Origin of the sequence: Paenibacillus sp. Soil766, assembly GCF_001428105.1 — a bacterium.
Lineage (GTDB): Bacteria > Bacillota > Bacilli > Paenibacillales > NBRC-103111 > Paenibacillus_E.
The window spans coordinates 52,394-167,736 of record NZ_LMSJ01000004.1; the positions used below are offsets into that span (position 1 = coordinate 52,394).

The following is a 115,343-nucleotide window of genomic DNA, read 5'->3' on the forward strand; positions in this document are numbered from 1 at the left end:
CAGTGCCCGGCCGCCAGCAGCACGCTAGCGCACAAAAATTGTGCGCAAGAGCGGTGCCCGGCCGTCAGCGGCACGCTAGCGCACATAAATTGTGCGCAAGAGCGGTGCCCGGCCGTCAGCGGCACRCTAGCGCACATAAATTGTGCGCAAGAGCGGTGCCCGGCCGTCAGCAGCACGCTAGCGCACAAAAATTGTGCGCAAGAGCAGTGCCCGGCCTCGATAGAGCATTTCAGCTCATTATCGCGGCTTAACTACTCACTTGCCTCTTCACAGGTACCCATATTTCACTTCTGAACGTAGGCGATGTCGTATCCTTATCTGCGTTCCACAGCATCTCCGGTCCAGCGACTTGTTCATAGCCAGAGGAAGGGAACCATTCGGAGTAGATGCGTCCCCATACATTTTGCAGCGTTTCGGGGAACGGTCCGATAGCTTCGAAAACCGCCCACGTCGAGGCAGATACGTCGAGTTTGGTGAGATTATCGGGACACGGATTCGTTGTGGCAACGCCAATATAGTGGTCAAGCTCTCCTTTTTCCTCCATACGGCCTTCTGAGAAGTTAGTGGAGGCACTTAGCATGCCCATTGGCTCGACATTGGAAAGTTGCTTCAGGGTGGTGATCGTGTCCATCGTTAAACTTTGCCACATTGCGGCAATCTCAGGATTAACGCCGTTAAAGATGATCGGAACCCTCTTGTAAAGACCAACAATTGTAAAAGCTTCTTTTTCCTCGATGCGATAATTCATTTCATTTCCCCCTTGAATGGTGATTTGGAAGGTCATAGGCGGATAGGCCTTCAATGATTGCCCATTCAGTCTGGCTTCTGACGGTGTAATCCCATGTAAATGTTGAAAAGATCGTGTGAACGAATCGGGTGAGTTATACCCGTATTTGATGGCGATATCAATGACTTTGACATTGCTGTCTCTGAGCTCAAAAGCGGCAAGACTTAGCCGTCTGCGGCGGATATACTCGGAAAGCGGAATGCCTGCGAGAAAGGAAAACATACGCTTGAAATGATATTCGGAACATAAAGCTATTCGAGCTACTTCATTCGTGTCGATCGTGTCCGTCAGGTTGTCTTCGACATACTTGAGCGCACTGTTCATGTTTTTAAGCAAATCCATCGTTCTGACCTCCTATATACATAGAATAGCAGTTATGACAGATGGTTATCCGACATTTCGTGCACAAGTTTGCAGGACATTGGAAGCCGCAAAAAGAGAATAACAGATCGGCAACGGAATGTAGTATTATAAATGGAAATCAATGAACCCAGTTAAGTGGAGGAGCAAATACGATGGAGATTACGTGGAATCAATTTGTTATCAGCGATAATAAAGAACGGCTGGATGTAGATGCAATCAAAGGTTTCCTCTCACGAAGTTATTGGGCGAATAAACGACCGGAAGAAAGGACGCTGCGCGCGATCCAGAACTCTGCATGTTATGGTGTATATGAAGGGCGCAAGCAAGTTGGCTTCGCGAGAGTCGTGACTGACTACGCGACAATGTTTTATTTATGTGATGTATTTATAGATGAGGACTACAGGGGTATGGGAATCGGCAAGAAACTAGTGGAAAGCTTGATCACCTGTGAGGAGTATAAAGATCTCGTGGGCTTGCTGGGTACGAAGGATGCGCATGAGCTGTACAAGCAGTATGATTTTGAGCACGATACGGAGCGATATATGCGAAGGATGCCTGATTATGTAAGGAACATGGCTCGTAACTAGGTTTGATAAATATCTCTCAATAAAAGGAGCTGAGCAACGATGACCATCGCCATCAGAGAAGCTACGATCGACGAATCCGAACTCATATATCAGCTCATGACAGCATCTTTCAAAGAATACGACGGTAAGCTTAATCCACCTTCGGGTGCGCTAAAGGAAACGGTGGATCACACGATCCATACATTTAACATCGGCGGTGGCGCAGCACTCGCTTGCGAGGGGGTTAAAGCGGTCGGGTCAGCAAGGTATAAACCAATCGACGATTATATGTATATTGGCAGGGTGTCGGTGCTTCCTGATTATCGGGGAAAGGGTATCTGCAAAGCACTATTAACTTTCGTGGAAAACAAAGCACGTGATCAGGGGATTATGGAAACTCGAGTTGAGGTACGACTATCTATCCCGGAAAATATTAGGCTATACGAACGGTTGCATTATGAAGTTATCGAGCACAAATTTTATCCAGAGCGGATAGATAGTTGGTATGTCATGCGCAAAAAACTGTAAAAGTTAATGGCATGAAATGTTTAGATATGTGTATGTTAAAATAAGGCCTGTTCGCATTTTTAGAATAATGAGGGATTTCATGTATCGAATCATGATGATTGAGGACGATGAGAAAATTAGGCGGATTGTCGCGGATACGTTGAAAAAGTGGCAATACGATGTAGTGGAAGTCACGCAATTTGATCAGGTTCTAAAGGATTATCAGCAATCAGATCCGCATCTCATCCTATTGGATATTAATCTTCCAGTGTTTGATGGCTACTACTGGTGTCAACAAATACGCGCGGTATCCAAGGTACCGATCATATTCTTGTCTTCGAGAAATCAGAATATGGATATCATTATGGCGATTAATATGGGTGGGGATGATTTCATCCAGAAGCCCTTTGATTTGGATATCCTCGTCGCCAAAGTCAGTGCGCTGATCCGTCGGAAATATACCTATCAGGAAGAGGCGAGTCCCAAATTCACTCATAAGGGCCTGAAATTACATGTAACCAATTCCACGATTGAATATAAAGGACAAGTGGCGGAGTTAAGCCGGAATGAATTCATCCTTTTGCAATTAATCATGCGCAATATCGGGAAAATTGTGTCGCGCGAGGATATGATGCAGGTTTTATGGAATGAAGAGCAGTTCGTCGATGATAACACGCTGACTGTGAACGTAAACCGGATGCGAAGGAAAATCGCTGCGCTTGGACTTGAGGACTTCATTGTCACCAGGAAAGGAATGGGGTATTTGATCGAATGACCTTCCTGCGCTATCTCGCCTACGAAAAATCTTATATGTATCTCTATTTGGCTGGGTTCCTAATCCCAGCTGCTGTATTTTATACCGATAGTCGAGGTGGTGACTGGGTGTGGGGGACCTTCTTCTATGCCTTCGCCTTGTCCTCTATGGTGTTACTGGGATTTTTATTATTTCGCTACCAGCAACATGTACGTGTGATCCGACGAATGAAGAGCGAGGATTATGACAGTTTATCCCTGGAAGGCGAATTCGCCCAACAGCACATCGAGGAGCTCAGAAAGCAGCATATCCACGAAATGAATCAAGTTCAGGAGAGGCAGCATGAGCACTATGATTTTATCGTTTCTTGGTTCCATGAGATCAAAACACCGATTGCGGTTCTTCGTTTACTTCAGCAAACCGATATGGACGCTACTAGTTTAAGGGAAGAGATCGCGAAGATTGAAAATTACGTTGACCAAGCGCTCTATTACGCCAAGTTGGATAGTTTTAATCAAGATTACGCGATTCAAAATTGTGATGTTATCCAGATTTCGAAAGAGATTGTGAAGTCACATTCGAAAACCTTTTTCTCCAAAAAAATTCGCATTGGCCTACAAGCAGAGACACTTGTCGTTCAAAGTGATCCCAAATGGCTGCAGTTTATTATCAATCAGCTTTTGACGAATAGTTTGAAATATACAGAGCTTGGCGGAGAAATTACGATTTCCGTATTCGAAACGCCGCGAGAGAAACAGCTGCTGATTCGGGACAGCGGAATAGGCATTAGCCAAAAAGACCTTCCGCGAATCTTTAATCGCGGGTTTACCGGAGAAACAGGACGAACGTTTGCGTTGTCGACTGGAATGGGGTTATATTTGGCTCAGCAATTATCGAATAAACTCGGCCATTATATTGACTGCACGTCGGAGGCCTCTGTATATACGCAAGTTATCGTTCATTTTCCCAAAGACGACGATCCTTATTTAATGCGACAACAAACACACGATGAGTAATAACTCAGCGTGTGTTTTTTTCGTTGATAATTTTGTAATAAATCGATGTTGATGATACGTAAAAGATGAGATAGGTTAACACATATAGTCCCATGACAGAGAAAATGATCGTCGTCAATGAAGGTAAATCTTTGATGATTAGGATGACCGTGTAGTATAAAAGATACCAACTGTGCAGCAATCCAAGTAAGAGTGGCGGTAAGAAGACAAACAGCAATTGTTTCCGAATAATTTGTTTCATTTCTGTATCTTCAATACCCATTTTCCGTAAAATCGCGTAGTGTTCTCGCTCTTCTGTTGCTTCACGCAACTGTTTAAAGTAAATGACGCTTGCTAAAGCGAACAACGCAATGGCTGCAAAAAAAGCGATGGAGAACAATATTAAAGAGGACGACTCAATATCGATCGAATACATATCGATGAAGGCTGAATAATAGGAGCCTTCTGTTTGCATAACGATATTGTATATTTGTCGTGATACGTCATTGGAGGTTTTCGCGTCTTCGATTTTATAGATTTCATAGGATGATAGAGTATGATTTTCTTTTAGGTGTGCAAAAGCCTCGTCAGAAATAACGAGCACCGAAGGTTGATGTTTGGAACCTCCACTAGCATCTGTAGGGATGCTTAACAACGGGAATCGTATTCTTTCGACGACTTGAAATGTATGATCTTCTAAGACAGTCATTTCAGGCGGAGGACTTTGATAGGTTATCGGTTTATCAATGCCTCTTGTTAAAACAATAGCTTCATCGCCTTGTACATCTACTTTTTCACCAACATCTCGTAAATCAACAATCGCATTTAGTTGCGATTCAGGGAAAATATAGAATTCCTCTGTGTAATATTCGGGATAGTCATAAAACGTTTTTCTATTTGCGATTTTTCCAGTTTGAATGCCAGTAAGTGTTTCATGAGCCACAATGGGATGTGAGTCATTCAATATTTGCTCAATTTGCTTTTGAATTCTGTTATCTTGTGATGAATAGGCAATATCGTTAGGGTATTCTTTTCTTACAACATCGCCTTTCACGGCGTAATCTACAGCAATGAATCCAACTCCAAAGATGATAACAGCACTAATCAGTGAGTTAAACGTAAAGTTTACCGTATTCCCTCGAATAGAAAAACGAAGGGAGGAAATCCATAACATTTTGTTGCCATGAAAGTAATTTTTACTTTGACTCATTCTTTGTAAAATCCAACCGGAAAACTGGCGGAAAAATAGATACGTTCCGATAATCAACGCCACTGCTGTAGCCATCAAAGTTTCTTTAAAATAATCTTTCCATATGTTTGAACTTCCACCAAGTGTAATCGTGTAATAGGCCGCTGCAATGAATAGGATGGATAGTATCGCTAAAGGCATAGAAAATGTAAGCGGTTTGTCCATTTTCTTCTTTGCGTGAAACAATTCAACGATCTGCATTCGGCGGACGTTTAAATAACTTTGAACCGTAATAATGCCGATTAATAAAGCGAATAGCAGAATCGTTGAGACGACAGCTTCAAGTGGAAAAGAAAAAGAAATGTCATCCTTATAATGCATTAAGTTCATTAATATTTTACCGAAAAATTTCGATAGTAATCCCCCGATGAATATACCGCTGGTCACAGAAATGGCGCTCAGAAATAATGTTTCGTAAAAGACCATTGCAGCAACTTGTCTTTCTTTCATCCCGTAAAGGATATACATACCGAATTCTTTTTTTCGCTGCTTCATAAAAAATGAGTTGGCGTACAAAATAAAGAACACGATAAACATAAAGACGATCATGGAGGCAACAAAAATAATGGTTTTGTAGTTTTCTTTATTTTGTATGGCTGCAACGACGTCCTCGTTAAACATTAAACCCGAAAAGGTAAAGTAAATGATAACCCCGACAAGCATGGAAATGAAATATATGGCATACAAACGGAAGTTCCGCTTCATATTCCTCCATGATAAATCAAACAAACTCATCGCCGGTCGCCCCCTATGGCACTTTGAATCGTCAGGATGCGGTCAAAGAATTCCTTTTCCGATTGTTCACCTTTGAACATTTCATTGACGATTTTGCCATCACGGAGAAAAATGACGCGCCGACAGTAGCTAGCAGCATACGGATCGTGGGTAATCATCAAAACGGTAGTCTTAAAGGTGTAATTGAGCGATTGAATTTGTTCCAGCAGCTGAGTAGCGGATCGGGAATCAAGAGCCCCTGTTGGTTCATCGGCAAATACAATCGCTGGATTCGTAATGATTGCACGTGCGGCAGCTGAGCGTTGCTTTTGGCCGCCGGAAATTTCGGATGGATACTGATGTAAGATCGATTCCATATTTAATGCTTCAACTAGTGTCGCTAATCGTTGCTCCATTTCTGAAACAGGCGTTTTTTGTAGCGAAAGGGGTAGGAGAATATTCTCTTTGACGGTTAAGGTATCTAGTAAGTTGTAGTCTTGAAAAAGAAATCCCATTCGTTTCTGACGGAATTGTCGCAGGTCTTTCTTTTTCAAATCTAACAACGATTTGCCCTCGATCCAGACCTCCCCACCGGTAAAGGCGTCAATCGTAGAGAGCATATTCATTAATGTTGTTTTCCCAGAGCCAGATGGCCCCATAATTGCGGTGAATTCCCCTTGTGTAATTGTTAAATCAATGTTTTTTAAGATTTGTGTTTTGCCATATGATTTGGATACATTTTTGGTTTGAATGATTATAGCCATGGTTTCGCCCTCCTTCTCCACCTTACTATACCGACGAAGTGACTCTTCAACCATCGATATACCACGATCTAAAGTGACGTTTTTGTCATATTGCAGGAAGAAGCGTCAACGATCCCTCCATTCATTTGTTCAATCTGCCTACAGGTCTAAAATAAGAAACGATTAACAAACTTAACGGTAGGAATAACCCCATTGTTAGGGCAAATGGAGGCCATATGTTGGAAGCAAAATCTCGGAAATAGATGATGTTAGGATAAACGAGGAAGGCGAGCGCAAACAGCCCAAGCGCACTTGGCACGATGAAAGGGCGATAGGTGCGCAAGCCCAGAATCTGCTGCAGTCCAACCAGTGAGCTGTAGAAACATATGACAAGCTTGAAATAGATGGTGACAAACCAAATGATCGCGACCAATACTTCAATCCGTTGGATGAATCCGCCGACATGGATTTTTTTGGCTAAAGTGTAACTAGGAAACGTATGACGTGAAGTGAAGTCCCAACCAAGTACAAGGATACATAAAGCAGTAATGGCAAAAATGATAACCCCACCCATAAAACTCGCTTGAATAAACCCATTGCCTTTCTTCAATTTGGTGTAAATGGCCGGGTAGATCACCAGAAGGATGACCATTTCCAGATAGGGAATGGAAAGAACGGACAAGCTTCCGTGAATAATGGCTTTCGTACTCGCTTCAAATACGGGGGGAAAACGATCAATTTTAATTTGTGGAATCAGAAACCCTACTAACACACCAATACATAACAGAACCCAAGGTAGGAAAATCTCTCCAGCACGTGCAATCACTTCTAAGCCCAACTGTGCTCCGAGCATAATAATCAGCAGGAACACAAAGTGAATAACTTGAATAGGTGTCTCTGGCATGATGATGGTTGTAATAAAGTCACCGACATTACGTAGAACCAAAGAGGCTGTGATAAGGATAAAGAGATAGAAGAGGATGCTTATACCTTTACCTAACCATTTTCCGAGGATTAACTCGCTATAGGCCATTAAGGAATGATTCGGATACCGATTACCTAGCGCAATATAGAGGCATATCACCGCCAATCCCATAGCGATACCTAGAGCGGCAGACAACCACCCGTCTTGATGGGCATAAGCTGTAAGGACAGATGGTACGATGATGATCGTACTACCTAAGCTGTATAGTAAAACTAATATTTTAAATTGACGCAGGCTGATTTTCTCGTTTTTAAACATCGCTAACTCCTTTGACTTACAGCTACGTGAGCAGGGTTGTGATCATTTTCCCCATGGGTCTGAATAAGTAAGCAATCAGCTCTAAGGGATTGAGCAAGAGCAACTGTAGGCTTACAGCCATGCTCAACAGGGCAGAGATGCTGAGCGTTATGAGAAAGGTCCAAAGCTCTTTAAACTGTTTCTTTTTTCGTAAACGAGGAAGTTCAACCTTCAATGTCCAAAGCGAGACAAGAACAATCACAGCACTCCAAATCATACGTATTCACTCCATTTTATCAATAAAAGATTCAACAACCGAGCCTGTACGGCGGATTTTGGATTGCACAGTCACTTCAACAGGAAGATGGGCAAAAGTTTGATCCCAGTTATCTTTCATAAGATGCCATTGCTTATAATTGGCACGATGGATGGCGGCGCCGAATCCGAAAATATCTGACTTGTAGGACTTCGCTTTGGCTACGGAGTCTAGGATCGTCCCCTTAATTTCTTCATTTAACTGTTCTTCAATGGCTTGTATCGTCTTGGTGGAATTTAAATCCAATTCACAAGCAACCTCTCCGATATTCGCCTCAGCTCGCAGATTGATGAAGACCCGAGGTTGGTTATCTACAAATTTTACTTTTAGTTTGGACCTCGAGCTCATCAATTCTATAGACATTAAACCTTTAGATTGTTGACACGGAAGAGCAATAACCGTGCTTTTAATGTTATTAATGGCGTAGTTATACCCTTTACTTTCTCTATCCGTTAACCATCCAACAAAGTGATCTCGATGGAAAACGCCAAGGCCTTTATACTCCAATGTTGCAGGAGGAAGAACAGAACTTAAATTCTCGCGAGACTTCGCTTTTAGTGAGTCTCCTTTGATATGAATACTCGAAAGCACGGGATCTTTACCTGCATCCACTAAATCGTAAATAAGTTGATGCAAGTCAACATTTGTAGTAACTCCCCAATTTTTCTCGGAAGAGATAAGAGAAGAATAGAGTTTATTCGCTGGAATTTTCTCGAGCGGTGTCAACACTTGTAAGATATCATTGGCAGTAGCATTTCTAGCTAATAAGATATTAAAGTCTGAGCGCAGTTCGTGATCTCTTGACAAGAGATCCAGTACGTTGGCTATACCTTCTTTAGCAACGTCTTCACCAATAACGAGAATCCGTAAGTGGGAGGAAAGGATTTTGCGCGGAGAGCTTGTTGTCAGCTTGCGGAATGACTCGAAGATCGTATTCCCGCTGCTTAGCTGAAGTGTCACTACGGGCATTCGTTGATTTCCGCCCTTCGTTGACGTAATTTCGTCGGTGTTGAGCAATTGGACCGAAATACTATAATTATCCCCTTTTTTATCAATGCCAATAGCTGTCGCTATGGAAATCTCGTCAAGTTCCTTTCGATTCCAACAACCCGTTGCAAGCATCAGGATGAGGAGGAGTACAATCGCTCGTTTCATCATTCGTATGGATCACCTTCCCCAGTTTAGGCGTATTACATTTAGGATTCTGGTTGCTGTGGGGGATTATATGTTTGTTTCTGTCTATTGTTTGGACTAATATAGCTAGGACGCTTCAATAAGGCCCATTGTGGGAGGCGAATCATATTATCCTTCTGATCCTCCACAATAAAGGGTGCGAATGGAGCTAAGTAAGGAACACCAAAGGAACGTAAACTGCATAAATGCAGCACCAGAGCAATAATGCCAATGAGTATCCCATATAGACCAAGAGATGCAGCCAAAATCATCAGGATGAAACGGATCATTCGAATGGAAATTCCCATATTATAGGATGGGATAATAAAGGTAGAGATCGCTGTAATCGCGACGATAATGACCATTGCAGGCCCTACTAATCCTGCTTCCACAGCTGCTTGTCCAATGACAAGCGCACCAACAATGGATACGGCTTGCCCAATGGTGCGAGGCATTCTGATCCCGGCTTCCCGTAGGATTTCGAACGTAACTTCCATAAGAAGTGCTTCAATAAATGCAGGGAACGGGATCCCCTCCCGATGCGCGCCAATATTTATGAGCAGCGTTGTCGGAATCATTTCCTGGTGAAAGGTCGTCACTGCGATATAGGCAGCAGGCGCGAGTAATGCAATCATCAGTGATATATATCGGAGAATGCGAATTAATGAACTGATATCTGCCCGGTGGTAAGAATCCTCCGCTGCTTGCATAAAGTGTGTGAATACCGCAGGTACAATGAGGACAAATGGCGTACCGTCTACCAAGATGGCGATTCGCCCCTCTAGTAGTGCTGCTGCAACAACATCAGGTCGCTCAGTATTAAACACGGTAGGAAATGGCGTATAGGTTTCATCCTGGATGAGCTCTTCGATGTATCCACTCTCGAGGATTCCATCAATGTCAATTCGTGCTAAACGGGTACGTACTTCCTCTACCACTGAGTCATCTACAAGCCCTTTGATGAACATAATGGCGACATCGGTCTGGGTTATACGACCAATCTGTCTGGTCTCCATCCATAGATGTGGATCTTTGATTTTTCGGCGAATCAAGGCTGTGTTGGTGCGCAACGTCTCTGAAAATCCTTCACGAGGCCCCCTTACAACGGTTTGTGAGGAGGGCTCGGTGACACCGCGATCTTTCCATTCACGTGTACTCGCGCAGATCCCTTCATTATAGCCATCCACTAATATGACCGTATCGCCTGATAAAACCATATGATAGAGTGTTTCAAAGTCAGATGTACCTGTGATTTCACCTGATTTCAATAAGTACTCTCTGATGAGAGATAACGGTGCTATGTCATCTAGATGAGGTAGAAGGACATCTCCAGATCGATAATCTATAAGAAGGGAGTCCAAAATTTCTTTCACATTTGCAAGTCCATCCATATAGACAACGGCAGCCTTGCAGGGGGGATTGGATGGAATCGTCATTCTTCGTATAACAAGATCAGTGCTATGACCCAATCCTACTCCGATTGTGAGCAGGATCTCTTCCAGATTATCTGGCATGGTGTGAATTTGATTTACTTCACGACTACTGGCTATATCCGGTACGTACTTTTGTTTCAGTAATTTTTGCATGAAGGTAAAGATCGAGTTCTTCACGGAGCGTACCACCCTGATTTGTTTTTGTTACTATTGCCGAATAATGGTTATTTCACTCATGATTTTTCATTTCCGCCTCCAGATGTAGTAGAATAGAGCCACAGCAACAAGAAGGGGAGTCAAATCGTGACGACAAGAAGCTTTAACGATTATCAATTAAGTGAGGATATCACGCGAGCGCTAACCACGCTTGGTTATACGCAGCCGACGGATGTGCAGCATAAGGTAATCCCGATCGCGCTGCAGGAGCGTGACTTGACCGTGAAATCCCGTACGGGGAGCGGGAAAACGGCGGCATTCGGCATACCGATTTGCGAGCTGGTAGAGTGGGAAGAGAACAGGCCGCAGGCACTCATCCTGACGCCAACACGGGAGCTCGCCGATCAAGTGAAGCAGGATATGACCAACATCGGACGTTTTAAACGGATTAAGGCGGTAGCATTGTATGGGAAGCAGCCTTTTGCCAAGCAGAAGATCGAGCTGCATCAGAAGTGTCATGTGGTCGTCGGTACACCGGGTCGTGTACTGGATCACATTCAAAAAGGGACGCTAGACGTAGAACGCCTGAAGTATCTGGTTATTGATGAGGCGGACGAAATGCTGCGGATGGGCTTCATTGAGCAGGTGGGCGCGATCATTGATGAGCTGCCGACGGATCGGATGACGATGCTCTTCTCGGCAACCTTGCCCAAAGATGTCGAGGCGTTGTGCCATCAGTACTTGCGGAAGCCGATCGATATCGAGATCGAAACGCCGGAAGCCGCGACGGTTCAGATTGAGCACTCTCTCATCACTGTGCGGGAGAACGAGAAGTGGCCATTGCTTCAGAATGTACTCGTGATGGAAAATCCAGAGAACTGCATTATTTTCTGCCGGACGCAAGAGCATGTCGATAAACTCTACACTCAGCTCGATCAGCTGGATTTTCCATGCGATAAGATCCACGGCGGTATGGTACAAGATGATCGTTTCCTTGTTATGAATGCCTTCAAGCGCGGAGAGTTCCGATTCCTCGTGGCCACGGATGTCGCGGCGCGTGGGATCGACGTGGAGGACATCACGCATGTCATTAATTATGATCTGCCGATGGAGAAGGAGAGCTACGTTCACCGGATCGGACGGACTGGACGAGCAGGCAAGACGGGCAAGGCGATTACGTTCGTAACACCGCATGAGGACAAGTTCCTTGCGGATATCGAGGGCTATCTAGGCTTCGAGATTCCGAGGAAGGATGCGCCCGATTCGGAGGAGGTTGCCGCGAAGCAAGCTGCCTTCGATCAGAAGATGCAGGCCACGCCTGTCATCAAGCGGGATCGCAGTGACCAATTGAACAAGGGCATCATGAAGCTCTATTTTAACGGGGGCAAAAAGAAGAAAATTCGCGCTGTCGACTTTGTCGGCACCCTCGCCAAGATTGAAGGTGTTACCGCGGAGGATATCGGCATCATTACGATTCAGGATAATGTATCGTACGTCGACATACTGAATGGCAAAGGACCGATGGTACTTAAGATTATGAGAAACACAACCATCAAGGGAAAACTGCTGAAGGTCCATGAGGCGAATAAGTAAGGATGTGAACCAGGGGGCCAATTGGCGTTCTGGTTTTTTTGGCTTTAGGTTTGTAGTGTTGTTTTCCACGCTTAACAAGCTGACCACATGTACCACTTTTCATAGAAATCGACGTTGCAGGTTAAAATATTACTCGAAAGGGTCAATTCTGTGACTTATCCATGAATCGCTCAAGAGGTAGACTATAGAAAACACGACATGGGGTGAATTTCATGGCTAACCATATACAATCGCAAGCAGGTAGTATCCCAACAACTAAAGTGAAATCTAAGCAATCTAAACAGCAAATTCGAGAGAATTTGGCAGGATATCTTTTTGTTAGTCCCATGGTCATCGGCTTATTCGTATTCACGTTATTTCCAATTATTGCGTCATTCCTCCTAAGTTTCACGGATTGGAACTTTGTCGCAGGGTTTTCGAAGGTGAAATTCCTCGGGTTGGACAACTTTACGAAGTTGATTCATGATAGTGTCTTTCTACTTTCACTTAAGAACAATATGATTTTGTTGGTCGTTGTACCGCTAACCCTCATTGTTTCACTGGTTTTAGCGGTACTGATTGATAAACAAGTGTATTTCAAAGGTGTTTTCAAAGTTATTTACTTCATTCCGTATATCTCTAGCGTAGTTGCGATAGCGATCGTCTTCCAAGTTCTATTTCACCCAACCTACGGGCCGATAAACCAAACCTTGATCGATTGGGGAATTGCCAATCCACCGAAATGGCTTGCTGACCCTGATTACGCTTTGTACTGTGTGATGGGCCTGATGGTGTGGATCAACATTGGGTACAACATGATTATTTTCATGGCAGGATTGCAATCCATTCCGAAGGATTTGTATGAAGCTGCTGATATTGACGGAGCATCGAAATGGAAACAATTCTATGGCATTACCGTGCCTTTATTGTCGCCTACTACATTCTTCTTGCTCGTGTCGGGTATTATCGGAACTTTCAAAGTTTTCGATGTTATTTCCGTACTTACGAATGGCGGTCCTGCAAATTCAACAAGTGTTGTGGTATTCCGTTTATACGAAACAGCCTTCGTTAACCTACAATCGGGTTATGCCTCTGCGATGGCGATTGTACTTGTGATTTTGGTTCTCTTGATTACGTTAATTCAGTGGTTCGGCCAACGTAAATGGGTCAACTATTAAACTAGAATGGAGGTAAACACATGGATAACAAAAAAAGTCTTAAAAAGATTATTATAACGATCGTGATGGCCCTCTTCGGGATCATATTCATGACGCCATTCCTTTGGATGATATCCGCTTCTATGAAGCCAGAAGCCGATGTATTCATATTCCCGATCCAGTGGATTCCGAAACATTTTAGCCTAATTGAAAATTATAAAACGGTTTGGACGACAAATTTTCCGCTATACTATTGGAATTCGATTAAGGTTTCTGTCATCACGACAGCATTATCCGTACTATTTTCATCCATGGCAGCTTACGCTTTCTCCAAAATTAAGTTCCGTGGCTCGAATGTTCTCTTTGTTCTCGTTCTCGCTATTTATATGATTCCAAGTCAGTCGATTCTCGTGCCACAATTCCTATTGCTTCGTTGGATGCACCTGTACGATACGCATTTAGGACTTATTCTTCTAGGGTCTTTCAGTGTACTGGGTACATTCATGCTGCGTCAGTTCTATCTAGGTATCCATGATGAGTATATGGAATCTGCAAGGATTGATGGTGCAGGTCATGCCCGTATTTTCTGGACTATCTGTACACCGCTAGTCCGACCTGCGATTGCGACATATGCGATCCTGCGCTTTATCTGGACCTGGAATGATTACCAGAATCCGTTGATTTTCCTAAGAGATAAGTCGTTATTCACGCTTCCGCTCGGCATTCACTCATTTGCCGACTTGAATGGGGAGTTCTACTCCCTGATCATGGCCGCATCCGTTTCGGCGATCTTGCCTTTGTTGCTTATTTTCATCATAGGACAAAAGCAAGTTATCGAAGGGATTTCCATGGGTGGGGTCAAGGGTTAACACAGTTACAAGCAAGATGTCAAAATAAGAGTGCATGAGGTTAAAATATTGCCTCGTGTACTCGAACTAAGTTTGTTACGATTCGTCATGTAAAGGTTTTCAGTAATTCGCAGCATATACAAATATCTTCTTGGAGGGGTTCATATGAAAAAGAGTTTACTCGTATTAAGTGGTGTTCTAGCGATCAGTGCTGCGCTTGCAGGCTGTGGAAGCAAAAGTGAAGATAAACCTGCAGAAACGTCTGGCGGTGCAGCAACTTCATCAACGAAAGCGCCTGTAACCATTAAAGTACAAGGATGGTACACAGAAGCTCAAGGTAACTGGAACAAAACAGTTGAAGCCTATAATGCAACTCACCCGAACGTAAAAGTCGTCTACGAGAGCATGTCCGAGAAGGGCGATTCCCAAGAAGGTATGAAAAAGCTTGATCTACTAGCAGCTTCCGGCGAGCAAATGGACGTTGTGATGTACTCCAGTGCATCTGACTTTGCACAACGTGTAGGCGCAGGGATTCTTGAGCCACTAGATGCTTACTTGAAAAAAGATAACATCGTTGTTAAAGACGAGTACAAACTTGATCCGGTTGTTAACGGCAAATACTATGCGTTGCCTGGTAAAATGATCGAATGGTTCGTTCTTTTGAACAAAGACAAATTAGATGCAGCTAAGCTTCCAGTTCCGACAGAATGGACTTGGAATGACTACGCGGAATACGCGAAGAAAATGACTTCCGGTGAAGGCGCAGCGAAACAATACGGTTCCTACTTCCACAGCTGGAAAGACTATGCGCTTCTTGGTTTGAACAACGATATGGACAACCCTTACCTAGTGAAATCCGATGGTACTGAAAATATTGATAATCCGAAAGTTCGCTTTTCCTTGAACCTACGTAACCAAATGGAAAACGTAGATAAAACGTCCGTACCTTACGCTGAAGTCGTTTCACAAAAAATGGCCTATCGCGATGTGTTCTACGCAGGTAAAACAGCTATGCTAGCAACAGGTAACTGGATGGTTGGCGAGCTTGCACTAAATGCAAAATTCAACACAGTATTCGCTCCGTATCCGAAACTTGATGCGAAAGATACGAATGGTTTAACACTATCAGGTGCTGATTTCATGGCTGTAGCGGCGAATTCCAAAAACAAACAAGCCGCTTATGACTTCGTGAAATGGTATACAACAGAAGGTATTCAAACACAAGGTCTATTCTTCTCCGGCTGGAAAAAAGCAGATATTAACAAGAACGTAGACGCGATCCTAGCAAGTGGCAAGCCGGATCAGGTTGCTAAAATTGATAAAACTTCCTTGCTAGCTACTTTGAAAATAAATAAAGCAACAAAATTAGTTGTACCTCCAACGTACGCTTTGCAACAAGAGAAAGAATACTTAACGCAAGTTGAGTTGTTCTTGACTGGCAAGCAAGATCTTGACAAAACAATTTCAACAGCGAAAGCGAAAATTGAAGATATCAGAAAAAGTAATGCAAAGTAATCAGTAACGATTAACCTAGCTTTACTGGTATACTGTGTTATAGGAAGCAAGAGGTGGCCACTGGGCCCCTCTTTTTTCCCATTTTATTGGGGAAGGCGGGTAACGTTAGTGCTGCAATGGTTTCGCACTTTATCTCTTCGTAGTAAATTAGTACTAACGATTCTAATTTGTCTGGTGCTACCATCTATCGTGTCGATGAATGTGTCGAATCTGTTTACAAAGGATGCAGTGCGTTCACAAGTAACAGAGAACTCACGAGAATCCATGCGGATTGTAAATCAGATTGTCTCGGCGCAAATGAAGAACATGCTATATATAATGAACTTCATGCAATTCGATCAGGATCTGCAGGAACCCATTCTGAATTTAAGTCATGTGGATGACAATACCACGATTGGGGACATTTTTGTAAATAAGAATACGATAGATAAAAGACTCACAACGGTTATGAGTCCACTTGATAAAATGTATGTCACGTTACTACTCCCGAATGGACAGTATGTGGCTTCGTACACGACGATTAATTTCGATCCAAGAACTTTTATGCAGAAAAGTTGGTTTCCGGAAGTCGAACAGACAGCTGGTTATAATGTGAAATGGATTGGGGTTGAGCCAAACTACAGTAACGAATCGAGCCAGCCCTACTTACTTTCTGCTGCGAAGAAACTGAAGAAGAATGAATTGACGAAAGGCTATGTCATTGTTGGTTTAGAGATGACACCTCTGCAGCAACTGTTCAATAAATATGAGAAAACAGAATCCATGGCGATTATTGATGAACAGGGACGAATCCTGGTAGATCGAGACAACTCGACAATAGGGCAGGCATTTCCATATTACGACCAATTACCCGATCAGGATGGTTCGGCTTTCGTGAAGGTAAAAGGGGAAGACTATATCTTACTCAGTAGTCAGATAACGACCGAATGGAAATTGGTCAATTTGACCCCGTATAAGAGAGCTGCCCAACAAATCCAGTCATTTCGAAAAACGGACTTTATTATTCAACTTTTCTTTTTAATCTTGTTCGCGGTTGTGCTGCTCTATGTAGTGCGTACCCTGACGAAGCCTATCGCAAAGCTTGTCCAAACCGTAGTCCGTATCGAATCCGGTCAGTTGAGTGAACGATCGAACATTAGTGGCGGAGACGAAGTCGGTCGGTTGGGCTATGTATTTGACCGGATGATCGACAGGATTGAGTTGACATTGATTGAAAATCGGAGAGAGCAGGAGCTAAAGCGCAAAGCGGAGTTGGCGATGCTCCAGGCGCAGATTAACCCGCATTTCCTTTTTAACGTGCTGAATTCGATTCGGTTGAAAATCATGATGAAGGGCGACGAGGAGAACGCTGAATTGATCAGCTCCTTGTCTGCTCTTCTCCGTATGACGATTAATCGCAATAATGCCTACATAACGCTGCATGAAGAGATTGGGATCAACGAACATTATGTTCGTCTATTAAATTCACGGCACGGTGATCGGGTTGTCCTACAGGTATTCGCGGCTTCTGACACCCTTCTTATCCAAATTCCGCGGTTCCTGCTGCAACCACTGATTGAGAATGCGTATATTCACGGCCTTAAAAGTAAAGCAGGTGAAATAACGATTGTTTCCCGAATTGCTGAGGATGGCAGATTGCAGGTGGAGATTCAGGATTCCGGAGTTGGTATGACGCCAGAGCGGTTGTTGGAGCTTCGCACTCATTTGGAATCTACACCGGTCATGCCTGTAGCGGAAGAAGCAAGCAGTCCTTCCTTATCGGGGATTGGTTTACATAATGTGTTTGAACGACTTCGGATGATTTATGGCCATCGATTCGATTACGACATTGAAAGTAGTCAGGGAGATGGGACTCAGATTATTCTGCGCTTTCCACAGCATCCTGAGAAGGAGGTGTGATCTATGTACACCGTCATGATTGTAGATGATGATACACCGGTTCTTGAATTTCTGAAAACGACGATAAAATGGGAAGAGCTTGGCTATCAATTGACTGGCGTTTATGCGAGTCCCTTGGATGCGCTGAAGGCAGGACAGCAAACCAAAATTGATGTCTTGATCAGCGATATTGGGATGCCTGAGATCAATGGGTTGGAGTTGATCAAGTCCCTCCGCGAGGAGGATCCGAATGTGAAAGCTGTGATTCTCTCCTGTCATGATGAATTTCACTATGCGCAGGCGGCAGTTAAACTTTCGGTAAGTGAATATATATTGAAGGAAACGATGAATGTCAGCAATATCACAGAGGTATTGACCCGGCTTAAAGAGCAATTGGATGCGGAGGGTCGGCAGCAGTCGAAGAGCCGCAAGCTTGAGAAAGAGGTCTCGCAGCAACGCGGCGCGTCCAAGCGTCAGTTCATTCGAAGCACCGTGAATGAGCCGTTATTTGATGCTGTGGAATGGAGCGTCAAGGCGGAGGATTTTGGGATAAGGCTTACGAAGCATGCGGTTCTGCCTGTGTTCGGTTATGCCAATCGGGTGAAAGAAGCCAACAGTCGGTTTCAATCGACAGATTTATTCGAATATACGATTCAGAATATTGTGGAAGAGCTGCTCGTGGATCAAAAGGAAGTGACTCTATTCACCTACGATACGGGAGAAATCGTATTGCTTTTCCCGCATTTCTCGGAGCTGCATGTAAACAACAGTCAGAAAATGGAGCAGACGCTTAGGCAGCTGCAGGCTTGCTTGCAGAAGTATGCGAAAATCTCCTTCTCGTTCGTCACAGGGGCTCCGGTGAAGGAAGTTCGGGCCTTGAAGGATCAATTAATCCGCATGGTAGAGGCCAAGGCTATCCGCTTCTACATGCCAGAGTCCTCGATCAGCAAGCTTGAGCATTTGCGGGAAGGATTCGGGGACGGCGGGGAGCTGCTCGCTCAGTATGCACAGGCGTTGGATGAATTTCGCAGTGTGGTGTTCGATGAGCGTGCAGAAGGGATTGATGCCTTCGTCTCGAAGTGGGTGGATTACATCCAGTACAATCGGTTCCGTCCCTTAGAAGTGAAGGATTGGCTGCTCAAGATGATCCTCGATGTGCGGATGCGCCTCAAGTCGCTGCAGCACTATCAATCGACGTTTTCATCCGAGTTGCTGCATCACGATGTGCACGAATTGTCCTCCATTCGCGAAATGGAGCTGTGGCTTAAGGATTATTTGCAGCAGGCCATCGAGTGGGCAGGACAAGTGTATCGAGAGTCGCATAATCGAGAAATCCTGGAGTGTCAGCGGTTCGTGTATAACCATCTCGATACGAAAATATCACTAGAGGATGCCGCGGCACATCTGCATCTGCACCCGAGCTACTTGAGCCGCTTGTTCAAGCGGGAGACGGGCGAGAATTTCATCGAGTACGTAACGCGGATGAAGATGGAGAAAGCGAAGGAGCTTCTGGAGATCACCGACAAAAGCGTGGAACAAATCTCGGATATGCTCGGCTACGAGAATAAGAACTACTTCGGCAAGCTGTTCAAGGCGCATACCGGTTTCGTGCCGAATGCGTATCGGGGGCAGACGAAGGGGAGCTAAGTGATCTAGAGCGAAATGCGACGAGTGGGCGTCCACTCGTATGAGACATTCAGGGCCGCGGATGCGCAGTTATTGCGGACTAAGACTGAAGCTGCGAAACTCGCAGTTTCAGCAAACCAACACACTGAAAACTGCGAAAGTGCAGTTTTTTTGTGCTTTTCGCGGGTTCGGGTAGGCAAAGATGCAAATAGGCACTAATTTTTGCTGAAATAGCGGTTAATCGGCTTGAGAAGCGAAAAAGGTTGCATATTCGCATCAATTTGATGATTTTGCTCGATTAGTGAGCAAAAAAGATGCATTTTCTCACTTTTGCCGCAGATGGGGGAGCGTTAAGAAGTGGGGAAGGGGAAAAGAGGAGGGAAGGAAAGGAAAGGAAAGGAAAGGAATGGAATGGAAAGGGAAGGAATGGGAGAAACCGAGGGAACCGTGGACGCCACAGTCACTCCGGCAGCGGAGCAGCCGTACTGGAGTCGTAGGCACAGAGAATGGACTGGAGCAGGCCGGGAAATCGATCCTCGAGATCGGCCTTTCGCAAGGATAAGAAGCGTTGAGTCCCCTGCACGCGGACGTGGACAACGCCAGCTTCGCGCATCGTGCGCACATGATGAGACAATGTTGATTTAACAACACTAACCTCAATGCCGCCGCAGGTGCATTCCCCTAATTTGTGAATTTCTGAAACGATGGATAGTCGAACAGGATCGCTTAACGCATAGAGGACGGATGAGAGATGCATATCCGCTTTGTCAGGGTGATATAGTATTTTCATGGTGCTTTCTCCTCTTTCTCGTTACAGCGTAATGATTGCATTTTATCATATCCCATGCTATATTTCTATTGTTCGATAATAATCGAATTAAAGAATGAATGGTTTGACGTTGTCATTTAGTAACCCAATAGAAAAATATGGAGTGGAGGAACCGCTATGACGAATTTCAATACAAATCAAAAGGCTCATACTGTCGAGGCGTTGTTCAAGCCTTTTACATTAGGAAACCTTAGCTTAGCGAATCGAGTTGTGATGGCGCCGATGACGCGAGCTTTCTCACCAAACGGTGTCCCTGGGCAGGACGTGGTGGATTATTACCGTCGCCGCGCCGAGAATGGCGTTGGTCTTATTATCACCGAAGGTACGCTGATCAATCACCTAGCGGCAACGGACAATCCTAATATCCCTAACTTCCATGGCGAAGAGGCCTTGGCGGGCTGGAAACGTGTTGTCGATGCCGTGCATGAAGCAGGAGGTCGTATCGTGCCTCAGCTCTGGCATATTGGAATGACTCGCCAGAATGGCTCACTTCCGCATCCGGAAGCGCCATCGATTGGACCATCAGGCCTTACGTTAACAGGTGAAAAAGTGAATGAGCCAATGACGCAGGCGGACATTGATCAAGTCGTGCAAGCTTTCGCGCAAGCGGCAGCCGATGCCAAAAGGATTGGCTTCGACGGCATTGAGCTCCACGGTGCCCACGGTTACTTAATTGATCAATTCCTATGGGAAAAAACGAATCAACGCACGGATAAGTACGGTGGCAGTCTACTCGCTCGTACGCGGTTCGCAGCCGAAATCATTGAAGCATGCCGCCGCGCGGTTGGCCCTGACTTCCCAATAATAATTCGCTTGTCACAGTGGAAATCCACGGAATATACAGCCAAACTCGCCGCTACACCTGAGTTGCTCGGTCAATTGCTTGCACCACTCGTAGAAGCCGGTGTTGATATATTTCACTGCTCGACCCGCAGGTTCTGGGAACCTGAGTTCGAAGGATCTAGCCTCAATTTCGCAGGCTGGGTGAAGCAGTTAACGGGTAAACCTACGATCACAGTGGGATCGGTTGGTTTAGATGATGAATTCCTGGGCTCCTTCAGAGGGAAAAGCGCAGGCACAGCGGACATCAACGAGCTGCTTGTTCGACTAGAGCAGAATGAGTTCGATCTCGTCGCCATTGGACGCGCACTGTTGGTTGACCCTGCTTGGGTGGAGAAGGTGCAAGGCGGTCAGTTCGACGAATTGCTGCCATTTTCACCTGACGCACTGAAACGGTTGTACTGATTCGGATTCATATAAACAGAGGAAAAAAGAGATGACATTGCTGTCATCTCTTTTGTATTCACTCAATAATTCGTACGCGCAAACGTCGCATCACTCTTCACGGTTGCTGTGCTTGAGGCTCTTTGGAAATCCGCCTAGTTATTTGGTATCTCGCACAAATTTCCATGTCTTTACAATAAAATAGCAAATTTCGCAATTATCCTATGGTAAAATAGGGTGGTTCTTAGATAGCTTGTCTGTCCGATAAGCAAAAGATTTTGACTCAGCCTATTTGCTAAGGAGGAATTGTAATGAGTAAGCTCAAAGGATGGAAGACGAGATTATGGAAGACAACGTTGGCGTTGACAGTAGCAATACCTTTCCAAGTGCTGGCGACAAGCAGCTGGCAGGCGGTGATGGCGGAGGGACCGACAGATCCAGCGCCGTTCATTGAAGCCAAAGTCGTCAACGGGAATGCAGGGAAGAAAGTACTTTTCGACAATACACACGAGCAGACAGCTGGAGCAGCGGATTGGGTTATTGATGGGGCTTTTTCGGATTTCGGCAATGCGTTAGCGAATAATGGTTATTATGTAAAAGAACTGCGCAAAACGACGCCAATTACGTTAGCTGATTTGAGCGGTTATGATGTGTTCGTGGTAGCGGAGTCCAATGTTCCGTACAAAACAAGTGAGCAAAACGCCTTAGCCCAATATGTGGCCGGGGGCGGCAGTATTTTCTTCATCGGCGATCATTACAATGCCGACAGGAACAAAAACCGCTGGGATGGCTCCGAGGTATTCAATGGCTATCGCCGAGGTGCCTGGACGAATCCAGCAGCAGGAATGAGCGCCGAAGAGATAGCTTCCCCCGCGATGCAAGATGTAGCAAGCTCGGACTGGCTGGCAACGCAGTTTGGCCTGCGCTTTCGCTATAACGCCCTCGGTGACATTAATGCGAACAACATTGTAGCGCCTGCGCAAGCTTTTGGCATTACGACAGGTGTCGCAAGCGTAGCGATGCATGCAGGATCTACGCTAGCCATCATTGATCCGACGAAGGCGAAGGGCATTGTGTACTTGCCGCAAACGAATGATGCTTGGGCGAATGCGGTGGATCAAGGTGTCTATAACGGAGGCGGTGTTGCGGAAGGGCCGTACGTGGCCATCTCGAAAGCGGGAGCAGGCAAGGCGGCTTTCATCGGGGATTCTTCACCGGTCGAGGATGCAACGCCGAAATATGTGCGCGAAGATACAGGCGCGAAGAAGACGACGTATGATGGTTTTAAAGAAGTGGACGATGGAACGCTGCTCGTTAACATGGTGAATTGGCTTTCGACCAAAGAAAGCTATACCAGCTTCGCTGATGTCAGCGGCTTGCAGTTGGATCAGCCGACGGCATTGCTGCCTTTTGAAGCGCCAGCGGCATCGACGGAACCGCAGCCAGAGCCTTGGGCGGCACCAAATGCCGGCTACAAATGGTATGATCGCAGCACATTTAAACCAGGCTCCTATGGTGGTACTGCGGCAACGGCCAGCACCACTTACAGCTTCGTGAAACAAGCGGTATTGCCGAATGCGGTGGACTTCCCGATCAGGATCGTTGTGGATAACTTACCGCCATCGACAACGGTTACGGGCTTCAGCCTTGGTATTTACCTGGTCAGCGGCGGATCACAAATCGCCAAGATTCAGAATGCAGACGGCACATGGCCAACAGCTTATGCGTATAGCTCCACGTTCGGCGTAACCGCAGATATCAACGGACACGCGACGAAGGATTTGAATGTACGCGTAGTTCCTGGTACGACTGCACCAGCGAATCTCAGATTGCGCCTGAATGGCACGAATCTGAAAACCGAAGCCGTAACGCTTGGAAACGTACCTGCGGAAAACTTGCCGGAAGAGCAGAATCCGATTCCTGCCAAGATCGCCATTTCCGAAGCACGTGCCAAAGCAGCAGGAACCCTGGTGACGGTTGAAGGTGTTGTTACGACAGAGCCGGGTGCTTATGGCGGGCAGGCCTTCTACTTGCAAGATGCAACAGGCGGCGTATACGTATTCCAGAGCTTGAGTGGCTTTCACCAAGGGGATACGGTCAAAGTAACAGCCTCTACAGCGCTATTCAACACGGAGTTCGAGCTTGCTGATCCTGTGGAGATTGCCAAAACCGGCGTCGCAGCACTCCCAGCACCCATCCCGGTATCCGCTGTTACAGCTGACAATCAGGGGCAGCTGCTCACACTTACTGACGTGACGATCAGCAATATCATCACGGCAACACCGACGGGCTCTTTTGAATTCGACGCTGTTAAAGACGGCGTTAGCAACCACATTCGTGTTGATACTCGAACTGGCTTATCCTTAAGCACCTTCCCCTACACAGCCGGGCAAAAGGTGACGATTCAAGGTGTTGGCGCAATTTTCAAAGGTGTGTTCCAGTTGAAGCCACGGGGCTTGAGTGATTTCAGCTTGGCAGCTGATACATTAGCACCTGTAACAACTGCTACCTTATCCAGTGCACCGAATGGCGCGGGTTGGTTCAAGGATGACGTTACAGTCACCTTAACTGCTGTAGATGATCAAGCGGGAGCGGTGGCTACTCAATATGCCACTAATGGCGGGACTTTAGCTACGTATACAGGACCTTTGGTGATTGGAACTGAGGGAACAACAACCATAAGCTATTCCTCTACAGATGCTGCTGGCAATGTTGAAGCGGCAAAGTCTTTGGGAGTAAAGCTGGATAAAACAGCGCCAATAGCCACCCTTACCGAGTCGGGTCATGCGGTCAAGGATGTGACGGATACAACTTCGGTGACATTCGATTTGACTACCAACGACGCAGTGTCGGGTGTTGTAGAGCAATCCCTAACCTTGGATGGTCATGCAATTACAAGCGGTCAAACGATTGCCGCAGGCAGTTTAGCTGTAGGTGCACACACGGTGGCGTACCTTGTAGCGGATGCTGCAGGGAACACGACGAGTGCTTCGCAGATATTTAACGTGGTTAAACCATTATCTATCGGTGCTCCTGGCCAGCCTGTTTTATCCTCCAATAACGGATATTCCGGTTTAAAAGATGGCAACTACTCGATCACGATGAATATGTGGTGGGGGAATAATGGGACGATTTTCAAGCTATACGAAAATGGCGTTCTAATCTCCACGCAAACACTTTCCGATGCTTCCCCAGCGGCTCAAATCGCCAAAGTGAATGTATCTGGTAAACCGAATGGCACGTACACATACACAAGTGAACTTATCAATTTATTCGGAACGACAGCGAGTCAGCCTCTCATTGTAACGATCACAGACGCATCTCCAGGCAAGCCGGCCTTATCGCAGAATAATTGGGATGGGGATGGCAGTTACAATGTGAGCATGAACATGTGGTGGGGTACCAATGCAACAGGTTATCGCCTATTCGAAAATGATGTCCTCATCGATACCAAAAGCCTGCAAGCTGCTTCGCCGAGTGCACAAAGCGCAGTTACAGCAATCGCTGGTCGCGCAATTGGCGTATATCAGTATCGTGTCGAGCTGTTCAATGCAGCTGGCGTAACATCTAGCGATGTCTTGAGTGTCACGGTTACGAAGTAACCGGAAGCACAGAGATTGAAGGACAGCCCTTCTGGTCTTAGACCAGAGGGGTTGTTCTTTGTTTCGGATGGGGGAGCGCAGTTTTAATTGAAAATAGCGCACCTAGGTTCCTAGACAAAACCATATCCCGATGGTAGGTTAAATGGATACTTAAGAAAGTATGTGATCCCATTATGTCTATTGCTTCGCAAGCCAAAGAAACAACGAGTGGCAGCCGATTATGGATGGTGCTGGTGCTCGGTTTACTCGCCTCCTTCGGGCCGCTTTCTCTTGATATGTACCTACCGGCGCTGCCCGTTATTGCGGGTGACCTCCATACAACAACTTCACTTACACAAATGAGCTTAACCGCCTGCATGCTCGGTCTCTCTCTAGGTCAGCTCATTGCAGGATCGGTGAGTGATGTGCGCGGAAGACGTATGCCTCTGATGGTCGGCCTCCTCATTTATGGTGTCGCCTCCGCACTCTGCATGGTTGCCCCTTCGATCTGGGCGTTCCTGATCCTACGCTTCGTGCAGGGGATGGCGGGGGCTGCTGGGATCGTCATTTCCCGAGCGATCGTTCGTGATATGTATGAAGGTGTGGCGTTGACGAAGTTTTTTGCGCTGCTGATGCTCGTCAATGGTTCAGCTCCTATCCTAGCTCCGATTATCGGGGGACAGCTGCTGCATTTCACCTCTTGGCGTGGTGTGTTCCTTGTGCTCAGCTTGATCGGTGTCGTGATGTTCATCATTGTTGTAATTGGGCTAAAAGAAACCCATCCGCCGGAACGCCGCTCCAAAGGAGGACTGACGAATACGCTGCGTATTTTTCGCGGCTTGCTCACAGACCGTTTGTTCATGGGCTATGCGCTAACGCAGGGGCTCGTTTTTGCTGGTATGTTCGCGTATATTTCGGGGTCACCGTTTGTTTTGCAGGATATATTTGATGTTTCTCCCCAAATGTTTAGCAGCATCTTCGCCGTGAATGGGGCAGGCGTCATCCTTGCCGGGCAAATAACAGGGCGACTCGCTGGCAAAGTCAGCAATCACCGTCTGTTAGCTGGTGGCCTAGCGATAGCTGTTCTAGGAGGTCTGCTACTTCTCGTTGCAACGCTTAGCGGGGCTGGGCTCATTCTGATTTTGCCGGCGTTCTTCCTGATCGTCGCTTGTATTGGTCCAGTATCTGTGTCGACCTCTTCCTTGGCGCTGCAAAATCAAGGCCAAACAGCCGGCAGCGCCGCAGCCTTGCTAGGTCTCATGACCTTCGTCATCGGCGGTTTAGTAGCACCGCTTGTCGGCCTTGGCGGCAGTCAGACGGCTGTACCCTTAGGGATAATCATCGCTGTCATGGAGTTGGGTGGCGTACTCTGTTTCGTTTTCCTGACGAGAGAAAAAGCGTAAGTGCGGTTCACTTTTTTAAGAAAATTCAAGGAATTTTCACAATTAAGGTTTATACTGAAAGAAGAATTGACCAATTTGTGAAAAAGGTGGCTAACACGCATGAAGCGCATTCATAAAACGTGGCTTATTGGCACACTCGCAGCTGGATTATTAATCAGTGGCGGCTTCGTACTTCAGCATAATCAAGCGCTTGCTAACGACACAGACACAACAACACCTGCACCTAAGAAGATTCAGGATAAACATAGAATTGAGAAGCATCAAGCACCAAGGGGCGGTTTTGATTTTGGTAAAGGCGGCGCAATCGATTTTTCTTCCATCCTAGGCATAGATAAAGCGGTCCTTAAAGCGGAAATTGATGCAGGAAAAACCCTCGTTCAAATCGCGCAGGAAAAAGCTAACCTCAGTGAAGAAGCACTGCTTGCTAAACTGACAGAGGCAGAAACGAAGAAAATCGATAGGGCACTTAGCGAGGGCAAAATCAAGCAAGAACAGGCAGATAAGCTCAAAGATGGGCTTGCCGATCGGTTGAAAAAAATTATAGAAGCGAAGCCCCATGCGATGAGTTTCGATAAAAAGCCAATGCCTCGCGCCGGCAATATGCCTAACATGGCTATGCCTGGCGGAGTAGGGGTTGCTCCGCACGAAATCGCTGCGATTCTTGGAATCACCGAAGACGAACTGGCGACTGAGCGTAAGGCAGGGAAGTCCCTTGCCGAGATCGCCGCGGCAAAAGGCATCACCGAGGATCAGTTGATCGCTAAGCTGAAAGACAGCCTGACCGATGAGCTGAAAAACTTCGTCGAACGCAAAGGTGGCGGCGAACGCCCATTCCCACAGCCACGTGGAGACGGCGGTTCATTCAAAGGTAAGCCAGGTCACGGTGGGGAGCATAGACCTGCACCGCCATCCCTGCCGTCACCGTCAGAGGCGCCTTCGGCTACTTAATAATGACCGATCCTACAGGGATAGTAGGAGGTTGCCACATTCGATAATATCGAGCGGGGCAGCCTCTTTGGTCACTAGTTAGGTGTGCTGAAGGGAAGCGAGTAGGTGGCGTAGAAGTTTTGCGCAGGAAGATCTTTTGGAGTAGGAAGAGAAGAGAAGAGAAGAGAAGAGAAGCTTGAAGGAGGAGTAGCTGGATGGAAGAGCTTATTGGACATTGTCGCACATGTGAGAAGCCGATTTATTGCAAAATGGGATTTCTGGATGGTGTCGTGCAGAAGGATAAATCCTTATTGTGCTTCGCATGCTCGGGTGAGGTACAGGAAGAAGAAGTAATTGTGGAGCCGCAGAAATGAGTGGTTAATTAAGCTAACTGTTGATTCCCGACCGAACAAATTAGCTTGCTCACAATTCCCGATTCCGAACAACATTAGATTAATTCTGCCACCGACGCTCCCTTCACCTTCTTCTCACTCCACTCTTCCCCCGACGATCACGCCAACTCTTTTAATCTGGCACACTTCCCCTAATCTCGCGCACTCCCGATTATTAGCTGGAAATAGTACATCTATTTTCGCTTGATTTCGCTGAAATGAGGATTTAGCTGGATAATATGTAGTTATTTTCAGCATTTTTACTCAAAAGGGTGAAAAGCTGAGGAATTAGCTGCATGAAATACAGCTAAATGGATTTATAACTGAAATTCGCTGGATTTAGCTACATATAATCCAGTTATTTCTGCGCGACGAGGTGGGGCGACGGCGACAGCGGGTGGAGCGGTGGCGACCGCAGGTGGAGGCGGTGCGGATCGAGGCCGCCCTCGCCGCGCCCGCCGCGTCCAATCAGCCGCGGCTAATACAGCACTCGCCACAAGTAAAACGTGGCGTAAGCTTCCCAGCCCCGCCAGCCCTCGGCGAGCTGGCGGATCTCTTCGAGCGAGGGCTTGGCCTCGAGCCCAAGCACATGCTTCAGCGCGTTATGCAGGCCGACATCGGCCAACGGGAACGCCGCGGGGTTGCGCAGACAGCGCATCAGCACATAATTGGCCGTCCAGGGGCCGATGCCGCGAATGCGCAGCAGCTCTTTTTCCATGGCAAGGAAATCGCTCATCGCAAGCAGTCCAGCCTTGGATAACGCGCCTTGCGCCATGAGATTGGCAACGCCAATGAGGTACTCCGCTTTTTTACCCGTGAATTGTAAAGCGGTTAGATCCTCTGTCGTGAGAGCAGCGATCCGCTCCGGTGTCGGGAAAGCCCAAAAGGTACGCCCTTCCCACTCCAGCGATGTGCCGAAGGTTTCGACGAGACGCCTTTTGAGCGTATAGGCAAAAGCCAAATTAATCTGCTGACCGATAATCCCCCAGCTCATCGCCTCAAACAAATCAGGAATCCCCATTAGGCGCAGCCCTCGGAATTCCTCCGTCACTTGCCGTAGAATGGGATCCTTCATCTCATATAATGACGTCAAATCCGTCCCCAAATCAAACCATTCCCACACATAGCGAGCGATATTTTCGCGGACCGTAGAAGTTAAACTAGCCCCAGTATAGTGGATAATTTGGATATGAAGCACCACATCATCCTCACTGTGGACAGCGATAAGTGCGAGGTTATCCCCAATAAACAACAGCTTATAGATGCTAGAGTTATCCACAACGAATAGGCACTCATTGGTTGAGCGGCTTAAATAGCCGATATTTTGCTCGTATCGAAAAGGTTCAGGCAGAGCAAGCGAGAGCGTGCTTGTTTGTTCGTGCCATTTTAGACTGGATGGGTCAAAAGCTTGCAGGTGTGGCATGGTCATTCTCCTTATCGGTAGGAAGTTGTTACTTGCATTATCGCCGATAGCGGCTTTTGTAATCTTGCTTTCTCATCTCGGAACCCTTACAACTACAAGCCTGTTTGGGTATACTGAGCTTATCAAAGGAACGCAAGGAGAGGGGCATCCGATATGCAGGAACGGTTTTGGCAAGCTATTGTGGCGAATGATGCGGCGTATGATGGGACGTTTTATTATGCAGTGGCGACGACAGGGATTTTCTGCCGGCCTTCCTGCAAATCGAGGCTTCCGAAGCGGGAGCATGTGCGTATTTTTCATCACAGCCAAGCAGCCATAGCGGAGAGCTTTCGTCCTTGCAAAAGGTGTCGGCCTGACGGCAACAGGCTTCCCGATGAGACCTGGGTTGCGGAAATGAAGGCGCATATCGAAGAGCACTTCGCCGAACCACTGTCGTTAGCGACGCTTTCTGAGCATTTCTATGCGAGTACGTATCATCTGCAAAGGACTTTTAAACGAGCAGCTGGCGTGACGCCTCTGATGTATATCCAAGAGGTCCGGCTTGCTGCAGCTAAAAAGCTTCTAATCACCACGGACATGCCCGTGCAGGTGATCGGGTCGCGGGTGGGGATGGCGAATGCTGCGCATTTTGCGACATTGTTTCAGAAGAAAACCGGGCTAACGCCGACAGAATTCAGGCAACAGCCCATGCATTAACGATAACCGAGTTGAGAGGTTGGATGCAATATGGGGAGAGAAGTTACGGAAAGTAAGGCAAGGGATACGATCTACTGGGGTGCTGTTCGTTTGCAAGATCATAATTTCGTGATGGCGATAACGGATGTAGGTTTGGGTTACTTACAGTTTCAGAAAGATGACTCGAGAGATGGCGTTGATGTTGAATCGTGGCAAGCATTCACCCAATGGGCGAGAAAGCTTGTTCACCCGAGCGGATGGATTCAGCAGGAGGATAAGTTAAAGCCTTATATGCAGCAAGTGGATGAATATCTGCGTGGAGATCGGTCGATATTTTCACTCGCACTGGACTTACGGGGAACGTCGTTTCAACAGTCGGTGTGGAGAGCGTTGCACGAGATTGACCACGGTCAAACGGTAAGTTATTCACAGGTAGCCCAGTCGATAGATAAATCCAGTGCTGTGAGAGCGGTCGGCACCGCTATCGGCGCAAACCCTGTGCTTATTGTTGTACCTTGCCATCGGGTCGTAGGGAAGGATGGCGCTCTGACCGGTTATCGCGGGGGATTGGGGAATAAGGAGAAACTTTTGCAGTTAGAGCGACTAGGGAAGTAGGCTTTGCGGGAGCAGCTTCATGTCACCGTTCAATGACATGAAGCTGCTCTTATTCTTCGTTATCGATAATATATTCACTCCCCAAGTATGCTCTCATGCATAGAATCTCAAATATGGATAAAGATATGAGGAAGGAAATGAATGGGAGTACGACGCTGGAATTATCATGAGTGTACTTACAGGGGGCGAATTGTGTGACCTTTTGGAGTTGGAATAAGCTACGGACAAAGCATACATCCCCAAGTCAGCAACCTCGGATGATACCGCTGAAGAATTCACCTGCTCATCAGATTATGGAAGCAAATAAAGAGGCGAGTGTCAGCACGCAGCTAGAAGCAACGATTACATTCGTGCAACAGATACTCGGTGAAAATGACGACTTCATCATACGCCGGTTTTGCCTGTTTTCCGATAAACCAGCTGTCGTGATGTATTTCCCTGACTTGATTGATAAACAGTATTTGAACGATCATATTTTAAAGCCTTTGATGTTAACGTCCTCTCAAGATTATGCCCAAGCAGTAAGCCGCCCTATGAAAGATTTTCTTTTAAACGATACGCTTTATGCGTGTGAAGGAAGAACGGAAACAGGGCTGAATGAAATTATTCAAACCATCGTAGAAGGGAACACTGTTCTTCTAGTTGATGGAGTTTCGGATGCGTTTATCTTCAGTACACGCCATGTTGATAAGCGAGCGATCACGCAACCCGAAACGGAACAGGTGATCCGTGGTGCACGGGAAGGCTTTATTGAAATGTTGGGTACGAATTTGGCCCTGCTTCGCTACCGTCTCCCGACGCCGGATTTACGGATAAAAACGATTCGCATAGGACGTATCACGAAATCCAAAGTGGCTCTCTGCTACATAGATGGCATTGTGAATCCTGCACTCGTAGAAGAGGTGTTCAGGCGTTTATCGTTGATTGATATCGATGGTATCATAGACGCGGGGTACCTGGAACAGTTTATCGAAGATAACCATGTATCTCCGTTCCCGCAAATTCAAAACACCGAACGACCGGATAAAGCGGTCGCTAATCTTCTGGAAGGCAGAGTTATCCTGCTTGTAGACGGATCTCCGTTTGCGCTCATATTGCCTACGGTATTCAGTCAATTTTATCAAACGGTCGAAGACTACTCAGAAAGGTATCTCCTCGTCAGTTTCATACGATTATCACGCCTGGTAGCTCTGATTTTCTCACTGATTTTCCCATCGCTATATGTGGCCTTAATTTCGTTTAATCCGGAGCTGATCCCTACTGAATTTGCAGTAGCGGTAGCGGGGGGAAGAGCGGGAGTGCCTTTCCCTTCTGTCATAGAAGTTTTGATTATGGAGATATCCATGGAAGTACTAAGAGAAGCAACACTTCGGCTGCCACAGCAGGTTGGGGGAGCGCTCTCCATTGTTGGTGTGCTTGTCGTTGGACAGGCAGCGGTTGCGGCAGGATTTATCTCTCCAATTACGGTTGTTATCATCGCTTTGACGACGATCGGTTCCTTTGCCACACCGGCTTACAATGCGGCACTGGCTCTCAGACTATTGCGCTTTCCACTTGTGATTTTATCAGGCATATTCGGCTTATATGGGGTGATGATCGGATTGATTCTGATCGCCAACCATATGCTTTCTTTAAGATCATTCGGTGTTCCTTACTTGAGCCCGCTAGTCCCAGGTAATTTTCAAGGGATGAAGGACACACTGGCACGGCTGCCGCTGTGGAGCATGCCCAAACGACCGACACTTTTACACACACTGAATGACACTCGTCTTGGAAAAATAACGCAAGAAATGAGTGGAGAAGCGCCAAACAACACATTAGACCCTTTGAAAGTCGGAAATTCAAGGAGGAACGTAACCGATGGAGCATCCCCGCCAGATCACAGTTATTCAAGCGGCGATCATACTGATTAGTACAATCATTGGGGTGGGTGTATTAGCCCTATCGCTTTTTGCTGTCAGAGCTGCCGATTCCGGAGCGCCGCTTGTCACATTGCTAGGCTTTTTGATTGGTTTACTAGGACTTTGGCTCTTAACGAAGCTCGGTATGCGTTTTCCCGCGCAATCCATTATAGAATACAGCGAGGATTTGATTGGTAAATGGCCAGCGCGTGGATTTAGTGTTTTGATTATCGGTTTTTTTTGCTTGCTTACCGCACTGGCATCACGTGAATTTGGAGAGGTTGTTGTCACTTCCGTCTTAAGCAAAACCCCGCTAGAGGTGACGGTGATCGTCATGCTGCTGCTAGCGGCTGTTTCCTCTCGCGCAGATATAACGACCTTTACGTATTTTCACCATTTTTATTTCCCTATCATCGTATTTCCGGCACTATTGATTGTCGTGCTCTCACTAAAAAATGCACACGTAATCAACCTTCTGCCCCTGTGGGGAAATGAACCAAGCGACATGTCAGGGGGGATCCTCACAATGGCAGCCTTATTTCAAGGCTCCTTTGTCATGACCATCGTCATTCCTGCGATGCGCAGGCCGGAGAAAGCCATGGTTGCTGGGTATATCGGTATGGTAATACCTGGTGCGTTATATACACTTATTGTGATTGCCACAGTAGGCGTATTCGGAGCAGAGGAAATTAAAAAATTAGTCTGGCCTACGCTGGAATTAGCCAAGACGACTTCACTGCCCGCCAACATCCTGGAGCGTTTAGATGGCGCATTTCTTGCGGTATGGGTTACTGCGGTGTTTACGACATTGTTGTCGACCTATTATTTAGCCATTTATTTTTCAAGCCAGCTGCTGCGCCTCCGAGACCATAAAATGTTCGCCTTCTTTCTTGTACCCTTTATCTATGTCATCGCGATGTTTTCCCAAAACCTACTGCAGCTGTATGAAATCATTCAAATTGTCGGGCGCTTAGGACTCGTATTCACAGTTGCGTATCCATTTGTCTTATTTGTTGTAGCATTGATTCGTAAGAAAAAAAGTCGGGGGGATCAACTTGTGGCAAAATCTGATTAAACAGATTTTTGTTTTCGCGTTGGTGGCCCCTTTGCTTACAGGCTGCTGGGATCGTCTAGAAATCGAAGATCGAGCTGTCGTCCTAGCGATTGGTATTGATAAGGCGAAGCCGGGTGATGAGAAAGAAATCAGCAATACGACGCATATTCTGGGCCAGGATCCAGAGGCCAATAAGGTACTCATTCGTATCACTGTCCAAATTGCTGTTCCCGGCCGCATTCCCTTAGGTACAGGGAGCGGATCCGGCAGCCCTTCTGGGCAAAAACCGGTCTGGGTGCTGACCAGCGTCGGATATACCATTGATGACGCTTTATTGAATCTTCAGCAGCAGCTCGCAGGTAAGTTGTTTTATGGCCATTTACGGGTCATTGTGCTTTCGGAAGCCATAGCCAAAAAAGGGATCGAGAATGAAAACGACTTCTTTCGACGTCAACCTCAAGTCAGAAGAACCGTTTGGATGGTCGTATCCAAAGGAAATGCGGCTGACCTCATGAAAGCTACTCCGCAAATGGAGCGCGTTCCGACATTATATTTGCTCGCTACCTTGGAACATGCCAGAGAAATGGGCAGGCTGCCCAATATTTTCTTGGGTGTCTTTTTCAGTGCCAATTCTGCCAAGGGGCAGGAAGGAATGCTCCCTTATTTGGATTTAAAGAAGGAATCGAACATTGAACTTGCTGGGATGGCCTATTTTAGAAACGATAAAATGGTCGGCTCGACAACAGCCTTGCAAATCGGTCATTATATGGCGATCAAAGAAATTAACCCAGGGGGGTATAGTGTTATTATGGAAATGCCGGGCACGAAAACGACGGCTATATTTAAATCTAAGCATCGGAAGTCGCAAATAACGACAACAATCAGAAATGGAAACGTGCATACCATCATAAAATGCCAAATTGAAGGGGACTTAACGGAGAAATCGAATGAGGAGGTGCTCATTTCAAAGGAAAATTTGAAAAAGTTGGAGGAGAAAATACAAGGAGATGCTAATGTTGGATTTAGAAAACTAATCCAGCAGACTCAGAAGGATGGCAGTGATATTTTCGGCTTCGGTGAATATGTGCGCGCGACGCAGCCAACCTACTGGAACAGGGAAGTCAAACCCAATGAAAGATGGGAAGATCAATATAAAGAAATGTCCGTCGATGTCAAGGTGCAGGTAAAGATTAGACGAATTGGGACGAAAACCAACTAGGGAAGGATTCGGCCAATGATTACCTTTAACAATTACACGGTTTTGCTGCTGTTAATCTCTGGGTTGCTCATTTTAGTTTTCGATGTGAAAATTTATACAAAGGCTAGTATGCTGAGAGAGAAGAAGGGGGCGTTATTTGCAGGTTGGTTCAATATCTCTTTGGGCGTTCTTTCATTCTTTAGCTATCTGGCCTATGAGAAATGGTTTTGGAAATAAAAGGGGGTGCACCCATGGCCAATGTACAGCGCAAGCAATCGAAGTCCCTGCTGACCAAAGCGAGCGGGTTCCTCGATGGTTATTCGCATACGTTAAATCCGTACACCGGCTGCGCCTTCTCATGCTCTTACTGCTATGTGCGGCAAATGCCGGTGGCGTTGTTCCGCAATGAACCCTGGGGCAGTTGGGTCGACGTGAAGGAGAACGCGCCCGCTCTCCTCGCCAAGGAGCTGGCGAGGGCCAAAAGTAAAGGGCCCGTCACGATCTTCTTCTCATCGGCGACGGACCCGTATCAGCCGATCGAATACAAGGAGCGGCTCACCCGCGCGCTCCTCGAGGTGATGTCCGAGCAGCAGCCGGACTTCTTGTTCGTGCAAACCCGCAGCCCGCTCGTGAAACGGGATGCGGACCTGCTTCAGCTGCTCGGCGACCGCGTCCGAGTCAGCATGACGGTGGAGACGGACCGCGAGGACATCCGCCGCGCGTTCACCCCGTCCGCGCCACCGATAGCGGCGCGGCTGGAAGCACTCCGCGAGCTCGCCGCGCGCGGAGTCCCGGTGCAGGCCACGATAGCGCCAGTGCTGCCATGCTCGGACGGCTTCGCCGAGCAGCTGGCCGGCATCGTGGATCGGGTGTGCATCGACGATTACTTCATGGGCGATGGCAGTGGGGGAGGACGCACGGGGCGCAACGGTGTGCGTGCGATCTATGACGCGCTGGAGTTGACCGACTGGTACAGTCGGGATGCGTATCGGCGCGTGCACGAACAGCTCCAGCGGCAATTTCCGCAGGAGCGTGTCTTTGTCTCTCAGGCGGGATTCCTCCCCTGATTGTCCGCCGATCTTCACTCTGTTTGTACCCCGACTGGTTGCTCATCATGAACGTCAGTATGATCTCTGAGCCGCTGCTTGAATTCCTTAGGCGAGCATTGATTGTAACGCTTGAATAGTTTGTAGAACTGAGCCATGTTCTGAATACCGGCTTCATAGCTAATTTCCATAATACTGAGATCACCTGTGAGCAGGAGGCGCTCGGCTTTTTTGATACGTTTATAATTCACATAATCAATAAAGGATAGTCCCATCACTTTTTTAAAATACTTAATAAAGTAATGATAACTCAGATTCAGAATGCGGCACATATCTTCGACCGTAATTCGTTCTGTCAAATGCTCGTCGATATAATCCAGCGCAGGACGCAAACGTGAGATGCCTGAATCCTCGGTCAGACCAGCAAGATCACGTTTATCATTGCGCAGAAGAAGCAACAGGAGGTGCTTAATGGCAGCAACAATGGCTAGCTCATAACCGATGGTACGAGTTTGTGACTCATCATGAATGTGCCGGATGAGCTGGTAAGCGCTGGCTCTAACCGACCTATTTGAACGAAAAAGTTCATTAAACGGCTCGAGGGAATGCGTCAGCTCCGAAAATAAATGCAAATAAGCGAGTGTGCTCAGATCGAAATGCTGCGTTAGATCGATTTGAAATACAATTTGGTGCAAGGGCTCTTCAGAGTATTTATGTGTGCGATGGGGCTGCGAGGAACCAAGCAACATGACATCTCCGGCGTCCATTACGGTATAGGTATCCTTCGTTTGGATAGCGAGTTGACCCTGGGTTACGACCAGAAACTCAACCTGCTTATGCCAATGCCATGTCCAAGGGTCGGGCAAGCCATAGTGGGGGTAATCATGCTTGATTTCCCATATTTTTAAGAAAAGAAGCGGGTTCTGGTACACGACTTCTTCATTTCTAATTTCAGTTAAGTTAGTAGGACTAAGAGTAGGGTTCATAGGCATGGAATACCTCACTAAGCTGGACATTTTCGAATAAGGTTTAGTCCCAATAAGTATAACATCGCGAGACAGCAGATGACACTATTGAATAAGAAATAGGCATAATTCTGCCTTTCCTTGACGCTTGGGAAAACCTATACTCAGAAGTAAGAATGAATACGCTATCGTGGAGGCATGAAATGATGAGTAAACCATTAAATGTAACCGTTTGGAACGAATTTCGTCATGAAAAAGAAAGTGAAATCGTCCGCGCTGCCTACCCTGATGGCATACATACAGCCATTGGTGAGGGCCTTAGCGGGTCTGTCCAAGTCACATATGCAACATTAGACGATCCTGAGCATGGGTTGACGGAAGAGGTTTTGAACAATACGGACGTATTGATTTGGTGGGGGCACAAAGCACACGGTGAAGTACAAGACGACATCGTAGCTCGTGTTCAAAAGCGTGTATGGGCAGGCATGGGCCTAATTGTCTTGCATTCCGGTCACTTCTCCAAAGTGTTCAAAACGCTTATGGGCACTTCCTGTGATCTCAAATGGCGCGAAGCTGACGAGAAAGAACGTCTATGGGTCGTTGCACCTGGTCATCCAATCGTGGAAGGCATTGGCGAGTACATTGATCTTGAGGCAGAGGAAATGTATGGGGAGCATTTTGACATCCCACAACCTGATGAGCTTATCATGGTTTCCTGGTTCGAAGGCGGCGAAGTGTTCCGTAGCGGCTGTACGTTCCATCGTGGGAACGGGAAGATTTTCTACTTCCGTCCAGGTCATGAAACATACCGTACGTACTACAATGAGCAAATCCGCCGCGTGATCTCCAATGCAGTTCATTGGGCTGCCCCATCGACACGTGAGTATCCGAAATACGGTAACCACAAGCCATTGGAAGAGATTAAAGCGAAGGTTAAAGCGTAAATCATCGTATAGCAGAGAGCATACCTCCTATTAAATGGGGGTATGCTCTTTTTCAACGCGTCAGACTCCTGAGGCCATGCAAATAACTGGCTAGTTTTACCCGGAAATAGATGTAGAACATCCAGTTAACTAGCAGAAACGGTTCGATCGATCATTTTTTCAAAGCTTCCAGCATGTCGGTAATATGGGCCTGCATCAAGGTTTTTGCTTTTTCGCATTGTTGCTCTTCAATAGCTATGGCAATTAACGCATGATAATGCGAAGCTTTCGTTCTCATGTGGGGCATCGTGTTGGTTTGTTTCCTGCCATCTTTAAGAAGGGGCATAATGGCTTCCATCATTCTCCCTAGAACTGGGTTTTTCGCGCCTTCCACAATAACTTGGTGAAATGCCAAGTCTGTATCTAAGTAAGATCCACCCTCCTTCATCTCCTGATCTAGTTGTGTTGTTAATTCATGAAGCCTTTTTACTTGTGATTTTGATGCATATTGGGCGCATAGTGCGGCTAATTCCGGTTCTATTAATAATCTCGCTTCCAACACAGTAACAAGCGAAATATGCCCTAATTCTTCTAGTTTCATCGTCGGATCTTCGAGTAAAAGCGGGTCATTTCTAACATACATGCCACGTCCGTGCTCAATACTAATCAGCCCTTGACTTTCCAACGTGCGAAGAGCTTCCCTAACAGTCGTTACGCTAACAGAAACATGATTGGCCAATTGCTGGAGGGTAGGAAGCCGATCCCCCGGGGCCCATTCCTTGTCTATAATTTTTTGTTTAAATGCGTTAATGGTGGTTTCAAACACCGTTTTTTTCATGATTTAGCGCCCTTCCTCCAAATTATTATCTGTTATTCTAACACAGAAGATATTGTAAAAACACTTATCTTACTTACACGTATAGAAATAATAGTTATGAATTGACAAAGAGGAAAATAGATACTATGATTCAATTATAGATAGTATGTATTTTATTTTTGGCATGATTTCGGGCTGAATTTATAGGGAAATGCTCATTTGAAAGGCAAAGTCATCCGATGAATGTGCCAATTACAAGAAGCTAGAGAAAAGAGGGAAATGGATGAAAATCACAAGCTATGAGACGTTTATTGTTCCACCGCGCTGGTTGTTCTTGAAAATAGAAACCGATGAAGGCATTGTTGGATGGGGAGAGCCAATCGTTGAGGGGAAAGCCCATACTGTACAGGCAGCTGTATCTGAACTTATGGACTATTTAGTTGGTAAGGATCCTTTGCGTATTGAGGATCATTGGCAGGTTATGTACAGGTCTGGTTTTTATCGGGGCGGTCCTATTCTAATGAGCGCAATCGCTGGAATTGACCAGGCTTTATGGGATATCAAAGGAAAATTCTACAATGCTCCAATTTATCAGCTGTTAGGTGGCGCATGTAGAGATTCGATAAAAGTGTATTCTTGGATCGGGGGCGACCGCCCAAGCGACGTATGTCAAGATGCATTGGAGAAGGTTAAAGCCGGATTCACCGCAATTAAAATGAACGCCACCGAAGAGCTGCAGTTTATTGATTCTTATGAGAAAATCGATCAGGTAATTGCACGGGTCGCTGCGATCCGAGACGCAGTTGGACCGAATTTGGGGATTGGTGTAGATTTCCATGGCAGAGTACACAAGCCAATGGCTAAAGTTTTAGCCAAGGAATTAGAACCTTTCCGTCTCATGTTTATAGAAGAGCCCGTTTTACCAGAAAACAATGAAGCCTTACGAGACCTCGCACATCATACCAATATCCCAATAGCTACAGGCGAGCGTATGTTCTCCCGTTGGGATTTTAAAAAGCTGCTTGAGGATGGTTATGTTGATATCATACAACCTGACCTATCCCACGCTGGAGGGATTACGGAATGCAAAAAAATTGCCTCGATGGCCGAAGCCTATGATGTTGCTCTAGCACCTCATTGTCCGTTAGGGCCAATTGCACTAGCAGCATGCCTACAGTTAGATGCCACAGCCTACAATGCTTTCATCCAAGAACAAAGTCTTGGCATTCATTATAATAAAGGTAACGATTTACTTGATTATATTATCGATCCTGCTGTATTCTCCTATGAAGGCGGATATGTAAAAATTCCTGATGGTCCTGGTCTTGGCATAACGATTAATGAAGAATACGTTCGGAAAATGTCGGAGATTGGTCATCGGTGGAGAAATCCCGTATGGCGTCACAAAGACGGGTCTGTAGCTGAGTGGTAAAATAAATAAGCAGAGAGAAGTTCCTGAGTGCGGGAGCTTCTTTTTTATGGTAAGCAATACTGTCGTTAGACTTGTAATTGGTTATGTAGTGAATAATAAACTTGAATCATGGAAATCTATGAATAGACTTAATAACCATGATAGGGGAAATACATAATGACTCAAGATAATACAGTAATAGATAAGAAAAATGATATCCGACTAACTTCTGGTGATCTCACACCCCTATGGACAGGTTATTTCGGTGACAGTATGGCAAATTGCGTGCTCAAATACTTTCTGAATAAAGTTGAAGACGCGGAAGTGAAACCAATCGTTGAGTACGCACTTGGATTGACAGAGGAACATATGGAATTTAAAAATTCGCTATTTGAAAACGAAAAATTCCCTATTCCTATTGCCTTTACTGATAAGGATGAAGTACAAAGGAAGTAGTCGAATATATTATGCGCGGCAGAGATATTTCTTCTAAACATATTGCAGTATTCAGCTCTCTATTGCGCGATGACCATTTGCCAGCACCTATGACTTGGGAAACAGATATATCCAATTCAAAGGAAGCCCCATTTTCTGAGAAGCTTATGCTATACCATACGATCTTCCTTTCAACATTAGGTTTAGGGAATTATGGAGCAGCTATTGCAGCAAACACTAGGAGAGATTTATCAGCTTTATACCTCCGGGTATTAGCAGAAACAGGAACATTTGCAGATGACGGTGCCGAACTCTTAATAAAGAAAAAATGGATGGAAAAGATGCCTGGTCCGATAGAACGTAATGCTCTATTATCCGTGTAAACGGTGATGCCTTTTTCTCAGAAAAATGATGGGTTATATGTCATTGCACTCCCTCGGAAGACGATAGCACAATAATCAGGGAGCAGATTGCCACGGCAGCTGCTCCCTGTTTTCATTCAAGTAGTAGGAGATTAGTTAAATAAACAATCATAAAATCATTAAAGTGGTATAAAAACATACTGTTTAATCAATTCGGAGACCTTGCTTGTACTAAATTGCGGCGTAAGACGCTGACCGCAAGTAGTAGTGCTAAAGGCAATACAAACGCAAAAGGCTCCCACATTGGACCTAAATAACTAACGGTTTCCACCCATTTCCTTATTCCTGTGAATGAAGCTTTCCCGTTTAAAAAAAAGATCATTCCCACGATTAAAATTAACAGCCGGCTATCACGGAGATTGAACAATCGTACAACAAATAAATTCATAACATACAGTGTAATCGTTACTTTCATAAAAGAGCCCACTATTAAGGACATGCCAATAACGGATTCAATCCGTTGAACGATTTCCTGTACCTCGATCATGCGCGCCAACTCGAACATAGGGAATTTACGATCGCCAGCGAAGGGACCGAAGACTAGGATCGTGCTTGTGGTAACCAGAATCAAAACGATCAGATTTAATGTCATTGAGACGAACATAACTTTTGGAATTCGCTTTTGCTCATCTTCTTTTACGAATGGGATCAACATACTGAACAAGAAAAGTTCCGCGTATGGAAATGAAAATGACATATAGGCACCTAAAATAACTGGCTTGATCTTACTCGGTATGAGCGGTTTCAAATTGCTGAAATCATAATCAGGAATGCTGAGCACAAGCACGATGCTTACAAAAACAAGTAAAGTAACAAGAAGTAACGCAAACATTTGTGAGATAACTTCAATACCTGACATGACGGTCAATACAGCTACAACCAAAATTGTAGATGTAAAAATGTAAATCGGCGTCTCACTCATCATGGTGCTTTCCATAAAGAGACCAACATCCAGCGTAATCCCTGTACCGATATGAATAATATACGGTAACGGAAGAATGATCACGAGGATGAATGTCGCGACCTTTCCAATTAAGGAATTGCTTATTTCAATAAAGTCTGTTCTAGGAAAGCGTTTATGCAAATAGAGCATACCCGTTAGCAGGAGGCAACCGGCAATCCAAGAAAGTAAGATGGACAACCATGCGTTGTTGTTCGCTACTCCAATTATGGGGCCAGGAATATTAATAATGGATGACCCTGTTAAATATGTGAAGAATAAGACTCCGAGCTGTCTAGCACTGATCGTAGACCCTTTTGTATCCATGAATCCATTCACCTAATTCCAAGGTTATTCTGAGGGTTTCAACATTTCGACCACCCTGCGAGAACTGTTACCAAATACATAGTCCGCCCAATCGTACATTGCGAAAAATTTTGTATGCCAAATACAATCTACGCTCATAAGTACGGTAATCGTCAGGAGTGTGGCATAAACAAGACGTTCTCTAGTCTGGGCACCTTTTAATCTTTTGAAATCATGGGTAAAGATCGCTCCATAAAGGATGAAAATCAAAATAATAAATCCAGTCATACGTTCACCTTTCCGGGTTACTTCGAAAATACCGGTTTACCGGCAGATGTACCCGTGTTTTCCAGATTTAACGTTACACGAGCGTCAAAACTGGCATGAGAAAAATAGTCTTCCCATTCTGATTCTATCTTGTTCCATAAGCTTTCGTTATTTTGATAAACACGATTGGCGATTAGAAAAATGTCCAGCTTCTTTTCTTGCAGATTCTCAAACGTTTGTTTCATCTGATCGACGATAATTTCCTCCGTCTTTTTCACAAAAGCAGTTTCAGCATCGACTGACTTGAAATTTGTGCATTTCAGCTCGCGCGCCGAGCCCTTGGCCATTGCCTTAACCGAAACGACCAATTTGTCATTAACAAATTGATAATCTAGATTGCTCGAAAAATCTGTTACTTCAAGGGTTTCAGTTTTTTGCTTGTTTTCACTGGAATTTCCGCATGGCACCTCGATCAGACCATAGTTGTAACGATTCGTTAACATGAGATATCCGTCATTTTCATCTCCAGTCAATTTATCGACCATTCTCTCCTTCTTAAATAAGGCGGAACCGCTGACCTTGAAGCCTTTCTCCTGACTCGGAATAACGTATGAAATGACCGCATTGCCGGTTTTGTCCCGCAACTGTTTACCTAAATTAAATAAGTTAGAGTCGACAGTTCGAGCTGCATATTTATAGAGCGCCTCCTTGGATCGCATGATTTGTTGACTAGATGTTTGTTCTATTGTTGGTATTTTTTCTAAATACGATTGTGCATTGCCTTTCGTAATCATGATGGATGCTGTTAGACGTGGTTCAGGGTCGCGATAGAAAATATCTAGTAGCTCGCCAATATTCGCTCGGCGTGCGGTCTCTTCGCTGATCAGAATGACCCGCATATGGCTCCATTGTGATCTCCTTCCAAGTTCTCCTGTGATATTGCGTATCGCGGGTAGGACCGAATCGCCTGTTGATATGACATTAAAACTGGCATTTCCAATGCTTTGGCTACTACTCTTTTCCCCTTTCGGTTTATAGTATTGAGTAGTTATCTGCACAGTCCCATCCTGCTTCGTATCGATCGCTAGACCCATCACGAATACCAAATCCGTTAATTCGTAATGACTCCAGCAACCCGTAAGGAAAATCGAAACTATCACCAGAACCGTGTTCATTCGGAGAAATATGTTCATCTTTTATCATTCCTCTGCAAAGTCTTACCCAAAGTACCTGCTCGAGACTTTCGCATCAACTGTCGAAGAGGTGCGCGAACAAATACATCCCGCCATTCGGATAAGTTCAAAGGCGCGAGTGGAGACATGTAATACTGACCTAGCGGTCTTAATCTGCACAGATGAAGCAAGATTAGCAGCAACCCTAGCATCAGACCGTACCCACCGAGCCAAGCTGCTAATATCATCAACGGAAACCGCAGAACACGTAAGCCGATCGCTACACTGTATTGAGGGATTGCAAAGGAAGCAATTCCTGTTAATGAGACGATGATCACCATGCTAGGCGATGCGATGCCTGCTGCAATTGCAGCCTCCCCAATAACTAGTGCCCCTACGATACTAACAGCTGATCCAACAGGACGTGGCAAACGAATTCCCGCCTCCCGAAGCAGCTCAAAGAAAAACTCCATGAGGAACGCTTCAACAAATGCTGGAAAAGGAATTCCCTCTCTTGCATCGACGATGGCAAGAAGCAATATGGTAGGGATGAGCTCTGGATGAAATGTCGTAAGCGCAATATAAATGCTAGGCAGCAAAAGTGCGATGACAAATGCAAAAATGCGCAACAACCTGATTAAACTCGACAGGACAGTCCGCTGGTAATAATCTTCGCTTGATTGGAACAATTCGATAAATAAGCCAGGGCATAACATCATCGTGCCGGTTCCGTCTACCATCACCAGGATCTTACCTTCCAGCAGTCCAGCAACAGCCACATCTGGACGTTCAGTGAACCGTACTTGCGGAAACGGTGAATAGATATTGTCTTCGACCAATTCTTCGATATAGGATGTCTCGAGTATTTCCAACGCCGGGATGCAACTTATTTTCTCACGAAAATCATTCAGCAAAGGCTTGCTTACTCGGCTATCTAAATAACCGTATACGAGATTGGTCTTCGATTCGCCGCCTCCGACCAAATAGGTCATTTTAAGGTCAGGGGTGCGTAACCTTTTTCGAATCAATCCCACATTTGTCTGAAGATCTTCGACGCTCCCTTCGCGTGGACCTTGCACGACGGATTCACTTACCGGTTCTGCTACAGTTCTGGTTTCGACGGAAAGTGCATCAAACGCGAGTGCTTTGTTCCATTGATCGATGAGAATAATAATATGGCCATTTAAAATTTGAGTAATTATATCGTCAAGCCGTTCGAACAGAACAGAATTTCTAGTCGAAACACCATGGTTTTCATAAAATGAGGTGAATGCTTCCAAAGTTACGTCGGTGGCTGGTCCGTTTTCATGCTTAAGCAGATCTTGCAGCGCTCTTTTCAGGTAATTGGTTTCGTTTTCCTTGGTAAGCGTTTTAAAGTAAATCGAGCAGGCAGAAATAGAGAAATCCATACCGAAACGCCATTCTTGGATCACAAGATCATGTGCGCCTTCAAAAATTTGGTTCATTATGTTCAAATTATCGAGAATCGATTCCGACAAGTTTTTATTAATATCCATTGGATGAGAGGTCGCATTCATTTTGTTCACCTATTCCCAGATCATGGTTATGCATTTATTCTGTCCAAGAAAGGCATATCTATCCAATATTTAGCGATCAAAAAAGCTTAGTCTTTATTATTTAGACAGGATAATACAGGAATTTACATTTTGTTTGTCGAAATAATGGGTTAAACACTTATACAAGAGGAGCACTACTATGAATCTAAAGTCAATGAAGTTGAAATTACTATCATCTGCAATGGCCTTATCACTTATCATCTCCGCAGTAGCACCATTATCGAGTGCAAGCGCAAGCACTTCTACATTAACAAGTGGAGCGTATATCACGGATGCTGAGGATCATTCCATCAACACCCTAACTTTAGGTCAATCCTTAAATCTCAAATTACGTGATTACACAAGAGTGTCTGGGTGGGTCGATTTATCCGATACTACCTTCCATTCTGCTGACTCTGGGGTACTAGCGGTATCCTCAGAAGGTTCTCTTTACGCGAATAACATTGGGACTTCGGTAGTCACAGCTACTTATGGTGGTGATACCAAAACACGATCTATTCAAGTTATTCCACCCTATAACTTGCGTTTCGGACAATTTCAATTTACCGTAAATGCAGGGTCAACCCAGACATTTACCCTTACAGGTCAAGCTTCTTTCGGACCTAATATCGATTACACAGCTAGAGCCACCTACACCTCTTCGTCTCCAGATGTAGTCACGGTTGATAACACTGGTAAAATCAGGGGCTTAAAGGCAGGTACGGCGACTATAACAGCAACTCTCGCAGATAGATCAGCTACAGCCGAAGTTCGTGTAGCCAGTTCAGCATCAGTTCAAGGTACAGAAGACCCTCAAGTTATCGCCCAACGCACCAGTAGTTTAGCCCTCTGGAACAGTATCCGCTCGGCTATGGGGTATTCTGTCGTAACAGAGAATACGCTACTGGTGAAAGCGGCACAAAACCATTCCAACTACTTAGGTGTTTCGTCTGCACAGGCATCAAAAGGGCACTCGGAGACAGCGGGAGACGTTGGGTTCACTGGTTCATCTTCTAGCGAACGTACTGCTTACGTGGGGTATCAAAGTCGTGGTGGCGTTGGCGAAGTAGTCCATTACATCCCCAATGACAATAACCAAGCGATTCAAGGTCTAATCGACGCCCCATACCATCGTGTCTTGATGCTAGACCCTAACGCATTCGAAGTTGGTATCGGTATTCATCTAGCTCCTCCTGTATCGACAGTAGCCAATATTGGCTACGTCAACAGCGATACAAAAACTGTTTCGTACTACCCTTACCCTAATCAGCAAGGGGTACCGACTTATTGGCATGCAAATGAAACTCCAAACCCGTTGCAACCACACGGAAAAGCAGGAGCTAAGGTTGGTTATCCTATTACTGTTTCGGTAACTGGCTTCGGTGACGTAACTTTTATTAATGCAACGATCAAAGATGCTTCAGGTACGGATATTCCTTTCTACCTAACGGATAAAAATAATTCAGGTAGAGGTTCAATTGTAATAACACCTAAGAGTCCCTTATCTCCTAATACCACTTACACTGTCAACTTCAATGGCTCTACGGAGGGGTTAGGCGATTTCCAAAAGACTTGGTCTTTCACAACAAAAGGTGAATCTTTGGGTACGTTATCAGCTATGGTATCGGGTATGGTCTTGAGTGTAGGTCGTCCACAGTCAAACACGATCTACTATAAAACAGATGATGGCTACACGGATGTAACATCTCAAGCCACATTCACATCGTCCAATCCTGCCCTAACTGTCTCTAATGGGGTATTCACTTCGACAGAGCCTTTCACTAATGCTACTGTTACGGCTACCTACAAAGGGTTATCATTCACGATAGCAGTATCTGCAGAGGGCGAAGCGGTCAAACCTAAACTTCCTACGACTGTAGGTGATCCGTCCAAAGTAGTAAGCACCATCCCATCGAACTACCAGACAGTCAACAAACAAATGAAGGATGTATCCTCGCATTGGGCAGAAAAAGAAATCGCTTGGGCAATCAGCCAAAATATCGCTCAGGGATATGAAGACCACTCTTTCAAACCAAACGGTGATGTCACTGAAGCCGAGTTCCTTGCTTTTGTCCTACGTGCTTTAAAGTCCGATCCGAAAAACGTCGATTTGACTGAAACCAACAGTTGGTCTGATGGTGTATACAATCTTGCTAAAAAGTATAACCTTCCTCTAACGGGGTATTCAAACCAGAAGTCCCGCGACACGAAGATTACGCGCCAACAAGTAGCCAATATCATCGCTTCGGTAGATGGTCAAGCTCTGCAAGGTGATGCTTCAATCAAGTACCTTTTGAACAAAAATTACTCTCAAGGCAAAACATCAGCCACGGTAGAAGGCTACAAGGGTAATGACACTCTAACCAGAGCCGAAGCAATCAAATTCCTGCTAAACCTACTCGAAAGAGGGGTAACAGAGGTTAAAGGGTCTTAAATTGAAAGTGATCGATCGCCTTAAAGGAACAGCCCAATTTAATGAAGCCGTTGAAGCTCAAAAAGAAGAGCTGCGGATCGGTGTGATGGACGTTGAACGCGCAGAGATTCGCCGCATGTACGAAACTGGGGAGATCAGCAGCGAACAATTGAAAGACTTGAGAAGAATGATCAATTATATCGAGAGCGCGACACTTTACGAGCATACAGAATAGCAGATGATTTTAATATGAATAAGTACATATTCCAAGGAAATGCACTGTTCCTGGTTCTGGTGACTGATGTTTACTTTTGAAAGGGACGCCGCGTAGTAGCCAAACGAAAAGGGCAGTTCATTTTGAACTTCCCTTTTTTACTATGTTTTGAAGTATTTTTGGTACTGTATTAATTTATATTTCCTCTCATGTGTCATCTCAAAAGTGATAATCAAAAATGACTGTTCACATTTGAGGGAATTTCATGTCGCATTGTTCGTATTCGGGGGATATTCTTGTCGTGAAATTCTGTGGTTTTAATGATTGGGGGGATATTCTTGTCCCTAATGGGTATAGATTCTTGTCGTTAGACTGTCGTTGATTATCGTCGTTATTCTCCATCAGCCCCTTGCTTTTACAAAAAAAGTGGTCTATAATTCATTACACGATCGTTGAACGAAATGATGAAGGTGAGATTACAGGTATGAAAAGAGTGCCAAAAACAAGCCGCGATCATCAGGCTGCCGAACGTAGAGAGCAAATCTTGCTTGGTGCGAAGCAATTGTTTGCGGAGCATGGTTATCACGGGACGTCAATTCGTGCTATGAATAAGCATATCGGGATCACAGATGGCTTGTTGTATCACTACTTTCCAGGCGGAAAGCAGGAGATATTGGAGACCATTTTCCATGAGGCTCAGCGAGCTCGGATGGAACTGATGGATCAGTTAATTAAAGGTATCCATCCAGGTCAGCCGTTAGAAGAAGCATTATATCTGTTTATTTCAAGATTGGTGGGCACGCTCATCGGGGATCCGGATTTTATGAAAATTATGCTGCGAGATTCGGATAATATCTTATCAGAGGATAAGAATTTCATGTCGCAGTTGATTTTGCAGCGGCACCAAGCGCTAAAGGAAGCTCTGACGAAAAGAGCAGAAGCAGGAGAAATTCGGGAAATGGACTTTGGCTTAGCGGCCAAACAAGTGATTTCCGTAGGCATGATAGCCGTAATTGGACAATTCACAGCTGTGAATATGTTGGAGACGGATATCGATAGTTATTTGAAAAAAATGATCGCTTTCACTGTGTCACTTTGGAGAAAGTGATTTCTTTTTTAATAATTTCGTTCACACAACGTTGAATGAAAAAGAAATACACTCATTATATGAATTTAAGGAGGCATCACTATGAATCATTTTTTTAAACAGAAACACCCGTATATCGCTATTATTGCCGTTTTCCTCGTCATTCTTCTATTGGGTATTGCGCAACTCGGTTCGACGGTGAATCCTACGCCTAAGAATCTTCCCGTATTGCTCGTTCAAATGGATGCGGGTGAGAAGCTTCCAACCGGCCAAGAAATGAATTTCGGCAAGCTCATTCAGGAGAAAATAACGGCTGTCCCAGCTCAAGCTGACACCGTATCACCGCTTAAGTGGAAGACACTTGCTAGTGAACAAGAAGCCATCGATGCGATGGATAGAGAGCAAGCCTACGCAGCGATCATCATTCCGGCAGACTTCAGCCATAAGCTAGCAAGCTTATTATCCCCTGTGCCGCAGGCGTCATCCATAACGGTATATGTGAACCAAGGGATGAATAACACCGCAGCTACGATGGCGAACGGCGTACTGAGCCAGATCCTTAATGGCGTTAACGGTCAAGTAAGAGAGCAACTATTAGCACAAGTTAGTCAAAAAGGCGGCAACCTTACCGTTGACCAAACCAAAGCATTCGCTTCACCGATCGTGGTCACAAGCAAGAACATGAATGCCGTTGGCACGAACAGCGCAAATGGTAACGCACCTGTTGTGTTGACCCAGCTTGCTTGGTTTGGAGCCATGGTGACAACATTGTTACTTTTCATGGCAGCTGGAAAAGCAACGCAAACGGGCTCGCGCTCGCATCGCTTCGGGATTCAAGCTTCCCAATTGCTCAGTGGTGTCGTCATCACCGCGGCTTCTGCTGCCAGTATTCTACTTGTAGCAGGTAAGTGGCTGGGCTTAACGATCCCCAATTATTGGGAGATGGGGTTATTCCTTACTTTTGTCGGTTTCGCCTTCTTCCTGTTGCAAACGGCCGTTGTAAGCTGGCTTGGTTTAAAAGGAGTGCCGCTGTTCGTGCTCGTTTTCTTCTTCGGGGTACCGGTGCTTTCCCTGCCATTAGAATTATTGCCATCATTCAGCCAAGATTGGCTGTACTCGTGGCTGCCGCTTCGTTTCGCTGCGGAAGGACTTCGTGATTTGTTCTACTTCCGTCAGAACTTGAACTTGACCAGTCCGATGTGGACGTTAGGCACGATTGGTGTCGTGGCTATGGTGGTTATTTTCCTGTCCCTGTTAAAAAAGCACGATCAACCTGCAGCTAAAATTGAGGCTTTCCGTTCTATGTAACACAGTCAATCTGTTGTAGATACAACAGAAAAGTGGTTTCGGCAGATAGTCTAGTCGAGCTTCAGACCTGAAAATCACAAAAGGGTCCAACCTGACACCCAGGTTGGAGCCTTTTCGCATTATCGGCTTTCTATGAACATCAACGCAAATCATTATAATGCTGCATCTTCATGAAGTGAATGGTGACAGTAGTCCCCTCGCCAACCGCTCCTGTAATCGACAGATCATGACCCAGCTTTAGCGCCATTTGTTTGGCTAAGTAGAGTCCCATACCGGTAGAGCGGCTGTGTGTTCGGCCATTCACCCCAGTGAAGCCTTTATCGAACACGCGACCGAGATCAGCGGCGTCGATGCCAATCCCCGTATCTTGAATGATCAACCGCTTCTCGGAGTCGGTTTCCTCGGAGCGGAAGGTGATGCTGCCACCATTGTCCGTGTAGGTCAAGGCATTCGCCACGATCTGGCCAATGATGTAGCCCAGCCACTTGCTGTCACTGTTCACGCTTAGGGTAAGCGACTCCATGTCGGGGCGTATCCTTTTGGCGATAAACAGTTTGGCAACCTTCTTGATGCTCTCCTTCACTAGTAGGTTCAAAGACAACTCCGAGATGAAGTAATCTCTGGAAAAGGAGTCAATACGCGAATAGTAGAGTGCTTGTTCGACGTAGCTATCGATCTTGCTAAGCTCGTCTTCGAGCTTGTCTACGAGGTATTCCGCGGTTTTGCCGGCGCGGTTCTCCATAATGAGACGGCTGGCTGCGATGGGCAGCTTCACCTCATGAATCCAAGAGAGGATGTAGTCCTGATGATTGCGGATCTCCGATTGCAGGAGCTGCGTTTCATTCGCTTGATCCTTAGAAAGCTGAGTTAACAGCTGTAGATAGAGCTCTTGCTCGTTGTTTTGAGACTCGGGCAACGCTTCGATGGCCCAATCTTGATGTTGGCTTTTGCCAAGAAACTCACCCAGCTCCTTGTAGAAGGACTTCCGATAGAAGTAGCCAATGGTTATATATAAGGCAGCGAATAGAAAACAGCCTGCATTCGTGTAGGTGATGTTATTAAGGGCGTCCTGCCCTTTGACACTGACAAACATGATCATTGAAATGAATAGCATCGTCACTGCATACATGCCTATGAAATATCGTTTATCCTTTAAATAAGAGAGAAAGCTCATGGGATCATGTACCCTTGCCCTTTCTTGGTTGTGATGTAATCATCGCGTCCAAGTTCTGCTAGCTTTTTGCGCAGGCGGGTAATATTAACGGTTAACGTATTGTCGTCAACGAAGCTCTCATCCTCCCAGAGACCTCGCATCATTTGCTCTCGGCTGACAATTGCGCCTTGATGCTGCATGAGAATAGTGAGGATTTTGAACTCATTGCGGGTAAGCTCAGTTTTCTGATCTCCACAGGCGATGTCACCATCCTTCAGATTTAGGACGACACCATTATGGGCCATTACGTTAGCCGATGTCTCCATGTAGGAGTAGGTTCTGCGCAGCAGGGCATTGATTTTGGCCACGAGGACGTCGGTATAGAAAGGTTTCTGGATAAAATCATCGCCACCCATATTCATGGACATAACCATATCCATTGGCGTATTGCGAGACGAAAGGAAGAGAATCGGTACATTCGAAACATCCCTGATTTGGCGGCACCAATAGAATCCGTCGAACGCCGGTAAATTAATGTCCATCAGCACCAGATGGGGATTTTCGGCCACATAAACGGTGAGAACGGCGTCGAATTGCTCGATGATAATCGTTTCAAACCCCCAGCGGCCCAGTGCTTCAGCCACCGTATCTCGTATCGTTTTATCATCTTCCACAATCATAATTTTCATAGAAAGTTTCATGCCTCCTATAGGGACGAATGAGCCGATTATAACACTTCACCAGAAATCGTAGCATAATCATGACAAAAATGTAAGATACCGCAGAGGCGTTGTAAGTTACTTCGATGGTTGCAGGATCCCGAAGATAGTAGGATAGAGGTATCAGGAATCAAACCATGATATTGGAGGAATAACCGCTATGAAAACGATCGTGGAAGCCAAACAATTAAAGAAAGTATACGGCACCAAAGGCAATGTATTTACGGCGCTGAAAGATATCGATTTGTCCATTACCCAAGGTGAATTCGTCGGCATTATGGGACCTTCTGGATCTGGCAAAACGACGCTGTTGAACCTGTTAGCCACAATCGACCAGCCAACCTCGGGGGAAATCGTTGTCGACGGGATTAGTCTGGTGAAGATGAAGGAGGCAGAGCTGGCGAAATTTCGCCGTGATAAGTTGGGCTTCATTTTTCAGGATTACAATTTGCTCGATACGTTGACTGTGAAAGAGAACATCATTCTCCCGCTTGCCCTAGCAAGAATGAATGTGGCTGAATTGGAGCGCCGCGTAGAGGTGATCAGCAAGAAGTTCGGCATCGATCCGTTGCTAGATAAGTACCCGTACCAAATATCTGGGGGCCAAAAGCAACGAACAGCCGCATGCCGTGCCATCGTGTCGAACCCTAGTCTCGTACTAGCAGATGAGCCGACAGGGGCATTGGATTCGAAGTCTGCGACAGAGTTGCTGGAAAGCTTACAAAGCTTGAACGTGCAGGATAAATCGACGATTCTCATCGTGACACATGATGCTTTTGCAGCTAGCTATTGTACACGCGTAGTATTTATTAAAGATGGTCAATTATTTACGGAGTTAAATAAGGGGACGTCTTCGCGCAAGGAGTTCTTCAACAAAGTCATGGATGTGCTCTCGGTGCTAGGGGGTGGGGCAAGTGACCTTATTTAGTCTGGCTAGAAGGAATGTTATCGGTAATCTGAAAAATTATTTGATCTATTTCATCTCCATGATTTTCAGTGTCGTGATTTATTATACGTTCGTTTCTTTACGTTTCAGTGAGGAGATCGCGGCGAATATGCAGAAATGGGAGGGCATGAAGTCCGTTTTCACGCAAGCTTCCTTGATTCTCATCTTGTTTGTAGCGGTGTTTATTTGGTATTCCAATTCTTTTTTCACCAAAAAGCGGAAGAAGGAAGTAGGCCTATACGCCTTGCTTGGTGTGAGGAAGCGTAAAATTGGTACGATGTTATTTTATGAAAATATGATGATGGGGATAGGCGCGGTTGGCGTGGGGATCATTCTAGGCACGTTACTCTCCAAATTATTCGCCATGATGTTCCTCAAGTTGTTGGATTCAACAGTTGAAGTCAGTTTCAGTATTTCCTCTGAAGCGATTGTCAACACACTGATCGTATTTGCCATCATTATCGTGGTAACTTCCATCCATAGCTATCGCTTGATCTATCGCTTCCAGCTCGTGGATTTGTTCAAGGCAGAGCAAGAGGGGGAGCAGGTTCCGAAGCCATCGGCTTTCTCAGCAGTGTTGGCAGTTGCTCTATTGATTATCGGCTACTGGACGGTGTTTCAGCCTATGACGACTTCTGCTCAAATGGGGCGGAACTTCCTCATTATCTTCGGCACCCTGATCGCCGGCACGTATCTGCTATTCCGGTATGCACTCATTTATATGTTAAAAATCGCCCAAAAGACGAAGTCTCGCTACTATAAGGGGATGAATATGATCTCCACTGCGCAATTGATTTATCGCATTCGAGGGAATACACGGATGTTCACGATGATTGCGCTGCTCAGCGCGCTAACGCTTTGTGCGGTTACGGTAGGATCAAGCGCCTTTTTCACGATCACCAAGGATGCGGAGGAGGAAGCGCCTTTCAGCTACATGCACATTTCACAAGGAGCAAGCTTCGATGGGCAAGTAAGTAGTATGTTGGAGGGGGATCAAGAACATCCAATTGAAGTTAAGCTGGATGTTCCGATTATCCGAGTTTCAGCGGACGTGACGAATTTCTTTTATCATCCATCGAGTCATTCACCGAGTTCCGTTCCCATCAAGCTGGTGTCAGCCTCCATGTACAATCGGACCTCAGAGGTGTTAGCCCGAGAAGGTCAGGTTGTACTCCAGGATCAAGATATCGCAGTTATTCAGCCGAGATATTCGACGTTTACCTTGAATGAAGTGAAGGGAGATACGATTACTTTGGGTGCTCAGGCAGATAAGCAAACGTTAACTGTCCAACAGTTAATTGTAGGAAGAATGCTGCCATGGAGCTTCCCCGATCTCGTCTTCATCGTCAGTGACAACATGTATGCTAAGCTGCTGCCAGGTTTAGAAGAAGTGACATACAAAGGGTATATCGTCAAGAATCAAGGATCTACGAAGTTGACCTCGAATTCCCTTATGAAGCTGAAGACAGATCAGAACGGGATGTCTACCTACTACTATCAATATCGCCAAAACATGGAGGGGGCAGGCTTGGATATATTCACGCTGGGCTTCTTAGGGCTTGTCTTCCTGGCTGCGACTGGATGTATGATTTACTTCAAACAGCTAACGGATGCGAACGAAGATAAAGCGCGCTATGCGATGCTGCGCAAGATCGGTGTAAGCCATAAAGAAATTAGGACGACGATTGCCAAGCAGACCCTGTTCGTGTTCATGTTGCCTCTTCTGCTAGGTGTTATGCACAGCATCATGGTTCTTAAAGCCTTGACGACAATCCAGCTCATTAGCGGAGAGATCTTCATCCCGGTGATGATAACGACGATCCTTTATGCAGCTATTTATTTCTGCTACTTCGTGCTATGTCTCGGAGCCTCGAATCGTATTGTCAGCAGGTAAAATGGTGAAGGTGACGCCATTCCATGCATTCTTAGCCCCAACGCTCATCCCGTGATGATCCATAATTTGTTTCACGATGGCTAGGCCGAGTCCGAACTGCCCCTTGCCGCCGGTGCGGAAAGGCTCAAACAGATTATCCGCAATCTCTTGATCTAGGAGCGGGCCATCGTTACTCATCCCAATTTCAAAATGAGGAGCGGGGCTCATGCGGATCCGAATACAAGATTCGGCATAGCGAAGCTGATTATCGAGCATGTTTTCCAAAGCGATCTTCCACTGTTCCTGATCTCCGAGGAGCGTATGAGGTGCTATGTTCAGCTCCCACGTGATCTCAGGGCGCTTATAGCGAAGTCGTTCAACAACATCTTCAATAACCGCTTTGATGTCAAAAGCATGAAAAGGCTTCTCTTTGGCCGTAAAATAATTCAATTTGTTCAACAGTAACAGATCGCGGATGCGCTTCTCCAGGCGTTCGCCTTCTTTCATAATGACGCCTAAACTGGCACTTAATGTGCCTTTCGGAAAAACACCGTCTTGAATGGATTGCGCATAACTGCGGATCACCATGACCGGTGTTTTTAGTTCGTGCGACGTATGCTGCAAGAAGAATTGCTGCGCACGATCTTGCTTCACAAGCCGCTGCCGCATCCCTTCAATGGCTTTGCCTAGGCGGCCAATCTCATCTTTGCGGCGGCCCGTATCGATGGGCTCATGCCAATCGCGCTCGGCCATGCGTCCCACATGGCGTTCCATCTGAACGAGTGGACGCGTGAAATAGCGAGCCAGCAATAAGCAGGGGAGCCAGCTGACCACGATAAGGCCAACCATCAATAGGATCAATCGGAAGAACATCGACATGATGAGATCGTTGCGGTAGTTGCCCCAAGCGTAGGAGACGATAAAGTTGGGTGCTCCATGGACGACCTCTTTGCGGATGACATAAAAGATACTGTTATTATCGATACTGCGTGTATACTTGGCAACGGGTTGCAGCTGGGCCAAAGCATCCTTCTCCATGGCCGCCATGAACGGTTCTGTGCTGGAGGCTGTTGCCTCGATCGCTTGTGCGGCTTGTGCTCCGTTAATCATAAAATGACGAATAGACGGGCCAGCTAGTGTGGTCGCCTGAAAAGGCAAGGTGAGCTGCGTGGCCAGCATGGAGGGATCAATCGCTACGCCAGCTTCCGTAAGAGTCCTAGTGGGAGCTGATTCCCCTCTGACTACGCCAACTCCATAAATATCTTGTGCTTTCTGTGTCACCACCACCCGGCTCTCTAGCAGTGGAGTGGAACTCGTCATAATGTCAACGGGTTGAGGGGTCATAGGGAAAGCGAAAACAGGACTCGTTACCGTCTGTGCTGCCTCTACTTGTAGACCACTTTGGGTATCCATCAAAATATCATAGAGCTGCTCCGTGAAAAAGCCTTTTAGCGTCCAAGGCAATAGCACGGCAAGCAGTGTAAAAATGAACAATGTCAGCGCGGCGAAGGCTCCCCATAATTTCATGGCGAGCGGCCACTGGCCTAGTCGAAGACTCATGCTTTCACCATCCTATACCCGTATCCGTATACGGTTTCTAAGCGCATGTCTGGCAGCTTGCGGCGCAGTCTGCGTACTAAATCATCGACAACACGATCAGTACCGAAGTAGTCGATGCCCCATACCGAGCGCAAAACTTGCTCGCGTTCGAGGACTTGCCCTTGGTTTTGAACGAAATAGAGCAGCAGCTCAAATTCTTTCGAAGTCAGATCGAGCGTTGTGCCATTGCGATCGATTACGGTGCGAGCGGGCTCGTCGATCGTATAGGTAGCTAACGTAGTGAGCTGCGCACGGCGCTCCATGGAAGCGGTCAGCGGGCTGTTCCCTTGGCGCGCATATACGCGTTCTAGCAGCTTGCGACAGCGGATGACTAGCTCGCGTGGTAGAAATGGCTTCGCCAAATAGTCGTCGCTCCCAAGCTCAAGACCAATAATGCGATCGATATCGGCATCGCGGGCTGAGATGAAGATCACAGGCTGTGACGGCTGATCGGCTTTAATCTCTCGGATGAGCTGGAAGCCATCCACGCCAGGCAGCATAATATCGAGGACCCACAAGTCCGGCCGTTCCGAGATTGCCTCTCTAGCTGAGGTTCCATCGGGGAACGAACGCACCTGCCACCCCTCTTTCTCCAAATAGGCCGCTAGCACGCCTCTTAAATGTTCTTCATCTTCGACTAAATAGATACTATACATCGTATATCACGCCTTCCATGCCTTCATAACATGAGGAAAAGTGGAGCCGAATCGCAGGATATGCGATCGGATCCACCTTACTTGCCATTTATTTGTTCTCAGCTTCTGTTGCTTGCTGCTCTTTGATTTTCGTAGTCATTTCACGCATGTCTTCGGTTCCCTTTACAAAATCCTTCCATACATCTGGCAAGATCGCACGGATTGCTTCTGCATCATCCGCTTCTACCGCCTCTGCTAATTTTTGTTGAAGTTTCATGCTCTCAGATTCTACAGGCTTAGCTATCATTATATCACTCGCAACTCCAGCCTCAACTGGAAGAACACGGGTAATCTGCTCTGGAAGTGTTCCATCGGACTTCGTTAAGCTTGTAATGAATCCTTTAGTAGGATGAGCTACCCCTTCAGGAAGGTCTTTGATCTCTGCAGCTGTGAGAGTAGGTAATAGAGGTAAAGCTTCAATGGCTTCTCCACCTTCAAATGAAGTAACGAAAGCAGCACCTTCAGCAGGGAATACTTGTACGGCGCCTTCAGCAGCATCTTTACTTGCAATGGTTACTGTCTTAGCGAAAGCAGACTTAGGCATATCTGCTTCTACTTGCTTGCGATCGTCGAGTGCCTTCTTCCAGTCAGCGAGGGTATCCGGTGCGTATGTAGTGACAAGAAGCTTCAAATAGTTGCGCTCATGAGCAGGTTGATTAAGCAAGCCTACACTCGAAGATCGGAAGTGAAGAGCTGGCGCTGATCCAACAGCCTTTACCATTTGAATGGCTGGAGCAGTTTTCGTGTCCGTAGTTGTATCTGCCGCAGATGCACTTACAGCACCGAATGCGATGGTTGTCATGATAGCTAGCAGGCTCGTTTGAACGGCGCGTTTTTTCCATGTTGTTTTCATAATGTGAAAACTCCTTTCGATTGGTACAGCGTGGAAGGGATGGTTGATTTCCCTTACACCCTTACTGTACCGAAAGATTATGGACATCCTATCGCAACAATATGGGAAATTGTGTGATGGAACGCATAATACCACTATAAAGAAACAGGCTTCTGGGGGATTCCAAGCCGCTTGACATGACTACATTACGCGGTATACTATTAAGTATATCCTTAATTAAGGAGTTGCTTAATTGAAGGCAAACGACACACTCAGTATCATCTTCGCTGCGCTTGCCGATCCGACCCGCCGAAACATCCTATCTAGGCTGTCACAGGGGGCCGCAACAGTCGGGGAGGTCGCTGAACACTTCAAGATAAGCGCACCCGCGATCTCCCAACACCTCAAAGTGTTGGAGCGAGCAGGACTGATCGAACGCACAACAAAAGCCCAATGGCGGACCCTGTCGATCCGCACCAAGCCTCTTGATGAGGCATCGGCCTGGGTCGAGAAGCACCGCCGCGAGTGGAACCAGCACTTCGACGCACTGGAAGAGCACCTCAAGTCCATGATCACAAAGGAGGAACAATGAACATGACCACATCTGCACCGGAGTTCACGATTACCCGTATTCTGAATGCCCGTCCCGAAATTGTTTGGCGCGCTTGGACCGAGAAGAAGGAACTTGCCGCCTGGCTGCCTTCAACACCTGTAGAGACGATCTCCTTCGACGTCCGCGAAGGCGGACGCTACCGTTACACAATGGTCAATAAGGAGACTGGCCAGGAGTTTCACACTGGAGGCGTGTTCCTTGACGTCATCCCATTCGAAAGGCTTGTCTTCACCTGGGGTTATCCCGATGCTCCGATCGAGGAGTCACCTGTCGTGACCCTAACCCTCACGGCACAGGACGATCGCACTGAGATGATCTTCCACCTAAGCGGATTCGCTGGTCACCCTGGCGATCAATTTGTGTACGACGGTTGGTCTAGTACGCTCGACAATCTGGAGGCGCTCCTGCACGACCAGTCAAAGTAGACGAAACGGAAAACCAATAGTTCAATATCAGGGAGCAGTTTGCCGAATGGCAGCTGCTCCTTTCTCATTTATTTAGCTGCAAGATAGGATAAAATTAATGAGAAATGGGAAAATTATGTACCTCGCGGATTTGCGGAATTGAGTACGAAGATTGTTGAAGCGGAGTGAGTAGGAGTGTCTCATAATACATTTTGGTATGCGGGATTGAGTGTAGTATTCTTGATTGTACTTGCCTTTGTGTTTTACAAACAAAGAAACATGCATACTTTATTCCAGTTTCTAGTACTAGTCGAAATTGCGTACCTCATTGAAGCCGTAATCTATATTTTCATGGGAAGCTATCTGTATCACCCGAAAATCATCAAATACAATTCATATTATGATAGCCATATGGGTGCATTAACTTCAAATTTGATTGCAGTTCCTGTGGTGGCAACCATCATCTCCATATTTCAGCTTAACTGGGTTTGGATTATTGTAGCTACAGTATTGCTTGCGGGGATCGAATGGTTATTCGTGAAGCTTCAAATTTATACCCTGCATTGGTGGCGAATTGAATATACGTTTATAGGTCTTTTAATGTATTTTCCATTTTCAAAAATAATTTATCGCCGGATTCTAAATGCCTTAGATGGTTTTCTACATTCCGTTTTTTTATTTTTATGCATTGCACCTATAGCAGGTACGTTGCATTTTCTCCCTATAATGTTTTTCTCAAACAGGATTTATCGACCTGGCTGGTATGAAAATCAGTCGTATGACACAAGTGCTTTCTCCGTTGTGTATTACATAGGCATTTGTATCATATTGGTTGTTTTAGTGAAGATGTTTCGGATAAAAAAATGGTTGAAAATTGTATTAACAGTGGCGGTTGCATTAACAGTGACATATTCCCTAAAAAAAGTAGGGATTTTGTTTAGCGTTGTTTGGTGGGACTCATGGTATTATATCTTGTCTCCCCTAGTTCTTTTATTCATCGCTGAGGCGTTCAGCGAACGTTTATATAGAGGTCGATTCACGAATAAATAGGAAAACAAAACGGGATCTGCAGCTGCGGATCCCGTTTTTCATGGTGCGTGATTATTCAGTTTAGTGGAACTTTGAAATACCACATTAGTACTACGATAATTATTAATGATAATAAGTAGGCACGTAGTGGTTTAATATGATGAAGTCTTAGCATAGGGAACATCATGACATCAAACATCACTGAGTGCCAAAAAGTCCAGCCATTATCGTATGAGATTCTACCAAAGATCTGTAAAGCTAATTCGACAATTGAATAAATAAATACCCATTTGAATAAGTAGACAAGCTCCTTTAACTTAGTTGTTGTTGGATAGCTTGAGAGGAACAAAAGAACGCTTAGGGGCATTGTTATTACTGCATATACAATGACCGTTATCCGATGATTATAAAGAAAGTCGGGATGAAAAACCCACAAATGAAAGTCCTTGGTTAGATATTCATACAAAAGACCACCAGCCATTATAAAGAGCATAGTTGAGTGATACTTGTACCAGTTCTTCCAATCTGCCCAACGCCAAACTGAATAAATAGTAAATAAAGCTATGACAACATGCATAAAAATTGACCACCTTCGTATCTTATACAACATATCACATGCTGTAAGCTTTATTTTACCCACAATCTTATGTTTAATCCAAATTATGGATAAAATAAGTTCGGCATTGAATAACAAGAAGTAGAGTGCACCCCTTTGATAACTCGAAGTGGTGTTTTTTCATGGTAATAACAGTGCAAACGATTGGGTAAGCCATACTTTATTGATGATTTATGGAAATATGGGAATAGTATCAATAAATTGAATCATTTAGTGAGGGAAGTATGGAAGACGTTAAAATATCCGTCCGCCAGTTTGCAGTACTTGTCATGATATTTACGATTGGGACTACAATTCTGGTTATTCCATCGGGGCTTGCTGTGGATGCCAAACAGGATGCATGGCTCGCGGCTTTAATTGGAGTTGGACTAAATTTGATAGTCGTATGTTTATACAACAAGGTTGGAGATTATTTTCCAAACATGAGTCTTACTACATATAACGAAATATTGTTTGGGAAATGGTTGGGGAAGCTGTTCTCTCTCGTATTTATTTCCTTTGCATTTGTTGGTGCCACTACGGTCTTGTTTTATATGGGGAATTTTGTGAATACACAAGTTATGCCTGATACACCTATTCAAGCGATCAATCTTATTTTTGGCATCGTTGTTGTGATGGGTGTACGAATTGGACTTGAAGCGATAGTCCGTGCGGCAGAGATTTTTTTTCCATGGATCATTTTATTATTTACTATTTTGGTCATATGTCTCGTACCGGAGATTAAATTTGAATTGTTGCAGCCTATGTTCACTGTGGGATGTAAACCTCTGATCAAAGCGGTCTTGTCGGTTGCTGGTACGTCTTCACTTCCTTTTATCGTGTTGTTCATGGTGTTTCCGGTTCATGTCAACCACAATCAAAAAGCAAAAAAAGCTTTCCTGATTGCCACCTTATTAGGCGGACTTTTTTTCGTAGTCATCACCTTTTTATGCATAGCCGTATTAGGACCTAACGTAACAGAAAGTCATATGTTTCCAAGCTATGTGTTAGCTAAACAGATCAACATTGGAAATTTATTGGAACGTGTTGAAATCCTAATTGCAGGGATTTGGTTTCTAACGGTTTATTTTAAGACAACTTTTTATTTTTATGGTTTTGTTATGGGGCTAGCTCAAATATTGAATATGAAAGATTATCGGCCGCTCGTTTTACCCCTAGGAATGATTCTGATTGTTTATTCACTTGTCGTTTATCCCAATGTTGCTTATATGGCAGAGTTCGATTCCAAAACGTTTATCCCCTACGTGATAACGATAGGGCTAGTGTATCCACTACTCATAATGGGGGTTGGAGCAATCCGAAAGCCAATGTCAAAGAATAAGAATACTTGAGTAGGAGGGAATCTCGTTAATCATGAATTTCATCGAGAGAATTTTTCGGAATAATAAGAGACGCGCAGTTGAAGCAATGCCCGATCCGAGTAGTTCGTCGTTCTCAACAGAATCACTTGAGCTGTCGCTTGAACTTAACATGGACAGAGTCAAGAAAGCCTTTGGAAGTAGTAACGATATCATTACGCAAACCATCCATTTGAATGGCGCGGACTCCATGCAAATTGGATTTGTTTATATAAATGGATTAATTAATCCCAGTTCTATTCAATCCCTGCTCACTGAAAATCTAAAGGTTGATTCGAGTGAATTCCCGCTGAATGCGTTAAGAAATTCAATGAGTACACTCGGTCAAGTTCGCGAAATTCCTGATTTTGAAACCTTATATCAAGCTATTTTGGCGGGATTAACGGTTATTTTACTGGATGGGTGGGGGCAGGGGTTAGCGGCGAACACACAAGGTGGAGAGCATCGTGCCGTTGAGGAACCGACCACACAATCTGTTGTAAGAGGACCACGGGAAGGGTTTACAGAGCTATTAAGCACCAACACTGCACTCGTCAGACGGAAAATAAAAGATCCCGACCTATGGATGGAATCCATGACCATCGGGCGTAAGAGCAAAACAGAAGTAGCCATCATGTATATGAATGGCATTGTGAATGACAAGTTGGTGGAGGAAGCTAGAATTCGGCTTGGACGTATCGATATCGATGCGATATTTGAAAGTGGTAATGTCGAAGAGCTGATCCAAGACGAAACCTACTCACCGTTCCCTACCCTGTACAATACAGAACGCCCTGATGTTGTTGCTGCAGGCTTAATGGAAGGGCGCATTGCTATTCTTGTCGATGGCACTCCCTTTGTGCTGATGGCGCCTGCTCTATTTATCCAATTTTATCAATCTGCAGAAGATTATTACCAACGGGCGGATTTCGCAACACTGCTTCGATTTCTTCGTTATGCCTGTTTTTTCATATCTTTGTTGGCTCCATCCTTATATATTGCTATAACCACCTTTCACCAAGAATTGCTGCCATCCTCCTTACTAATCAGTTTAGCTGCTCAAAGAGAAGGGATTCCTTTCCCAGCTTTTATCGAAGCTGCTGTTATGGAAATAACTTTCGAAATCCTTCGAGAAGCTGGTGTGAGGTTGCCGAAGACCGTCGGACAAGCGGTTTCAATTGTAGGGGCCTTAGTCATTGGTCAAGCCGCAGTAGAAGCAGGTTTGGTGTCTCCTGCGATGGTTATTATAGTGGCCATCACGGCCATTTCCAATTTTGTTATTCCTTCCTTTAATATGGGGATTACGATTCGGATTTTGAGATTTCTATTAATGCTAATCGCAGCTTCTTTTGGATTATTTGGTGTAACCGTGGGGCTTATCGCTATCGTTATTCATTTGAGTAGTTTAAGGTCCTTCGGAATTCCGTACATGTCTCCAATGGCACCTTTTATCTTATCGGATCAGAAAGATACGATTTTTCGGTTACCACAATGGGCATTAACTACAAGGCCTAGGCTCATTAGTCAAAAAAACAACATTCGAGAAAAAAATGCCTCTTCGAATAAGCCTGATAACAGGCGATAGATAAGGAGTCATCGGGAATGCGAAGAAATGTCATGGTGCTCGTTGCCTTGTTCGTCACGATTGGATTACTCACGGGATGTTGGAGCCGGCGCGAGCTGAATGACCTCGCTATTTCGGTTGGAATGGGTTTTGATAAAAAAGATGATCAAGTGCAGGTAACGATTCAAATTGTTAACCCTGGTGAAGTGGCTTCCAAAAGAGGCGGGGGTGGATTAACTACACCCGTAAGTACCTTTAAAGCTACCTCCAAAACCATATTTGAATCTTTAAGAAAAATCACCACACAAAGTCCAAGAAAGGTGTACTCTTCCCATCTTCGGATGCTTGTGATTAGTGAAGAATTGGCGAGAGAAGGGATTACACCGATTCTGGATGGGATTTCAAGAAATCATGAAATGCGATCTGATTTCTATATCGTCATCGCTAGAGGAACAACAGCGGAGAATGTATTGAAAATACTTACGCCGATCGAGAAAATCCCCTCCAATAAATTGTTTACCACGTTAGAGATGTCCGAAAAGATTTGGGCGCCTACGGTAAAAGTAAAATTAGACAAATTAATTTCAGATCTGCAAACAGAGGGGAAAGATCCAGTATTAACCGGTATATTAATCAAGGGGAATCCGAATAAAGGGGATGAGAAGAGTAATCTGAATCAAACAGATCCTCCTACATCCTTAGAATATTCGGGATTAGCGATCTTTGAAAAAGACAAACTTGTTGGTTGGCTTACTGAGAAAGAAAGCAAAGGCTACAATTATATTGTAGACAATGTTAAAAGTACGATCGGACATATAGAATGCCCAACAGGCGGCATTATTGCAGAAGAAATCGTGCGAACTAAAACCAAAATGAAAGGTAAAGTGGTTAACGGCAAACCGCAGATCATTGTTGATGTTTTTCTCGAGGATAATGTGGGTGAAGTCCAATGCAAGATCGATCTGCTCGATCCGGCAAACATCAAGGAACTGGAGGAAATAGCTCAAAATAAGACGAAAGCCATAATCGAGGCCACCATTCAAAAGGCGAAAAAATACAATGTCGATATTTTCGGCTTTGGCGAAGCGATATATCGAGCGGATCCGAAGTATTGGAATAAAAACAAAGATAGTTGGAAGGAACAATTTGCAGATTTACCTGTACATGTGAAAACAGAAGTGAAAATTCGTCGTCTGGGCACTGTAAGTGATTCCCTGGTACAAAAAACAAAGGAATGATCAAAATGTGGGCTATTGCAGCGATACTTCTGGCCTCTGCAGTTATCGCAATGCTGGAGCTTCCATCGCTTATGAAAAAAAGGTTGTATAAAGAATTCGGTATTGTTTGTAGTTTAATATTGCTAGGTACAATACTAAGTATTGCGCAAAGTATGCATATGAACGTGCCCAATCCTTTAGATCTCATTACCTTTGTTTTTCAACCTTGTAGCGATTTCATCAACGGGTTATTACAATGAAATTGCTACATACGAGAGGAGGCACAACAGAGATATGGGAAAAAGTATAATTGGCATCCGGCAATTTACCATTCTCGTCATACTATTCACAGTTGGGAGCTCCATACTAATAACCCCCTCTGGTCTCGCAGCGGAAGCCAAGGAAAACGCATGGATAGCCGCCATTCTGTCAGTGTGTATGGGTTTGCTGACCGTCTTTCTCTATCAAGTATTGGTTAGACAATTTCCTAACCAAACATTGGTACAGATGTCCGAGGCGGTATTTGGCATTTGGATAGGCAAAATCATTTCTTTGCTTTATTTCTGTTTCTTCTTCCTCCTTGCAGCACTTGTATTACGGAATATCGGTGACTTTGTAGTAACGCAGGTTCTCCCAGATACCCCGCTTCAATTTATACTTATGATCTTTCTCGCAGTTGTAATTATGGCAAGTTGGCATGGTATTGAAACTATTGCACGTACGGGGGAGATTTTTTTTCCATGGGTGATGATATTCTTTTTTGCTATGGTGCTATTTCTGGCACCGCAATTCCGACTGGTTCAACTTAAACCTTTTCTCGGCGAAGGCATAATTCCTGTCATCAGAGCCAGTTTGCCTTTTACAGGAACCCCCTTTATGGAGCTTATCGTATTATTGATGGTTATGCCTTTTGTGAACAATGTAAAAGGGGCAAATAAAGCGTTTTTCGTGGGTACGGTGATCGCGGGAATAATATTAGTTATGATAACCTTGATTTCGATTCTTGTTCTAGGTGCAGGTATAACCGCAAAAAACTTGTATCCAAGCTATAGTTTAGCGAAAATGATCAGTATTGGACGATTTTTGGAAAGATTAGAAGTCATCATGGCAGGGATCTGGTTTATTACGATCTTTTTTAAACTTACGATTTGTTTCTACGCGTCAGTCCTTAGTTTCGCTCAAGTTGTCAAAATGGAAGAAATGCGTCCCCTCTATTTCCCTTTTGGGATGATTTTAATTGTGTTATCTATCCTCTCATTCCCAAACGAAAGCTACTTCCTTAATTTCGTTTCAAAAATATGGTTTCCCTATGCAGGCACATTTGGATTACTACTACCTATTTGTATGATTGGTGTATCACTCTTTCGAAAGGGAGAAAAAAAATGACCCACAGCAACGGGCTGTGGGTCTAAGTTTATATTTTAAAGGGGGGTTGGTCTTTATTATAGGCAAGTTACATTAAAACAACATGAAAGTTAGATTTCATTTTCATTACAAATTTGTCAGTGGTAAAATAAGTTGGAAAGCCAAGCAAAAGCTTGCGCTGGGAAGCGGGGTATTTTCCAATTGAAGCATTATTCCATGAGGTCACATTTAACCATTACGTTTGCCCTAATGGCCTTGATTCCGATCCTGATTCTAGGCGGATTCCAGGTTTCTCAAATTAAGCATATTACACAGGAAACGAACCAAAACCAGCGGCAAACAACATATCGTCTCGGAGACGCGGTAGAAGCGTATATGTCCTATCATCGCAATGCAGTTGAAACCTTAGCGGCTACGATCTCGGCTTCGGATGCGGCTTTTCGCAATCGGGAGAGCCTGACTTTGAAGCTGCAATCGCTCCAAGAGAATTTGGAGGGGTTCGCAGGCATTTATGTGGTCGATGATACAGGAACGATCAAAGCGACACATCAAATGTCGACGAATCTAATTGGTGTTGATGTTAACGATCGGGATTACACGGCACGTGTGAAGGCTGGTCAGAAAGCCATTATTTCTTCGTTATTCAAAGGTCCTGAGAGCTTGAACCAACCAGCGCTAGCTATTGCTGTACCGATTTACAAAGGGGGCAAACAAGTGGACGGCTTCGTATTAGCTGTGCTTGAACTAGCCCCGATTAAGACCCTTGTTACCAAATACGATTATGGGACAGAGGCGTATCCTGTTGTGTTAGATCATGCAGGCAAGCCCATTTATCATCCCAATGCGGCGCTAACGGAGTCCATGACGGATTTATCCAAGGAGCCAGTCGTTCAGGATGCTAAAATGATAAAACAAGGCGAAGGCACCTATACATTAAGCACCGCATCACATAAAGAACTCATTACTTATAAACTGATCCCAGACTTAAACCTCATCGTATGGGTAAGCAGGTCGACTGCGGCAGTCAACGCAGCATTCACGGAATCTTTACGGATTACACTGCTGTTGTTAGTGTTCACACTCATTTTAACCATGCTGCTCGGTAGTCTGTTAGCCAAAAGATTAAACGGCACGATCCATGCCTTAGTCGGCTATACCCAGCGATTAGCTGGAGGATCGTTCGCCCAGCCTGACCAGAAGGTCGTGCCGCGCGGAGCGCCTTCGGAGCTGCATCAGCTTGCGGAGCATTTCTTCCGCATGGCAGCGCAGATCAAGGAAAACCAACGCGCCTTACTGCAGCTGAACAGCGAGCTTGAGCATCGCGTGGAGGAGCGAACACAGCGATTGCAGGACGAGCATGCGACGTTGAATGCGGTCTTAGAAAGCATGTCTGATGCGATTGTGCTCATTGATGTGCAGCATAATGTGCTGTATGCAAATCACCAGATGGCGGAAAGCTTCGCGATTCCGATGGGGGAACTAGCCCATATGCCAGAAGCTGATTTATTTGAGCGAATCGCCGAACTTCTGACGGAAGATCAGGACGAGCTCCAGTTGCGTAAGTTGACGGCGGAACCCAGGGTGCAGAGCGCTTTAACGGTGAAAACAGAGCAAGGCAAGCCGCGATTTATGATGGTATCCGCGTTTCAGGTTGCGCGGGAGGGGCGGGTATTTGGCCGCGGTTATGTGTGGCGTGACAGAACGAAGGAGCATGAAATCGATGCGCTTAAGAACGATCTTATCTCACTAGCTTCCCATGAATTCAAAACTCCGATCACGAGTATCCGCGGTGGTGTGGAAACATTGCTGCGCAGGGATGCTCACTGGGAAGAGGACTTTAAGCTCGAGCTGCTTGAAGGCATTCATGAGGATATCGGACGTATCCAAGATCTTATTGACGAGTGGCTGGATATATCCAAAATAGAATCGGGAGCGATGGGGATTCACGCGCAACCGTTGAAGCTAGCCGCCGTTATTGAAAGCGCAAGACATAGACTGCCTGAAGATATCAGCGCTGCGCGGCTGCAGTTCGAGGTTGAGCTGCCTGGACATACGCCGCTTGTTTTTGCAGATAAGCTCCGTATGGAACAGGTGTTCTTAAATTTGTTTATCAATGCGATTCGATATAACGAGCGGGAACCGCTCATTAGGGTGACTACGCACGCGGATGAGGAGTTTGTTTACGTTTACGTGCAGGATAACGGAATCGGTATTGCCAAAGAACATTTAGCTAAATTATTCGATCGCTTCTATCGCGTGGATGTATCGTCCAGCCGTCAAACCGGGGGTACGGGTCTCGGATTGGCGATTTGCAAAGGAATTATGGAAGCCCATGGCGGGACTATTCAGGTTGAAAGCCAGCTGGGTGAGGGGAGCCGATTCCAACTAACAATTCCGCGGTTTAATGGGGGAGATGAGCTAGCATGAGCACAAAAAAAATCATGATCGTCGACGATGAGCCCAAAATCATTCGTTTCATCGCGGCGAATTTGAAATCCTTAGGCTTCGAAACGGTGGCCTGTCAAAGCGGGACGGAGGCGCTGGAAAAGGTAGAAGCGGCTAATCCAGATTTGATTTTGCTGGATCTCATGATGCCAGGGATGGATGGCTTCGAAGTATTACGCAGACTGCGCACCTATTCGAGTGTGCCTGTTATTATGCTAACCGCAAGGAGCAATGGTGCGGATAAAGTACAAGGGTTGAACCTCGGTGCGGATGACTATTTGACCAAGCCGTTCTCGTTGGACGAACTGTTCGCCAGAGTCAATGCCGTACTGCGCCGCTTGGATGGCCGCATGCCTGCACCATCTACGGTGAGCGAATTGACTGTTGGACCCGTTAACGTTAACTTAGCTCAGCGCCGGATACGCATAGACTCAGCGGAAGTGAAATTTACGGAGACGGAGTATAATCTGTTCGTGCTTCTCTTGCAGCATGAAGGTAAAGTCATGACACATGAGCAGTTGTTGAGCGAGATTTGGGGAAGTGAGTACCGCGACGAGGTGGAATATTTGCGTGTTACGATCGCGCGAATACGGCAAAAGCTGAAGGCCCACACCGAAGGGCAGGAACTGATTGTGACCTACCCTGGTGTTGGTTATATGGCGAAGGGGGATTGATCAGTTGAGTCTAGTTGCTCGTCAAGAGCTGCACATCAAGAGGGTAATCGGGCAGCTCGAATTCACGTGTCGTGCCTGTTGACAGGTCGACTACCGTCATGCCATTCCAGCCGGTATCCGCATAAGTGACGCCTCCTGTGAGATAGGCATAGCGACCATCGGCGCTGGTGGCGACCATTTGGTGCATGCGGGCTAACGGAAAGATCTTCTCCGTATAGGTGTTCACATCGAGTATGGTCAGATTAGGTTTACCTGTCGCGCTGCCAGCTGAACCGATGCCAACGATCAGCAATTGCTTGCCGTCCGGGGTTAGCGTGACACCCTCCTGATGGGTGTTGCCCGTCAGAGGTTCGGTCGTGTAGCTGCCGCTCTTCGGGTCAAGTACCACAAGACCGCGTCCTTGGTAAGGCAGAAGTAAGCGGCCATCTGCGCGGACAGCGGCGTAGTGCGGCTTCTCGAAGCCGCCTTTGCCAAAAGGTGCAGCCTCTAACGTACGGCCTTTGAGGTTAAAAGGATCGACAGCCGTCACTGTGTAACCGTCGTGGTCAATACTGTACACTTCGCGGCCGTCTAGGCTAGTCACCACATCAAAAGGCCGAACGCCGACAGGGACACTCCCTGTCATCGTGAGCTTTTCCGTATCCAGGATTTCTAGTTGACTCTTGCCGCCGTCGAGATAAACCCCGACATATACGAATTTGCCATCTGGCGATACCGCAATCCCCATACCTCCCGAGCGGTATTCACCAAAACGCGGTTTGCCTACATTAGCCTGATAAGGGACAAGCGCAAGCCGTGTGCGGAGCTTCGTATCGATGACGGCTACACCTTCAGCTGTCGAGACATAAGCCCGATGACTCGGCCCTTCTGCAATCGCAAAAGGAGCTTTACCTACGACAAGCTTCTCCATCTTGCCAGAAGCGGGATCAAGGAATGACAAATAGTCACTTTTGGAATGTGTCACCATTAGGGTTGTAGGCGTAGCTGCTGAAGGTGAAGGGCTCGCAGTCGCAGTTGATGAACTTGTCGCTGGTATTTGCGTTGCAGGTGCTGCGGTAGGAGATGGCGTTGATGTCTTCGTCGGGCTGATGCTGTTGACGGGTGTGGGCTGTTGGCTGCCACAGCCAACTAAGACAAGAAGAAGTGTGAGCGGTGTTAAACGTACGAAGAGAGATTTATGTGTGAATACCATATCGATGGTCACCTCTGGAGTTAGAATAGTAGAAGCTAAGGAAACAGTACTTGTGGATAAGTTTAGCAAACAAAGGTAAGGAAGAGAACCTGATCACAGGTCATCTTCCTTATCTTTTTGTCATTCAATTGTACAGGTTACACTTACTTATTCAAGTTTAAAGTGACACCGGAAGCTGTAGCCCATGCACCCACTGGCGCAACTGTGTACGTTGTACCTGGCACCAACTGAGCATTATTAAGAAGCGCGAACGTACCAACGGCACCTTTGCGTGTCGTTAAGCTGTATTCAGCAGTCAAAACTGTGCCATCAGCAGCAGTTAGGGATACGCGGCGCGAAACGAAGATTTCATCCTTCGGATCTTGCGTTAGCGTAACTGCAATCGTCTTCGCATCTACGGCGGAAGCGGATTGAAGCTGGAGCGGAGCGATTTCTTTTGCCGTAAAAGTAGGGTTCGTAAGTGTCGCCCAATCTGCGGAAACTGTATAGGTCACACCAGGGTGGAAAGTCTCTCCGTTAGGCAAAATGAACTTAGGTGCTTGGCGACCATCGGTTGCTTGCGTGAATGGCAAGTAATTAGCCGTCATTGTTGCACCACCCTCAGGAGTGATTTGAACCTGGCGATTGCGCATGGAAGATAGGATTTGGTAGGTCGTGCCGTTGTAACGATTATTAGCGTCAACGATAAATGAACCAGGACGGCCCTTGCTGTAAGCGGCGATGACATAACCATAATCCGCAACACCGTTAGCTAGATGGGATTCAACTTCAAATAGATCATTGGCAACCTGAGCTGTGGAATCCAAACGGATTTTCTCTGTGCTAGCTGTGAAAGTTACAGCAGGTTGACCTTTATAAGTCAGCGAGTATGTCGTGCCTGCTTTCTGTGTTGGAACTGGAACAATGTATGTGGATACAGCGCCTGTTTTTAAGCGCGGCACGTTATTGATGGCAAGACCATTGTCAAAAACAAAGTTTTTGGACGCAGGCTCCAGCTCTAATTCAGCAGTAGGAATCGGTGCTGAGAAGGTCACCTGTAGGGAAATAGCATTCAAAACTTCCAGCTTCGTCACACGAACAGGAGCCACTTGCTGGGCTTGGGTAAGAAGCAAGGCAGCTTGACCGCGGGTTACTTGGCTGCTTAATGATGCATAGCTTGGCAACTGACGGATCGTTGCAGTGTCTACCTGAAGCACGGTCGCAATGATGCTGCTCAACTGCTCGGCTGTGATCGTTTGCGCCCCAGCGAATTGCTGGCCGGTCACGCTACTCATAGCGCCTAGTGCCTGAAGGGAAATGGCATAGTTATAGTACCAATCTTTTGAAGTCACATCTTGAAAAGGACTAGCTGTCGTTGCATCCACAGAAGTGTTTACGTGGAAAGCGAGGGCTACCATTTTGGCAATCTCACTGCGAGTGACGGCTTGATTAGGCTTGAAAGTATTGTTTTCATAGCCAGATAGCACCTGCTGCTGGGCTAATTGCTCAATCGCCGTCTGGATTTGTGCAATACTTGCGGAATCCGTGAAAGGATTTGCTGCTAGGGCATGGTAAGGAAAAAGGGCGGATAAACCGACAGTTGCTGAAATCGTGAGAGCGGCTAGAACTTTTTGTTTATTTTTCATCGAGAAACACTCCTCAAGTGGATTGGATTTGTTTGTTGCGCTGTTGTCTACAGGACTAAGCTTACGCCTTCGCGCATAACAATCGCATAAAAATGAGGGGCGAGACATTACAATTTCGTAAAAATGATGGTACCCGTACCCACAACCCTAGCCAAACAGGCTACGGTAGTGCGACAAGGGGATTAGCAAGAGATTTGTTAGCTAGCTGGAAGAAGGGGAGTGGTTTGTTAGGTGATAAGGAGGTACGGTTGGCTTGTAAAATAAGTATTAGACTGACTATAAAAATGGAACAGCGGCGGACCAAGACTTGAAAAAAGTCTGAGACTGCCGCTGTTTTTAGTAAACTAACGTTTCGCGTTAGAATAATATCGTACTAATAAGTACAATTTTGACTAAATATGATTGGTGAATATAACACTAGCGAGACCCAATACTGAAATCAATATACCTAGTGGTGTAGAGATGCGTTTAGCTGAAAGTCCACTCTTTCCAATTATGTAAAAAGCTATACCGACACTCAATCCGAAGATTATTGCTTTAATATAGGAATTTGTTACCCAACTTATAAGGAAATTATCTGAAAAAATGGATAGCAAACAGGTGGAAGCGAAAAATAATGGAAAACGTAGTTTCATAAGTTCCTCCTATATACAGGGGATTTACATTTCTTTTACTATTTTACCATAAAACCATCCTAACCTTAACTTCAGCAAAATAGGGCCAGTCAGATTGCGTGGCAGCCGGTGATCCCTATTTAAGTAACGTTCTTTCGTTAGTTTAGTTGTGTGGAGAAAAATAAATTATAGTACAGGAATATCGAGTTCTTTACGAAGTTGCTTTACGGTCTTTTCATTTTTTTGGTATTGTTCTTTTCCCTTATTCAATTTTTCAATTTTTTTCTACTTGTTCTGCCTGTTTGAGATACTTATCGTCGTTATATCTTACCGCATTTTGTTTAAATCCTATAACACAAAGTGTCAAGTTACCAATGGATTCCTCTAATTGCTTAGCAAAATTTTCAGTATCGTCAGGATCAACTTCCAGTTGGAGCGTTCTGATCTCACTACCCAAACTCTTAGTTTGATGTCCTAGTTGGTTTCTTACATCTAGGTTCTCTTTTGATTGGATGGGCATCGTGTCCATTTTATTAGAGCTTTCAGAGAGGGTACATCTTTTTCAGCTAGTGCGGAAATAGAAAATATACTTGCCCCAACTAAACATGTAGCTGTAATGGCAATTAGTTTTGTTTTTAATTTCACGAATTTCCCTCCTCAATCGTCTTACTTTATACGATTCCATTACTTGGAAGTTGCGTTAAACTGCCCGTTTAGCTTAATGACCGCGGCCAGTCTAATACGCTCTATTTTTCAGTCTAATGCTCTATTTCTCAGTCTAAAACTATATTTTCAATAAACAAAAAGTGTAGGTAATTCCGAGATTTCTTGGAATTTTATTAAAAGTGCGCCTAAATAGATGGAGTTTTTCCAGTTAACATATAAAAAGAGCCAATCCTCTCGTAGCTTCAGCTACTTGGAGGAAGGCTCTAGTTGATTGAACAGTAAGTTTGTTGAATCAATATGATGAAGGATGAAGTTTAGTGGATGAGTGCATCAGGTTTATTTTCATTTTGAATGATGCTGTGTGAAGATGAGCCGGTTAGACGTTGTGGTGGGAAGACTTGGCGAATGGGCGCAATGATGAGCGTAGCAACGACGGCTTTAATCGCATCTCCCACAAGGAACGGATAGCATCCGGCGGCCATTGCATCTGCAAAGGAATAAGCAGGAACTTTATACATTAACCACGGTACGCCAGCCAAATAAGCAAAAAGGGAACCGAAAACTTCAAGTACAAGAAATGCAGCGATATAACCCCTGATGCCTTTCAGCTGAATACGCGGTAAAATAAGACCAATGAGCATGGCACATATTGGCCAGATCATGATAAAGCCGCCGCTAGGTCCGAGAACCTTGGCAATACCGCCAGCTCCAGCTAGAAGGGGAAAGCCCAGCGCGGTAAGTACGACGACAAGGGCCATACTTAGGAATCCGTATCGTGCGCCTAGTAAGCCTCCAGCGAGCATAATGGCTAATTGTTGGAGTGTAATGGGTACTGGTGACGTAGGAAGAGGAATTTTAATGAAGCTGAATAACACGAGAATAGCTGCAAATAATGCGCTGAAAATAACACCACGTAATGAAAGTTTCATATTGTTGACCACTCCTGTTTCTGGTATTGTTAATCTATTGTCAACCAACCAATGAACAACCAAGTTGACAATACAGATGATAGCACAACTGCTAGAAAAGTGAAAGGAACTTTTTTACATATGCCTACAAGAGAGAAAGTAATGTCATTAAAGAACGCTTCAATCGTTTATCGTATGGAATCGGGAGAAGGGCGACGTGTATGGTCGGGAGTCTCGCTAGACATTCATAGAGGTGAGTGGATTGCGGTAGTAGGTCCAAATGGGAGCGGGAAAAGTACACTTGCCAGCGTACTGCTAGGTTTAAACCCATTGTCTGAAGGGCACGTTCAGCGTAGAACGAATGATGTGGCGCAGGCGACTAGAGGCGTGCTCCAATTGCCAGAATCCCAATTTATAGGAAAAACGATAGCGGAGGAACTAGATTTTTTACCGCAAGCGCAGCACTTAGCGGCTGAGGAACGCAGGAGTTGGTATGCGGAAGTATTAGCTGCTGTCGGCTTGACACTTTCACCGGAGCGCACAATAGCAACCTTATCAGGGGGACAAAAACAGTTGGTAAACCTCGCTGCCGCACTCGCAGTAAGTCCAGAGATTCTGCTTTTGGATGAACCGACGGCAATGCTGGATCCAGCTTCTCGCATAGAAGTTCGTGAAGCGGTACGCCAGGCGCATCAACGTGGAACGACCATTGTTTGGATTTCTCATCGGCTGGAAGAGGTGGCGGATGCGACGCGAGTCGTTGGATTTGGAGGGGGCAAGATTACTTACGATGGGGAGCCGCGTGCGTTTTTTTATGGAGTAGCTGGGGGGAAAGCATCACCTTGTGTGGAGCTTGGTTTTGATCTGCCTTTTGTCATTCAAACAGCGATGAATCTAGTAGAGCAAGGACTGATCTTAGACCCTCTGCCGCTGAGTATGGAAGAATTAGCGGAGGTGATCTCATGCCGATAGCTTTGAAGGGAGTAGGGGTAACAGCTCCTGATTCACCCGAGGTGACACTGCTTCATGATATGAACTTCACGCTGCAGGAAGGATCCGTGACGTTACTGATCGGCCGCGCAGGATCAGGTAAATCGACGCTGCTGCAAGTAATGTCGGGACTACTTAAGCCGCAAGCTGGAACGATTACGGTGGATGAGCAGCCGATTTGGCTGAAACCAACGAAAGCCGATTCCAAGCAATTGCTTCGCTTCGGCTTAACGTTTCAATTCCCTGAGCAGCAATTGTTCGCACGAAGCATACATCAAGAATTCGTCTACTCACTTAGGCCATACAAGCTGCCTGTGGAAGAGCGCGATCGTCGCATTCGCGAGGCGACGCATGCAATCGATCCCCATGGCGTAATTTTCGCCATGGATCGCTCGCCCTTCGCGCTCAGCGGCGGCGAGCAGCGCCGGCTCGCGCTGGCGACCACCTTCGCCACGGAGCCGGATTGGCTCCTCATGGATGAGCCAACTGCCGGCCTCGAGGCGGCCGCCGTGCGCGAGCTGCTGCGCATGCTGCGCGAGCGAACCCGTGGCGGACTCGTCGTCGCCACGCACGATCTGGACACGTTCTTTCCGCTAGCGGACCGTGTCCTCGTTCTAGACCATGGCGAGCTCGTCTTCGACGGCTCGCCGCAACAGCTCTGCCGCGCGCCCGAGGTGCTGGCGCGCGCCGGGGTTGGCCTCCCGAGCTGCGCGGAGGCCTCACAAGAGCTGGCGCGCGTTGGCATCGCCATCGCGCCGGATCAGCTCACGCCGGCGCTTGCCGCGTCGGCGATCTTGGCTGCGCTGGGCGAAGCCGGCAGCGCCAGCGCTTCTGCGCCAGCGGCGCCGCTGGCTGCCACGCCCGTGGCGCAGCCACCGCGGCCCGCGCCGCGGCCGGCGCCGGAACCACCCGCGCCGCAGGCGGGGTGGCTTAAGCTGGACCCGCGCGCAAAGTGGCTGCTCTACCTGCTGCTCGCCATCGGCACGATGGGGCAGCAGGGGTGGGGCAGCCTCGCGGTTGCCGCGGCGCTCGTCGGCTGCGCGTTTCTCGGTCTTCCGCGCAGTGTGTTGCGCGGGATCAGAAAAATCGCGATGTCATTTGCGATTTTCCTGATCTTCTCCGTCTCGCTGGCGGGAATCGAATTCTCCCCCCTCGGCTACTCCGTCGAAAATGGCTGGAGCACAACTTTTATTCTGACACGATTATTTGTTGTCTTGATGGCAGGCTGCTGGCTCGCGATGTCGACCCCCTATGGTCAGCTCGTACAGGGATTGAACTGGGCTTTGACATATTTATACAAGGTGAAGCTACCTGTGGCATCCTTCGCCTTGGCGGTTTCGTTTGTTTTTCGCTTCATCCCGCTTATCATGAGGGAGTGGCAAGAATTCTCGGTGATCGTGCGAGCACGGGGGAAAGCCTCTGTTCGCCCAGGTAGTGTTCGCGTACGCGACATTCCTGCACTAGTAGTGCCACTATTACTAGGTATGTTCCACAAAGCGGAACAAATGACCATCGCGATGGAGATGAAGCAGATCGATGGAACAACGTTGCTGCTACGGAAGAACATGCTGGAGTGGGAGAGAGCGGACACGATTGTAGTGGTGGTTGCTTTACTTGCTTGGGTATTATTGCTAGTCACGTAGTAGTTATTAGCAACCTAGTTGCATCATTAGTCTAGTAGTAGCTAATAAGAAGTTGGCTGCTAACGGACACAGCAAATGCTAGTAGTTTGTATTCGATTGTTTGGATAGGCTAACGGGCACAGAGAATTAGTTCTTCTCTGTAGCCCTCCGCACTTCCCGCACTTCCGCATTCCCGCACTTCCGCATTTCCGCACTTCCGCATTTCCGCACTTCCGCACTCCTAACACCCCACCCATTATCGAAATCTAGGAATATTTCTCTCAATCACTGCTTACACATAGAGTGATAGATGATTCCTCGAGAAATGGGTGGTTTACGATGAACGTCCGAAGGAAGAGATTCCTATTTTACACGTTATTAGCGGGGGGATTTACGCTGCTTTTTCTCTATTTCATCAGTGGTCTTAACTCTTCAACAGCTCCCACCCTCACAGAAGTACAAGCCAAGGAATTAATCCAATCTCCGGTGTCTACACCTGTGCTCGTGCCTGTGCCTACGCCTACGCTTACGCCTGTACCTGTGTCTACACCTGTTCCCGAATCCGCCCCCGTGTCCGAACCTGCGCCAGCTGTAATGCCAGCCCTTCCAGCGGACATGCCTGAGCAGCAGTCATTCCCATCTCTAGTGGTCACAACCGCACCTCAGACAACTTCCGTTACAGTGGACACCTATATCCCCAATGTCATTGTCACTCCTTCAACTCCATTCAAAGTCAGCATACCCGTCCTCAACTATCATAGCGTCACTATCGATCCAGGAAATGTAGTCGTTATTTCCCCAGCCAAGCTGGAGGCGCAGATGGCATATTTGCATGACCATGGTTACACGCCTGTTTCTCTCGCAACATTCATTAACCTAATAGAAAATGACAACGTGCAAGAAGTACCTAATAATCCAGTTCTGCTCACGTTTGACGATGGCTATGTGGATAATGTAGTGGAGGCTATGCCGATTTTGGCCAAATATAATTTCCCTGCCACACTTTTCATGTCACCTGGCATGGTCGAGGACGCTGGTTATCTGAATTGGGAACAGGTCAAGCAGCTGCATGAAGCCGGTTGGGATATTCAGCCGCATGGCATGACACATCCTCACCTTCCTCAGCTCACAGCGGAACAACAAGCATTCGAGATCACGGAAGCTAGAAAGCTAATTGAGGAAAAACTAGGTACACAAGCCGACGTATTCTGCTATCCCTATGGTGAATATAGCAAAACAACTTTGAAGATTTTGAAAGAAAACGGCTTTCGCTACGCGTTTACGATTGACCAAGGCTATACAACGAATCAACAGTCTCCATACCTGCTGAAAAGGCTGTTTGTCAACGGAGAAGAAGGCCTGAAAGCCTTCATAAACAAGCTCCCGAAAACCAAATAGGGAGGACGATTCTATATAAACACAAAAAAGGAGCCAGCCCATAAAAAGTGGCTAGCTCCTTTTTTCTATCATTATTACCTCAAACGATTACAATAAGCTTCAAGTTCGTGGAACGGCACCGTATAGAGGGCCAAGGTGTTCACGATGGTTTTCGTGGAGCCGGGCAAAGCAAGGAATTTGGCGAAAAGCCGATCCGACCCCTCCTCAGCCGCGGAAGTCCAGAACTGAACCTGCCGGACGTCGGGATTGCCTGCTTTGATGGCATGTACCAGTGCACGCAGTCCTTGTGCGAATAAGGTTGTACTCCGCAGCTCTTTCTCAATAAAAGCCACCTCGATCTGACAAATATGCTGATCCTCGTAATCGCCGGGACCGGTGCCGTAACCGAAGCCGGCCGCGCCGACCATGTCGTGGGATTCCTCGGTGAAGATGAGCATGGCTTTACCTAGTAAGAGCGGACTGCTGATGAAACTGAGCTTCATGTCGAACGTGTAAGGCAAATTGAGTTCGTCGTGATGGCGCAGCAGGAAGTTCATATAGGCCTCATGATCCATTTCAAACTCACTGACTCGGAATTGAAACGACATTACTGTGGCTGTACGCGAAGTGAATCGTTAACCTTAACGATTTTACCGAAGCCACTTCCTTTTTTAGAACTTTTGTCGATATTAGGGGGGATTGGAAACATACGGATTGCCTCCTTTATGTCGTAATTTGTACTTCTTTTCCCATTATATCCTAGTAAATTTCTTTAGGGTATCCCTGAGAATGTTAATTTTTTCACAAAAAACGACTTCTTTTCCGTAGGTGCCATCGCGTTCGAAGCGAGTGCTTGTAAATTTGGCGTAAAGTCGACATAGATAGTCGTTTTCAGCCAAAGCAGCAAGTCTGAACTCCTCGACCTGAGGATTTCCCTCCATAATCTCATGCACCATATATTGCAGCCCCTGGATAAATAATCGTGACCCGCGATAAGCTTTATCAGCAATAGCTATGTCCACTAAGGCAATTTCCTTATCCTGAAATTCCTGCTCGGGGGTTCCGAAGTAATAGGCAACCATTCCGATTACACGGTTATTGTCATCCTTTGCAGTAATCAGGTTTCCCTGAGTTACGTAGGAATGAATGAGAATAACCATGTCTAACGTAGAATATGAAGCATGCAGGTCGCGCTTTCGGGCTAACATGAATAGACTGGCCTTGGCGAAATCGTCATCACTGACACACTTTTGGTAGCTTATCTTCATGGTGCGTCTCCTTTCTGACTTCCAGTCATCATCCGATTCTTTTCTGAAGTATTTGCTCTAATGATTGCCTAATTTGCGGGTGTTCGATCATTAAACGGTGGAAAGCTTCTTGTCTGACGGACAATAGCACCGAAGGTCCCATCGCCCTTACCGTAGCGTTGCGGGGGACATTGTGAAGCAAAGCAATTTCCCCGAAATGATCCCCATCTTGCAGCACGGCGACCCGTCGATCCTCACCATCAGGCATACGCTTTATAATTTCAAATTTACCTCGGACTATTATGTAAAATTTGTTGCCCTCATCGCCCTCGCTCACAATATTCTCGCCTTCTTTACAGGTTTCGGTTGTAAACAACATAGCAATGTTCTTAAGCAGCAGAGGTGCAATGCCTTCAAAGAAGGGAAGCTTGGCAAGCCTGTCCATATCCACCGTGGCGTAGAGCCCGTCCTCGGATAGGTTAAATCCGAACTGCTTATCCCAGAGACTGCGGTATAAATTGTTCTTATGTAATAACTCACGGTGGGTACCGGAATCCACAACTCGGCCGTCCTGGAAGACATGAATGCAGTCAGCGTTCATGACGGAGGACAAACGATGAGTCACGGATACAATCGTCTTCTCGGATTTAAGCCGAACAATGAGCTGATTGATGTCCGACTCCGTTGCTGGATCCAATGCGGATGTCACCTCATCGAGCAGCAGAAGATTCGGCTTCCTTAGGAGTGCTCTCGCAATCGATAAGCGTTGCCGTTCGCCGCCTGATAGCGACCCCCCTTCATGATGCACCTGTGTATCGTATCCGTCAGGCCAGCTTGCAATGACATCATGGATGTTTGCCTGCTTAGCCGCGTCAATCATTTCAGCTTCCGAAGCACCGCTATCCAGCAGCAAGTTATCCCGAATTGTCGTATTAAATAAGAAGGTATCCTGAGTAACGAGTGTGGACTGGCTTCGCAAAGAAGCTTCACTTAGGTTACGAATGTCGTAATCATTTATAGAGACAGAGCCATGCTTAGGATCATAAAAGCGAGATAGTAACTGCAATGCCGTGCTTTTACCAGAGCCACTGGGGCCAATGAAAGCTACATAGCTGCCAGCTGCAATGTGCAAGCTTACATCTCGTAATTGTTCGGACCCCTCGTTATAACCGAAGGTCACATCATCCATCCGAATCGAGGAAAGAGAAGAAGGCAGTTCGAACGGATGAGGAGCTTCAGGAACGTTGGGTTGTTGATCCAAAATTTCTTGAATGCGCCGAAAACTAGTATTAGAATCGATCAGGTTCGGGATGATGTACGCTAAATTAGAGCCTGACTGTCCTACACTCAAGAATAAGGTGAAAAAGGCCATGAAGTCACCGATGGTCATCATGTCATGGAAGATCAAATAGCCGCCGAAGCCGATCATAATCCCGTTCAAAATCAGAAGTGAAATAAGCGGGAGCCGCTCCATCATGGAACTAGTAAGTTGCAATTTCAAGCCAAAAGAAAAGAGCTCTTGCACCTGTTTACGGGCGAGTTCTTGAAATCTGGCTTGCAGATGCAAACTTTTAATCGTTTTGTGGCCCTTTACCATCTCATCAATCGTATTTGTGAAGCGTTCCTGGGCTTCTTTGTACTGAACATTAGCGGCTTCCGCGCGTCCTTGCAGGAGCCTTGGCCCGACAAACATCAGTGTGGAGCCGACAATCATGGCCAGTGTGAGCTTCCATTCGATCGAGAATAGTAAAATGAGTCCAAGCAGAACGCTTAAGGCTTCTTTCAGGAAAAATGGGAATGCAACGCGAACCACTCGTTCCACAGATCCCATATCTGACGAGAATCGGGTGACAAGATCGCCAACTCGGTATTTTTGATGAAAGGGAAGCGATTGCCGCTGTAGATGTGTAAACAGCTCGATCCGTAGTTTCTGGATGATCTGGCCGCCGAGGTTTCCAAGTGCATATTCGCCACAAATACTTGCACAAATATTGAGAAACCCCGTGCAGAGTAGTATAGTCAGGATGATTGCGAAGTTATGGAGATTTTTGGGAGTAAAAGCCTCGTCTACAAGATACTTTAAGCTTACTGGAGCAGCTACCGAATACCCTACTTCTACGAGGAGGCATAGTAAAAAAACGCCAGTTAGTCGCTTATAAGGACTCCAAAGTTTTAGTAAGGTTTTTAGGAAATGCAGGAATCATCGCCACCTTTCAATAAAATAAGATTACAGCACTTTTTTAAGGTTGTAAACGACACGATTTGTCATAATATTTATGTACAAAGGAGATTACACGCATCCTTTCCAGAGAGAGATCAGCAATCTAATCCACGGTGGTGAAGCTATGGAAAAGCCATACACAATCTACGAACAGCAAATGAAAGGCAAGCTTAAGCGTTGGGAAATCCGTTTGCAAAAGAAACCCAACCTGATCGAGCGCGCCTCCAAATCCGTGCAAAACCGCATCAATCAGGTGATACCCGAGAAGATCCACACTACAATCACGGCGACGGTGAAGGGGATTGTCCAAACAACCTTGTTCGGAATGAATTATATGCCTGCGACTGAGCCGCTGAAGGGCGTCTCCATGGCGGACCGCGATGCGAAAGCAGAGGAGCTGCTGTCGCTCTACAAAAAAATCGCCGCAGCCGAGGGTGCAGGAGCAGGGGCTGGGGGGATTTTGCTTGGCCTTGCCGATTTTCCGATTTTGATTGGGATTAAGCTGAAATTTCTATTTGAATTAGCACATATCTATGGGTATTCCACCAAGGATTACAGAGAAAGATTATTCATCTTGTATGTGTTTCAGTTGGCGTTCTCCAGTGCAAAGAAGAAGCCTGATCTGCTCCATACGATTAAGAATTGGCCTGCCATTTCGCAGACGTTCCCGCCTGCCGATGACTACATGAAGCAAGTGAATTGGTTGCAGCTGCAGCAGGAGTATCGGGATACGATTGATTTTCGTAAAATGCTTCAGCTCATCCCCGGCATTGGGGCTGTCGTTGGCGCTTGGGCTAATTTCGGCTTGCTCGAGGAGCTTGGCGTGGTAGGCATGAACTGCTATCGGATGCGCAATTTGCAAGACAAAGCTAGGAACGCCAGCGAGTAATTGCACGATTTAACTTGTGTCCTCAACACAAACAAACCTGAACGACAGTCGGATTAATGTCCAACTATCGTTCAGGTTTTTCTTGTTGTGCTTATTCATGATTCATCTGAGGGTAAGTCCTTGGGAACCAGCTTGAAAATATCCCCCGACTCGAACGAATCAATGAGCCGATCAAGCCATTTGTAATAATGAATAGCTGCATTTATTTTATCCAAATCCTGTTTAAGAACAGCTTGTAAGGGGAGACTGTCAGGAAATTGTTCGTTCAGCTTCAGGAACTCATTTTTGGATTTGGTAAGCGCGAGCAGGTTAATTTCTAAAGCCTTTCGCCATTTGAGGCTAAAGAAATCAGCGAAGGTTTGGAACCAGTCAGATTCAACCTCATAGAGATCCTTACGGGAACCTTTTTCCCACACTTTATTAACCATTTTCAAATCAACCAGTGTCCGCACTCCAGTGCTCATGCTGGTTTTGCTCATTTCCATAGCTTGTCCCATTTCGTCTAATGTCATCGGCTTGTCTTGAAATAAAAGTAAACCGTATAAATGACCGGTAGATTCACTAACGCTATATAAATCCATGTTATTTCCAATAGATTCAATGATTCGTTTCCGCGCCTTCTGTATGACGAGATCTTGTTCTAAGCTGATGCCGTCTATATGTTTCATTATCTCCTCACCCTACCTTTAGGTTTACTTCGTTATTGTAAGAAACAATTTTGAAAAAGTAAAGAAAAACACTTGCTAGGAACAGTATACTAAAAGCAGTGAAAGTTTGTACAGTTTTTTCTGTTTGAACTGTTTGTACAGAATTTAAGGTTGACACAAATGGTGATTATTCGTTAGACTTGTTGAAGTGGACGACATGCAAACAGAAGAAAGGAGTGAGCATATGTCGGTTATTCAAGTTAATCAGGTGACGAAAATATTTGGTCCCGATCCAACATCTGTTCTTCCGTTGCTTTCTCAGAAACAATCGAAGGAAAAGATTTATAAGGATACGAAGCATACGGTAGGAGTCAATGAGGCTAGCTTCTCCGTTGAAGCTGGTGAAATATTTGTAATTATGGGGCTCTCAGGTAGTGGTAAATCAACATTGGTTCGACTTCTGAATCGGCTGATTGAACCAACGAGTGGAAGCATAACTATTCACGGTAAGGATATCGTTCGTGTGAATGATGAAGAGCTTCGACAGGTCAGACGAGAACAAATTTCGATGGTATTTCAGAAGTTTGCCTTATTTCCTCATCGAACCGTCGCTGAGAATGTGGAATATGGGTTAGAGGTTCAGGGCTGGGATAAGAAGGAGAGACGTGCGAAAGCGCTGGATTCTTTGAATTTGGTAGGCTTACAGGCATGGGCAGACAGTAAGCCATCACAATTAAGCGGCGGTATGCAACAGCGTGTGGGTCTTGCGCGGGCTTTAGCTAATGATCCGGATATCCTGTTAATGGATGAGGCCTTCAGTGCATTAGACCCTCTTATTCGGAAGGATATGCAAGACGAGCTCGTAGAGCTGCAAGATAAAATGAAGAAGACCATCATATTCATCACGCATGATCTGGATGAGGCGCTTCGTATTGGAGATCGTATTGCGCTAATGAAAGACGGCGTGATTGTTCAAATCGGCAAACCAGAAGAAATTATGATGAACCCAGCAAATGAGTATGTCGAAAGGTTTGTGGAGGATGTTGATCTATCCAAGGTACTTACCGCATCAGCGGTTATGCGCCGACCGGAGACAATAGGACTGGATAGAGGACCGCGAGTTGCGCTTCAGCTCATGAGGCAAAGTGGGATATCTAATCTATTTATTGTAGACAAAGGCAAGAAGTTAATTGGTGTTATAACGGCGGAAGACGCTTCTGGTGCTGTTCGATATGAGAAGAGTCTAGAGGATATTGTGATTCGAGATATACCAATCGTCGGGCCCGATCAACTGCTGCATGAGTTATTTGAAGTTTGCAGCAATGCCAAGTATCCTGTGGCAGTCGTGGATAGTGATGGGAGAATTCAAGGTGTTATTGTCCGCGGTGATGTTCTGGGGGCGCTTGCAGGTAATGTGGTTGCAAGAGGGGAGTTGAATAACGGATGACCAAAGTTCCATTGGACGAATGGGTTGAAAAGATTGTTGATGGGTTAGGAGCTAACTTATCATGGCTCTTTGATTTTATGTCACTCCTCATAGAGGGAGTTGTGGATCTATTCTCTGCCGTGTTTCATTTCCCTCCTGCGCTGGTACTTATCGCTTTGATTGCGATTCTTGCTTATTATCTGGGCAAATGGCCTTTAGCACTATTCGCGGCCGTTGGATTATTGTTAGTCGATAATCTTGGCTTGTGGGAGCATACGATGGACACGCTGGCACTGGTTATGACATCGGCAGTTATTTCTATTCTAATTGGTATTCCTTTAGGTGTCTGGTGTGCCCAAAGCGATCGAGCACGAGGGATCATCACACCTGCGCTTGATTTCATGCAAACCATGCCGGCTTTCGTGTATTTAATCCCTGCTGTCACCTTTTTTGGACTGGGTGTGGTGCCTGGGGTTATTGCATCCGTTATTTTTGCTGTACCGCCGACGATTCGACTGACGAACCTGGGTATAAGGCAGGTTGCTGAAGATTTGGTTGAAGCAGCTGATGCTTTCGGCTCAACCCCTATGCAAAAATTAGTAAAGCTGCAATTCCCGTTAGCCATGCCGTCAATTATGGCTGGGATTAATCAAACGATTATGCTTGCGCTCTCGATGGTTGTTATTGCATCCATGATTGGGGCGCAGGGGGTAGGGGCTGATGTGTATAGGGCTGTTACTCAAATCAAAATTGGTCAAGGCTTTGAAGCCGGATTGGCTATTGTTGTATTAGCTATTTTACTTGATCGCATCACACAATTATGGATGAAGAAGAAAAGGAGTGTTTAAAGATGTTGAAGAAATCCGCTAAGACGTTAATGTTGGTTAGCTTGACCAGTCTACTTGTCGTGACAGGCTGTACGAAAGATAATGCTTCAGAATCTAGTGTAGGCAGCAGCGTGAATCACCAAATTATCGGTATTGATCCTGGTGCAGGATTAATGAAGCAAACGGATCAAGCGTTGAAAGACTATGAGCTTACCGATTGGAAATTAGTTGAAGGCTCTAGCGCGGCCATGGCGGCAGCGTTAGATAAAGCGTATAAAGCGAAGGAACCGATCATCGTGACGGGGTGGACACCTCATTGGATGTTCGCTAAGTATGATTTGAAATATCTGAATGATCCTAAGGGCGTATTTGGTAAGGATGAAGAGATTCATACGATTGCTCGCAAAGGTTTGAAAGAAGCAGCGGCGTCAGCATATGCAATGCTAGATCGATTTGAATGGACGCCGGAGGATATGGCTGTGGTCATGTCAGCTGTGGTTGACGGTAAGAAGCCCGAAGAAGCAGCGGCAGATTGGGTTGCGGGCCATGCAAGTAAAGTGGATACTTGGGTGAAAGATCTTACGCCAGAACAAGGTAAGAAGTTGAAATTAGCTTATGTGGCTTGGGATTCGGAGATTGCTAGCACGAATGTCGTGAAAATAGTATTGGAAACGAAGCTCGGATATAAGGTAGAAATGCTGCAAGTTGAAGCCGGACCGATGTGGGCTGGACTTGCCGATGGAAGTGCTGATGCGATTGTGGCTGCATGGCTTCCGACGACACATAAGGATTATTTCGAGAAGTATGCCGCTAAACTAGAAGATCTTGGTGCAAACTTAAAAGGGACCAAACTGGGTCTCGTTGTACCTGCCTATATGACAATTGGTTCTATTGAAGATTTGAAAACGAAATAGCCCAAATAGTAGAGAGAAGTCTATCGATAATCCTATCGGTAGGCTTTTCGTAGTAGAGAGGGGTACAATCTCGGATAATTAGGTCATTTGGAAGTGATATTTGCAAAACACACGCATACACTATTAGAGAGTCGGTTATCGGCTCACTTCGTGAAGATTTGTGATTATTTTCACAAGTATATATGTGATTAATTTCACAACCAGAGGAGTGTTGAGGCAATGAGCAAACCCAAAATTGTTATCCTAGGCGCAGGCTATGGCGGACTTGTCACAGCGATAAGACTGCAGAAGAAGATGAGAAGAAATGAGATGGACGTGACGCTAGTCAACAAACATGACTATCACTTTATTACGACGCATTTGCATATGCCGGCTGCTGGTACGGATCATCATGATAACGCACGCGTGACCATTTCGGATTTGATTGATGAGCGGAAGATTCGATTCGTGAAGTCGACGGTAAGAGAGATTCTGCCTAGTGATAAAAAGATCGTGCTGGAAGATGCTACACTTGACTATGATTATCTGGTAGTGGGACTCGGCAGTGAAACGGAGACATTCGGGATCCCAGGTATGCATGAATATGCCATGTCGATCAAAAGTATTAATAGTGTCCGCTTCATTCGGCAACACATTGAGTATATGTTCGCCAAGTCCAAGGTGGCTCCGAAGCGCAAGGATTATCTGACCTTCGTCGTTGGCGGCGCGGGTTTCACGGGTACGGAGTTCGTCGGGGAGCTGGCGGACCGCATTCCAGTTCTGTGCAAAACGTATGATGTCGATCCGGCAGATGTCCGGATTTATAATGTGGAAGCTTCTCCTTCGGCGTTGCCGCCCGGGCTGCCGGAGGATTTGATCGAATATGGCATGGAAGTGATGCGCCGCAAAGGGGTGCAGTATAAGCTATCGACCGCGATTAAGGAATGCACATCGGAAGGAGTTATTCTGAGCAACGGCGAGTATATTCGCGCAGGCACCGTAGTCTGGTCGGGAGGGATACGTGGTAATTCGTTACTGCAGGAGGCGGGTTTCGAGGTTCAGCGGGGTCGGGTTAACGTGGATAGCTGCTTGCGCTCCTATCCCTTCCCGGAGATTTTCATCACCGGCGATTGCTCGATCGTCACGAGTCCCGAGGGGACACCTTATCCGGCTAATGCGCAGATTGCTGTCCAACAGGGCTATAATGCAGCTAGGAATCTCATCCAGACGGTTCGAGGCAAAGAGATGAAGCCATTTGTGTATGATTTCAAAGGCACGGTAGCAACCTTGGGCCGCGGTGAAGCCGTTGGGTTACTCAAAGTAAAGAAAGTGAAAGGCCGCTTGGCTTTATTTATCAAAAAGATGATCGATGCCCGTTATTTATTTCTCATCGGTGGTATCCCACTCATTTGGAAGAAAATGATTTGGAAGCAGAAATCCACGACCCGCAATTATCATGTGCCAAATTAATCGCTTCGCCACGGCGGAAAAGCTGAATTGAGGAATCCGAAAGGATCTCAGTTCAGCTTTTTAATGATGTGTGAACATGCTGGTTGCGAGTAGAGTTTGGGGGGAGTGCAGTGTCGGTGTCGAATGGAAGTTACGTAAATCTCTCTGTTACTTTTACCGGCGTATAGATGGAGAACCAGAATCTGTAGTTAATTTTAAGCATTTTACCCGATAGATAGCGTTATGAAAACATCTTATTTGCTCGTCTGGTAGAGAAAACGGAAGAATTACATTATGACACAGCGATATTTCACGATATATGACCGAATTTCACTCTTTTTAATCGAAATAGGGTTATTTCGTAGCGCCATTTTTTCGTAGAATATGCATTTGGAGTAAATAGCGTTAGGGAAGCCCTCAGGGGCTAAGACTCCTTGGACTTATCCCGCGCATCCATACTTAAGTCCTCCCGAGTATCGGCTCTTTTGGATGTGATACACCTCAAAAAAACCAGTGCCATCCGTAAAATCGGATGGTAACTGGTTTTTTTTGATTTACTCGCTTATGCCTGCACGAACAGCGGTTGTTGCAAAGCTCTCTGTTGCCGCGTTCGCTGTACGTGTCTTATTCGAATAGCTCCTGTATAAGATCGAGCTACCTATGGTTAGTAGTGCAATGACCGCCATCCCCCAGATGAGGTTGTCAAAAGCACGTTCGAGCGGCAGTGATTTCTGCCAAACGAGTGCGCTCCCCGAGAGCGCAACAGCGAACGCGCCGCTGAAAAATTGCAGCAATTGGAACAAGCCCATGCCGGAGCCGATGCGATCTGTGGTCAATTGCCGGGATAGTTCATTGGATACAGTACTGGAAAGTGTTGTAAAGGAGATACTGACCAGGATGTAAAGTGCAGCAATCCAGTAAGAAGAATAGCTGGCTGTCAGGGCCAACAGCACGGTAGAGAGCAGCATCAACCATGGGACGTAACGAAGCAGTGCTGTGTTCCCATAACGGTCAATGATACGTCCGACACGATTCGACACCAGCATCGCCAGGAATGCACCAGGGAAGAGCAGCAGTCCCGAAGTAAGCGGCGCTAAGCCGAAAACCCGTGCAAGCATCTGTGGTGCAAGGAACAGGAAGCCGAAGCTGATCATGTAGGAAGACACGCCGATTGCGCTGAGCGCCATATAAGGTCTGTCGCCAAAGAGTGCAGGCAGCACGAACGGTTGTGAGGCTCGGCGAATCCGCAGTGCGAATAAGGCAATCGCCAGTACGCCCGCTATGAGGGCAACGAGACTCTTGGAAGTTAGGAAGAGCAGCAAACCCGTCGTCCCAATCCCGAGCAGCAGAGCGCCGATGAAATCGAACGAGCCGGTTTCTGGTTTTTCTTTTGGAAGCAGGATTAGAAAGATAGGAATAAGCAGCAGAGTGACCCCTGTAATGACGAACAGGAAATGCCATCCCAAATACTGAACGATCGATCCGCCTGCGACGGGACCTAGTCCCAAGCCAAGTGAAGCCGCGGAAAGGATGAGCGACATGGCTCTGCCTCTGCGAGACAACGGAATGTAGCGGGTTACGAGCACGATACCAAGCGAGGGAATCGCACCTGCGCCGGATGCTTGAATCAATCGTGTAAACAGCAACAGTCCGAAGCTGTCCGTGAACAGCCCTAGAATGGAGGCGCCGCCTAGCGAGAGCAGGGCAATGACGTAGAGCCTGCGAATAGGCACGAAGTCGGACAATCGGCTGTAGGTGATCGAAGCAATGGCGAAAATGATCGAATATCCCGTAACAATCCACGATGCCGTTGAGGGGCTGAGTTCGAATTGCACGGAGATTTTGGGCAGTGCCAGATTGAACATCATTGTGTTCATGATGACAAGTACAATGGTGAAACAGAGCAACCAGGAGACTGGCGTTTCTCGTAAGCGACTAGGCATCTCTGACGGCGTAGGTGTCGTTCTTTGATGTGAGTTAGTCGTGTGATTTGACATGGTACACCTTCCGATCCATAACTATAATATATTTTGTTACAGTTTATCATGACAGGCAGGGTGTGTCAATGAATTGACATATTTTCAACCAATGTATGAATTGAATGTTTATTCGTTTAATTATATTATTATTCATAAAAAATATGGGGGAACACGATGACACACCTGATAAGAAAAGTGGAAATCGAAGATTTGGGGGCATTAACAGAGTTGATGTATGCTTATATTGTAGGCTTTTATAAGAAGCCGAAGCCGGAGAACGCTGCTATACATCGATTGATTCGTAACCTGCTTCAAGAACAAGGCGGTATACAGTTTGTTGTCGATAAAGAGGGGGAGCTCGTCGGCTTTGCGACCTTGTATTTTGCCTGGAGTACAATGAAGGCAAACCCCATTACGATCATGAATGACCTCTTCCTGCTTGAGCCGTTTCGGGGAACGGCTGTAGAAGAAGACTTATTCCTGAAGTGCCAAATCTATTCCAAGGAAAATGGCTATGCCTATATGTCTTGGATCACCGCGCCAGACAATCATCGTGCACAACAGTTTTTTGACAAAATGGGCGGAACTCGCGTGGATTGGGCGAATTACACGATTGTTTAAAAGAAGCGGTTGATAAATAACTGGATCTCAACGACGGTCCCCGTACTTGTCAACTGCGTTGCCATGGTAGTGTCCAAAAGCGAATATTTCCTTCATCCAACGAAATATTCGCATAAAACTGTAATTTTGGCAGATTGCAACCTTGTAATTTAGTCAAAATACCCCGATTACCTGTGAGAATGGAAGATAATCAACGATTCAAGTAATTGTAAGCGAATTATTGATGGAATCGAGAGGTGGAAAGAAGCTTTTTACGTTTTTTCTCTCCTTTACTATGTTGGTAGAAGAGAGTAGTATTCAACTCGTACCTGAACAGTTGAATATTTCGCTTAATTTTCTTTTAAGAAAAGCGGGGGAACCACAAGTAACATGGGGTGAATAACGGTACGATACCAAGTACCTTTTAGGGCAGATTTCTCGCGGCCCGAATCCGGCAGCTAACCTCGTAAGCGATCGTGAGAAGGAGAACATGTGTCCAAAACACAAGGTCTATCCTTGTGTTTTTTTGCGTCTATTTTTCAGGTGTGATGAGTGAAATTGGCTTTAATTGGAGGAACAACTGCGAAATGACTAGTGATTCATTAAAAAAAATTGTGTTCGGTAAGCCGCTAAAGTCGAGCGAGATTGAGTCGGAAAAAATGCCTGTTTGGAAAGGTCTCCCTATCTTGTCGTCAGATGCCTTATCATCCGTATCGTATGGGACGGAGCAAATTCTGTTAGAGCTCGCGACAGTAGGGGTTGCTGCTTTTGCCTTTTCGCTGCCGATTGCGATTTCGATTATTGCTTTGATTCTACTGCTTGTGCTCAGCTATAGACAGGTGATCGAAGCGTACCCGATGGGCGGCGGCGCTTATATGGTTACCAAAGAAAATTTAGGCATGGCCTGGGGACGTCTCACAGGTGTGTCACTGCTAATCGATTATACCTTAACCGTGGCGGTCTCGATTTCGGCTGGTGTTCAAGCGATTACGTCCGCTTTTCCATCAGCCGTACCGTACATTGTTCCACTGACCATCCTACTAGTTTGGGTGATGGTCTGGCTGAATTTGCGAGGTACTTCCGAGTCAGGTACAGTATTCGCGATTCCAACGTACTTTTTCATTCTTTGTATCCTTTTGCTAGTAGGTAAGGGTATTTTCGATTTATTGACAGGATCCATGAATACACATGCGATCGAATTCGTACCAAGCGCCGCGACGAACTCATTAACGTTATTCGTACTGCTTAAGGCGTTCTCATCCGGTTGTTCAGCTGTTACGGGGATTGAAGCGATCTCCGATGCCGTACCCCATTTTAGAACGCCATCTGTCAAAAATGCCAAACGCACACTTGTCTCTTTAGGCGGCCTATTGGCCATCGTCTTCGGTGGTGTAACACTGATTGCCTTAGGGTATGGGGTGGCACCGGATCACAACGGTCATACATCGGTTCTTTCGATGGTGACAGAGCAAGCCTTTGGCCGAGGCACCATGTATTATGCGACGCAAATCGCGACAATGCTTATCTTAGTGCTGGCTGCGAATACAAGCTTCAATGGGTTCCCAATCTTGGCGTCAATTATGGCCCAGGACAAAAACTTCCCGCGCATGTTTTCCTTCCGTGGGGATCGCCTTTCGTACCACTATGGCATTATTACGCTAGGCGTTTTAGCCAGCTTGCTATTGATTGGCTTTAAGGGTAAAACCGATGCACTTATTCCGCTCTACGCGATTGGCGTATTTTTATCTTTTACACTTGCTCAGACGGGTTTGGTTCGTAAATGGCTCAAAGAGCGCGTATCTGGCTGGATCGGGAAGTTGATTATTAACGGCCTGGGCGGTATCGTCTCCCTTGCGGTTCTTATCATTTTCTCAGTTACCAAATTTAGCGAGGGTGCTTGGATTGTCATTATCATTACACCGATACTCCTCTGGGTCATTACGAAAATTAGTCACCATTACGACGATGTAGCCAAACAGCTGCGTATTGATATCACACAAGATCGTGTGTGTACCAAAGAGCCGGTCATTATCGTACCCGTTGCTGGGATTCACAAAGCTGTGGAGCAATCTCTGAACTATGCCAAATCGCTGTCGCCGAATGTCATTGCGTTCTATGTTTCTTTCTCGGATGAGGACGAAGAATCGATGCAGGAGAAGTGGCAGATCTGGGATCCAGGTGTTCGACTCGTTGTGTTCAAATCACGATACAGAACGATTCTGAAGCCGTTGGCTGAATTCATTGATCGCATCGACACGCATGTGTCAGAGAAGCAGTCGATCATGGTTATTCTGCCGCAATTCATGCCGAAGAAATGGTGGCACCGTCTGCTCCATAATCAATCCGCGGCGCGGATTCGTTCGAAGCTTCAAGCCGACAAGGATATCGTTGTTGCAACAGTGCCGTATCATTTACACCAATAGACGTGTACAATAATAAGGAAAACTTGTAGACGAGGTGACCTTATTATGGTGAAAAAGAAAGCAAAGATGACGCCAGCTGCGGCTAGCGTGCAAGATAAACCTGCAACGCTGAAGGATCTGCTGCGTCCGGAAATACTGGAAGGGCTCAAAGCCCAGGCTGACGCGATGAAGGCGGAAGAGCAAGCAAAGAAGGACGCAGAGAGAGCTAAGGTAGAGGCGGCTCGCAAGGCCGAAGAGAAGCGTCTTGAGAACGATTTTGCCTACCAGCTGGAGAAAAGTAAATTAGATTGGCGGAAGCATAAATGAGGGGGCGCACGATGTGCCTCCTTTTCTTTATGAGCGCGATGTTAGCGCTTGCAGGGTGTGAGGTGGAGGAGGGTGCTGGGGGTGTAGAAAAGGCGGTTGCATCTGCAGAAGTGACAATCCCGACACCACCAGTGAGCAGCCCAACAGTGTCACCTGAGCCGACGACATCATCTCATCCATCATTAGGCAGTCTAATAAATGAACCAGCCAAAGAACCAATCCAACCCGAGGTTGAGGCTGTTCCGGCCTTCGCGTCGGTGGAAGAATCCTTGATCGCCCGTTACGCCTCTGTGATACCAACGAAGTGGGGGGAGCGTGTACCCGGAGTGAAAACACGATTACATACGAAGAAGGACCAGGTGATTGCCCTTACCTTCGATGCCTGCGGCGGGAAGGAAGGCAGTGGCTATGATGAGAAGCTGATCCAGTATTTGATTCAGGAGCAGATTCCAGCTACGTTATTCATCAATGCAAGATGGATTGCTGTGAATCCGTCTATCTTTCAAGCACTGGCATCGAATCCTTTGTTTGAGATTGAAAATCATGGCACCGAGCACCGCCCTCTATCCATGACAGGCAAGCTGGCATACGGGATTGCAGGGACGAAGAACGTCCAGGAAGTCATTCATGAAATGAAAGACAATGCGGATCAGATTGAGAAGCTGACGGGGAATAGGCCCCTATTTTTCCGGTCGGGTACGGCATTTTACGATGAGGTCGCGGTATCTGTTGCGCATGATTTGGGCTTCGAACTAGCGGGGTACTCCGTGCTTGGCGATGCTGGAGCGACGTATAACACGGAGCAAGTGTACAACGCCATATCGAAGGCCTCGAGCGGGTCCATCGTCCTCGCGCATATGAATCATCCCGAGAAGGATACCGCTGAGGGGGTCATCAAAGCGATTCCGCAGCTGCGGAAACTAGGCTTCAGCTTTGTACAGCTTGCCTCTATGGAGCTTATCGGATCCTAAGAGGGAGTATTGTAATAAATAGTTTACGGGAAAGCGTTTTCATGATACTATCTTCGTAATTTGTTACATTCTCATCTATGGGGTTGTTGTCAGTATGAATAGACTGAAATTGGAAAATCCAATGAATTTGGCGTTTACAGTTCTTTTATTTTCAAGCTTTTTATTTTGCCTCTATGTTGTGTTGCCTGCGCTATCGCCAAAGTCCTTCGAGCAGACAATACCGCCAGAACGAGTAATAAGCCAAGAACAACTGGTGCCTTCTTATGAACAGTTTGCAGAACTAGTTGTTGAACAAGAAGTAAAACAAGAGGTAAAACAAGTCGTGCAACAACTAGAACTCGAAACGCAGCAACAACCCCAACCCCAACAGCAACAAGTGAATGCACTTTCTTTTATGCAAACAGATTACAGTAAACAGAAGGTTCATTATACCAACAAAGTCATTGTGCTGACCTATCATCACATTGATGACCAAGAAAACGGGATCACCATTTCTCCCCAAAGATTTAAAAGTCACATGGAAAGATTGAAGAAAGAAGATTACAACGTCATCTCCATGGAACATTTTCTTCATTTCATGAAGAGTGAGGCTCAGGTTCCTCAGAATGCGGTGTTAATCACATTTGATGATGGCTATGAATCCTTTTATACCCAGGCGTATCCAGAATTACTTCGTTTGGGCTTTCATGCTACGAAATTTATCGTTGTTGATTCTATCGACCATCCGAAGGCGCCGCGTCTAACATGGGATCAGATGAGAGAAATGAAGCAGAACGGGATGAGTTTCTATTCTCATACGTACGATCATCATGACAAAGTTAAAGCGGGTTCAGGTAATACACTTATGCCGATGCTAACAAATCCCATTTATTTGGAAAATGATAAAAGAGTTGAAACAGACGATGAATATCGAAAGAGAATTAAATTCGATCTGTTGAAGGCTGAAAATCGTATTGAGGAAGAGTTAGGACCGCAGTATCGTCTACTTGCTTTTCCTTTTGGTGCCTATAATGAAACGGTCATGGGGGTAGGAAAGGAATTAGGCATTGAACTTTTCTTCACGACCAAAGAGGGGATCAATACCAAAGGAAGTAATGAGATTAATAGAATCCATGCAGGCGCAGCCTATGTGTCAGAAGATGATTTGATGTGGAAAATGAAGTTGTATCATAAAAAGTGATGATAGGAGCCGCATTGAAGCGGCTTCTTTGTTGTTCACAAACAGGGTCTATCTTTTCTTCATCTCAAAAAACTCACAAGCTGCCCGATCGTAATAGGTCAAATCGCTTACGCGTGTCTGCACAACGACTGTCGTATCACTGAATCGTAGAACAACTGCATTGGAATCGACAATATGGTCATCTTTGAAAATCCGAACAACGCCCTGTCGGTCAATGACCTCCTGAAAATCTGCATCGGTATATAAACGTTGATTCCTTGCCATGTATGAATGATCCCCTTACCTCAATAAAATAGTTATTTTTATTGTACCACAAGGTGACGAAATGGCCGAATGGAGACGAACGCCTACGCCTAGCCGAGCATAGGATATAGCACCAATTGCTGCTTGGGCTGAGAGGGTGTGTGGTGCAGGATGGATATTCAACTTTTACCGATTCATTGGGTCTATTTAGTGTTCATTGGTTTCATTCTTACGCTTCTTGTTAAACGCAGAGATACGACGATGATTTGTGTGGTGGGTATTTTCACATTAGGGTTGTTAGCAACGGAAACGTTGAGCGGCTCTGTATCAGGTGTGTTTAACAGCTTCATTTATGCAACGAAAGAGTTGATGGGGACGATCATGATCATCTCGATTATCGTTGCCATGAGCCGCGTCCTGATTCGGACGGGGATCAATGAAACGATGGTGGCGCCGCTGACCAAGTTTCTGAGAACGCCAGCGTTAGCCTTCTGGGGTATCGGCATCATTATGATGGTGACGTCCTGGTTTTTTTGGCCTTCACCTGGGGTTGCGCTGATTGGCGCTGTGCTATTGCCAGTTGCTGTTCGCGTTGGCTTGCCGGCACTCGGTGCCGCGATGGCGATGAACCTCTTCGGACATGGGATTGCGCTGTCTGGGGACTACATTATTCAAGGAGCACCCAAATTGACAGCGGATGCAGCTGGTATTCCTGTGTCCTCCGTGATGGAGGCGAGCATTCCGCTCGTCATTGTGATGGGGCTTGTTACGACGATTACAGCATTCTGGCTGATGCGGCGTGATATGAAGAACGGCAAATGGCGCAGCGGGCTTATCGATAGCCGATTAGAGGAAAGCGGCGGGCTTGTTCCTGTTGATGAAGAGAGTAGAGTATTGATCGGGGAGCGATTGAAGCGGAGTCTAGCCATTGCAATTCCTGTGCTATTCGCTTTAGATGTCATTGCGATGTTCGTTTTGAATTTGCAAGGCGGTGATGCAACCGCTCTCGTGGGTGGCACAGCGGTGTTTATCTTAATCGCAGTCACATTAATCGCTCACCGAAATGCGGGTGTGGAGAAAATCACTTCCTATTTAATAGAAGGCTTTGTTTTCGGCTTCAAAGTTTTTGGACCCGTCATCCCGATTGCAGCCTTCTTCTATCTAGGTGACTCTGCGATTACGGATCTATTCGGCAAAATACTGCCAGAGGGTTCACACGGTATCGTGAACGACCTAGGCGTGGCACTCGCAGGTGTCGTGCCGCTCAATGGAGCCATTGGAGCCGTTACGTTAACCGTTGTCGGCGCCATTACCGGCCTCGATGGCTCCGGCTTCTCGGGTATATCCTTGGCGGGCTCCATCGCGCAGCTGTTCGCGACCGCCATTGGCTCCGGCGCAGCAGTGCTGACTGCGCTAGGGCAAGTAGCCGCCATCTGGGTCGGCGGCGGGACCTTGATCCCGTGGGCGCTCATTCCAGCCGCGGCGATCTGCGGTGTGAGTCCGTTCGAGCTCGCGCGGCGGAATCTGAAGCCTGTGCTCATCGGCTTAGCGGTGACAACGATCGTGGCGATGTTTTTGGTTTAAGCAGCGGACGAAGAAGGACGCGCACGACAGGGAAGAGGCTCCAAAGCCATGTAAGTGGCGGGGGCCTTTTTGCATCTATTTGTCAATATTCCGTCGTCTCCCGCGAAAAAAGATGCGCTTTTGCATCTTTGGCCCTCGAAGCAAACATTGGTGAATGCAGCTTGGTACTATTTCCGCCAAAAAGTCGAACAATCTGCCTTATCCGCGACATTAAACTCGATCATTTTCTCAAGTAATGAATAATCTACCGGACTACTCCACTTAATACGTACTAACTCCTTCGTGTGATCATAACCAGCTTGCACAATATCATCAGCGAAACGAAGAATTCCCACCTTTTCGGGGGCAATAGCCAAATGAGGTTTGGCCACGCTAAAGCCAATAATAAATGTGCCGTGATCGGTAAACATAGGCTGATTCCACGCGATTTTTGGCTCCAAATTCGGGAATTTCTCAGCCACCCAAGTCAAAACTTCTTCTGTACGATCCCGATGTTGCGGATTATCAATACGTCCTAAAAACTCTGCGAAAACTTCCATGATATTCCCCTCCTTCATTAGTGATGTCGTTCATTAATTAACACTTGAACCTTACGTTACGTAATGTTTTATACTACAGTTACCGGAAATTCATAAGCATATTCATTTTGGAGGGATTAGACATGAGTCAAAATAAGGAAATACTTCAAACCGCAGCGCAAGTTGGTGACCGCGAGATTGTGATCACCCGTGTAATGGATGCCTCACGCGAGCTTGTGTTTGAAGCTTGGACGAAAGAGGAGCACCTGTCGAAGTGGTGGGGGCCGCAAGGGTTTACGACAACTTCTCAGACATTTGATCTGCAACCAGGAGGTACATGGCAGTTTATCATGCATGGCCCTGATGGAGTTGATTATCCGAACACCAACGTCTTTGTTGAGATCGTTAAACCTGAGCGAATTGTCATCAAACATGCTGTATTTCCTCATTTTCAGGCGACAGCACATTTTGAGGATCTGGCAGGGAAGACCAAACTTAGGTATAGCTCCGTTTTTGAGGAAACAGCGGAGATATTCGATAAGGTGAAAACCTATGCCGTTCCAGGTGCGGAACAGACGATGGATCGTCTTGAGGAGCATCTGGCAAGTATGTCCAAGGAATAGATGTAATTAGGATACCACAAAAGGGAATTCCAAGCCCATTAGGCCGACAGTTAATTGGGTGGATTATCCAATTGCAACCATTTTTGTCTTAAACATATGAAACCACTTGGGCCTCACATCGTATCATGAGTATATGAATGACAAGGAGGCAATTTACACATGTCCATGTTCAAACGAATGCTCGCAAGCGTCGGGATCGGCGCGGCCCAAGTAGATCTCATGCTCCATCAAGATACAGTGAATGCCGGGGATGAAATCAGCGGCGTTGTTCGAATCCAAGGGGGGCGCGTCGATCAGCAAATCAATGACGTTTACGCCTTCGTGATGACACGTTACCTGAAGGAGCAGAACGATACAAAGATGCAAGTAGAAGCTCCTGTGGCCAAATTCCAACTTACCGGTGAATTTACCGCCCAGGCAGAGCAGGTTTATGAGTTTCCAGTCTCGTTCCAGCTTCCAAACATTACGCCAGCAACGTTAGGAAGAACCCCTGTATGGATACAAACAGGACTTGATATCAAAGAAGCGATTGATCCGAAGGATCAAGATCAGCTTCAAGTAAGACCACATCCACATTCCGAGGTTATCCTGGAGGCTGTGAATGAACTTGGATTCCGACTCCGCGAGGTCACTTGTGAATATGCGCCAGCTATCGGTAGAGAGAACGGATTACCTTTCGTTCAAGAATTCGAATTCGTGCCTACCATGCAATTCCGGGGTCAACTCGATGAGTTGGAAATCATCTTCTTCCCGGACGAGGACGGTGTCGACTTGCTGCTGCAGATCGATCGCAAAGCGCGAGGTCTTGCCGGCATATTTGCCGAAGCGACGGGTACGGATGAAAGGTTTGTAAGGGTACGATTCGACCGTAATCAGCTAGATTCCGGAACTAGCTATGTTGCCGATGAACTAGCCGAGTTAATTCGTAGGTACTTATAAGATTTCATAGACAAGACAATAGTCACAAACGTTAAGGAGCGTTTCCCAGTTGAGGAGAGGCTTCTTATATTTCGTGAATTCAGATCATGCAATGTAGGCTTGCCTATTGTCCATCTTTCGCAGTAAGCTTGCATATAGATGATTAGACGATGAATGACCAAGGGAGCTGAGAAAGATGGAAGCCAAATTTTGCATGAGCTGCGGAGCTGCCATGGAGACGCGTGATGTGGATGGAACGGGGAGACGGGCCTGCACAGCGTGTAGTTATGTTCATTGGGGGAATTACAGCATCGGAGTCGGTGCTCTTGTAATGAAGGATGAGAAGATATTGCTTGTGCGTAGAGCACAAGAACCAGGAAAAGGGCGCTGGACGAACCCTGGTGGCTATATTGAGCAGCATGAATTAATTCAAGATACGATTGTACGAGAAGTTATGGAAGAATCGGGAATCGAGGCATCCGTCACACGACTGGTTGCTGTGCGCGATCTGCCAAGAAGCATACATAATGTGTATATCGCATTCGAAATGTCTTATATTAGCGGAACCCCGCAGCCGGATGGCGTAGAGGTAGACGCGGCAGGCTTTTATAGCCTAGATGAAATGGCTGCCATGCCAGTGGCCGATTTCACAAAGTGGCTCATTGATGTCGCCTTGCATGCCAAAGGGGATGGTCTTATAGAGGATAAAGAACCTGTCATTCCGATGGCTGGATACGGATTGTACCGTGTGCCCAAGGTTAGCAACGTATGATTGGGCTTCGCGGACATCACCTGCTCTGTTTGTTAGGCTACCGAGGAATGGGCTATTCCCCAGCGTTTTGCGAAAATATGACGATGGTCTACGAACAGCTCCGCACAGAGCCTGAAACGATGATTCGCGTCGTGCTCGGACCTGACGATCTGTGCGCGGAATTTCCGAAGGATGAAGTTGCGCATTGCGAGAATCGGACGGTGTATCAGCGGGATGCGGAGATTGTTGCCAAGCTCGGCTTGGAGGTGGGGATGGAGCGGACTTGGTCCACCATTTGCGGTCAAGTTGCTCTAGAAGTAAGGCCGACAGATATCAGCAATCTCTGTGCGACATGCCGTTGGGAGCCTTACGGTGTTTGTGCAGAAGGCGTTCGTATCATAGGGGAAGGCGGCGCATTGCCGCCTGTGCCCAAGAAATAAAAGGACCTGCGCGTAAGCGCAAGTCCTTTTTTCATACAAAAATACTGACATCAGAGCCCATTTCCAGCTTCTCGGCTGGGGAAGTAAGAATATTAGCGACCATCCGCATCTCGTCGATGGGTTGTAGATAAGATCTTAATTGGCGACTATCCTTCTGTTCCGGTTGCAGCCACTTCTCCATCTGTTCCTCATCCAGAATAGCTGGCATGCTTGCGTGGTACGGCGAGACGATGGAATTGGATTCCGTCATAAGCATCATACATGTACGAAGCTCTTCTTCCCCTGAAGGGGCTTGCCAAATATCGTACAGCCCAGCAATACCGAACGTGCCGCTCCGCATTTTGAAACGAATCCACTCCGTCTCTTTACCCTCGGTTCGCCCGACATAGAAGCTGCTGCAAGGGATGACACAACGTTGCTTTTTGACGATGCGCTCGAACACGATGTTGGAGAAAATGGAATTGCGATCTCCGCATACAGCGTCCTTCGCCCAGAAAGGCATCAAACCCCAGCGGAATTCATCTAATAAACGTTCTCCCTTGCGATTGATCATCACGGCTGATACAGATTCAGTTGGGCGCACCTCATACCGATTGGAACTGTAAGATAAGAGCCGATCTACGCGGAATTGCTTCATGACTTCGTGAACATCAGCCAGAATGGCTATGGAATGACACATGATTAACACCTCATTTGATTTTGGTTCTTCTCATTATTTTCCTATTGCAACCAATTCATGTATGAGGCTTAACACTTTTTTCCACGGCAGCTTCAAATGAAAAAAACCAGCAGCACATAGCTTCTGGTTGTGAAGGTTATTCGGCTAGGGGCACTTGAATATCGGCTGCATGCACATAGATGCGGTTCTTGCCGTTACGTTTGGCGGTGTACAAGCACTCATCGACAAGCTGAAACCATGCTTTTTTCATCGTATTTCGATTATAGGTTGCGAGCCCAATACTCATCGTCAGCTTCTGATCAGGCATTTCTGGGATGACCGTATTGCGTATCGAGTCCATAATTTTTTCGCAAATGGCTAACACATCTTGATGCGATTTCCCAACGAATAATACGGCAAACTCCTCGCCGCCATAGCGAAATGACATATCATCCGGACCAAGTACTTCCTTCAGAATGGAGCCGATCGTTTTGAGAACAACATCGCCAACCCAATGACCATAATTATCATTAATGAGCTTGAAATTATCGATATCCATCAAGGCGAGCTCCAGAGCGGTATCATGGGGCATGTGTGAAATGAGGTGATCCGTATGCTCTTGGAAAGAACGGTGATTAAACAACTCGGTAAGCGCATCAACCTTGGAAAGACGATCAATCATGACGTTGCGAATCAGCAAATCTTGCTCACGGACGACGGAGTGTTTGAGCTTGTCAATCAGTTCGAGTCCACGGCTCATAATGGCAAAACAAAGCAAAGAAGTTGCGGTCAATGTGGTCAAAGAGACGATAATTTCGTAAGGGTTCGTTGATTGTCCCTGTAACATCGGTACAAGCATTAGAATGAATAGATAGACAACACCCAGACCGAATGCAAAAATAATATATTTTTTATGAAAATAAATCGAGGCTAATAAAATCGGCATGCAAAGCAGTTCATAGCTGTGTGTCATTTCAGGAATACAAAGGATGAAAATACTAACCATGGTCATAGTCCATACGATCATGATAAACTCACTATAGTTCTTCAAATAGTGGATGGCCATATAACCTAGGCCCATAAGAAGAAGCTGTAACGTCGTAGGGAGAAGTTGAAAACGCATAAAGCTATTAAACCAATTCGACGGCTGCTCGATAATTTCGTAGCTTAGAGCAATCATAGCAGCTGCTTCATAAATGATGAGGATCCACCATAACGTTAGAATGAGTTTTCGATTCCAAGTTGGATCATGTGCTGGAAATTGTTCCATCAAAAGGTGGCCACTTTCCTTTCAGGGCAGTAGGTGTCGAAATGAATTGTGCCTTTCCTGATATTGTAAAGAATAACCCCCTCTTTAGGCAAGCTATTAATGATGTTAATCGAATCGTTTTGAAAAAATATATATAGTCATTGGGGAGGCCTATGACAGCTCTAGGGTATGTGCATGCATGGGAACATTATAAGGATGAGCTTCAACTGCTAGATAAGAAGCTGGAACTTCTCTATAAGCGTCGTCAAAAGCTTACGCCTGATCCGCAAACGGATTCATTCCGCGGGATGTTCGTTTCGGAAGACGAATTTATTCGTCTCATTGGCGGATTTGGCAATGAAGAAGAGATTGATGAGGATGAGCAAGACGTACTCAGTATGATAGAGCAGCTAGAGAGTGCCATTGTAAGTCGTCTTGCAGAGAGCCGTAAGGGCGGCGCATTTCTGCCGTTGATTTATTTATCCAGCGTCTTTGGCTTCTCGACTGTAGAGGAACGCATCGTCATGCTGGGGCTTGCAGTGGAATTAGATCGGAAATATGAGCGGATTTTTGGCTTTCTATTAGACGACCTAACTAGCAAAACGCCGAATATTAGCTTGGCATTGCAAATTGCTTGTCCAAGTCCGGAGGACATGAGGGCTGCGCGTACAACCTTTAGCGCACCCGACGGTCGATTGGCTCGCTATGTGCTGCATCCTGACACATTGGTCGTCAGTGGCCAAACACTGTTGTCCAGACCCTTGCAGCTGGATAAGCGGATTGTGACTTTCTTGCTGGATTCAGGCGAGCTGGATCCCAAACTCAAGCCAGCTGTCGAGATCATCTACCCGGATGATGAGATTCCCCCTCTGCTTGTCCAGGAAGAATTCCAGCAACGCTTACGCGGCTTTATTGCTGAGGCGTATGAAGCACCAGCAGCTGAACGCAAACGGCTTGCCTTTCATCTCTGGGGGAATGCTGGTGCTGGCAAAAAACTGCAGGTGAAGCATCTTAGCCGCTCTTTCCATAAGCCGCTGCTGTTGGTTGATCTTGCTGATGTGCAGCTGCATGCGGCGGTCTTTGAAGATCAGATTAGCATAATTATACGCGAAGCGATTCTTCATCAAGCCATCCTGTGCTTCACACGGCTAGAGGTGCTTTATCCTGCAGAGCCGGATCTAGCTGCGCAGCAGCGGCTGGGGCGTTTTCACGAGCTGCTTGACGGCTACGGCGGCATGGTGTTTCTCTTAGCCGGGCGGTTCAACCGGCTGAGCTGGAAGCCCAAGGAGCGGCTGCTCCTTGAACATGAACTTGCCGTGCCGGACGAAGGCGGACGCGAGCGCCTTTGGCAGACATTCGCACAGGAGATCGGCGCCGGCTCGGATATAGACTATCGGGTGATGAGCGGGAAATTCCGCTTCACCCCGGGGCAAATACGCCGCGCGCTGTCGCTCGCGCGCGGGTACTCCTCCTGGCAGGCGGCAACTGCCGGGGCCGGTACTTCGGGCGCGCTGCGCAGCGACGCGCTGTATAAGGCGTGCTACCAGCAGGTGCAGCACAAGCTGGAGCGCAAAGCGACGCGCATTGAGCCTCGCTATGGGTTTGGGGATGTGATCCTCCCGCCCGAGCAGAAGGATCAGCTCCGCAACGCGTGCAATCAAGTGAAGTATCGCGGCGTCGTGTATAGCGATTGGGGCTTCGAGAAGAAGCTGGCCTACGGCAAAGGGCTCAGCATGCTCTTCGCCGGTCCGCCAGGCACTGGGAAGACGATGTCAGCACAGGTCGTAGCCGGCGACTTGCAGCTTGAGCTGTATAAGGTTGACCTCTCGCAGGTGATCAGCAAATACATCGGTGAAACCGAGAAGAACTTGCACGAAATCTTCGAAGAAGCGCAGCTGAGTAACGCGGTGCTGTTCTTTGATGAAACGGATGCGCTTTTCGGTAAACGTTCCGAAGTGAAAGATTCACACGATAAGTACGCGAACATCGAAACGGCCTATCTGCTTCAAAAAATGGAAGAGTACCAAGGCATCACTGTGCTCGCTACCAATCTATTAAATAACATTGATGAGGCCTTTCTGAGGCGGATCAATTATGTCATTAAATTCCCATTTCCGGATAGTGAATACCGCGAGAAAATTTGGCAATCCATGTTCCCGCCAGCAGCGCCGCTTAGCGATGATGTTGATTTCAAATATCTTGCGCAGCGCTATGAGATTGCAGGAGGGAACATTAAGAACGTCGTTCTTTCTTCTGCATTTTTGGCAGCGGAGTCAGGTGAATCCATCCGAATGCAGCATATTATCAAATCAATTCGGCATGAGCTGCAGAAATCGGGCAAAATTCTCGCTCGACAGGAGTGGGAGGATTACTAGAATAGTAGACAAAGGACAATTTTACAATTTTGTGAGATTGTCCTTTGTCGGTTATATACACCGATTTCTAGTCAAAAAACGCCATTTTCCGGGATAAAAACATAAATAAATACTAGAATCCTATAGTCAACCCGACGGTTTACATTTATAATAGAAAAAGATACACAATGTGACAGATTAAGCATCTTTTTTACATGATTTATAGGTATTTAGAGGCAGGAAGTGACACTCATAGGCAATTATTCTGTCATCGCTGATGTAAGCGCATCTTTAATCAAGCTACTTAGAGAAAACATGACCCCAGATCCCATTCCGCAACCAGAAATGATTGGACTCGCATCACCCGTAGATAAAGGGGATTTCTATCTTTCACTCTATCTATATAACGTTCGTGAGAGCGGCAATAATCGCCAAACCCATATGATTGCTAGAGGGACGAATGAGATTCAGTTTCCTCCGATGGTTGTCGATTTAAGTTACATGGTCACGGTACAATCGCCAGCTGAGCTTTCTTCGAGAGCCTTGGATGAGCATCGGATTCTTGGCAGAGCGATGCAAGTATTCTACGATCATTCCATTCTTCGTGGTTCGATGACAGTGGGCACATTGGCTGAGCAAGATGAAGAAGTTCGTATTAACATGGATCCTTTTAAAGGTGAGAGCCTCATGAACATGTGGAATTTCTCAGACACCCCTTACAGACTCTCAGTTGCTTACACAGTGGGGCCAGTACATATTGATTCTACGCGCATCAGAACAACAAAAAGGGTTTCGGAAACCGATTTTCGTATTCAAGGTTAGGAGGATTCCACCCGTGGATCAGATTCGAATTTCACAATTGAGATCCCGCGTTTCCCTGGTTGTGAGTGTGATTGACGCACTCACCGCACAAGCTCCTCTTGGCAACACGACCACAGTTCACCTAGAAGGCACCCGTTCGAAAGCAATTCGTAAATCGAATGGTTCCTATATATTCAACGATTTATCCCCCGGCGAATACCGTCTATCGGTACATAGCGAGTATTATTTTCAAACATGGAAAGACATCTCTGTTAACACACACAATTTTATTGAAGTTGTTCAAATGAGACCGTTACCTTCGTACCCTTTTTCTCAAGGGGCAGGACTAATTCGCTTCATGCTTCAGAACGCAGCTGGCTCACCAATTCGTGATGCTCACTTACAGTCGACCGTGCTAACGGAGGACTGTGCGCGCGCGCGCATAATGGTTGATCAAGCCGACAAAGGTGCTAGTGAAGTGACTTTTGGTTCATTTACAGGAGGCATTGTAGCTGGGGATGTGTACCTGCTGCGAGGGAGAGGATCCCAACCGGCGGAAGAAGTCATCCGAATTTCCGAAGTGCTGGAGCACCAGAAGCGGTTTCGACTCGCGAATCCATTGATGAAGTCGCATATGCGTGGCGCTATGTTGCTACCCATTCAAGAAACCCGTAGTACGGAACGCGGAGAAGTTGTCATTGCTTTTCGAGGCAATCGGATCCCAACGTTTCATACCGACTTGGTTATTACGTATGGGACAGATAGCGAACATAAGATCAAGGATCTCGCAGTAGCAGAAGGAACAACCACTAACCTCGGCACAATACATCTTGCGTAACCCTAATTAGCAGAATGGACACGTCCATCTTCTATACAAAATGACAAGCAGAAAGGAGAGAACTGGTTTCATGTCTTTGGCCATATTTAATGAGTAAGCAGTGCCATCTGACTGAACTGGGGAACAATGGCTGACTATTTATCACCTGGAGTCTATGTGGAAGAGTTTGACAGCGGAGCACAACCGCTTGAGGGTGCAAGCACAAGTACGGCCGGGTTTATAGGGCTTGCGCAAAGAGGGGAAATTGAAGGTGTCCCTCAACTGGTTACGAGCGTAGCTGATTTCCACCGTTTATTCGGGAGCTACTTGTCCGAGAATGAATTCGGCGAATATCGTTTCCTTTCTTATGCCGTAGAGCATTTTTACTTAAACGGAGGTAATCGCTGTTTCGTAATGCGTGTAGCGCCAACTGACGCGAAAGTAGCAACGAACAAAGCGGCTTCGAATAAAGAATCAGCAATTCTTGAGATTGCTTCCAAGAACCCTGGAACATGGGGGAACCAAGTTCGTATCGTTGTTGTGCCAGCTAGCAAAGCTAAGACGCAAATCTATGAAGTGCTAAGCGAATCACAATATCGTGTGAAAAACAACGCTGGCTTTAACGTTGGCGACGTTGTTGCTTATGAATCAGCAGGTGTGAAGCAATACAGCAAGGTTGTAGCTTCCCAAGACAACATTATCTCATTGTCTGATGCGCTTGATGGCGATGTTGTAGATAGCGGATTGCTGCCTGCTAAAGTTCTGACAACAAGTGAATTTACACTTCACGTATTCTACGGTGATGAAGCTGAGACGTATGAGCGGGTATCCCTGAACATTACGGCAGCGAATCACATTGAGAAAATCGTTTCCCGTTCAAACATTATTACGGTGAAGGATTTGACTGAAGGTCAAGATCTTGGCGCAATTGCTCCTTTCGAGGTGCTTTCTGGCGAGAATGAATCCGTTGGCAAATTCCAAATCGCTTTGTCTGGCGGCAGCAACGGTTCCATCGCGAATGTAACACCTGATATTTACATGGGTGTTGACCGTGGACCTGGTAAACGTACAGGGATTCAGTCCTTCATCGATAACGATGTTGTGTCAATCATTGCGATTCCTGGTGTAACTGAGCCTACGGTTCAATTATCCCTAGTAGCGCACTGTGAAAACTTGGGCAGCCGTTTCGCGGTTCTCGATATTCCACGTGAGAAAACCAAGGTAACAGATGTTATGACACACCGCAACATCTTTGACAGTTCTTATGCTGCTATGTACAACCCATGGTTGCAAGTATTCGATCCATTAGATAAACGCAACATTTACATACCGCCATCTGGCTCCGTCATCGGTATTTACTCCCGTTCTGACCAATCCCGTGGTGTTCAAAAAGCGCCTGCGAACGAGGTTGTTCGTGGTGCAGTTGGCCTAGATTGCCAATATAACAAAGGCGAGCAAGATATTCTAAACCCACAAGGCGTTAACTTGATCCGTCATTTTGCTGGACAAGGTATTCGTGTATGGGGTGCTCGTACAACATCGTCGAACGGTTTATGGAAATATGTGAACGTAAGACGTTTGTTCATCTTTATCGAAGAGTCCATCAAGAACGGCACGAACTGGGTTGTCTTCGAACCGAATGACGAACAGCTTTGGGCACGTGTACAGCGGACGATTGATGCGTTCTTGACGCGGGTGTGGAGAGATGGTGCTTTAATGGGCGGAAGTCCTTCTGAAGCTTTCTACATTAATATTGGCCGCAGCACAATGACACAGGATGACATCGATAATGGTCGATTGATCTGCGTAATCGGGGTTGCTCCGGTGAAACCTGCCGAGTTCGTGATCTTCCGCATTACTCAGAAAACAAGAGAAGAATAGTCTAACGTTAGATATTACGCATATTAGGAAAGGGGTATACTATGGCTGGCGAACGTAGGGATCCATACCGCAATTTTAGATTTAGAATTGAAGTAGAAGGTATTCAACAAGCTGGATTCAGCGAAATTTCTGGATTTGATGCTTCCTTATCGGTAATTGAATACAGAGAAGGAAACGAAACCATCACGCCTCGGAAACTTCCGGGTCTTGCTAAATACGGTAACATCTCATTGAAATGGGGAGTTACAGACTCCATGGATATGTACAACTGGATGTCAGAGTCCATTCAAGGCAAAATCTCCCGCAAAACGGTCACGATTATCGCGATCAACGAAGAGGGCGGAGACGTAGCTACTTGGCAAGTAATCGAAGCATGGCCATCTAAGTACTCAGCACCAAGCTTCAAAGGGACTGGGAACGAAGTTGCGATCGAGAGCTTAGAGCTTGCACACGAAGGTATGACACGTACGAAGTAATGTTAGCTAGAGTAGGTGCCGGAGCGAATACCTCCGGTTCCTGACTCTTCTTTTTGTTAAAATAGAAGAATTTATTGTTTTCACCACGAAGGAGGTAATGACACCATGGCTTTCAAAACAGAATATGAATTTGAACTTCCTAGAGGGTATGTGGATGACAATGGTACGCTTCATAAAAAAGGTGTCATGCGCTTAGCGACAGCTGCGGATGAAATTTTACCGATGCGTGACCAACGTGTTCAGCAAAACCCAGGTTATTTAACGATCATTTTGCTTACACGGGTTATTACAAATTTAGGGGACTTGCGTGCCATTGATACGCGTGTCGTTGAGAAGTTCTTCACAGCAGACTTAGCATTCTTGCAAAACTTTTATCGTCAAATTAACGAAATGGAAGCGCCAAGGGTTCATACAAGCTGTCCAAAATGTGAACATGAATTCGATGTGGACGTGTCTTTTTTGGACGAGATGGCGTAACGGGCTACCCCATTGACAAAATATATGAAGAAGTAGGCTTCATTGCTTATTATTTTCATTGGTCACATGATGAAATTATGTCCATGGAACACCGTGAACGCCGTACGTGGTGTGAGGAAATTTCCCGCATCAACCGTAATTTGAACGAAGAAGGTAAAAAACAGCCAGACAATCCGTTTGATGTGTTTCGGTAAGAGGTGAGTAACAAACAATGGCCAAGAATCCACCCAAATTGCATAATGTAGGTGGCAATTTTCGATTTCTAGTGGAACTTGATGGGTTAATCGTCGGGGGGTTCTCCGAGGTGACGGGCATGAAGTCGGAGATCGAAGTCAAGCCGTATTGGGAAGGTGGCTTGAACACCCATCCACACTACATGGTTCAGCATACAAAGTATCCTAACATTGTGCTTAAAAGAGGCATCAGCAACTCTAGCGAGTTGTGGGATTGGTACAATAATGCTGCACAAGGCAAGATTAGTCGTAAGAATGGCTCAATTCTTTTATACAACGTTGAGGGCAAAGAGATGTGCCGTTGGGAATTCACGAGTGCATTTCCTGTGAAATGGAATGGACCAGATCTCAATGCAGGCAGTGCTAATGTGGCGATCGAGTCGATTGAGTTAGTGCATGCAGGGTTGAAGACGATTTTCAAGAAATAAGCACGTATAGGGGGATTGTTCATGAACTCTCGACAATCGCATAAACCCCGTAGGAACAAGAAGAAGGGTTCATTACGTTTTGCTGAAGGTAAACGTACGACAACTGTCGGTCAGACTTCTCGTCAGGCGAAGCAATTTGCCTCTGGCATTATGGGCAAGTATGGATGGGACCGACATAATTATTTAGGCATGTTTGCCCTGATTTTCAAGGGGAAAGGCTTGCTGACAGATAAGGAATTAGCTTCTATTAAGAACCCGAGTGATCGGGCTTGGATTCTGCAATTGCAGCTACAGCTGCAGAGTTTGAAACATCCAGAATCAGCACCTCTCATTACGAAGCAACAAACGATTCAGCAAATTCAGAAGTTAGTGACACAAAGTGGATATCAGTTACCGAAGCAAGTCTTTGTAGATGAAAGTCAGCAGGAAGATAAAAGTGTTTCCTCTGGACAGACGCCAGCAGCAGTTGACGTACCTGTCAAGAAGAAGAGGGGACGTAAAAGCAAGAAGGAGAAGGAATTAGCAAGCCAAATCCTAGCGGAACAAGAAATTCTAAATGCCGCTAAACGTAATCGTACACAGACTAAACAAGATACAATTAACGTCGTTAATAAACGAAACTCACCGATTATGCAGCGTTCGATGAGGCAGCTCGTTGCTTCGATAGGTATGTTAGCTCATTCTACAAGCAGCAAGATGAATCAACCGAGCCCTAAGGTGAATGGCGTTCAACATACAGGACATACAACGAATATAAGCCGGAAAACAGTGAATTTATTATATAAACAAGCTTTGCGTGACAACAAGGATAGCAGTCTAATTCGTCCAAACGAGCAAGATGGACATTCAATAGTTAGGGCGAATCATTCTAACGTCGCTCAGCATGTGGACGCTATTCGAAATACATCTGTTTGGCTCGAGCAGTTCCAAACGGGGAAGTTGAGTTTGGGTCCAAATGACGATGAGGCTGCTGGTGCCCGTTTATCTGGGGAACATATGCTGCGGTCGAATCCTTCTTTTTTCAATGTGGCTAAGCTGATCTTGCAAGAGGTAGCACAAACACCATTGAGTCACCGCGGTTCGACACAGCAAGGTTCGCACAACTTGAGTGATTCTGATGTGCCAAGATCGAGCTCTACAGATTCTCAGACCATTAGATTTAGAAAGTTGTTAAAGCTGGGAGAAGGTCCTTTTTCGGAAGGGTCATCGCCAAGTACAGTTCGCTTTATTCGTAGTTTGCTAAGCAAACATGCTGAAGGGCAAGATGCACAAGCGAGCAAACGGCAGCACGGTGAACGAGAACCAGGGGTAAGTTTGAAACCTTCAGGTCGTAGTGAATCCTCCATTGCGAAGGGGGTTCTTTCCTCCAGCCTACAACCCAGGGCGATTAATGCGGCTAGTCTAACGTCACGTGTACCTAGATCAATGCATGCTTCGGCAAGTTCAACTAGTCCAAATCATACTCGTATGAGAGGAATGGATACGAGTACTTCAAGGATTTGGCGCAAAGTAGCCGAGCAACAGGAAGCCGCTCAGACACAGCAATCTTCACAAGTATTACAAGAGCAAGGGACACTAACAGATGCTGTCCAGAGATTACAACAAGAACGCGATGAAATAAGGCTGCAAGAAGCGGCATCAAGTCAGTCGCCAGTAATCGAACAACTGCGTATTCAACAAGAGCAGCAAGAAGCTCAACTAAGAGTACAACGAGAAGAGTTACAAGTGCAGCAAGCAGCGCAGCTACGGGTACAACGGGAAGAGTTGCAAGAGCGACAGGAAGTTCAACGACGGGTACAACGAGAAGAGTTGCAAAAGCGACAAGAAGAGCAACAACGGACACAACGAGAAGAAATAGTGCAGCAGGAATCCCATCAGCAGTTTACACAAACTCAACCTCACATTTCACGTGAGAATGAACAGGCTATTCATCTAGCGCATGAGCGGGAACGACAAGATTTCCATCAGCGACAAGTTAGAGAGAATCCGCAAGTATGGCCGGAACTTCAAGCAGCGCAAAACAACAATGGACTTGGCTTACAACGTGATCCTCAAGTGAGTTTAGGGCAAGAAGGGCCACGTGTTCAACAACAGCAACAAATAGAGCAGGTAGAGCAAGTAGAGCAAGTAGACCAAGTAGACCAAGTAGACCAAGTAGACCAAGTAGTGCCAGTTCAACAAGCTAAACAAGAGCAACAAAAGCAGGATGTGGACAGTGCAGATTCCGTAATTCTGCAACCCATAGAGGAGCCTGTTAAGCGAAAAAGAGGACGACCACGCAAAAATAGCAGTGACCTACAGACAAGTAATGAAATAAGTAAAGAAATAAGTAAAGAAACAATCGTTGGATCTTTAGAGAGCTCGCCTACTCCAACGGATGTGCAATTCCTAGAGAAGACGACATTCGATGCTGAGACTGTGAGAATGCCAGAGCAGGAAAGAGTAGCATCCAAACAAGTTGAGGTTGTGACTGCTTATCCGAGTCAGGTGTACAGGAAGCCTGCGCGTATGGAAAATAGACGTCCAAAAGCACAGAAAATACAAAGCAACGAGAACTGGTTGCAGCAGCTCGTTACCATACAAAGACAACCCTCTTCTAATAACGATACTTTCATTAGGAGTACAAATAGTGTAAACAAAGATCGTATGCAAGTCATAACAACAAATAGGGCTTCTGCCCCATTACCATTATCACTAAACGTAGTAAAGCATGATCTAGGTGCAGATGTGTTGGCTAGATCAGCAGGTAAGCTTAACGTTCAACGCAAAAGAGAATCTTCAAAGGAACTGCTTAGAAGCAATCGGCTGAACCGTCAGCAGGGGAATCAAAGCGTAGATAGTCAAAGACTACATATCCAACGAGAGCCAGACTTATCAGAAAGTAAATTGCAAAGAGCAATTTCGGAGCAGCCTAAATTGAAGGGGGATGAATTCCTTCGTTCTTCTACTACACAAGGCCTGCAAGAAGTTAAGATTAGACAACAACCAATAAAGCATGAAGACAAGATTCAAAGCAATAGGCTAGTGGAGAGTGAGAATCGTCCTACAGGGAAGTTAACCTCTGAGGCAGCAGCTAAAATTGCAGAAGCAAGCGTTAGATCAGGCGTTCGTTCCATAGGAACGTTGCTTCCAACACCCATACAGCAGAAAAGCATAGAAAACAGAGAAGTTGTTCGTCTATTGCGAACTAGTTTACGCCCATCCGGAGTTAGCATCAACAGGATGGCAGGTCAACAACTTTCTGGTTTACGAGAGGATCAAGCAGGAACAGGTCCTCAGTGGATGACAATCAGACATACCTTAGCCGCTGAAATCGCGGCAAAAGTAGCACAAAGCAGCATGAACCTCGTGAATTCAAGCAGCATTGCAATGGACGGCCAGCAGCTGCTTCAACGAAGCTTTCGCCAACCAGCTAGATTAGTTCAAGAGGGTCGCAGTCTGTTTTCAACAGAAGCGTCGAGGGAGAATGCGCCTCACAGTGCTGTGGGAGCAAGTGAAATACAATCTAGTGTCAGTGAACAAGCTACTGGCAAGCCAACGAATGAAACAACGTTTATCGGTGGAGTTCAATCCGATAGTCGTACTCCCCTTGAAATGGTAAGGCGAGAGGGACGTCCATCCCGTGTTAATCAGGTGAAAGAGCAGCAATCTAGGATTCAGCGAAACATTGACTTAGGACAGTTTGTATCTCAAAAACCAACCCTTAGCTCTCGCACCCAATCATCTTCAACAAGCAGCGAGGGTGATGCTACGATTTCACGCTCAACTGGTGCATGGGTGAGAGGTCAGCTTACGCTTCGGGCCGGACGAATCGAGAATGGCACGGTAACAAGACGTGCCAACGGTTTGGAAGATGCGCAGCCATTGGAAATGACTAGTATTGCGGAGCGAGGTAACGTGCAACCGTTAGCTGAAGCTGATCGGAAGGACGAGAGACAGCACAACAGTACTGTAAGCGTTGACCCAACAAGTGAACCTGTATTAGGGGAAGCAGGGGCACAGACTTCGACGGTTCGAGAGAATCGAAACCCAACTAGCAGAATGGATGCACATATCGAACAACAGAATTCCGATGCTGCTACACAGATCCAATTGAGTCGATTTAATGGAGAGGTGGACACGCAGCCCAGTCAGTCGGCAAGAGAGGTTGTGCGTGGGGAGCTTGTTCAACGGACATCTTTTGGTGAGAAGAGCAGGCAATTGAAACTGAACAACGGCATTGAACATCCCTTGCAAGCTAGGAGTATAAGTAGTTCAGTTCTAGGAAAGCTCGTTCAACGCTCACTAGGGATTACGAATGGCATTCAGGTGAGAAGAGCTAATCAGTTAGACAACGTCCAATCACGTAGTGCAACGGGTGAAATAGTACGTAGCAATCTCGTGCAAAGGTCATCTGAGAACGAAATCAGGCAGAATGCGAGACAATTTACTTTACGTGAGACTGAAGGACAGATGGATAGAACTGTTGATCCAGAGCCATTAAGATCCGTGCAACGCGCTTCTGGAAGAACAACAAGTTCAACACCGATTAAGCGTTCTGATAGTTTAACAAACCGCCAGACTCTTGGTCAGAATACGATGGAAAGTTCGAATCGAATACAAGGTACAGGAAGTATTGGTACTGGTAATCTGATTCAACGGGCGAGTGAGACGAGAATTAGGCAATTAATCAATAAAGCATCTGCTCAAGATATCAGGCAAGGATTATTGCAACGTGCTGATAGCGAAGCAGCGCCAAAGCGTGGAGCAGTGAATTGGAGCGGGGCGCAAGCCGAACATCTTCAGAGACGCATAGTCGTCGATGGCAGTGAGCGCGCGCCTATGCGAGAAACACGTGGTTCCGAGAACCACTTGGAAGCGGAACGCTTCCAAGTGGATTCGGCGGAGCAAACCATTAGGGCTATGGTGAGCGCGCAAGTGGAAGAACAGCGCGCACAAGGGCGAGAGCCTGCGGCCGCTTCGCGGGCCGCAGAGACGGTTTCGACCGCGCGCGCCGCACGCGCGCCGAGAGCTCGCCAGCGCCCGAGCATGACACCGCGTGTCATGCCGCTGCTGGCGAGCAGCGCAGGAGCGCTTCGCGCTGCTCCTGCGGGGATGGCTGCGGCTTCGCCTGCCGCAGCGGAACACCGACTGCCCGCCCGCGGGACGGGCAGTCGGATACAGGCGGCTGCCTCTGGCGGAGCCGCCGCAGCCGCAGCTGGCGCGCTAAGCAGCGCCAGTATCACGAACAGCAGCAGCCAAGGCTGGGCTGCTGCAGCTTTAACCAAGTCGTTGCACACGCAAGTGCAGCGGCTTGCCAGACCCGCCGGCGGCATGCAAGGCAACGCCGACGTCAACCAAGGCACGCCAGCAATGAGCGTGCCAATGCAGTCGCGCTCGCAGCAGCCGTCCATCGGCGCGAGCCACCAAGGCGCGTCACCTATGAACGTGCTCCTGCAATCAGCAAGTCAAGAGCATCATGCTTCACCACTCAGCATGTTGGAGCATAAACAAGCACCAATGAGCCAACTGGCGAACGCTCCACTCGACATGGACTGGCTGCGCACCAAAACGAGCGCAGACTCAGAACCAACACCAGCAGCGCCAGTCGATCAGACGCCGCCGGAGCTAAGCGAAGAGCAGCTGCAAGAGCTAATTAAACAGCTGCCACAGCTGGATATCTCCAAAATCGCGGACAAAGT

General features: G+C 46.2%; 102 protein-coding genes and 1 riboswitch (1 of these 103 cut by a window edge). Of the genes, 69 read left to right on the top strand and 33 right to left on the bottom strand.

The window, feature by feature from the left end:
* Positions 1-247: 247 nt before the first annotated feature.
* Positions 248-1,129 carry an AraC family transcriptional regulator gene (locus ASG89_RS04125; RefSeq protein WP_057309031.1) on the bottom strand — a complete coding sequence of 294 codons (882 nt, stop codon included), beginning with the start codon at positions 1,127-1,129 and terminating at the stop codon, positions 248-250.
* A 173-nt stretch (positions 1,130-1,302) separates the two neighbouring features.
* Between ASG89_RS04125 and ASG89_RS04130 the strand changes: the two genes are divergently transcribed.
* The 4 genes from ASG89_RS04130 to ASG89_RS04145 all read left to right on the top strand — a co-directional run bounded on the left by ASG89_RS04130 (position 1,303) and on the right by ASG89_RS04145 (position 3,993).
* A complete protein-coding gene (locus ASG89_RS04130; RefSeq protein WP_057309032.1) occupies positions 1,303-1,737 on the top strand; it encodes a GNAT family N-acetyltransferase in 435 nt (144 codons plus the stop codon).
* A 39-nt stretch (positions 1,738-1,776) separates the two neighbouring features.
* Positions 1,777-2,244: a GNAT family N-acetyltransferase gene (locus ASG89_RS04135; protein ID WP_235549587.1), complete on the top strand. Its 468-nt coding sequence runs from the start codon at positions 1,777-1,779 to the stop codon at positions 2,242-2,244.
* A 79-nt stretch (positions 2,245-2,323) separates the two neighbouring features.
* On the top strand, positions 2,324-2,998 hold the full coding sequence (locus tag ASG89_RS04140; RefSeq protein WP_057309033.1) for a response regulator transcription factor: 675 nt from the start codon (positions 2,324-2,326) through the stop codon (positions 2,996-2,998).
* On the top strand, positions 2,995-3,993 hold the full coding sequence (locus ASG89_RS04145) for a sensor histidine kinase (protein WP_057309034.1): 999 nt from the start codon (positions 2,995-2,997) through the stop codon (positions 3,991-3,993). Before ASG89_RS04140 ends, ASG89_RS04145 begins: the two co-directional genes overlap by 4 nt.
* A 4-nt stretch (positions 3,994-3,997) precedes the next feature.
* Here the strand turns inward: ASG89_RS04145 and ASG89_RS04150 are convergent, their stop codons facing one another.
* From ASG89_RS04150 to ASG89_RS04175, 6 genes are all read right to left on the bottom strand, one after another.
* The gene (locus tag ASG89_RS04150) at positions 3,998-5,956 is read right to left on the bottom strand and encodes an FtsX-like permease family protein (RefSeq protein WP_057309035.1); all 1,959 of its coding nucleotides are present in this window, start codon (positions 5,954-5,956) and stop codon (positions 3,998-4,000) included.
* Positions 5,953-6,699, bottom strand: coding sequence for an ABC transporter ATP-binding protein (locus ASG89_RS04155; protein WP_057309036.1), 747 nt, complete (start codon positions 6,697-6,699; stop codon positions 5,953-5,955). Before ASG89_RS04155 ends, ASG89_RS04150 begins: the two co-directional genes overlap by 4 nt.
* Positions 6,700-6,820: 121 nt before the next feature.
* Complete coding sequence (locus ASG89_RS04160) at positions 6,821-7,921, bottom strand: GerAB/ArcD/ProY family transporter (RefSeq protein ID WP_057309037.1); 1,101 nt, start codon at positions 7,919-7,921, stop codon at positions 6,821-6,823.
* 22 nt (positions 7,922-7,943) lie between these two features.
* The gene (locus ASG89_RS04165) at positions 7,944-8,177 is read right to left on the bottom strand and encodes a hypothetical protein (RefSeq protein WP_057309038.1); all 234 of its coding nucleotides are present in this window, start codon (positions 8,175-8,177) and stop codon (positions 7,944-7,946) included.
* A gap of 6 nt (positions 8,178-8,183) precedes the next feature.
* Positions 8,184-9,374: a Ger(x)C family spore germination protein gene (locus tag ASG89_RS04170; RefSeq protein WP_057309039.1), complete on the bottom strand. Its 1,191-nt coding sequence runs from the start codon at positions 9,372-9,374 to the stop codon at positions 8,184-8,186.
* Between the two features lie 38 nt (positions 9,375-9,412).
* Positions 9,413-10,975, bottom strand: a complete 1,563-nt coding sequence (locus ASG89_RS04175; protein WP_057309212.1) for a spore germination protein — start codon at positions 10,973-10,975, stop codon at positions 9,413-9,415.
* Positions 10,976-11,125: 150 nt separating this feature from the next.
* Here ASG89_RS04175 and ASG89_RS04180 point away from each other — a divergent pair, with 150 nt between their 5' ends.
* The 6 genes from ASG89_RS04180 (at position 11,126) to ASG89_RS04205 (ending at position 19,595) form a co-directional block, all read left to right on the top strand.
* The gene (locus ASG89_RS04180) at positions 11,126-12,571 is read left to right on the top strand and encodes a DEAD/DEAH box helicase (RefSeq protein ID WP_057309040.1); all 1,446 of its coding nucleotides are present in this window, start codon (positions 11,126-11,128) and stop codon (positions 12,569-12,571) included.
* A gap of 212 nt (positions 12,572-12,783) precedes the next feature.
* Positions 12,784-13,728: a carbohydrate ABC transporter permease gene (locus ASG89_RS04185; protein ID WP_057309041.1), complete on the top strand. Its 945-nt coding sequence runs from the start codon at positions 12,784-12,786 to the stop codon at positions 13,726-13,728.
* Between the two features lie 20 nt (positions 13,729-13,748).
* Positions 13,749-14,576, top strand: a complete 828-nt coding sequence (locus ASG89_RS04190; RefSeq protein ID WP_057309042.1) for a carbohydrate ABC transporter permease — start codon at positions 13,749-13,751, stop codon at positions 14,574-14,576.
* A gap of 144 nt (positions 14,577-14,720) precedes the next feature.
* Positions 14,721-16,070, top strand: coding sequence for an ABC transporter substrate-binding protein (locus tag ASG89_RS04195; RefSeq protein ID WP_057309043.1), 1,350 nt, complete (start codon positions 14,721-14,723; stop codon positions 16,068-16,070).
* A gap of 108 nt (positions 16,071-16,178) precedes the next feature.
* Entirely contained in the window at positions 16,179-17,969 is a 1,791-nt protein-coding gene (locus ASG89_RS04200) for a sensor histidine kinase (protein ID WP_057309044.1), read from the top strand.
* 3 nt (positions 17,970-17,972) lie between these two features.
* Positions 17,973-19,595, top strand: coding sequence for a helix-turn-helix domain-containing protein (locus tag ASG89_RS04205; RefSeq protein ID WP_057309045.1), 1,623 nt, complete (start codon positions 17,973-17,975; stop codon positions 19,593-19,595).
* A gap of 439 nt (positions 19,596-20,034) precedes the next feature.
* Here the strand turns inward: ASG89_RS04205 and ASG89_RS04210 are convergent, their stop codons facing one another.
* The gene (locus ASG89_RS04210; protein WP_057309046.1) at positions 20,035-20,364 is read right to left on the bottom strand and encodes an ArsR/SmtB family transcription factor; all 330 of its coding nucleotides are present in this window, start codon (positions 20,362-20,364) and stop codon (positions 20,035-20,037) included.
* 156 nt (positions 20,365-20,520) lie between these two features.
* Between ASG89_RS04210 and ASG89_RS04215 the strand changes: the two genes are divergently transcribed.
* The 5 genes from ASG89_RS04215 to ASG89_RS37110 all read left to right on the top strand — a co-directional run bounded on the left by ASG89_RS04215 (position 20,521) and on the right by ASG89_RS37110 (position 27,912).
* On the top strand, positions 20,521-21,648 hold the full coding sequence (locus ASG89_RS04215; protein WP_057309047.1) for an NADH:flavin oxidoreductase: 1,128 nt from the start codon (positions 20,521-20,523) through the stop codon (positions 21,646-21,648).
* A 290-nt stretch (positions 21,649-21,938) separates the two neighbouring features.
* The gene (locus ASG89_RS04220; protein WP_057309048.1) at positions 21,939-25,229 is read left to right on the top strand and encodes an OmpL47-type beta-barrel domain-containing protein; all 3,291 of its coding nucleotides are present in this window, start codon (positions 21,939-21,941) and stop codon (positions 25,227-25,229) included.
* A 173-nt stretch (positions 25,230-25,402) separates the two neighbouring features.
* Complete coding sequence (locus ASG89_RS04225; RefSeq protein ID WP_057309049.1) at positions 25,403-26,611, top strand: multidrug effflux MFS transporter; 1,209 nt, start codon at positions 25,403-25,405, stop codon at positions 26,609-26,611.
* A 99-nt stretch (positions 26,612-26,710) separates the two neighbouring features.
* Positions 26,711-27,559: a hypothetical protein gene (locus ASG89_RS04230; RefSeq protein WP_057309050.1), complete on the top strand. Its 849-nt coding sequence runs from the start codon at positions 26,711-26,713 to the stop codon at positions 27,557-27,559.
* 194 nt (positions 27,560-27,753) lie between these two features.
* The gene (locus tag ASG89_RS37110; protein ID WP_200963424.1) at positions 27,754-27,912 is read left to right on the top strand and encodes a hypothetical protein; all 159 of its coding nucleotides are present in this window, start codon (positions 27,754-27,756) and stop codon (positions 27,910-27,912) included.
* Positions 27,913-28,408: 496 nt separating this feature from the next.
* Here ASG89_RS37110 and ASG89_RS04235 read toward each other — a convergent pair whose 3' ends face one another.
* Entirely contained in the window at positions 28,409-29,353 is a 945-nt protein-coding gene (locus tag ASG89_RS04235) for a DNA-3-methyladenine glycosylase family protein (protein WP_057309051.1), read from the bottom strand.
* A gap of 153 nt (positions 29,354-29,506) precedes the next feature.
* Here ASG89_RS04235 and ASG89_RS04240 point away from each other — a divergent pair, with 153 nt between their 5' ends.
* The 7 genes from ASG89_RS04240 to ASG89_RS04270 all read left to right on the top strand — a co-directional run bounded on the left by ASG89_RS04240 (position 29,507) and on the right by ASG89_RS04270 (position 35,863).
* Positions 29,507-30,049: a bifunctional transcriptional activator/DNA repair enzyme AdaA gene (locus ASG89_RS04240; protein WP_057309052.1), complete on the top strand. Its 543-nt coding sequence runs from the start codon at positions 29,507-29,509 to the stop codon at positions 30,047-30,049.
* A 30-nt stretch (positions 30,050-30,079) separates the two neighbouring features.
* Positions 30,080-30,643: a methylated-DNA--[protein]-cysteine S-methyltransferase gene (locus ASG89_RS04245; RefSeq protein ID WP_057309053.1), complete on the top strand. Its 564-nt coding sequence runs from the start codon at positions 30,080-30,082 to the stop codon at positions 30,641-30,643.
* A gap of 293 nt (positions 30,644-30,936) precedes the next feature.
* Positions 30,937-32,556 carry a spore germination protein gene (locus ASG89_RS04250; RefSeq protein WP_057309214.1) on the top strand — a complete coding sequence of 540 codons (1,620 nt, stop codon included), beginning with the start codon at positions 30,937-30,939 and terminating at the stop codon, positions 32,554-32,556.
* Positions 32,504-33,619, top strand: a complete 1,116-nt coding sequence (locus ASG89_RS04255; RefSeq protein ID WP_057309054.1) for a GerAB/ArcD/ProY family transporter — start codon at positions 32,504-32,506, stop codon at positions 33,617-33,619. The genes ASG89_RS04250 and ASG89_RS04255 overlap by 53 nt, the downstream gene beginning before the upstream one ends.
* Complete coding sequence (locus ASG89_RS04260) at positions 33,600-34,817, top strand: Ger(x)C family spore germination protein (RefSeq protein WP_235549588.1); 1,218 nt, start codon at positions 33,600-33,602, stop codon at positions 34,815-34,817. Before ASG89_RS04255 ends, ASG89_RS04260 begins: the two co-directional genes overlap by 20 nt.
* 15 nt (positions 34,818-34,832) lie before the next feature.
* The gene (locus ASG89_RS04265; RefSeq protein WP_057309055.1) at positions 34,833-35,033 is read left to right on the top strand and encodes a CLC_0170 family protein; all 201 of its coding nucleotides are present in this window, start codon (positions 34,833-34,835) and stop codon (positions 35,031-35,033) included.
* Positions 35,034-35,047: 14 nt separating this feature from the next.
* Positions 35,048-35,863, top strand: a complete 816-nt coding sequence (locus ASG89_RS04270) for an SPL family radical SAM protein (RefSeq protein WP_057309056.1) — start codon at positions 35,048-35,050, stop codon at positions 35,861-35,863.
* Between the two features lie 14 nt (positions 35,864-35,877).
* On the opposite strand, the gene ASG89_RS04275 is transcribed toward ASG89_RS04270, so the two are convergent.
* On the bottom strand, positions 35,878-36,828 hold the full coding sequence (locus tag ASG89_RS04275) for a helix-turn-helix domain-containing protein (RefSeq protein ID WP_057309218.1): 951 nt from the start codon (positions 36,826-36,828) through the stop codon (positions 35,878-35,880).
* A gap of 185 nt (positions 36,829-37,013) precedes the next feature.
* Between ASG89_RS04275 and ASG89_RS04280 the strand changes: the two genes are divergently transcribed.
* Positions 37,014-37,751 (top strand): ThuA domain-containing protein, encoded by a 738-nt coding sequence (locus ASG89_RS04280; protein ID WP_157276528.1) that lies wholly within the window; start codon positions 37,014-37,016, stop codon positions 37,749-37,751.
* A 151-nt stretch (positions 37,752-37,902) separates the two neighbouring features.
* Here the strand turns inward: ASG89_RS04280 and ASG89_RS04285 are convergent, their stop codons facing one another.
* Positions 37,903-38,568 (bottom strand): FadR/GntR family transcriptional regulator, encoded by a 666-nt coding sequence (locus ASG89_RS04285; RefSeq protein ID WP_057309058.1) that lies wholly within the window; start codon positions 38,566-38,568, stop codon positions 37,903-37,905.
* Positions 38,569-38,830: 262 nt separating this feature from the next.
* On the opposite strand from ASG89_RS04285, the gene dgoD reads away from it, so the two are divergent.
* The 3 genes from dgoD to ASG89_RS38155 all read left to right on the top strand — a co-directional run bounded on the left by dgoD (position 38,831) and on the right by ASG89_RS38155 (position 40,776).
* Complete coding sequence (gene dgoD, locus ASG89_RS04290; protein ID WP_057309059.1) at positions 38,831-39,979, top strand: galactonate dehydratase; 1,149 nt, start codon at positions 38,831-38,833, stop codon at positions 39,977-39,979.
* Positions 39,980-40,135: 156 nt separating this feature from the next.
* Positions 40,136-40,414: a DUF3231 family protein gene (locus ASG89_RS38150; protein WP_057309060.1), complete on the top strand. Its 279-nt coding sequence runs from the start codon at positions 40,136-40,138 to the stop codon at positions 40,412-40,414.
* An 11-nt stretch (positions 40,415-40,425) separates the two neighbouring features.
* Positions 40,426-40,776 (top strand): DUF3231 family protein, encoded by a 351-nt coding sequence (locus tag ASG89_RS38155; RefSeq protein ID WP_057309061.1) that lies wholly within the window; start codon positions 40,426-40,428, stop codon positions 40,774-40,776.
* A gap of 187 nt (positions 40,777-40,963) precedes the next feature.
* Here the strand turns inward: ASG89_RS38155 and ASG89_RS04305 are convergent, their stop codons facing one another.
* The 3 genes from ASG89_RS04305 to ASG89_RS04320 form a co-directional block, all read right to left on the bottom strand.
* On the bottom strand, positions 40,964-42,082 hold the full coding sequence (locus ASG89_RS04305) for a GerAB/ArcD/ProY family transporter (protein ID WP_057309062.1): 1,119 nt from the start codon (positions 42,080-42,082) through the stop codon (positions 40,964-40,966).
* A gap of 284 nt (positions 42,083-42,366) precedes the next feature.
* A complete protein-coding gene (locus ASG89_RS04315) occupies positions 42,367-43,521 on the bottom strand; it encodes a Ger(x)C family spore germination protein (protein WP_057309064.1) in 1,155 nt (384 codons plus the stop codon).
* Positions 43,518-45,017 (bottom strand): spore germination protein, encoded by a 1,500-nt coding sequence (locus tag ASG89_RS04320; RefSeq protein ID WP_235549589.1) that lies wholly within the window; start codon positions 45,015-45,017, stop codon positions 43,518-43,520. Before ASG89_RS04320 ends, ASG89_RS04315 begins: the two co-directional genes overlap by 4 nt.
* A gap of 199 nt (positions 45,018-45,216) precedes the next feature.
* On the opposite strand from ASG89_RS04320, the gene ASG89_RS04325 reads away from it, so the two are divergent.
* The 4 genes from ASG89_RS04325 to ASG89_RS04340 all read left to right on the top strand — a co-directional run bounded on the left by ASG89_RS04325 (position 45,217) and on the right by ASG89_RS04340 (position 50,078).
* Positions 45,217-47,490 (top strand): S-layer homology domain-containing protein, encoded by a 2,274-nt coding sequence (locus ASG89_RS04325; protein WP_057309066.1) that lies wholly within the window; start codon positions 45,217-45,219, stop codon positions 47,488-47,490.
* 7 nt (positions 47,491-47,497) lie between these two features.
* Entirely contained in the window at positions 47,498-47,704 is a 207-nt protein-coding gene (locus ASG89_RS04330; RefSeq protein WP_235549590.1) for a hypothetical protein, read from the top strand.
* Positions 47,705-48,167: 463 nt separating this feature from the next.
* On the top strand, positions 48,168-48,791 hold the full coding sequence (locus ASG89_RS04335) for a TetR/AcrR family transcriptional regulator (protein WP_057309068.1): 624 nt from the start codon (positions 48,168-48,170) through the stop codon (positions 48,789-48,791).
* Between the two features lie 81 nt (positions 48,792-48,872).
* Complete coding sequence (locus tag ASG89_RS04340; protein ID WP_057309069.1) at positions 48,873-50,078, top strand: YhgE/Pip domain-containing protein; 1,206 nt, start codon at positions 48,873-48,875, stop codon at positions 50,076-50,078.
* A 139-nt stretch (positions 50,079-50,217) separates the two neighbouring features.
* On the opposite strand, the gene ASG89_RS04345 is transcribed toward ASG89_RS04340, so the two are convergent.
* Positions 50,218-51,252, bottom strand: coding sequence for a sensor histidine kinase (locus ASG89_RS04345; protein ID WP_057309070.1), 1,035 nt, complete (start codon positions 51,250-51,252; stop codon positions 50,218-50,220).
* Positions 51,249-51,920 (bottom strand): response regulator transcription factor, encoded by a 672-nt coding sequence (locus ASG89_RS04350; RefSeq protein ID WP_057309071.1) that lies wholly within the window; start codon positions 51,918-51,920, stop codon positions 51,249-51,251. Before ASG89_RS04350 ends, ASG89_RS04345 begins: the two co-directional genes overlap by 4 nt.
* A gap of 190 nt (positions 51,921-52,110) precedes the next feature.
* Between ASG89_RS04350 and ASG89_RS04355 the strand changes: the two genes are divergently transcribed.
* Both ASG89_RS04355 and ASG89_RS04360 read left to right on the top strand, forming a co-directional pair.
* Positions 52,111-52,878 carry an ABC transporter ATP-binding protein gene (locus tag ASG89_RS04355; RefSeq protein WP_057309072.1) on the top strand — a complete coding sequence of 256 codons (768 nt, stop codon included), beginning with the start codon at positions 52,111-52,113 and terminating at the stop codon, positions 52,876-52,878.
* Positions 52,865-54,790 (top strand): ABC transporter permease, encoded by a 1,926-nt coding sequence (locus ASG89_RS04360; protein WP_057309073.1) that lies wholly within the window; start codon positions 52,865-52,867, stop codon positions 54,788-54,790. The genes ASG89_RS04355 and ASG89_RS04360 overlap by 14 nt, the downstream gene beginning before the upstream one ends.
* On the opposite strand, the gene ASG89_RS04365 is transcribed toward ASG89_RS04360, so the two are convergent.
* From ASG89_RS04365 to ASG89_RS04375, 3 genes are all read right to left on the bottom strand, one after another.
* Complete coding sequence (locus ASG89_RS04365; RefSeq protein ID WP_057309074.1) at positions 54,752-56,329, bottom strand: sensor histidine kinase; 1,578 nt, start codon at positions 56,327-56,329, stop codon at positions 54,752-54,754. The genes ASG89_RS04360 and ASG89_RS04365 overlap by 39 nt on opposite strands.
* Positions 56,326-57,024 carry a response regulator transcription factor gene (locus ASG89_RS04370; RefSeq protein WP_057309075.1) on the bottom strand — a complete coding sequence of 233 codons (699 nt, stop codon included), beginning with the start codon at positions 57,022-57,024 and terminating at the stop codon, positions 56,326-56,328. The genes ASG89_RS04365 and ASG89_RS04370 overlap by 4 nt, the downstream gene beginning before the upstream one ends.
* A gap of 88 nt (positions 57,025-57,112) precedes the next feature.
* Entirely contained in the window at positions 57,113-57,916 is an 804-nt protein-coding gene (locus ASG89_RS04375; RefSeq protein WP_057309076.1) for a hypothetical protein, read from the bottom strand.
* 232 nt (positions 57,917-58,148) lie between these two features.
* On the opposite strand from ASG89_RS04375, the gene ASG89_RS04380 reads away from it, so the two are divergent.
* The 3 genes from ASG89_RS04380 to ASG89_RS04390 all read left to right on the top strand — a co-directional run bounded on the left by ASG89_RS04380 (position 58,149) and on the right by ASG89_RS04390 (position 59,962).
* Positions 58,149-58,487 (top strand): ArsR/SmtB family transcription factor, encoded by a 339-nt coding sequence (locus ASG89_RS04380; RefSeq protein ID WP_057309077.1) that lies wholly within the window; start codon positions 58,149-58,151, stop codon positions 58,485-58,487.
* A gap of 2 nt (positions 58,488-58,489) precedes the next feature.
* Complete coding sequence (locus ASG89_RS04385; RefSeq protein ID WP_082592717.1) at positions 58,490-58,933, top strand: SRPBCC family protein; 444 nt, start codon at positions 58,490-58,492, stop codon at positions 58,931-58,933.
* Positions 58,934-59,107: 174 nt separating this feature from the next.
* Positions 59,108-59,962 carry a hypothetical protein gene (locus ASG89_RS04390; RefSeq protein WP_057309079.1) on the top strand — a complete coding sequence of 285 codons (855 nt, stop codon included), beginning with the start codon at positions 59,108-59,110 and terminating at the stop codon, positions 59,960-59,962.
* 55 nt (positions 59,963-60,017) lie between these two features.
* Here ASG89_RS04390 and ASG89_RS38415 read toward each other — a convergent pair whose 3' ends face one another.
* Positions 60,018-60,551 (bottom strand): CBO0543 family protein, encoded by a 534-nt coding sequence (locus ASG89_RS38415; protein ID WP_321166471.1) that lies wholly within the window; start codon positions 60,549-60,551, stop codon positions 60,018-60,020.
* Between the two features lie 230 nt (positions 60,552-60,781).
* On the opposite strand from ASG89_RS38415, the gene ASG89_RS04400 reads away from it, so the two are divergent.
* The 7 genes from ASG89_RS04400 to ASG89_RS04430 all read left to right on the top strand — a co-directional run bounded on the left by ASG89_RS04400 (position 60,782) and on the right by ASG89_RS04430 (position 69,159).
* Positions 60,782-61,888, top strand: coding sequence for a GerAB/ArcD/ProY family transporter (locus tag ASG89_RS04400; RefSeq protein WP_057309080.1), 1,107 nt, complete (start codon positions 60,782-60,784; stop codon positions 61,886-61,888).
* A gap of 22 nt (positions 61,889-61,910) precedes the next feature.
* The gene (locus ASG89_RS04405; protein ID WP_057309082.1) at positions 61,911-63,479 is read left to right on the top strand and encodes a spore germination protein; all 1,569 of its coding nucleotides are present in this window, start codon (positions 61,911-61,913) and stop codon (positions 63,477-63,479) included.
* Positions 63,480-63,496: 17 nt separating this feature from the next.
* Entirely contained in the window at positions 63,497-64,696 is a 1,200-nt protein-coding gene (locus ASG89_RS04410) for a Ger(x)C family spore germination protein (RefSeq protein ID WP_057309083.1), read from the top strand.
* On the top strand, positions 64,693-64,935 hold the full coding sequence (locus tag ASG89_RS37450) for a hypothetical protein (RefSeq protein ID WP_157276516.1): 243 nt from the start codon (positions 64,693-64,695) through the stop codon (positions 64,933-64,935). The genes ASG89_RS04410 and ASG89_RS37450 overlap by 4 nt, the downstream gene beginning before the upstream one ends.
* A gap of 34 nt (positions 64,936-64,969) precedes the next feature.
* A complete protein-coding gene (locus tag ASG89_RS04420) occupies positions 64,970-66,061 on the top strand; it encodes a GerAB/ArcD/ProY family transporter (RefSeq protein WP_057309086.1) in 1,092 nt (363 codons plus the stop codon).
* A gap of 195 nt (positions 66,062-66,256) precedes the next feature.
* A complete protein-coding gene (locus tag ASG89_RS04425; RefSeq protein WP_157276517.1) occupies positions 66,257-68,467 on the top strand; it encodes an ATP-binding protein in 2,211 nt (736 codons plus the stop codon).
* On the top strand, positions 68,464-69,159 hold the full coding sequence (locus tag ASG89_RS04430) for a response regulator transcription factor (RefSeq protein WP_057309090.1): 696 nt from the start codon (positions 68,464-68,466) through the stop codon (positions 69,157-69,159). The genes ASG89_RS04425 and ASG89_RS04430 overlap by 4 nt, the downstream gene beginning before the upstream one ends.
* Positions 69,160-69,169: 10 nt before the next feature.
* Here the strand turns inward: ASG89_RS04430 and ASG89_RS04435 are convergent, their stop codons facing one another.
* The 4 genes from ASG89_RS04435 to ASG89_RS04455 all read right to left on the bottom strand — a co-directional run bounded on the left by ASG89_RS04435 (position 69,170) and on the right by ASG89_RS04455 (position 74,185).
* The gene (locus ASG89_RS04435) at positions 69,170-70,420 is read right to left on the bottom strand and encodes a YncE family protein (RefSeq protein WP_235549591.1); all 1,251 of its coding nucleotides are present in this window, start codon (positions 70,418-70,420) and stop codon (positions 69,170-69,172) included.
* Between the two features lie 74 nt (positions 70,421-70,494).
* Positions 70,495-71,976, bottom strand: coding sequence for an S-layer homology domain-containing protein (locus tag ASG89_RS04440; protein WP_057309094.1), 1,482 nt, complete (start codon positions 71,974-71,976; stop codon positions 70,495-70,497).
* An 888-nt stretch (positions 71,977-72,864) separates the two neighbouring features.
* Positions 72,865-73,119, bottom strand: a complete 255-nt coding sequence (locus tag ASG89_RS04450) for a hypothetical protein (RefSeq protein ID WP_057309098.1) — start codon at positions 73,117-73,119, stop codon at positions 72,865-72,867.
* A gap of 451 nt (positions 73,120-73,570) precedes the next feature.
* Positions 73,571-74,185 (bottom strand): biotin transporter BioY, encoded by a 615-nt coding sequence (locus tag ASG89_RS04455; protein ID WP_057309100.1) that lies wholly within the window; start codon positions 74,183-74,185, stop codon positions 73,571-73,573.
* 141 nt (positions 74,186-74,326) lie between these two features.
* Between ASG89_RS04455 and ASG89_RS04460 the strand changes: the two genes are divergently transcribed.
* The 3 genes from ASG89_RS04460 to ASG89_RS04470 all read left to right on the top strand — a co-directional run bounded on the left by ASG89_RS04460 (position 74,327) and on the right by ASG89_RS04470 (position 78,174).
* Positions 74,327-75,136, top strand: a complete 810-nt coding sequence (locus tag ASG89_RS04460) for an ATP-binding cassette domain-containing protein (protein ID WP_235549592.1) — start codon at positions 74,327-74,329, stop codon at positions 75,134-75,136.
* Positions 75,127-76,797: an ATP-binding cassette domain-containing protein gene (locus tag ASG89_RS04465; protein ID WP_057309104.1), complete on the top strand. Its 1,671-nt coding sequence runs from the start codon at positions 75,127-75,129 to the stop codon at positions 76,795-76,797. The genes ASG89_RS04460 and ASG89_RS04465 overlap by 10 nt, the downstream gene beginning before the upstream one ends.
* A 318-nt stretch (positions 76,798-77,115) precedes the next feature.
* A complete protein-coding gene (locus ASG89_RS04470; RefSeq protein ID WP_235549593.1) occupies positions 77,116-78,174 on the top strand; it encodes a polysaccharide deacetylase family protein in 1,059 nt (352 codons plus the stop codon).
* Positions 78,175-78,248: 74 nt separating this feature from the next.
* Here the strand turns inward: ASG89_RS04470 and ASG89_RS04475 are convergent, their stop codons facing one another.
* The 3 genes from ASG89_RS04475 to ASG89_RS04485 form a co-directional block, all read right to left on the bottom strand.
* Positions 78,249-78,761 (bottom strand): hypothetical protein, encoded by a 513-nt coding sequence (locus tag ASG89_RS04475; protein ID WP_235549594.1) that lies wholly within the window; start codon positions 78,759-78,761, stop codon positions 78,249-78,251.
* Positions 78,762-78,905: 144 nt separating this feature from the next.
* Complete coding sequence (locus ASG89_RS04480) at positions 78,906-79,421, bottom strand: GNAT family N-acetyltransferase (RefSeq protein ID WP_057309106.1); 516 nt, start codon at positions 79,419-79,421, stop codon at positions 78,906-78,908.
* 28 nt (positions 79,422-79,449) lie between these two features.
* Positions 79,450-81,597: an ABC transporter transmembrane domain-containing protein gene (locus ASG89_RS04485; RefSeq protein ID WP_063867676.1), complete on the bottom strand. Its 2,148-nt coding sequence runs from the start codon at positions 81,595-81,597 to the stop codon at positions 79,450-79,452.
* Positions 81,598-81,676: 79 nt separating this feature from the next.
* Here ASG89_RS04485 and ASG89_RS04490 point away from each other — a divergent pair, with 79 nt between their 5' ends.
* Entirely contained in the window at positions 81,677-82,510 is an 834-nt protein-coding gene (locus ASG89_RS04490; protein WP_321166469.1) for an EcsC family protein, read from the top strand.
* A gap of 95 nt (positions 82,511-82,605) precedes the next feature.
* Here ASG89_RS04490 and ASG89_RS04495 read toward each other — a convergent pair whose 3' ends face one another.
* Complete coding sequence (locus ASG89_RS04495; RefSeq protein WP_057309112.1) at positions 82,606-83,178, bottom strand: GbsR/MarR family transcriptional regulator; 573 nt, start codon at positions 83,176-83,178, stop codon at positions 82,606-82,608.
* Positions 83,179-83,401: 223 nt separating this feature from the next.
* On the opposite strand from ASG89_RS04495, the gene ASG89_RS04500 reads away from it, so the two are divergent.
* From ASG89_RS04500 to ASG89_RS04515, 4 genes are all read left to right on the top strand, one after another.
* On the top strand, positions 83,402-84,604 hold the full coding sequence (locus ASG89_RS04500; protein ID WP_057309114.1) for a quaternary amine ABC transporter ATP-binding protein: 1,203 nt from the start codon (positions 83,402-83,404) through the stop codon (positions 84,602-84,604).
* The gene (locus ASG89_RS04505; RefSeq protein WP_057309116.1) at positions 84,601-85,431 is read left to right on the top strand and encodes an ABC transporter permease; all 831 of its coding nucleotides are present in this window, start codon (positions 84,601-84,603) and stop codon (positions 85,429-85,431) included. The genes ASG89_RS04500 and ASG89_RS04505 overlap by 4 nt, the downstream gene beginning before the upstream one ends.
* 5 nt (positions 85,432-85,436) lie before the next feature.
* Positions 85,437-86,324, top strand: coding sequence for a glycine betaine ABC transporter substrate-binding protein (locus ASG89_RS04510; RefSeq protein ID WP_057309224.1), 888 nt, complete (start codon positions 85,437-85,439; stop codon positions 86,322-86,324).
* A gap of 219 nt (positions 86,325-86,543) precedes the next feature.
* The gene (locus ASG89_RS04515) at positions 86,544-87,773 is read left to right on the top strand and encodes an NAD(P)/FAD-dependent oxidoreductase (RefSeq protein ID WP_057309118.1); all 1,230 of its coding nucleotides are present in this window, start codon (positions 86,544-86,546) and stop codon (positions 87,771-87,773) included.
* 533 nt (positions 87,774-88,306) lie between these two features.
* On the opposite strand, the gene ASG89_RS04520 is transcribed toward ASG89_RS04515, so the two are convergent.
* The gene (locus ASG89_RS04520; protein ID WP_235549595.1) at positions 88,307-89,629 is read right to left on the bottom strand and encodes an MFS transporter; all 1,323 of its coding nucleotides are present in this window, start codon (positions 89,627-89,629) and stop codon (positions 88,307-88,309) included.
* Between the two features lie 276 nt (positions 89,630-89,905).
* Here ASG89_RS04520 and ASG89_RS04525 point away from each other — a divergent pair, with 276 nt between their 5' ends.
* The 5 genes from ASG89_RS04525 (at position 89,906) to ASG89_RS04545 (ending at position 95,211) form a co-directional block, all read left to right on the top strand.
* Entirely contained in the window at positions 89,906-90,352 is a 447-nt protein-coding gene (locus ASG89_RS04525; protein ID WP_057309122.1) for a GNAT family N-acetyltransferase, read from the top strand.
* A 316-nt stretch (positions 90,353-90,668) separates the two neighbouring features.
* A riboswitch (cyclic di-AMP (ydaO/yuaA leader) is annotated at positions 90,669-90,819 on the top strand.
* A 99-nt stretch (positions 90,820-90,918) separates the two neighbouring features.
* On the top strand, positions 90,919-92,754 hold the full coding sequence (locus ASG89_RS04530) for an APC family permease (RefSeq protein WP_057309123.1): 1,836 nt from the start codon (positions 90,919-90,921) through the stop codon (positions 92,752-92,754).
* Between the two features lie 45 nt (positions 92,755-92,799).
* On the top strand, positions 92,800-93,060 hold the full coding sequence (locus ASG89_RS04535) for a YqkE family protein (protein ID WP_057309125.1): 261 nt from the start codon (positions 92,800-92,802) through the stop codon (positions 93,058-93,060).
* Between the two features lie 29 nt (positions 93,061-93,089).
* A complete protein-coding gene (locus tag ASG89_RS04540; RefSeq protein ID WP_235549596.1) occupies positions 93,090-94,031 on the top strand; it encodes a polysaccharide deacetylase family protein in 942 nt (313 codons plus the stop codon).
* A 94-nt stretch (positions 94,032-94,125) separates the two neighbouring features.
* Entirely contained in the window at positions 94,126-95,211 is a 1,086-nt protein-coding gene (locus ASG89_RS04545; protein ID WP_057309127.1) for a polysaccharide deacetylase family protein, read from the top strand.
* Between the two features lie 48 nt (positions 95,212-95,259).
* Here ASG89_RS04545 and ASG89_RS04550 read toward each other — a convergent pair whose 3' ends face one another.
* Positions 95,260-95,475, bottom strand: coding sequence for a hypothetical protein (locus ASG89_RS04550; protein WP_057309129.1), 216 nt, complete (start codon positions 95,473-95,475; stop codon positions 95,260-95,262).
* A gap of 150 nt (positions 95,476-95,625) precedes the next feature.
* Here ASG89_RS04550 and ASG89_RS04555 point away from each other — a divergent pair, with 150 nt between their 5' ends.
* Positions 95,626-97,038: a hypothetical protein gene (locus ASG89_RS04555; protein ID WP_057309131.1), complete on the top strand. Its 1,413-nt coding sequence runs from the start codon at positions 95,626-95,628 to the stop codon at positions 97,036-97,038.
* 167 nt (positions 97,039-97,205) lie between these two features.
* Here the strand turns inward: ASG89_RS04555 and ASG89_RS04560 are convergent, their stop codons facing one another.
* Positions 97,206-97,577, bottom strand: coding sequence for an iron chaperone (locus ASG89_RS04560; protein WP_057309132.1), 372 nt, complete (start codon positions 97,575-97,577; stop codon positions 97,206-97,208).
* Positions 97,578-97,699: 122 nt separating this feature from the next.
* Between ASG89_RS04560 and ASG89_RS04565 the strand changes: the two genes are divergently transcribed.
* From ASG89_RS04565 to ASG89_RS04580, 4 genes are all read left to right on the top strand, one after another.
* Positions 97,700-98,179: an SRPBCC family protein gene (locus ASG89_RS04565; protein WP_057309133.1), complete on the top strand. Its 480-nt coding sequence runs from the start codon at positions 97,700-97,702 to the stop codon at positions 98,177-98,179.
* A gap of 159 nt (positions 98,180-98,338) precedes the next feature.
* Entirely contained in the window at positions 98,339-99,118 is a 780-nt protein-coding gene (locus ASG89_RS04570) for a sporulation protein (RefSeq protein ID WP_057309134.1), read from the top strand.
* Positions 99,119-99,293: 175 nt separating this feature from the next.
* Positions 99,294-99,869: an NUDIX hydrolase gene (locus ASG89_RS04575; RefSeq protein WP_057309136.1), complete on the top strand. Its 576-nt coding sequence runs from the start codon at positions 99,294-99,296 to the stop codon at positions 99,867-99,869.
* Positions 99,866-100,288: a DUF1284 domain-containing protein gene (locus tag ASG89_RS04580; protein ID WP_057309138.1), complete on the top strand. Its 423-nt coding sequence runs from the start codon at positions 99,866-99,868 to the stop codon at positions 100,286-100,288. The genes ASG89_RS04575 and ASG89_RS04580 overlap by 4 nt, the downstream gene beginning before the upstream one ends.
* Before the next feature lie 31 nt (positions 100,289-100,319).
* Here ASG89_RS04580 and ASG89_RS04585 read toward each other — a convergent pair whose 3' ends face one another.
* Positions 100,320-100,967 (bottom strand): SOS response-associated peptidase, encoded by a 648-nt coding sequence (locus tag ASG89_RS04585; protein WP_057309140.1) that lies wholly within the window; start codon positions 100,965-100,967, stop codon positions 100,320-100,322.
* A gap of 136 nt (positions 100,968-101,103) precedes the next feature.
* Positions 101,104-102,216, bottom strand: coding sequence for a GGDEF domain-containing protein (locus ASG89_RS04590; protein ID WP_057309142.1), 1,113 nt, complete (start codon positions 102,214-102,216; stop codon positions 101,104-101,106).
* 152 nt (positions 102,217-102,368) lie between these two features.
* On the opposite strand from ASG89_RS04590, the gene ASG89_RS04595 reads away from it, so the two are divergent.
* The 9 genes from ASG89_RS04595 to ASG89_RS04630 form a co-directional block, all read left to right on the top strand.
* The gene (locus ASG89_RS04595) at positions 102,369-104,570 is read left to right on the top strand and encodes an ATP-binding protein (protein WP_057309144.1); all 2,202 of its coding nucleotides are present in this window, start codon (positions 102,369-102,371) and stop codon (positions 104,568-104,570) included.
* Positions 104,571-104,792: 222 nt separating this feature from the next.
* Positions 104,793-105,371 carry a DUF4255 domain-containing protein gene (locus ASG89_RS04600; protein ID WP_268795579.1) on the top strand — a complete coding sequence of 193 codons (579 nt, stop codon included), beginning with the start codon at positions 104,793-104,795 and terminating at the stop codon, positions 105,369-105,371.
* 13 nt (positions 105,372-105,384) lie between these two features.
* Positions 105,385-106,188: a hypothetical protein gene (locus tag ASG89_RS04605; protein WP_057309145.1), complete on the top strand. Its 804-nt coding sequence runs from the start codon at positions 105,385-105,387 to the stop codon at positions 106,186-106,188.
* 126 nt (positions 106,189-106,314) lie between these two features.
* Entirely contained in the window at positions 106,315-108,048 is a 1,734-nt protein-coding gene (locus tag ASG89_RS04610; RefSeq protein WP_057309146.1) for a phage tail sheath family protein, read from the top strand.
* Positions 108,049-108,089: 41 nt separating this feature from the next.
* Positions 108,090-108,524, top strand: a complete 435-nt coding sequence (locus tag ASG89_RS04615) for a phage tail protein (protein ID WP_056612231.1) — start codon at positions 108,090-108,092, stop codon at positions 108,522-108,524.
* A gap of 105 nt (positions 108,525-108,629) precedes the next feature.
* Complete coding sequence (locus tag ASG89_RS04620) at positions 108,630-109,001, top strand: hypothetical protein (protein WP_057309148.1); 372 nt, start codon at positions 108,630-108,632, stop codon at positions 108,999-109,001.
* Positions 109,002-109,021: 20 nt separating this feature from the next.
* A complete protein-coding gene (locus ASG89_RS38420) occupies positions 109,022-109,195 on the top strand; it encodes a DUF6760 family protein (protein WP_312886413.1) in 174 nt (57 codons plus the stop codon).
* Between the two features lie 17 nt (positions 109,196-109,212).
* Positions 109,213-109,662, top strand: a complete 450-nt coding sequence (locus tag ASG89_RS04625; RefSeq protein ID WP_057309150.1) for a phage tail protein — start codon at positions 109,213-109,215, stop codon at positions 109,660-109,662.
* A gap of 21 nt (positions 109,663-109,683) precedes the next feature.
* Positions 109,684-115,343, top strand: the 5' portion of a protein-coding gene (locus ASG89_RS04630; RefSeq protein WP_057309152.1) for a hypothetical protein. It continues 55 nt past the right edge of the window; 5,660 of the gene's 5,715 nt are visible here — the first part of the coding sequence; it begins with the start codon at positions 109,684-109,686; the stop codon falls past the right edge of the window.

Coding starts and splice junctions, on each gene's coding strand:
- ASG89_RS04550 (WP_057309129.1), bottom strand. CDS start 95,475: ATGGCAAGGAATCAACGTTTATATACCGATGCAGATTTTCAGGAGGTC.
- ASG89_RS04525 (WP_057309122.1), top strand. CDS start 89,906: ATGACACACCTGATAAGAAAAGTGGAAATCGAAGATTTGGGGGCATTA.
- ASG89_RS04340 (WP_057309069.1), top strand. CDS start 48,873: ATGAATCATTTTTTTAAACAGAAACACCCGTATATCGCTATTATTGCC.
- ASG89_RS04520 (WP_235549595.1), bottom strand. CDS start 89,629: ATGAACACAATGATGTTCAATCTGGCACTGCCCAAAATCTCCGTGCAA.
- ASG89_RS04490 (WP_321166469.1), top strand. CDS start 81,677: ATGTACAAAGGAGATTACACGCATCCTTTCCAGAGAGAGATCAGCAAT.
- ASG89_RS04235 (WP_057309051.1), bottom strand. CDS start 29,353: ATGCCACACCTGCAAGCTTTTGACCCATCCAGTCTAAAATGGCACGAA.
- ASG89_RS04175 (WP_057309212.1), bottom strand. CDS start 10,975: ATGCAAAAATTACTGAAACAAAAGTACGTACCGGATATAGCCAGTAGT.
- ASG89_RS04165 (WP_057309038.1), bottom strand. CDS start 8,177: ATGATTTGGAGTGCTGTGATTGTTCTTGTCTCGCTTTGGACATTGAAG.
- ASG89_RS04305 (WP_057309062.1), bottom strand. CDS start 42,082: ATGGATACAAAAGGGTCTACGATCAGTGCTAGACAGCTCGGAGTCTTA.
- ASG89_RS04425 (WP_157276517.1), top strand. CDS start 66,257: ATGAGGTCACATTTAACCATTACGTTTGCCCTAATGGCCTTGATTCCG.
- ASG89_RS04365 (WP_057309074.1), bottom strand. CDS start 56,329: ATGAGTCTTCGACTAGGCCAGTGGCCGCTCGCCATGAAATTATGGGGA.
- ASG89_RS04500 (WP_057309114.1), top strand. CDS start 83,402: ATGTCGGTTATTCAAGTTAATCAGGTGACGAAAATATTTGGTCCCGAT.
- ASG89_RS04325 (WP_057309066.1), top strand. CDS start 45,217: ATGAATCTAAAGTCAATGAAGTTGAAATTACTATCATCTGCAATGGCC.
- ASG89_RS04255 (WP_057309054.1), top strand. CDS start 32,504: ATGGAGCATCCCCGCCAGATCACAGTTATTCAAGCGGCGATCATACTG.
- ASG89_RS04170 (WP_057309039.1), bottom strand. CDS start 9,374: ATGATGAAACGAGCGATTGTACTCCTCCTCATCCTGATGCTTGCAACG.
- ASG89_RS04530 (WP_057309123.1), top strand. CDS start 90,919: ATGACTAGTGATTCATTAAAAAAAATTGTGTTCGGTAAGCCGCTAAAG.
- ASG89_RS04615 (WP_056612231.1), top strand. CDS start 108,090: ATGGCTGGCGAACGTAGGGATCCATACCGCAATTTTAGATTTAGAATT.
- ASG89_RS04585 (WP_057309140.1), bottom strand. CDS start 100,967: ATGTGTCATTCCATAGCCATTCTGGCTGATGTTCACGAAGTCATGAAG.
- ASG89_RS04420 (WP_057309086.1), top strand. CDS start 64,970: ATGGGAAAAAGTATAATTGGCATCCGGCAATTTACCATTCTCGTCATA.
- ASG89_RS04355 (WP_057309072.1), top strand. CDS start 52,111: ATGAAAACGATCGTGGAAGCCAAACAATTAAAGAAAGTATACGGCACC.
- ASG89_RS04230 (WP_057309050.1), top strand. CDS start 26,711: ATGAAGCGCATTCATAAAACGTGGCTTATTGGCACACTCGCAGCTGGA.
- ASG89_RS04145 (WP_057309034.1), top strand. CDS start 2,995: ATGACCTTCCTGCGCTATCTCGCCTACGAAAAATCTTATATGTATCTC.
- ASG89_RS04455 (WP_057309100.1), bottom strand. CDS start 74,185: ATGAAACTTTCATTACGTGGTGTTATTTTCAGCGCATTATTTGCAGCT.
- ASG89_RS04130 (WP_057309032.1), top strand. CDS start 1,303: ATGGAGATTACGTGGAATCAATTTGTTATCAGCGATAATAAAGAACGG.
- ASG89_RS04590 (WP_057309142.1), bottom strand. CDS start 102,216: ATGGAACAATTTCCAGCACATGATCCAACTTGGAATCGAAAACTCATT.
- ASG89_RS04275 (WP_057309218.1), bottom strand. CDS start 36,828: ATGAACCCTACTCTTAGTCCTACTAACTTAACTGAAATTAGAAATGAA.
- ASG89_RS04320 (WP_235549589.1), bottom strand. CDS start 45,017: ATGGATATTAATAAAAACTTGTCGGAATCGATTCTCGATAATTTGAAC.
- ASG89_RS04595 (WP_057309144.1), top strand. CDS start 102,369: ATGACAGCTCTAGGGTATGTGCATGCATGGGAACATTATAAGGATGAG.
- ASG89_RS04245 (WP_057309053.1), top strand. CDS start 30,080: ATGGGGAGAGAAGTTACGGAAAGTAAGGCAAGGGATACGATCTACTGG.
- ASG89_RS04480 (WP_057309106.1), bottom strand. CDS start 79,421: ATGAAGATAAGCTACCAAAAGTGTGTCAGTGATGACGATTTCGCCAAG.
- ASG89_RS04220 (WP_057309048.1), top strand. CDS start 21,939: ATGAGTAAGCTCAAAGGATGGAAGACGAGATTATGGAAGACAACGTTG.
- ASG89_RS04280 (WP_157276528.1), top strand. CDS start 37,014: ATGAGTAAACCATTAAATGTAACCGTTTGGAACGAATTTCGTCATGAA.
- ASG89_RS04370 (WP_057309075.1), bottom strand. CDS start 57,024: ATGTATAGTATCTATTTAGTCGAAGATGAAGAACATTTAAGAGGCGTG.
- ASG89_RS04400 (WP_057309080.1), top strand. CDS start 60,782: ATGGAAGACGTTAAAATATCCGTCCGCCAGTTTGCAGTACTTGTCATG.
- ASG89_RS38415 (WP_321166471.1), bottom strand. CDS start 60,551: ATGTTGTATAAGATACGAAGGTGGTCAATTTTTATGCATGTTGTCATA.
- ASG89_RS04345 (WP_057309070.1), bottom strand. CDS start 51,252: ATGAGCTTTCTCTCTTATTTAAAGGATAAACGATATTTCATAGGCATG.
- ASG89_RS04160 (WP_057309037.1), bottom strand. CDS start 7,921: ATGTTTAAAAACGAGAAAATCAGCCTGCGTCAATTTAAAATATTAGTT.
- ASG89_RS04545 (WP_057309127.1), top strand. CDS start 94,126: ATGAATAGACTGAAATTGGAAAATCCAATGAATTTGGCGTTTACAGTT.
- ASG89_RS04265 (WP_057309055.1), top strand. CDS start 34,833: ATGATTACCTTTAACAATTACACGGTTTTGCTGCTGTTAATCTCTGGG.
- ASG89_RS04495 (WP_057309112.1), bottom strand. CDS start 83,178: ATGAAACATATAGACGGCATCAGCTTAGAACAAGATCTCGTCATACAG.
- ASG89_RS04190 (WP_057309042.1), top strand. CDS start 13,749: ATGGATAACAAAAAAAGTCTTAAAAAGATTATTATAACGATCGTGATG.
- ASG89_RS04205 (WP_057309045.1), top strand. CDS start 17,973: ATGTACACCGTCATGATTGTAGATGATGATACACCGGTTCTTGAATTT.
- ASG89_RS04150 (WP_057309035.1), bottom strand. CDS start 5,956: ATGAGTTTGTTTGATTTATCATGGAGGAATATGAAGCGGAACTTCCGT.
- ASG89_RS04450 (WP_057309098.1), bottom strand. CDS start 73,119: ATGGACACGATGCCCATCCAATCAAAAGAGAACCTAGATGTAAGAAAC.
- ASG89_RS04385 (WP_082592717.1), top strand. CDS start 58,490: ATGACCACATCTGCACCGGAGTTCACGATTACCCGTATTCTGAATGCC.
- ASG89_RS38150 (WP_057309060.1), top strand. CDS start 40,136: ATGACTCAAGATAATACAGTAATAGATAAGAAAAATGATATCCGACTA.
- ASG89_RS04240 (WP_057309052.1), top strand. CDS start 29,507: ATGCAGGAACGGTTTTGGCAAGCTATTGTGGCGAATGATGCGGCGTAT.
- ASG89_RS04375 (WP_057309076.1), bottom strand. CDS start 57,916: ATGAAAACAACATGGAAAAAACGCGCCGTTCAAACGAGCCTGCTAGCT.
- ASG89_RS04625 (WP_057309150.1), top strand. CDS start 109,213: ATGGCCAAGAATCCACCCAAATTGCATAATGTAGGTGGCAATTTTCGA.
- ASG89_RS04135 (WP_235549587.1), top strand. CDS start 1,777: ATGACCATCGCCATCAGAGAAGCTACGATCGACGAATCCGAACTCATA.
- ASG89_RS04580 (WP_057309138.1), top strand. CDS start 99,866: ATGATTGGGCTTCGCGGACATCACCTGCTCTGTTTGTTAGGCTACCGA.
- ASG89_RS04285 (WP_057309058.1), bottom strand. CDS start 38,568: ATGAAAAAAACGGTGTTTGAAACCACCATTAACGCATTTAAACAAAAA.
- dgoD (WP_057309059.1), top strand. CDS start 38,831: ATGAAAATCACAAGCTATGAGACGTTTATTGTTCCACCGCGCTGGTTG.
- ASG89_RS04565 (WP_057309133.1), top strand. CDS start 97,700: ATGAGTCAAAATAAGGAAATACTTCAAACCGCAGCGCAAGTTGGTGAC.
- ASG89_RS04575 (WP_057309136.1), top strand. CDS start 99,294: ATGGAAGCCAAATTTTGCATGAGCTGCGGAGCTGCCATGGAGACGCGT.
- ASG89_RS04215 (WP_057309047.1), top strand. CDS start 20,521: ATGACGAATTTCAATACAAATCAAAAGGCTCATACTGTCGAGGCGTTG.
- ASG89_RS04410 (WP_057309083.1), top strand. CDS start 63,497: ATGCGAAGAAATGTCATGGTGCTCGTTGCCTTGTTCGTCACGATTGGA.
- ASG89_RS04430 (WP_057309090.1), top strand. CDS start 68,464: ATGAGCACAAAAAAAATCATGATCGTCGACGATGAGCCCAAAATCATT.
- ASG89_RS04335 (WP_057309068.1), top strand. CDS start 48,168: ATGAAAAGAGTGCCAAAAACAAGCCGCGATCATCAGGCTGCCGAACGT.
- ASG89_RS04125 (WP_057309031.1), bottom strand. CDS start 1,129: ATGGATTTGCTTAAAAACATGAACAGTGCGCTCAAGTATGTCGAAGAC.
- ASG89_RS04315 (WP_057309064.1), bottom strand. CDS start 43,521: ATGAACATATTTCTCCGAATGAACACGGTTCTGGTGATAGTTTCGATT.
- ASG89_RS04155 (WP_057309036.1), bottom strand. CDS start 6,699: ATGGCTATAATCATTCAAACCAAAAATGTATCCAAATCATATGGCAAA.
- ASG89_RS04225 (WP_057309049.1), top strand. CDS start 25,403: ATGTCTATTGCTTCGCAAGCCAAAGAAACAACGAGTGGCAGCCGATTA.
- ASG89_RS04250 (WP_057309214.1), top strand. CDS start 30,937: ATGGAAGCAAATAAAGAGGCGAGTGTCAGCACGCAGCTAGAAGCAACG.
- ASG89_RS04505 (WP_057309116.1), top strand. CDS start 84,601: ATGACCAAAGTTCCATTGGACGAATGGGTTGAAAAGATTGTTGATGGG.
- ASG89_RS37450 (WP_157276516.1), top strand. CDS start 64,693: ATGATCAAAATGTGGGCTATTGCAGCGATACTTCTGGCCTCTGCAGTT.
- ASG89_RS04460 (WP_235549592.1), top strand. CDS start 74,327: ATGTCATTAAAGAACGCTTCAATCGTTTATCGTATGGAATCGGGAGAA.
- ASG89_RS04350 (WP_057309071.1), bottom strand. CDS start 51,920: ATGAAAATTATGATTGTGGAAGATGATAAAACGATACGAGATACGGTG.
- ASG89_RS04515 (WP_057309118.1), top strand. CDS start 86,544: ATGAGCAAACCCAAAATTGTTATCCTAGGCGCAGGCTATGGCGGACTT.
- ASG89_RS04560 (WP_057309132.1), bottom strand. CDS start 97,577: ATGGAAGTTTTCGCAGAGTTTTTAGGACGTATTGATAATCCGCAACAT.
- ASG89_RS04405 (WP_057309082.1), top strand. CDS start 61,911: ATGAATTTCATCGAGAGAATTTTTCGGAATAATAAGAGACGCGCAGTT.
- ASG89_RS04620 (WP_057309148.1), top strand. CDS start 108,630: ATGGCTTTCAAAACAGAATATGAATTTGAACTTCCTAGAGGGTATGTG.
- ASG89_RS04465 (WP_057309104.1), top strand. CDS start 75,127: ATGCCGATAGCTTTGAAGGGAGTAGGGGTAACAGCTCCTGATTCACCC.
- ASG89_RS04270 (WP_057309056.1), top strand. CDS start 35,048: ATGGCCAATGTACAGCGCAAGCAATCGAAGTCCCTGCTGACCAAAGCG.
- ASG89_RS04195 (WP_057309043.1), top strand. CDS start 14,721: ATGAAAAAGAGTTTACTCGTATTAAGTGGTGTTCTAGCGATCAGTGCT.
- ASG89_RS04610 (WP_057309146.1), top strand. CDS start 106,315: ATGGCTGACTATTTATCACCTGGAGTCTATGTGGAAGAGTTTGACAGC.
- ASG89_RS04555 (WP_057309131.1), top strand. CDS start 95,626: ATGGATATTCAACTTTTACCGATTCATTGGGTCTATTTAGTGTTCATT.
- ASG89_RS04210 (WP_057309046.1), bottom strand. CDS start 20,364: ATGAAAATACTATATCACCCTGACAAAGCGGATATGCATCTCTCATCC.
- ASG89_RS04540 (WP_235549596.1), top strand. CDS start 93,090: ATGAGCGCGATGTTAGCGCTTGCAGGGTGTGAGGTGGAGGAGGGTGCT.
- ASG89_RS04440 (WP_057309094.1), bottom strand. CDS start 71,976: ATGAAAAATAAACAAAAAGTTCTAGCCGCTCTCACGATTTCAGCAACT.
- ASG89_RS04570 (WP_057309134.1), top strand. CDS start 98,339: ATGTCCATGTTCAAACGAATGCTCGCAAGCGTCGGGATCGGCGCGGCC.
- ASG89_RS04475 (WP_235549594.1), bottom strand. CDS start 78,761: ATGTCGTTTCAATTCCGAGTCAGTGAGTTTGAAATGGATCATGAGGCC.
- ASG89_RS37110 (WP_200963424.1), top strand. CDS start 27,754: ATGGAAGAGCTTATTGGACATTGTCGCACATGTGAGAAGCCGATTTAT.
- ASG89_RS04535 (WP_057309125.1), top strand. CDS start 92,800: ATGGTGAAAAAGAAAGCAAAGATGACGCCAGCTGCGGCTAGCGTGCAA.
- ASG89_RS04185 (WP_057309041.1), top strand. CDS start 12,784: ATGGCTAACCATATACAATCGCAAGCAGGTAGTATCCCAACAACTAAA.
- ASG89_RS04140 (WP_057309033.1), top strand. CDS start 2,324: ATGTATCGAATCATGATGATTGAGGACGATGAGAAAATTAGGCGGATT.
- ASG89_RS38155 (WP_057309061.1), top strand. CDS start 40,426: ATGCGCGGCAGAGATATTTCTTCTAAACATATTGCAGTATTCAGCTCT.
- ASG89_RS04470 (WP_235549593.1), top strand. CDS start 77,116: ATGAACGTCCGAAGGAAGAGATTCCTATTTTACACGTTATTAGCGGGG.